This is a genomic window from Streptomyces sp. NPDC002851, assembly GCF_053591935.1.
In genome coordinates, this window is sequence record NZ_JBSFUT010000004.1 from 55,768 (window position 1) to 167,581 (window position 111,814).

Here is a 111,814-nt window from a genome sequence, read left to right on the forward strand (position 1 = left end):
GGCCTGGGGGCAGCTCTGTACGTGCGATGGGGCGGGTACTCAGGGGGCCGGGTTCAGACCGTCGCGGCCCGTGGCTCCGGTGCCGGTGTCGGTGCCGCGAGGCGGCCGGTGCGGTGGAGGCCGTACAAGGCGGTGGCGCAGGCCAGGCCCAGGGCGAGCAGGGTGAGCCACGGCAGGGCGGACATGCCCGCGGCGCGGGCGGCGTCAAGTGCCGCACCGGTCAACAGATTTCCCAGCGTGATGCCGATGCCGCAGATGGTGTTGTACAGGCCGTAGTGGGTGGCGACGAGGCGGTTGCCGGAGAGGCGGACGATGGTGTCCATCTCGAAGGGGTACGCGATCATCGTGCCGAGTGCGAGCAGCAGTGCCGCCAGCGCCGGGGGTACGGCTGCAAGGAGCCAGAGGCCCATGCCCTTGTCCGGTACGGGGATTGCCGTCGCCGCCAGCAGCGGCAGGAACGCCAGGCCCATCGTGGTCAGGCCCCAGGTGAGCGCGCGCCCGGGTGCCATGCGGGCCTTGCACCAGGCGGTCACCCGTGTCTGGCCGATGATGGTGCTGAGGCCGGAGACGGCGAACAGCACGGCCACCGCGGCGGTCCCGAACTCCCCGTCGCCGCCCAGGCGTCGCACCTCGAGCGGCAGGGCCAGGTAGACCTGGAAGGACAGGACGTACGAGCCGATCATGGCCGCCGAGAAGAGCAGGAACGGGCGGTTGGTGATGACCGAGCGCCACTGGGTCAGGACGCCTTCGGCATTCTCGTGCGGCGTCTTGTCGCTTGCGTGGCGCGGCGGTAGGGCGCGGATCTGCACGATGCTCAGGAGCGCGAAGATCGCGGCCGATACCAGGCAGGTCACGCGGAAGTCGATGCCGGTCAGCAGCATGCCCACCAGCGGGCCGAGCAGGATGCCCGCCTGGTAGAAGACGTTGAACAGGGCGAAGGCCTCGACTCGGCGTTCCCCGGCGTCGGCGGCGAGATAGGCGCGTACCGCCGGGTTGAACAACGCGCCCGCGAGCCCGGTGGCCGCGGAGGCGGCGAGGAGTGCGGGCAGCGAGTCCACCAGACCGAGCGTGGCGAAGCCGAGAGTTCGCAGTACGCATCCGGCGACTATCAGGGGCTTGTAGCCGAGGCGGTCGGCGAGGGTGCCGCCGACCAGGAACATGCCCTGCTGGCTGAAGTTCCGTACGCCGAGGACGAGTCCGACCAACAAGGCCGAGAGGCCGAGGGTGCCGGAGAGGTGGGCGGCCAGATACGGCATCAGCATGTAGAAGCCCAGATTGATGGTGAACTGGTTCACCATCAGGAGCTGGACGCTGCGCTCGTAGGAGCGCACCTGCGCGAGGGTGCTCTTCACCGGTTCTCCTCCTCGGCCAAGGTGAGAGGGTCGACCACGGTGGCGCAGCGCGTCCAGCGCGCGACTTCCTTCTCGTTGAGGCGTCCCACCACCTCGGGTTCGGCGGTGGGTGGAGCGTCGAGCAGGCCGTGCGCCGCGCAGTAGTCGTCGTCGTAGACGGTGCCGAGGTAGCGCTGCGGGCCGTCCGGGAAGATGGCCGCGATCCGGGTGTCGGCCGGGCGGGTCCGGGCGAGCCAGCCCGCGACCAGCGCGACCGCGCCGACGCTCCAGCCGCCGGTCGCGTAGTGGGACGTGGCGAGTTGGCGGCAGGTCCACACCGCCTCGGCCGGGGCCACCCAGTGCACCGCGCTGAAGGCGTCGTACGCGACGTTGCGCGGGTAGATGCTCGACCCGAGGCCGCGCATCAGGCGGGGCCGGGACGGCTGACCGAAGATGGTGGACCCGATGGTGTCGACTCCGACCACCTCGAGTCCCGGGTAGAGCTGGCTCAGGACCCGGGACACGCCCGCCGAGTGGCCGCCGGTGCCGACGCTGCACACCAGGACGTCGATATGGCCCAGCTGCGCGGCGAGTTCGAGGGCGAGCGGGGTGTACGCGGTGGTGTTGTCGGGGTTGTTGTACTGGTCCGGGCACCAGGACCCGGGGTGCTGCTCCAGGAGGTGGGCCACCCGGTCGCGGCGGGCCTGCTGCCAGCCGCCGGTGGGGTGCGGCTCGGAGACGACGTTGACCTGGGCGCCGTACGCGGTGAGCAGCCGGGTCATCGACAGCTCGAGCCCCGGGTCCGTGACCAGGGTGACGGGGTGGCCGTGCGCCATACCCGCGAGCGCCAGACCGAGGCCGAGTGTGCCGCTGGTCGACTCGATGACCCTGGCGCCGGGTTGCAGATCACCGCGGGCGCGGGCCCGCTCGACCATGTGCAGGCCGGGACGGTCCTTTATGCCGCCGGGGTTGAAGCCCTCCAGCTTGGCCCAGAAGCCGCGCCCGGCGGGGGCCAGCGGCTCGGAGATGTGCAGGACCGGGGTGTTGCCGACGAGCCCGGACACACCAGGGGTGGTCGGGGTCGACGCGGCGAACACCGGCCCGGTACGGGGGGATTCGGGGTCGGAGACGACGATGGGGGGTTGAGATCGCATGGTGTCGCTTTCACTCGAAGTACGGGTGTACGGGTGTACGGGTGTACGGGTGTACGGGTGTACGGGGTGCTCTGCGCGCGGGACGGCACGCGGGGCGGGTGGCCTAGATGAGCCACCGGCAGACCCGGGCGAGGGTTCTTCGAGTGGTGCGGGGTGGTGCGGGCTCGTGCCGGGGTGGACGGGCCCGTACAAGCCGGGGCCAGGGAGCGGCGACGGCGGTCGCCGTGGCCAGGAGGGGCAGGGGGCCCACGGGTGTCGACCGGCCTTGCGCCACGTCCGCTCGGCCGCGGACGAGGAAGCGGCAGTCCGTGTCGTGGTGGGGAGTTGGCGGTGCGGAGAGGGTGGCGGACCTCTCGGCGGGGGCGCTGAGGGGCTGGGTCGAGAACTGCGGGTGTGCGTCGTTGTGTACTGGCAGCAGGCAGTTGAGGAGCAGGGCCAACAGGCCACCGAGAAGAATTCTGCGCAGCGGACATCCCGGCTGCTGCAGAGGAATCCGACCAAGAGACAGATACGTCACGGCACTCCGTACGGCAGCCCTCATGACCGGAAATCCGGTCGGGCGGCAGGAAGGGTCAGCGGGGCGACGAGGGGTGCCCAACTCGGTGCCGCATGCCCTTTATCGCGGAATTACCTGCGGAGGAGATACGGCCGATCGGGCACCGGAAATTGGCGCATTCGCCCCATGGTGGAAATGCCCGGAATCAGGGTGAGGTGAAATACGGCGACCAGTTCGAGGGTGGTCGGCCTAGACCCGCAGAATCGCTGGATCTCTCCCGGTCGCCGCGGCGGCCGGATCCGCCGCGGCCTGCCGGGAGTGGCGGGCGGCGGGCAGCGGCGCCCGCGTGCTGACGTCAAGCCGACATACACCGGGAACGGGCAGGTCAGCGCCGTGCTGGGGCTGACTGGCCAGGCAGTCAGCGGCGGCGTGCTCCGGGGTGTCACCGTCGTGTTGGTGAGGCGGGTCCTCGTGCGCGGTGCGGGGTGCGGATGCCGTTGTGGCCGCGGTGGAGATGCCGACGGAAATGTGGCTTGCGGCGCTTTCGCCACTCACTCCGTGCGTATACAACAACCCCAGAAGCAGGGTGGCCATCCAGAACAGCCGCCACGGGCCCGCCGATTGTGAGCGGGCCCGGAGCGTCCGTGAAGTCCGGGAGGCCGTAACCATGCCGTGATCGTAGCGTCAATTGGTCCGTGGTGCGCAACCAAGTCGATGGAATAGGGCGTGAATTGGCCGCTGGCGTAGAAGGTGTGGTCCACGTAGAAGGTGTGGTCCGGGTGCCGTTCCGGGCCCCACGCTCAGGTGGTGCGGGGCCCGGAACGGCTTACGGAGTGCTGCGGATCAGAGCCGGTCGAGGATCTTCTCGAACTGCGCGACCTCGGCGGACTGGCCCTTGATGATGGCGTTCGCCATCTTCTTGGCGTCGGCGCTCTTGCCGTTCTTCAGCTCGTCCTTGGCCATGGTGATCGCACCCTTGTGGTGCTCGATCATCATCTCGGCGAAGGCACGGTCGAAGTCCGCGCCCTTGGCGGCCTTGAGGTCCTTCATGTCCTGCTCGGACATCATGCCGTCCATGCCGCCCGAGCCGCCGTGCTCGGAGTGGTCCATGCCGGGCATGGACTCCGACTCGGCGGGCTTGCCCCAGGACTTCAGCCAGCCCTTGAGGGTCTTGATCTCCGGGTCCTGGGCCTTCTCGATCTGCCGGGCCAGCTTCTTGATCTCCGCGTCGGAGGCCCGGTCCTCGGCCGGCTTGGCCATGTCGAGGGCCTGCTGGTGGTGCGGGATCATGCCCTGGGCGAAGGTGACGTCCGCGTCGTTGAAGTCCGCGGCGGACGCGTTGCCGCCCGGCTCCTTGGCGGTGGCGGAGGACTTGGCGCCCTGGTCCGTGCCGCTCATGTCGTCGTCGTTGCCGCACGCGGCGAGCAGCAGAGATGCGGAGGCGACGACGCCCACGGCCGCGAGACGGCGGCGCAGGGGACGGCGGATGGTGCGGTTGCTCGAGCTCATGTCGATATACCTCTGGTGTTCAGTACTGCGGGTGTGTGTCCTGGCGTACGTGGCTCACGCGGGCAGCACGAAGAGCGCCCGCGCGGACGGTTCGGCCTAGATCCGCAGGACTGACGACTGAGCGAGGACCGGTATACGCGGCGGAGGATTCGGCCGCAGCAGCACCACGGACCGCGCGAGGAGCTTCGCCAGCCAGCCGGACCGACGGATGAACGCGGCGTACCGCAGGGCTGCCAGCGCCCAGGCGCCGACCAGGACGGCCACGCACAGCGAGGCCATGTCCATCCCCATGCCGGTGCCGTGCTGGTCCACCGTGGCGGTGGCGTGCTCGTGCTTCTGCCCGTGCTCGTGCTCGGCGGATGCCGCGCCGAGGGCGGGGGAAGAGGCAGCGGCCGTCATGGCGGCGTGGTCCGGCCCCGGCGCCGTATGCGTGCCCGCGACGGGGCCATGTGCTCCGGCGGCCATCCCGGCCCCGGAGGAGGCAGCGGAGTCGTCGGGATGACCGACCGTATGCATGACGAACACGCCGAGTGCGAGCACGACGACCAGCAGCAGGTGCGCCATGGCACCGGCCGCTCGCGTGTGCTTGCTCGTGTTCACCGCTCGACCTCCGCAGACGACAGTACCCAAGTGTCGTCGGAGCTGCGTGGGGCGGCTCCCTGTGGACGGGCGGATGCGGGACGGCGGAACCGCTGTCGTAGGCTCGTCCGCGGAGCGCCCGAGGCGCCGAGGAGCTCCACGGACGCGCCGCTCGCCGGCCGTCCTCCTGCCAAGAACCTTCATCGCTCCGGGACGGACCCCATGCGCAAGACCACTCTTCTCGCCGTGGCACTGACCGCGGCCGCCGCGCTGACGCTCACCGCCTGCGGCAGTGGTGACGGCGGCGGAGGCAAGGATGGCGAGCACGGCGCCCATCAGCCGTTCGAGGTCTCCGGCGGCAAGCAGGACAAGGCCTCGTCCACCGTCCTCGACACGCCCTTCGCCAAGCCGGATGTGGTCCTCACCGACACCCACGGCAAGAAGTTCGACCTGCGCGAGGAGACCAAGGGCAAGCCGACGCTGATCTACTTCGGCTACACCCACTGCCCCGACGTGTGCCCGCTGGTCGTGAGCAACATCGGCGTCGCGTACAAGGAGCTCAGCAAGGCCGAGCAGGAGCAGGTGCGGGTCGTCTTCATCACCTCCGACCCCGAGCGCGACACCCCCAAGGAGCTGGGCAAGTGGCTCCCGGCCGCCGGGAACCCCGACTTCATCGGCCTGACGGGCGACTTCAAGACCATCCAGGCGGCCGCGCGCAGCGTCGGCGTCGGCATCGAGGCACCCGAGAAGGACAAGGACGGCAACGTCCTCTCCACGCATGGAAAGACCGTCCTCGCCTTCTCACCCAAGGACGAGAAGGCGCACGTCATCTTCCATGAGGAGACGACCTCCGACGCCTACGCCAAGGCGCTGCCGAAGCTGATCAAGGGCCAGAACCCGTAGAGCGAGAGGCCCCTTCCTGCTGCTTGCGCCACCCGTACCGGGTCAGACCACGGGGCTTGAACACCGCGAGCCCCGTGGCCGCAAGCAGAACGGCGAGCGCCGCCGCGGCATCGGCCACGAGTTGGATCCGCAGGCCGCCGAGGTCGCCATCGGCGAGTGTGGTCGTGGCGGCCAGGTCGGCGACCGCGCCGACGGGCTGCGTATGCAGGAGCAGCAGGGCGGTGGCGGCCACGGTCAGGAGCAGTTTCGCGAGGACCCAGTAGTGCCGGACCAGGCCCCAGGACGTGCCGAGGGACTGCACGATCCCGGTCAGTAGCGAGGCGAAGGCCAGCGGCACGATGACGTACCAGGTCGCGACCTCCATCGCGAGATACGCGCCCCGCACCTGCCGCGCGTCCTGGCCGGTCAGGCCCACGACGGCGAGCGCCAGGAAGACCGTGACCGCGCCGGCCCACCCCACGGACGTGAGGACGTGGGTGGTCAGCGCCAGCTTGCGAAGCCGGGGCGGCATGACCATCAGTGACCGCCGGAGTGCATGCCGCCGCCGAATCCGCTTCCGGTGAGGTGCAGCACGACGAACGTCAGGAACACGGCGAGGGCGACGGCTGCGGACACCTTCACCCAGCGTGGGGCGCGGGGCGGCGTGTGGGTCATGGATACCTCCGAGGTTTTATCGATACACAGTGTCTCTCTCTATCCAGAGTGTATCGACTCTGTCGCCTCGTATGCTGGGTGGGTGCCAAAGCTGTGGAACGACACGATCGACGCGCACCGCCGCGCCGTCCGCGAGGCGACCCTGGACGCGACGGCGAAGCTGGTGGCCGAGTACGGCCTGCGCGGGGTGACGATGTCGAAGATCGCCGAAGAGGCGGGCATCGGCCGGGCCACGCTCTACAAGTACTTCCCGGACGTCGAATCGATCCTGGCCGCCTGGCACGAGCGCCGGATCGCCGAGCACCTCGAGCAGCTCGCCGAGCTCCGCGACGGCCCGGGCGGTCCCGGTGAGCGGCTCGAGGCCGTACTCGAGACCTATGCGTTCATCCAGCAGCGCCGCCACGGCCACGGCGCGGAGCTCGCCGCGGCCCTGCACGAGGGCGAGCACGTCGCGCGCGCCCAGGAGCATCTGACCGGGTTCATCCGCGGCCTCCTCGAGGAGGGTGTGGCGGCGGGCATCATCCGGAACGACGTGGCCCCCGACGAGCTCGCGAACTACTGCCTGCACGCCCTCGCCGCAGCAGGCACCTCGCGGTCCAAGGCCGCGGTGCGCCGCCTCGTCGCGGTCACCCTGTCCGGTCTGCGCCCCTCGAACTGACCCTCGAACTGAGCTGACGCCGGGGCTACTTCGCCGAGGCCGCCGTCGGCCGTTACGCGGAGGTGACCTCGGTGACCTGGTCGTAGCCGGTGCGGAGCAGGAACGTGTTGAGGCGGCCGTACGACTTGGCGCCCAGGACGAAGAAGTGCGGTTCGGGGGTGCGGAGGGTGTCGAGGCCGGGGCAGGTCTGGGCGAGGCAGTCTCCACCGGCCGAGCCCAGGAGGGCGGCGGAGAGGTTCATCGGGGCGCCGGTGGCGTAGCACTCGTGGACCTGGAGCTGGCGGTGGAGCGAGGGGTCGCCGGTGTAGCCGGTCAGGGAGACGACGTGGTCGGCGAGCACCTCGTGCGGGCCGTCCGCGGTGGCCAGGGAGACCCGGATGCGGCCGGTGGCGGCATCGGTGTGCAGAGACTGGACGCGGGCGCCGGTGTGCGCGGTGACGCGGTCGTGTCCAGCGGCCGTCGTGTCCGTCAACCGGCATGCGACGTCGACGAGTTCCTGTCGGCCGGGCAGGGTGTCGTTCTCGATGGCGCCCCAGTCCGGGGCGGGGGAGCGGATGGCCCATACGAGCCGCGTGTCGGGCAGGGCGGCCAGATCGCGAGCGGCCGTCTGGGCGGACTTGCCCGCGCCGACGAGCAGCACCGTGCCGGACCAGCGGCCGGGGTCGGTGGTCGTGTCGGGCAGGCTGCGGGTGATGCGGTCGGCGAGGGCGCGTTCGCCGGGGGCCGGGATGCCGCCGTCGCCGAGGGTGTTGGGGTGGCCGTAGGTGCCGGTGCAGTCCAGGACGAGGGTGGCTTCGGCGGTGTCCTCGCCGTCCGGGGTGTCGAGGAGGAGCGTGAAGGGAGCTTCGGTACGGGTGGGGGTGCCGATGTGTTCGTGCTTGAGCAGGCCGGTGCGGGCCAGGGCGGCGACGCGGGTGCCGTAGCGGATCCGGCCGTCGAGGGCGGGGAGTTCGGCCACCGGACGCAACAGCTCCTCGGCCAACTCGGTGCCGGTGGGGCAGGCCGCCCCGGCCGGGGCCGCGGGCAGGTGGGCGCGCATACGCGGGGAGACGTTGAGGTCCCAGGGGGTGAACAGGCGGACGTGGCCCCAGGCGCGGACATGCGTGCCGGGCCCGGCCCCCGCCTCGTACACGGTGACGGGCCATCCGGCGTCCGCGCAGGCGAGGGCGGCGTCCAGGCCGATGGGCCCGGCTCCGAGGACGGCGACGTTCGCGGCGGGCGCAGTGGACGGCATGGCCAACTTCCTTGCGTAGAGGGGAATTCAGGGAATTCAGGGGGTTCAGGGAGATTCGGGGTGATTCAGATGGCGCAGTGGACGGGGCGGGGCAGCGTTCCGTCCGCGAGTCGGGCCGCGAAGAAGCGCTCGGTCACGAGCCGTTTCCCCTCCTCCAGGGGTGTTCCCGCGGGGGCGAGGTGGAAGTCGGGGCTGGTGGCGGCGTCGGCCCCGGCGGGGTGCCAGTGCAGGCCGTTCGCGCTGACGGTGAGTTCCGGTACGGAGGTGTCCTCGCCGATCTCGATGCCGGTGTCCGCGAAGCCCCGGCGCAGCAGCGGCCGTACGGCGAAGTGGTCCTCGGGGAGCCCCAGTTCGGCCAGGAGCGCGGCGACGGCCGGGATCTCGGGGCCGTTCTCCGGGGTTTCGGTGAGGGCGACCCGCGGCGGCAGGCCGATGTCGACGAGGTGGCGGATGCCGTCCAGGGTACGGGCGAACGAGCCCGCTCCGCGGTGCAGGTCGTGGGTGGCGGCGGTGGCGCCGTCGAGGGAGGTCTGCACGGTGAGCTTGCGGCCGGACAGGTCGACCAGGCCGTGGGCGCGGCGGCCGCGCAGCAGCATGGCGTTCGTCATCACGACGGTGGGGAGCCGCGCGCACGCGTGGTCGAGCAGACCGACCAGGTCCGGGTGGAGGAAGGGCTCGCCGCCGGTGACGTACAACTCGGTGAAGCCCGCCTCGACCGCCTCGTCGACCAGGTCGCGGCAGACGTCGGTGGTCAGGGTGCGCGGAGCGGCCCGGGGGGACGAGGCGACGGCGCAGTAGTCGCAGGCCAGGTTGCAGTGGAAGTTGGTGTACAGCCACAGCCGGGAGGGGAAGTACGCGCTGCCGAACAGCGGTACCACGGGCCGGTCGCCGCTTTCCGCGCCCGGCGCGTCGGCGGAACCCCAGCCCTGTCCGAGCTCTTCGAGCAGGGGATGCCCCACATCGGCCGGGGTGAAGCCGGTCGGCAGGGTGGAGCGGTAGAGGTGGTAGCGGCCGCGTGAGCGCTCGCGCGGAGGCAGGATCTCCAGACAGGTGGTCCACCAGCCGGTCTCGATCGTCTCGACGAACACCTCCGGAAGCCCGGCCGCGCGCATCGAGGCCGCCTGGGCCCGCCAGTCGTACGCGAGCGGGATCAGCTCGGCGGCCGCCTGTCCGTCGTCGAGGTCCAGGAGCGCGTACCAGACCTCGCGGCGCCCGTCGTTGGCGGGCTTGCCGAGCACCCCTACGTTCACGACGAGGCTGCCGTCGACCCGCCGCTTCCAGGGCAGGCCGCTGTGCGTGCACAGGATCACGTCCGCGCCGGAGGCCCGTACCCGCTCGCGGTGCTGGTCGTCCGGCAGGGAATCCCACCAGAAGTCGTTGAGGGCCAGGGTCGAGCCGTGCACCATGTGCACGTCGCAGCGACCGATGGACTCCCGTCGCTCGATGGGTAGTTGGCCCATCCAGGCGGCGAACTCGCGGCTCGTGGTGGCCAGTGTGTGGTCGTAGATGAGCTGCGCGAACTCGTTGTCCTTGGGGTCGCGGTAGCCGCAGCCGCAGTCGGTGTCGCCGCGGGCGATCGCCACGTCATAGTTGCCCGCCACGCACGTGATGTCGTACGCCGTCAGAATCGGCCACAAGGCGTCGACCTCGGCGCCGAAACCGCCCAGGTCACCCAGGCAGTACAGGCGCTCGGCGCCGCGCGCGCGAGCGTCGTCGGCAAAGGCCTGGAGGGCGTACGGGTTGCCGTAGGGGCCGCCGCAAACCGCGATGCGCATGGGCTCGGTCTCCAAAGGGTTCGGGTGCGGGACGAAGGAATCAGGAGGAACGGGTGGGTCGCCGACGGAGGGGGAAGACGGAGCGGGAAGAGGCCGGTCGGCGGCGTGAGCGCGAGCGTCCGGCGAGGAACCGGGGCGGCCCGGTGGCGTAGCGGCGCCGGATCCGGTCCGGGTCCACACCGGCGAAGTGGAGCAGCTTCAGGTACTGCATGAAGACGATCATTCGCCAGACACCGTGGGCGACAAGCCGCCGCGCGGAGGCCGTGGACGTCGCGGGCAGAACCGCGAGGCGCCCGCGCCGGGCCAGGCGCCGCGACATCTCCAGGTCCTCCATGATGGGCAGCTCCGGGAACCCGCCGAGCGCGTCGAAGGCGCTGCGCCGTACGAACATCGCCTGGTCGCCGAAGACATGGTGCAGTCGGCGGGCGCGCGCGTTCGACGTGTACGCCAGGTAGTTCAGGCCCGGCGAGCGGCGGTCGAAGCGCAGCGTCAGGCCGCCGCCGACCACCTCCGGGGAGGCGAGGGCGGCCCGGATCTGGCCGAGCGCGGCGGGGTCGATACGGGTATCGGCGTGTACGAACCACAGGACGTCGCCGGTGCAGTGCCGGGCCCCCTCGTTCATCTGGCGCGCGCGGCCGCGCGGCGACTCGACCAACTGGCCGAAGGGCGCGGCCAGTTCACGGGTGGCGTCGGTCGAGCCGCCGTCGACGACCACGAGCTCGCAGTCGGGGAAGTCGCGGCACAGCCGGGCCAGGGCCGCCTGGACGGTGGCTTCCTCGTTGAGGACGGGCACGACGATCGAGACATCCAGCATCCGGTCTCCGTACGCCTTGGTCATGAGCCGAACCGGTACACGAAGCCCGCCGGTGCGAGGGCATCCAGGGTGGGCACGGTCCGCGCGATCAGGTCGGCGAAGATCCGTTTGCTGGCCGCCATCCGGGTCAGGAGCGCGTCGACCGGCTCCGGTTCGGGCGTCACGCCGTTGGCGTGGTCGGTGACGAACCCGACCAGGGCGAGGGGGAGTTCGGCCTCTCCGGCGAGGACCACCTCGGGCCCGGCCGTCTGGCTCACCGCCGTGACGCCGGCCGCGGCCAGGGCGGCGATCTCGGAGCGGGAGTTGAAGCGCGGCCCGTCCACGTGCCCGTACACGCCCCGCTCCACCACCGGCACATCCCCCGCACGCGCCGCCTCGATCAGGCCCCGGCGCAGCGGCTCGCTGAACGGCCGGTCGAAAATCCAGTGGCCGCGGCCCGGCTGCCCGGGTGCGTCGAACCAGGTGCAAGGAGAGCCGTCGGGCAGCCGGTTGGAGGGGAAATGCAGGTCGTCGAAGACGATCAGTGAGCCCGGAGGGGCGGCCGGGTCGAGCGAGCCGCAGACCGTGAGCGCCACCACGCCGTCGACGTCCGCGCCGCGCAGCGCCGCCAGGTTCGCCTTGTGGTCGACCTGGTGGGACAGGCGCTGGTGGCCGGTGCCGTGCCGGGACAGCTGCACGATCTCCGTGTCCTTGAGGCGGCCCTCGGTGACCGGCACCTCTCCGTACCGCGTGGCGATGGTCCGCTGGGCCGCGCCGTCCAGATGGGGCCACTCGTAGCTGCCCGATCCGGTGATCACTCCGATGCGCATGTCTGCTCACTCCCCAGGGTGTTGCGGACGTCGACGATCGGCAGCAGCTTGCGCAGCTCCGCGTTCTCGCCCGGGTCGAGGACGGCGTGCTGCACACACGCCGGTACGAGCGTGCCGCTCGACGGGTGGGCCATGGAGTACTGGCAGGCCGCGAGCCGTTCCTGGGTGGCGCGCACCGCGGGGTCCTCGCTGGTCTCGCCGCGCTGCGTCAACTCCCAGGCCGGGGCGACCTGTTCGGCGTCCATGAACAGGTGCATGATGAAGCTGACCGGGCGTACGCGGAAGCCGTGCCGCAGCAGCCTGCCGAGGCCCGCGCGGCGTACCGCCCGCGTCAGCCACCCGACCGTGACCAAGAGGGTGCGCGGATGCCGCAGGGCGATGCGGGCCAGCTTGGCGGCGAGCAGCGCGGGCGGCGTACCCGTGAAGTTCACCTTGCCGAGATAGCGGAAGAAGGCGTCGCGTACGGCGAGGTCGCGCGGGTCGGAGCCGTCGAGGAACGGGAACCAGCGGTCGCCCAGGTAGAAGCCGTAGGCGGTGCGGTTGCAGCGGACGTCGCCGTTGTGGAAGACGTCGTAGTCGAGGCGGGTGCCCGCGCCACGCTCGATCTCGGCCCACACCGCGTCCGGGGTGGCCTCGCGGTACCGCTCCTTCCAGCGGCGTTCGTCGCCGAGGAAGGCGGCGGGCTGGAAGGAGAACATGCCGTACCCGGCGGCGTGGTTGGCGCGGATCACTCCGGCGACCTCGTCGAGGTTGCCGGGCGTGACGGTCATGTTGTGGGCGAGGAAGTACCGCACTCCGTGCGCGTGCTCGAGACGGGCGAACATCGCGGCGAACCGCCGCCGGTACGGGTCCAACGCCCGCTCGCTGGGCGGGCGTTCGATGCCGCGCCGCCCGTACATGAACTTGTCGAAGTGCGCGGCGAAGGACAGCCGGTCGAAGCGTCTCTTTCCGTCCGGGCCGAGGGCGAGCCGCTTCAGGTACGTGTAGTCGAAGTCGCCGTGCGTGAAGCTCATGGGCTCGCGGCCGTGCTCACGCATGACGGCGAGGGCGGCGGCGTGGTCGTCGGGCGGCAGCAGGCTGACCTCGCCGCCGATCAGCTGGGTGTGCGCCCGCGGCCCGCGCAGCCGCCGGAACAGTCCCATTTGGGCGGTGACTTGCTCGCGGGTGTGGGTGCCGTCGACGCGTACCTGGTTGGCGTCGCGGGAGTGGTAGCAGGGCGTGCACTTGAGGTTGCACCGGGGGAACACGCCGTGCGTGCCCTCGCAGCCCACCCCGTGCCGGCCGATGACCTGTCCCGGCGTCCGCGCGGCCTGCGGCAGTTCGGCCCAGCGGCGCTCCATCGCCTCGGTGAATTCCGCGTCGTAGGGGCGGCTGGCGCGTTCCAAGGCACGCAGTCGTGCCACGAGTCCCATCAGTGTGCGTCCTGCTTTCTGCCTGTGGTCGGGTCCGTCATGGCCGCACTCTCCTGCGCAGCCCGAGCAGCGCTCCCGTGGCCGTGCGGCCCCGGAAGAGGCGGGCGTGGACGTCGCTGAGCGCGGCGTGCCAGGGCCCGTCCGCGTACGTCGGGTACGGGTGCACGGTCCTGGCGTACTGGGACGGCGTCCAGCCGAGCCGTACGGCCGTGGCCAGGTGGGCGATGGTCTCCCCGGCACGCGGGGCGGCCACGGTGGCGCCCACGATCCTTCCGCGCGGGTCGAGGACGAGGCTGGTGAAGCCCTCGGTACGGCCGTCGGTGACCGCACGGTCCACCCGGTCGTGGTCAAGGGAGCGCACCCGCACCGTGTCGCCGTACCGCGTGCGCGCCTCGGCGGCCGTGAGACCGACCCGGGCGATCTCGGGATCGGTGAAGGTCACCCAGGGCACCGCGCCGTAGGCGATCGGGCGGCGCACCCCGAGCAGCGCTTCGACGGCCGCGGCCGCGCCCTGGGTGCCGCCCAGGTGCGTGAAGGCGGACTTTCCGGTCACGTCCCCGGCCGCGTAGATGCGGGAGTTGGTGGTACGCAGCCGGGCGTCGGTCTCGATCTGCCCGCGCTCGCCCAGACGTACCCCGGCGGCCTCCAGGCCGAGCCCGGCGGTGTTGGCGCGCCGTCCGGTGACGGCGAGCAGCCGGTCGTACGGGACGGGGCCGCCCGGACCGTGCAGCGCGCCGTCGGCGATCCTCTCGGCGCGGTGGCCGGTCAGGACCGTGACGCCTTCGGCCTCCAGGCGCTCCTCGAGCAGTTGCGAGGCGCGCGGCTCCTCGCCCGGAAGCAGCCGCTCCAACGCCTCCACGAGCGTGACCCGCGAGCCGAGCCGCGCGAACGCCTGCCCCAGCTCGCAGCCGACCGGGCCGCCGCCGAGCACCACCAACCGGTCCGGCAGCTCGGCGAGTTGCCAGACGGTGTCGCTGGTCAGCGGGTCGGCCTCGGCAAGACCCGGCACCGGCGCCAGGGACGGCGAAGAACCGGTGGCCACCAGGGCGTACCGGAAGCCGACCTCCCGTTCCCCGGCGCGCAGACCGCGGGGCCCGGTGAACACCGCCGGACCGTAGGCCACTTCGACGCCCAGCGGGGCCAGAGAATCGGCCGAGTCGTGCGGTTCGATCGCCGCGATCGCGCCCTTGACGTGCGCCATCACCGCCGACAAGTCGACCGGGCCGTCGGCCGTCGGCAGACCGTACGCGCCGACGCGGCGCGCGGCGTGCACCTCGGACGCCACGTGGAGGAGGGCCTTGCTCGGCACGCACCCCGTCCACAGACAGTCACCGCCGAGCCGGTCCCGCTCGACGAGCAGCGTGCGGGCGCCGAGCCGCCCGGCCGTGCGGGCCGCGGTCAGACCGGCGCTGCCGCCGCCGATGACCACGAGGTCGTATCCGCTGTCTGTGCTCATGGGTGACGGTCCTTCTCCGGCTCTCTCGGTCTGAAGGGAACCCGCCGCGAGGGCAGCGCCCTTCCCTTCGCGCCCAGTTTTTCCCCGGCGGCTCCGTGAACCGGCTCTCGCGGCCCCGGGTCGGCGTGTCCTGTACGGAATGCCACGGGGAGCGAACAGGGTTTCCGGCAGGGTGCGCAGAGCATGACGCCAGACTCGGCGGAACCAGGCGTACGGAGTTACAGGGAGGCGCGATGGACGAATGGGACTGGCAGCGCTACGTCACCGCCTACCACGACTCCCGGCCCGGCATCACGGAACGGCTCTTCCGCCTCGCCGATGCCTCTCCGTACGCATGGTTGACCGACGCGCTTCCCGCCGAACCGGGCTTCGTGCTCGATCTGGCCTGCGGTTCGGCGCCCACGCGCGAGCTGCTGCCGCGCGCTCGCTGGCTCGGCGTGGACTCCTCGGCGGGTGAGCTGGCCGCGGCGGCCCTGGCCGGTCGTACTCCGCTGGTGCGGGCGCGTGCCGATGCGCTGCCCGTGCCTTCGGCGACCGTCGACACCGTATGCGCCGCCATGTGCCTGCCCGTTCTCACCCCGCTGCCCGGTGTGCTCGGCGAACTGCGGCGCGTGCTGCGGCCGGGCGGCACGCTCGCGGCCCTGGTGCCCGCTCAGTCGGGGCTCTCCGCCGCCGGGATCCTCGGCTGGGCCCGAGTGATGGGCGCCCTGCGCACCGTGCGCCAGCCCTGGCCCAACCCCCGCGCCCGCGACCACCTCGCCGGGCTGCTGCGGGAGGCGGGCTTCCGGGTGCACTCCGACGAGCGCCGGGTCTTCACCCTCGCCCTCGAATCGGCGGAGGCGGCCGCCCTGCTGGCCGACGCGCTCTATCTGCCCGGACTCACGGCCCGCCGCGCGACGGCCGCCCGCCGCTCGCTGGCCCGCTGGGCCCGCCCCGGACGGCGCCTGGAGCTGCCGCTGCGCCGCGTCGTGGCCGAACTTCCCCCCTCGTACGGTCGGCAGGAGGCGACATGAATACGCATACGGTCCCGGTCGAGCAAGCGGTCAAGGACTACTACGGCAGGGTGCTCGCCTCGACCGAGGACCTGAAGACCAGTGCGTGCTGCACGGCCACCGCTCCGCCGCCACCCCGGTCACGCTCGATGACCCGGAGATCGAGCGGAAGATCGGCTTCGCGCACTTCACGTCCCGTACCGTCCGCGCCTTCAAGCTCCCCTTGGAGGACCGCTGCGAGGACTACGGCCAGGTCGCCGTCTACCGCGGCGGCATCCCCGAGCAGCCGCACGCCTTCGATCTGGACGACCACCACCGCTTCCGCACCGGCAAGCCGATGCTGGTCTGCGGCAACACCGCCGACATGCTCCAACACACCCGCTACGCACCCCACTTCACGGTCACGGGCGACAAGTCCACGCACTTCGGCCTGTTTCCGTGCACCCCTGCCGACCCGGCCGCCGGAGGCGAGAGCGGTACGGCATCCGCCTGCTGCTGGATGAATCGGCAGGCGAGCGCCCGGACGCCTAAGGGATGCGGGAGCAGCAGGTGAGGGCGGTGGCGTTGGTCGCGGCCAGGGAGCGGGCCAGGACGATCAGGTCGGCCACGCGCGGGTCGCCGACGGAGTAGCGCAGTTTGCGGCCGTCGCGGCGGGCGACCACGTAGCCGCAGTCGGCGAGGCAGGACAGATGCACCGACACGCGTGGCTGCGAGATACCGGCGTGCGCCACGCACTCGGCCGCGGTGCGCTCTGCGGCCAGGATGAACTCGAGGAGCTTCAAGCGCGTCGGGTCGGACAGGGCACGGAAGAACCGGGCCGTGGCGTCCAGGTGCGTGCACGGGGCCGCCGCGACTTCGGGTGCTGCGGGGGTGGTGGGTGCGTGGGGCACGAGATGCCTCCTTTCCTTGGCGCTATTCGCCTATCCGAATAGTATGGACGTGTTGAGTTATTCGGCAAGGCGTATAGAAGTCGTATAGGAATCGGTCCCGCTCCGGGGCCCAGGAGACCGGAGGCGCACGCGTGACCAGGACGGAATCCGGCTTCGACCTCGCCGTCATCGGCTCGGGCTCGGCGGCCTTCGCCGCCGCCATCGCCGCGGCCAAGGAGGACAAGCGGGTCGTGATGGTGGAGCGCGACACCGTCGGCGGCACCTGCGTGAACGTCGGCTGTGTGCCCTCCAAGGCGCTCCTCGCCGCCGCCGACGCCCGGCACACCGCGGCCACGGCCGGACGCTTCCCGGGCCTGACGGCGCCCGACGTACCGGTGGGCTTTGCGGACCTGATCGGTGGCAAGGACGCCCTCGTCGAGCGGCTGCGCGGCGAGAAGTACCTTGAGCTCGCGGCCGGTTACGGCTTCGAGCTCGGGTACGGCACCGCCGCCTTCACCGGCGACACCGAGACCCCGGCCCTGCACGTCGCGCTGCACGACGGCGGTACGCGGCGGATCGAGGCCGCCCACTACCTGATCGCCACCGGATCCGTACCGTGGGCGCCCCCGGTCGACGGCCTGGACGAGGCCGGTTACCTGACCTCGACCACGGCCATGGAGCTCGCCGCGCTACCGGAGTCGATGATCGTGATCGGCGGCAACGCCGTCGGCCTGGAACAGGCCCAGCTCTTCGCCCGCCTCGGCACCACCGTCACCGTGATCGAGGCGCTGGAGCGGCTCGCTCCGTTCGAGGAACCGGAAGTCTCCGCCGCCATCGAGGAGGTCTTCCGGGACGAGGGCATCGCCGTGCACACCGGCGCCACCGTCCTCCGCGTCAGCGGCGGACCGGACGGGACAGCCGTCACCGTGCGCACCGCGGAGAGCGATGCCGGGACCGAGCTGCGTGCCGAGCGGCTGCTGCTCGCGACCGGCCGCCGCCCCGCCACCGCCGGTCTGGGTCTGGAGCGGGTCGGCGTGCGGACCGGCCCCCGGGGCGAGGTGGTCGTGGACGAATATCTGCGCACCAGCAACCCCCGGATCTGGGCCGCGGGCGACGTCACCGGAGGCCCGCAGTTCGTGTACGTGGCCGCCGCCCACGGCACCCTGGCCGCCGACAACGCCCTCGCGGACGCGGGCCGCACCCTGGACTACACCGCCCTGCCCCGGGTCACCTTCACCAGCCCGGCCATCGCCGCCGTCGGCATGACCGACGCCCAGGCGATCGAGTCCGGGCTGCGCTGCGACTGCCGCACCCTGGATCTGGCGTACGTGCCGCGGGCGCTCGCCAACCGGGACACCCGTGGCCTGATCAAGCTCGTGGCCGAGGCGGGCACCGGCCGCCTGCTCGGCGTGCACGCGGTCGCCGAGGGCGCCGGTGACCTGATCACCGCCGCCACGTACGCGATCACCGCGGGCCTGACCGTCGAGCAGCTCGCCCGCACGTGGGCCCCGTACCTGACCATGACCGAGGCCCTGAAGCTCGCCGCCCAGACCTATACGGCGGACGTGGCGAAGCTGTCCTGCTGCGCCAGCTGAGAGAGGGGAGTGACGTTCATGCCCAGGGAACGGACCCGTACGACCATGACCGTCGGACAACTGTCCCGCCGTCCCGCCGTACCGGCGTACCGATCAAGAACCTGCGCCAGTCAAGGCTTGACCCTCACCCCGGGAGCAGACCCTACGGTCGCACGCATCGGACCATCGGACCCACCGACCCGGAAGGAGTCCGCCGTGAACACCGAAACCCGGCAGTTCGCCACCCGCTTGCTCGAAGCGGTCAGGCGCGCTCCCGGCGTCAACTTCCCGCTGCTTCGCCCCGTGCAGAACCTCCTCGTGACCGGCGAGCCGGTCACCATCGCCCGGCTCGCCGCGGAGGCCGGACGGACCGAAGCAGAGATCCGCGCCGCGCTGGCGGCGATGCCGGACGCCGAGTACGACGCCGAGGGCCGCATCATCGGCCTCGGCCTGACCTTCAACCCCACCCCGCACCGCTACGAGACCAACGGCCGCACCTTCTACACCTGGTGCGCCCTCGACACCCTGGTCTTCCCCGCCATCCTCGGCCGGGACGCGAAGGTGACCTCTCCCTGCCGCGCGACCGGGGAGCCGGTACGCCTGACCGCGACCCCGGACGGCCCCACCGGCTTGGCGCCCGCCACGGCCGTGGTCTCCCTGGTCGCCCCTGACGCGTCGGCCTCGGTGCGTACCTCGTTCTGCGACCAGAGCCATTTCTTCATCAGCGCGGAGGCCGCGAAGGACTGGCTCACCGAGCATCCGGACGCGCGCGTCCTGCCGGTGGCCGAGGCGTACCAGGCCGCGCGGCCCCTGCTCGACCTGGTCCTCGCGGACAGCACCCCTGAGGGCCGAGCCCAGCGGTAGTCCGGATCAGGGCGCGATGGAAATCCGCCCCGGATCCACCGGGTTCCCTCAAGGGGCGACCCGAGGAGTGCCTCATGGGTGAGCAGCGGACGTACAACAGGCGACAGATGCTCAAGGGTGCCGGGGTGGTGGCCGCGCTCGTGGGGCTCGGGACCGGCGGCGGGTACGTCGCCTGGGACGCCCTCAGCGGTCCGGAGCGGCCGCCCGCGGTGGAGGCGCCACAGACTCCCGGTCCGGCGTCCCTCGAGCGGCTCGCCGCGAGCGTCGTCTCCGGCGGACCGGGCAAGGACGGGATTCCGTCGATCGACGAGCCGAAGTTCGTCAAGGCGGGCCAGGCGGACTTCCTCGACGACGACGAACCCGTCTTCGGCCTCGCGCACAAGGGCGGGTTCCGCGCCTATCCGCAGCAGGTGCTCGTCTGGCACGAGATCGTCAACGACCGGGTGGACGGCCGGCGCTGGCTGTCACCTACTGCCCGCTCACCGGCACCGCCATCGCCTTCACCGGACCGCCGGACGGCGCGCAGCTCACCTTCGGCACCACCGGCAGCCTCGTCAACTCCAACCTCGTGATGTACGACCGGGAGACGGATTCGACCTGGCCACAGCTCACCGGCGTCGCGATCACCGGCGAGCGGAAGGGCCAGAAGCTCGGCACGCGGCCACTGCAGTGGACGACGTGGGGCGAGTGGCGCACGGCCCACCCCGGCACCGAGGTGCTCTCGACCGACACCGGCCATCTGCGCGACTACGGCACCGACCCCTACGGCTCCTATACGGGTGACTCGGGCTACTACCAGGAGGGCGGCCCCGTCTTCCCGGTGCTCGCCCGCGACGCGAAGGCCCGGTTCGCCGACAAGGACGTGGTGGTCGGCGTCCGCGTGGGGGACCAGCGGACCGCCGTGGACAAGGAACGGATCGAGCGCGAGGGGCGGGTGCGCTTCGAGGCGGGCGGTGCCACGGTCGTCGCCGAGTGGGACGAACGGCTCGGCACCGCACGCGTCACCGCCGACGGCAAGCCCGCCGAGGCCTTCGACGCCATGTGGTTCGCCTGGTACGCCTTCCACCCGGACACCGAGGTCCTGCGATGAACCGCGCGGTGGCCGCACTGGCCCGGGCCGGAGACGTGTGGGACGCGGTGACGGCCACGCCCGCGCGCGTTCGCCTTGCACTGCGTGACTCCCGTCGCCGTCTCGTGGCACTCGCGGTGGTGGCCGTACTGCTCGGGCTCTACCTGACCGCCATTGGGGATGTGGTCTTCGGGGCGCACGGCCGCTGGGCGGGTCAGTTCGCCGGGTGGGAGCGGGCCTTCGAGACGCGCGCGCCCTATCTGTTCGAGCCCGTCGCGGCGGTCCGCACACCGGTCGCCGTGCTGTTCGTCAGCCCGGTCAACGTGCTGCTCGGCGCCGTCGTCGCCGGTCTCGCCGCCTGCACCGTGGCCGTCGCCCTGGCCACGCGCGACGAGGCCGTGTGCCCGGTGCCGGTACGCCGTCGGGGGCGCGGCTTCGGCGGGCTGCTCGGCGCGCTGCCCGCGCTGCTGCTCGGGTTCGCCTGCTGCGTCCCGGCGTTCCTGCTCGCCCTGGGAACCGGCACGGCCGCCGCCGTCCTGCCCTTCGTCACCCCGCTGCGGCCCGTCTTCTATCCACTGAGCTTGCTGCTCCTGAGCACCGCCCTGGTGTGGGGCGCACGGCGGCTACGGAGCTGACGCAGGACGGGTGGGGCCCGCGCGCGTCCCGCGCACGCCGGGACCCGCACCCACGCCTCTCGCGGCGCGGCGTGACGCCGAGGGCAGGGCATTAGCCTGACCCCAAAGGCGTCATAGATCCCAGGAGGCCCCGGTATGTCCGACTGGCGTGGGCGCGCGGCACGCGCAAGCAAGCACCGTACGAGCAAGCAGTCGATCCGCCGCACGCCCAGCGCACCCGAGCCCGGCGGTGCACCGGCGGCCGCGCCCGAGCACGCGATGGACCCGCGTCGCGCCGAGGAGGAAGCCCCTGAACCCGCCGGGGTGTCCCTGGAACGCAGCGTGGTGGATGCCGCCCTGTACCGGAACGGGCATCGGCTCGCGTCGCCCACCTCGTTGTCCGACATCTACCGGCGGCTGCCCGGCGAGCACGGCACCATGGCCTGGATCGGCCTGTACCGCCCCGCCGAGGCCCAACTCCACGCCGCCGCCGAACGGTTCGACCTGCACGAGCTGGCCGTCGAGGACGCCATCGTCGCCCACCAGCGACCCAAACTCGAACGCTACGGCGACACCCTGTTCGTCGTCCTCAAAGCGGCCCGCTACCTGGACGAGACCGAAGAGGTCGACTTCGGGGAGATCCACCTGTTCATCGGCCCCGACTTCGTGCTGACCGTGCGCCACTCCCAGGCCCCCGACCTGCGCGCGGTACGCCACCGCCTGGAGCAGGACCCCGAGCTGCTCGCCCTCGGTCCCGAAGCGGTGTTGTACGCGATCCTCGACGCGGTCGTCGACAGCTATGCCCCGGTCATCGCCGGGCTCCAGAACGACATCGACGAGATCGAGACCGAGGTCTTCAGCATGGACCCCGCCGTCTCCCGCCGCATCTACGAACTGTCCCGCGAGGTCATCGAGTTCCAGCGCGCGGCCCGCCCGCTGCTGACGATCATGCGGGACCTGGAGGCCGGATTCGACAAGTACGGCACCGACGAGGAACTCCGCCGCTACCTGCGCGACGTGGCCGACCACGCCACCACCGTCGCCGAACGCGTCGACGGCTTCCGCCAGATGCTGGACAGCATCCTCACCGTCAACTCCACCCTCGTCTCCCAGGCCCAGAACGAGAAGACGCGACAGCTCGCCGAGGCCGCCAACGCCCAGAACGACGAGATCAAGAAGATCTCCGCCTGGGCCGCCATCCTCTTCGCCCCCACCCTGATCGGCACGATCTACGGCATGAACTTCGTCCACATGCCCGAGCTCGCCTGGATCCTCGGCTACCCGTTCTCCATCGCCCTGATGGCCCTCGTCTGCGTCAGCCTCTACCTCGCCTTCAAACGCCGCAACTGGCTCTGACCCGCCAACAACCGCGCGTCGAGCGAGTAGGCCCCGGCGCCGACCAGGAACAGAAAGAGGCTCCCGCACAGCTGAGCCAGATCGGTGCGGGACTCGTGGATGAAGTCCCACCACCCGGACTCGCCCTCGAACAGCGGGGCTTCGCCCCACAGGATCGGCAGTTTCGTGATGAGCAGCGCGCCGAGCATGTTCACGATCATGGGGACGGCGGCGAGCCGGGTGAACAGTCCGGCCAGGAGCAGCAGACCACAGACGATCTCGAACACCCCGTCCAGGGGCGCGAAGAAGCCAGGAGCCGGAATACCGGCCTTGTCGAACCGGCCGGTGCCGAGCTCGTCGGGGTAGAGGAACTTCTGGATGCCCTCGAAGAGGAAGACCGCCCCGACGTAGAGGCGGATCAGAACGACCGCGGAGGGTGCGCTGGTCGCGGCCGGTCGGGACGGCCAGGCGCTGAGCAGGGTCATACGGCGATGCCTCGCTGTCTTCGGAGACGTATCGGGTGGCGATAGCGTCTCGTGTGTTTCCGGGTTTCCCAGCGCAGGCGCCTCCGGTTCGAGCACATTGAGTGCATGACCGGTTACGAGGACAGGGTGCCCGGCTATCTCACCTTCCGGGTCGCCCCGCAGGAGGGACCCATCGCGGCCTTCGCCGAGCAGGAGGCGTGGCAGGCGCGGGAGCGTTATCCGAATCTGATGGGGGTCGGGCTTGCGGAGTACTTCCACGCGAGGGAACTCGACGCCGGGGGCTGGGAGTTGTCCGAGTACGGCAACGACACACCGCAGGCCGCCCGGGACACCTTGGGGTCGTATTTCCGCAAGCGCGCCAAGGGGGCCGAGGACGCCGGTGACGCCAAGGCCCGGAAGAAGTGGATGGCGGCGGCGTTGCGGATGGACCGGGAGGTCGTCGACGAACTCCGGGTGTGCGGCGAGCGGCTCCGGATCGTGCGCGCCGCGCGCTTCATTCGCATGGGCCGCAGTGGTCCGGAGCCGCCGCGTCCCTCCGACCCGGACCCTGGGGAGGTCGGCGAGGCGTACCAAGTGCCCTCCCGGACCAAGGGTTTCGTCGTCGACCCGTACGTCAGCACCGGGCTGTCCGACGGCCTGCTGAAGCTGGACCTCGTACGGTTCATCGGAACCTCTCCCGACATGGGCGCGGAGATGCGGGAGGACGCGCTGCGTGCCGTCGAGAGGTACCCGGGTGGTGTGCTGCTGCCCGCCGAATTCATGGTGTCCGAGCGGGTGGACGGCCGCTGGAAGGCACACGACCCGGGGGCCACGTCCGCCACGCCGCAGGGGGCCCGGGACAGTCTGGCCGGGTGGTTGCGGGTCATGGGCCCGTTCACGTTGCAGCTCTCGAAGGCGGAGCGGGCGGAGTACGCGCGAGCGGCCGACGATCTGGACGCGAAGCGCGGCAACAGTCTGAGTGTGGGCGGGCGCCGGTTCCGGATCACCCGGGTCGAGCGGCTGATCCGGGTCGGCCCCGACGGCCCGGAGGGCCCACGTCCCAGTGACTTCGATCCGGAACCTCCCGTCGAGGTCCAGACGCGGCAGCTCAAAGAGCAGGGTCTGTGGAAGAAAGAGGACGAGCCGCTCGAACTCGACGAGCGAACCCTTGAGTTGAAGGAGTTGTGGGAGCAGGAGGAGGCACGTCGGGCGGCGGCCAAGGAGCGCAGGGCGAACGAGAAGCGGCGGCGGAGCTGAACTCGCCCCGCGCCTCGCCTCGCCCCGTCCCGTCCCGCCATCGGCCCCGCCCCGGGCCTCACCCCGCCCCGGGTCTTCCGGATTCTTGGAACACGTTCTACTGTGTGCGCCGCCGCAGGACCGTGGACCGTCCGAAGCCGCCTGGAGGGGTCGTGCACCTCGAATACACGCCCGAGCAGCAGCAGTTGCGCGCCGAGCTGCGTGCGTACTTCGCCGAACTGGTGCCGGACCATGCCCACGCCCGCTACGACGACCCCGGCGAGCAGAAGCGGTTCTACCGCGAGACGATCCGGCGGCTCGGCGCCGACGGCTGGCTGGGGGTGGGGTGGCCGGAGGAGTACGGGGGCCGGGGCCTGACGCCCATGGAGCAGTTCATCTTCTTCGACGAGGCCGCCCAGGCCGGGGTGCCGCTGCCACTGATGGCCCTCAACACCGTCGGCCCGACGCTGATGCAGTTCGGCACCGACGAGCAGAAGGCGTACTTCCTGCCGCGGATCCTCTCCGGCGAGATCGACTTCGCCATCGGCTACAGCGAGCCGGACGCCGGTACCGACCTCGCCGCCCTGAAGACCAGGGCCGTACGCGACGGGGACGAGGCCACCGGCCACTACACGGTCAACGGGCAGAAGATCTGGACCACCAACGGCGACACCGCCGACTGGGTCTGGCTCGCCGTCCGCACCGATCCGGAGGCCCCGCCGCACAAGGGCATCACCATGCTCCTCGTGCCGACCTCCGAGCCCGGCTACTCCTGCACCGTGATCAACACCCTCGCCTCGCACGACACCACGGCCAGCTACTACGAGAACATCCGGGTGCCGGTCAGCCGCCGCGTCGGCGAGGAGAACAAGGGCTGGCGCCTGATCACCAACCAGCTCAACCACGAGCGGGTCACCCTCGCCGCCCACGGCACCATGGCGATCCGCGCCCTGCACGACGTCCAGCGCTGGGCCGCGCAGACCAAGCTCGCCGACGGCCGTCGCGTCCTCGACCTCGGCTGGGTCAAACAGCGCCTCGCCCGCACCCACGCCAGGCTCGACGCGATGAAACTGCTCAACTGGCAGATGGTGCACGCCGTCCAGGACGGCACCCTCACCCCGCAGGACGCCTCCGCCGTCAAGGTGTACGGCTCCGAGGCGCGCCGCGACGCGTACGCCTGGCTGATGGAGGTGGCCGGGGCCGCCGGGCCGCTCAAGGAGGGCTCCGCCGGAGCGGTGCTCCACGGCGAACTCGAGCGCGGCTACCGCTCCGCCGTGATCTTCACCTTCGGTGGCGGCAACAACGAGATCCAGCGCGAAATCATCTCCTGGATCGGCCTGGGTATGCCGCGCGTACGGCGTTAACGTGCAGGTATGACGCCGTCCGCAGCAGCACCCCGGCCGGACCCCGGATTCTTCGGGCCGCGGTCCGTCACCTGGCACCTGCACAGCGACCCGATCATGTGGATCGCCGGGGTACGCGCCCTGTATCTCCAGGCCCTGCACCCGCGCGTGGTCCGCGGCGTCCTGGAGAACTCCGACTACCGCAAGGACCCCTGGGGGCGGCTCCTTCGCACCGCGAGCTTCGTCGGCACGCTCAGTTACGGCACCACCGAGGACGCCGAGCATGCCGGTGCCCGGATCCGCGCCCTGCACCACCGCCTCAAGGCCACCGACCCCGCCACCGGCGAGCGCTACGCCGTGGACGAGCCGGAGCTGCTGCTCTGGGTGCACTGCGCCGAGATCGACAGCTATACGGAGGTGGGACGCCGCTCCGGGTTCCCGCTCACGCCCGCGCTCGAGGACCGCTACATCGACGAACAGCGCATCAGCGCCCGCCTGGTGGGCCTCGACCCCGACGCCGTACCGGCGAACCGGGCCGAGCTCGACGCGTACTTCACCCGCATGCGGCCCGCACTCACCGCCGGGGACGACGCCCGCACCGTCGACGCCTTCATACGGCGCCCGCCCACACCCCCGCTGCTCGCCCCGGCCCGCGAACTCCTGTGGCGGCACATGGCCGCCGACCTCGCCTACGCGGCCCTGCCGCCGTACGCCCACGAGCTGTACGGCAGGCCCGCGCCCGCACCGGGGGTCACCGATCACCGGCTGCGCGCCGCCGGTAACAGCCTGCGCTGCATCCCCGCGCGCATCCGCTGGCGGATCCCACCGCAGCACATCCTGCACGCAATGGACCGCCTCGGCCCCGGCAGCAGGCCCGCACCGTACAAACTCCGCCGGGACGCCGCCATACTGGACTAGGTCCTGTCTGCAAACTCGCGTCGTCGCCCGAAGGGCGGCCGCGCGGTGTCGACGGGAGTCCGGCGACAGGACCGAACCGGGGAGGGCGCAGCGAAGTGACGGGGGCGACAGCGCGAGATGGCGGACACCAGGCTGATCCAGGGCCGGTACCGGCTGCTCGACGTGATCGGGCGCGGCGGCATGGGCGAGGTGTGGCGGGCCCGCGACGAGTCCCTCGGCCGTCAGGTCGCCGTCAAGTGCCTCAAGCCGCTCGGCCCGCAGCGTGACGACGCCTCCTTCACGCGGGTGCTTCGCGAACGCTTCCGGCGCGAGGCCCGGGTAGCGGCCTCTCTCCAGCACCGGGGCATCACCGTCGTACACGACTTCGGCGAGGACGAGGGCGTCCTCTACCTCGTCATGGAGTACCTGGAGGGCCGCAACCTCAGCCAGCTGCTCGACGACAAACAGGAGCAGCCCCTGGACGTGCCCGACCTGGCCGAGATCGCCGAACAGGTCGCGTACGCCCTCGCGTACACCCATGACCAGGGCATCGTGCACCGCGACCTGAAGCCCGCGAACATCGTCCGGCTCACCGACGGCACCGTGAAGATCTGCGATTTCGGCATTGCCCGGCTCGGCGAGGACATCGGGTTCACCGCCAAGCTCACCGGCACCAACGTCGCCATGGGCACCCCGCACTACATGTCGCCCGAGCAGATCGGCGGCGAGCCCGTCGACCACCGCAGCGACCTCTACTCGCTCGGGTGCGTGCTCTACGAGCTGGCCACCGGCGCCCCGCCGTTCGACCAGGGCGACGCCTGGGCGGTGCTGCTCGGCCACCGCGACACCCCGCCCGAGCCGCCTCGCGGCCGCCGCCCCGACCTGCCGCCGTACCTGGAGCGGATCGTCCTCGACCTGCTCGCCAAGGTGCCCGAGGAGCGCCCGTACGACGCCCGCGAACTCGCCCGCCGGGTCACCGAGGGCCGCTACGGCACCGCCACAGCGGCCACCGGGGCGACCCCGGTGGCCCGGGTGCCCGCCCCGCGCGAACCCCGGCTGCCGTCCTGGACCCAGGGCATGACCACCGGCCCCAAGGCCACCGGCGCGACCGACCTGCGCAGTACCCCGCGGGACACCACCGCGGGCCTGACCGGCGCATGGACCCGGCCGCACCTCACCGGAACCGGAACCACCGGCGTGCCGCGCCCCGAGCGGCCGACCCCGTCGCCCGAGGTGCTCTCGGTCCTCGCCAGCCGCCACGACGCGGGCCTGAGCCTCGGGCGGCTCGGCCGCTGGGAGGAGGCGGGTGAGGTACATCGTGCGGTCGCCGCCGAGCGCGCCGAACTCCTGGGACCCGGCCACCCCGACACCCTCGCCAGCCGGTACGAGGTCGCCTTCATGCTCAGCCGCACCGGCCGCGCGGCCGCGGCGCTCGCCGAGTACACCGGGGTCGTCGAGGGCCGCGAGCACGCGCTCGGCCCCGACCACCCCGAAACCCTCGCCGCCCGCCAGGAGATGGCGTACGTCCTCGGAAGGCTCGGCCGCCACCAGGAGGCGCACGAGGTCTACACCGCGGTCCTCGCCGCCCGCGAACGCAACCCGCAGCTCGGCCCCGACCACCCCGACACACTGCGCTGCCGCCACAACCTCGCCTACAACCTCAGCCGCCTCGGCCACCTCGACGAGTCCCACCGGCTCGCCCACGACGTCGCCGAGGCCCGCGCCCGGGTGCTCGGCGCCGACCACCCCGACACCCTCGTCACGCGGTACGAAGTGGCCTACGCGCTCGGCCAGTTGGGCCGCTGGAGCGAGGCCCTCCAGACGTACCGCGAGGTCGCCGAGGCCCGCGCGCGGGTGCTCGGCCCCGCCCACGTGGACACGCTCGCCGCCCGCTACGAGATCGGCATCAGCCTCGGCCGGCTCGGCCGCAGCGCCGAGGCGCTCACGCTCTACCGCGAGCTCGTCGACGACCGCACCCGGGTACACGGCCCGCACCACCCCGAGACGCTCCGCGCCCGCCACGGCCTCGGCGTCAACCTGGGACGGCTCGGCCGCTGGGAGGAGGCGCTGGCGGAGGCCCGCGAGGTGTCCGCGGCCCGCTCGCAGGTCCTGGGGCCCGACCACCCCGACACGCTCGTCAGCCGCCGCGAAGTGGCCGTCGGGCTCGGCTGGCTGGGGCGGTGGGCGGAGGCCCTGACCGAGTACCGCGCGGTGGCGGAGGCGCGCGAACGCGTGCTTGGCGCGCATCATCCTGAGTCTCTGGCCAGCCGGAACGATGAGGCGCATTGCCTTGAGCGGTTGGGGCGGTCCGCCGAGGCGGTGGAGCTGTACCGGCGGGTGGCGGCGCGACGGGCCTCCGGCTAGGTGCTGTCGGGTGGGCGAGGCGCCTGCGGCGGGCTTTCTTCCCCAGCCCCGCCCCTTCCCGAAACTGGGGGTCTGCGACCCCCAGGCCCCCGCTTCTATCGCGCTGGACCAGGGGGAGGGTGGTGGTGGGAGACGGGTGGGCGCGCTCGTCCTCAAACGCCGGACGGGCTGATGTGTGCTACCCAAGAGCCATGACTCCCGCTCGTACCGCCTACGACGCCGTCATCATCGGTGGCGGCCACAACGGCCTTGTCGCCGCCGCTTACCTCGCCCGGGACGGTCGCCGCGTTCTGCTCCTGGAGCGCCTGGACCATACCGGTGGCGCCGCCGTGTCGACGTATGCCTTCGACGGGGTCGATGCCCGGCTCTCCCGCTACTCGTATCTCGTCAGCCTGCTGCCCAAGAAGATCGTGCGGGATCTCGACCTGACGTTCGCCGTGCGGAAACGGGACGTGTCCTCGTACACGCCGACCGTGCGCGACGGCCGGGCCACCGGGCTGCTCGTCGGTGGCGGCACGGCCCGCACCCGGGCCTCGTTCCGGCAGCTCACCGGCGGGGACCGGGAGTTCGAGAGCTGGCAGCGGTTCTACGACACCACCGCGCACGTCGCCCGCGAGGTGTTCCCGACCCTCACCGAGCCGCTGCCCACGCGCGCGGAGCTGCGGGCGCGGATCGGGGACGAGGCGGCCTGGCGGATGCTGTTCGAGGAGCCGATCGGGGTCGCGGTGGAGGAGCACTTCGCGGACGACCTGGTGCGCGGAGTCGTCCTCACGGATGCCCTGATCGGGACCTTCGCCGACGCGCACGATCCGTCGCTGCGGCAGAACCGGTGCTTCCTGTACCACGTGATCGGCGGCGGTACCGGTGACTGGGACGTACCGGTGGGCGGCATGGGGGCGCTCACCGACGCGCTCGCCGGGGTGGCCCGCGCGGCCGGGGCGGAGCTCCGGACGGGTCACGAGGCGCTCCGGATCGACACCGACGGCACCCGTGCCGAGGTCCACTTCCGTGGCCCGGACGGCGAGGAGGGCACCGCCGCCGCGCGGCACGTTCTGGTCAACGCCTCGCCCGAGGCGCTGGCCCGGCTGCTCGGCGATGAGCCGCCCGCGCCGCCCGCCGAGGGCGCCCAGCTCAAGGTCAATATGCTGCTGACCCGGTTGCCGCGCCTGAAGGACCGGGATGTCGATCCGCATGAGGCGTTCGCCGGGACCTTCCATGTCGCGGAAGGGTACGAGGAGTTGGCGACCGCACACGCCCAGGCCGCGTCGGGAAAGCCGCCCGCCGCTCCGCCGTCGGAGATCTACTGCCACTCCCTGACGGACCCCTCGATCCTCGGCCCCGACCTGGCCGCGGCCGGATACCAGACGCTCACCCTCTTCGGCCTGCACACCCCGGCCCGGCTCTTCGCCCGCGACCACGACGCCGTACGCGAAGAACTCCTCGCCGCGACCCTGGCCCAACTGGACGCCCACCTCGCCGAGCCGCTCGCCGACTGCCTGGCCACCGACGCGCACGGCCGCCCGTGCATCGAGGCCAGGACCCCGCTCGAGCTCGAGCGCGAACTGCGGCTGCCCGGCGGCAACATCTTCCACGGCGACCTGCGCTTCCCGTACGCCCAGGAGGGGACGGGGCGTTGGGGGGTCGAGACCGCGCACGCGAATGTGCTGCTGTGCGGCGCGGGCGCGGTGCGGGGCGGGGGCGTCAGCGGGATCCCCGGGCATAACGCGGCGATGGTGGTGCTCGGGCAGTAAGCGGACGTGCAGGGCGATCCGCGACAGGGGCAGGGGTGCGGAATCGAGGGCTCCGGACGGTGTGAAAGGGTGTCCCGGCGGCGGCACGCCCGGCACCGAAGGCGACGCGTACGGAGCTGAAGAGGCCGCCGCCGAGCGAACGGTCAAGCGGAACGGTTGAGGGGGACGGTCATGAGCCGCCAAGTGCGCGAGATGATGACAGTGATGGCACAGGGCGCACCGGTCGAGGTCAGCCTTTGGGCGGCGACGATGGGCAAGTTGGCCCGCCTGGCGCACCTTGCCGAGCAGTTCGGCTACCAGTACGTGGACGTGCAGTACGCGAGCGGCAACACCCTGAAGCTGCTGCTCGCGCCCGACCCGAGCCCGCAGGCGCAGCAGCTCGCGCAGCAGTCCTGGGCGCAGTACCCGCAGGCCGGTGCGGGCGGCCAACTGCCGCCGCTGCCCGGGCAGGCGCCGGAGCTCATGAAGACCCGGATCACCTACGACCTCTACGGTCGGCACAACGAGAAGCGCCGCCTGATGGCGGTGCCACTGCTCACGGTTCTGGTCCTGTTCTGGATCCTGCGGGACGGGGAGGACTCCTGGATGTTCTGGGTGCCGGTCTGGGTGCTGATGATGGCTATTGCCGGGGGCGGGATCCTCTGGACGCGCAAGAAGCACGCCGCGTGCGAGGCGCAGTTGCGGGCTGCCGGGTTCGTGCCCATGCAGGACCCGACGGGGCGCGTCCACTATGCCCCTCCGGGTGGGCAGTTCATGGGGCAGGCGCCGCAGCAGCAGGGGTACGGTGTGCCGCCTCAGCAGCAGGGTTATGGCGTGCCGCCGCAGCAGCAGGGGTACGGGGGCGTTCCCCCGCAGGGCCAGCAGCCCCAGCAGGCTCCGCAGGTCCAGCAGCCTCACCAGCCCCAGCAGGCCCAGCCTCAGCAGCCCCAGCAGCCCTATGGCGTGCCGCCTCAGCAGCAGCCGCAGCAGCCTGGGCCGGGGTACGGCCAGGGGCAGCAGCCGTATGGGCAGCCGCCGCAGCAGTACTGAGGTGGTGGGGGCGGGGTGCTTGTTCCCCACCCCGCCCCTTCCCGACTGTGTCGATATGCGGCTAACGCCGCGTGGCCTGCGGTCGGCTTCGGGGGCTGCCCCCCCGGACCCCCGCTTCCATCGCGCTGAACGCGCTCGTCCTCAAACGCCGGACGGGCTATTGGTGCTCCACTGCCGTCCGATCGAGCGGATCAGTGCGGGATACACCCCCACGTACCGGAACGGCTTGATGGCCAGCATGTACAGGTTGCCGAAGCGGCCGTTGGGCTTGACCAGGACGGCCATCTGGCCGCGGTAGCCGCCCTTGCCGTCCGGGACCCAGCCGATGTGCATCACCCCGTGCACGGTCTTGTTGGCGCACTCGGCGGCCCACTCGTCGTGCGTCTGGTACACGGAGGTGAACGGCGCCGCCGTGAGGTCGGGTCCCCGTGGGCCTGCGCGCAGGTCGTCCGGCAGCCGGTCGCGCAGCGACCGTACCCGGCCGCCCACGCCCGCCTCCGGCTTGTCCCAGCCAAGGAGCGCGCCGAGCTTCCAGCGGACCGCGAAGAGGAACCGGCCGACGGGATTCCCGCCGTCGGGGCCCTCGTTGCCACCGGCGATCTGACGGACCAGGCGGTCCAGGTCGTCCGGGCCGCCCGGTGTGGGCAGCTCCCACACGTCCTCGACGTGGAACTCGGGCGCGATCTCGTGGATCCGCCAGGGGCGTTCGGTGTGGTCGGTGCGGGGAAGTCGCATGGTGCTCATGGCAGGCGCTCCTGTCTCCACTCGCCACCGTCCATCTATACGGTGGCGTATATCTAGATCGTAGACCCGTCTATACGGCGCCGTATACTCGAATCGAACCATGTGAGGGGAGCCACAGCGTGGGCGCGATCCGAACGCCGCGGGACAAGTGGATCGAGGAGGGGCTGCGGGCCCTTGCCTCCGGTGGCCCGGAGGCCGTCCGGGTCGAGGTGCTCGCGCAGGCGCTCGGCGTCAGCAAGGGCGGCTTCTATGGGTACTTCCGCAATCGGAACGCCTTGCTCGACGAGATGCTCGACGTCTGGGAGCGCGGCGTCAGCGAGGACGTGATCGAGCGGGTGGAGGGGGGCGGGGGAGACGCCCGGGCGCGGCTCGGGCGGCTCTTTGATGCCGTCACCGGGGCCGAGCGGGGTGAGGATCCCGTACTTGACCCGGCCACTGAGTTGTCCGTGCGCGACTGGGCGCGGCGGGACGAAGGGGTCGCGCGGCGGCTGCGGCGGCTCGACAACCGGCGCATGGAGTACCTGCGCGAGCTGTACGGGGCCATCTGTGACGATCCGGTCGATGCCGAGGCCCGGTGTCGTATCACCTTCTCGCTGCGTATCGGGGATCACGTCATCGCCGCGGATCGCGGGCCGTACGGGTCCGACGAGGTCGTGGCGGCGGTGAAGCGGCTGCTTCTTGAGTAGTCGCCGATGGAACTCTGAACACTCCGGTGAGCACTCCAGTGAACGCTCCGGCTGGCCCGCCCCGTAAAGAATCTGACACCGCATCAGAAAATCTCTTCCGTCCGTCCGACCGCTGCGGCATCCTGCCCGCATGCAGACGGAGCTGAGCAAGAAACTCGGTGTCGAGCACGCCATCTTCGGCTTCACGCCGTTCCCGGCCGTGGCCGCCGCCCTTACGCGGGCCGGTGGCTTCGGGGTGCTCGGAGCGGTCCGCTATACCGCGCCCGACGAGCTCAAGCGCGACCTCGACTGGGTGCAGGAGCACACGGACGGCCTGCCGTACGGGCTTGATGTCGTCATGCCCGCCAAGAAGGTCGAGGGCGTCAGTGAGGCCGACGTCGAGACGATGATTCCCGCCGGGCACCGGGAGTTCGTACGCGAGACGCTCGCCAAGTACGACGTGCCCGAGCTGCCCGAGGGCGAGGCCGGAGGGTGGCGGATCACCGGCTGGATGGAGAACGTCGCCCGCGGCCAGCTCGATGTCGCCTTCGACTATCCGATCAAGTTGCTTGCCAACGCGCTCGGTTCGCCGCCCGCCGATGTCGTCGAGCGAGCGCACCAGCACGACATCCTCGTCGCCGCGCTCGCGGGCAGCGCGCGGCATGCCCGAAAGCACGCCGAGGCCGGGATCGACATCGTCGTGGCGCAGGGGTACGAGGCCGGTGGGCATACCGGCGAGATCGCCTCCATGGTGCTTACGCCCGAGGCCGTCGAGGCCGTCGCGCCGCTGCCCGTGCTCGCCGCGGGCGGCATCGGCAGTGGTGAACAGGTCGCCGCTGCCCTTGCGTTGGGTGCGCAGGGTGTGTGGACCGGGTCCATCTGGCTCACCACGCGGGAGGCCGAGCTGCACTCGCGCGCACTCACCGAGAAGCTGCTCGCCGCTGGTTCCGGCGACACCGTCCGGTCCCGCGCCCTGACGGGCAAGCCCGCACGGCAGCTCCGTACCGCCTGGACCGATGCCTGGGACGACGCCGGCGGGCCCGGCACCCTGCCGATGCCGCTGCAGGGGCTGCTCGTCGCCGAGGCCAACTCGCGGATCCAGAAGTACGAGGTGGAGCCGCTGCTCGGCACGCCGGTCGGGCAGATCGTCGGCCGGATGAACAGCGAGCGCACCGTGCAGGAGGTCTTCGACGACCTCACCCGCGGCTTCGAGCGTGCCATCGACCGGATCAACCGCATCGCGGGACGGGACTGACAGGACAGGAGGCGAGAAGCAACATGACGGCACACCCCACGGCTGCCGCGCACCCCAACTCCACGCCACCCAACGGGTTCTGGGCCCAGGCCACCGCCGACCCCGACCGCACCGTGCTCATCGCCCCGGACGGCGAGGAGTGGACCGCGGGCCGGCTGCACGCCGCCGCCAACCGGCTCGTGCACGGGCTGCGTGCGGCCGGGCTCGAGCGCGGTGACGCCTTCGCGGCCGTGCTGCCCAACGGCGTCGAGTTCTTCACCGCCTATCTGGCCGCTTCCCAGGCCGGGTTCTATCTCGTCCCCGTCAACCACCACCTGGTCGGGCCCGAGATCGCCTGGATCGTCGCCGACTCGGGTGCCAAGGTCCTGATCGCGCATGAGCGGTTCGCCGAGGCCGCCCGCGCCGCCGCCGACGAAGCCGGACTGCCCGACACCCACCGCTTCTCCGTCGGCGCCGTGGCGGGCTTCCGGCCCTACAGCCAACTCCTCGACGGGCAGCCCGAGTCCGCGCCCGCCGACCGCACCCTCGGCTGGGTCATGAACTACACCTCGGGCACCACGGGCCGCCCACGCGGCATCCGCCGCCCGCTGTCCGGGAAGCTTCCCGAGGAGTCGTACCTCGGTGGGTTCCTCGGCATCTTCGGGATCAAGCCGTTCGACGGCCATGTGCATCTCGTCTGCTCGCCGCTCTACCACACCGCCGTGCTCCAATTCGCGGGCGCGTCCCTGCACATCGGGCACCAGCTCGTCCTGATGGACAAGTGGACGCCCGAGGAGATGCTGCGCCTCATCGACACGTACAAGTGCAGCCATACGCACATGGTGCCGACCCAGTTCCACCGGCTGCTCGCACTGCCGGAGCAGGTGCGGGACTCGTACGACGTGTCGTCGATGCGGCACGCCATCCACGGGGCCGCGCCCTGCCCCGATCACGTCAAGCGGGCGATGATCGCGTGGTGGGGCCACTGCGTCGAGGAGTACTACGCGGCCAGCGAGGGCGGCGGGGCCTTCGCCACCGCGGAGGACTGGCTGAAGAAGCCCGGTACGGTCGGAAGGGCCTGGCCCATCAGCGAGTTGGCCGTCTTCGACGACGACGGCAACCGGCTGCCGCCCGGCGAGCTCGGCACCGTCTACATGAAGATGACCACGGGCGGATTCACGTACCACAAGGACCGGGCCAAGACCGAGAAGAACCGGATCGGGGACTTCTTCACCGTGGGGGACCTCGGAGTCCTCGACGAGGACGGCTACTTGTTCCTGCGGGACCGCAAGATCGACATGATCATCTCGGGTGGCGTGAACATCTACCCCGCCGAGATCGAGTCCGAGCTGCTCACCCACCCCGCCGTCGCCGACGCCGCCGCGTTCGGTATCCCGCACGACGACTGGGGCGAGGAGGTCAAGGCCGTGGTCGAGCCCGCCGAGGGGTACGCCGCCTCGCCCTCGCTCGCCGCCGAGATCCGGGACCACTGCGCGGCCCGGCTCGCCGGTTACAAGCGGCCCAAGAGCGTCGACTTCGTCGAGGCCATGCCCCGCGACCCCAACGGCAAGCTCTACAAGCGGCGGCTGCGCGACCCGTACTGGGAAGGGCGCGAGCGGGCCGTCTGACGCCGGGGACACCGGGCCCGGTCTCGATTGCGTAAAGCCTCTCCGTAGGGACTCGCGGGAACTCGTGTGATGCGCGTAGACATGCGTTGACCTGCCGTCGGCCCCGTGAACCCGGAGACCCTTCGATGCGTAAGCCAGTGCGCCTCACCCTGATCGCCACCGCCTGTGCCCTCGCGGGCGGCGCCCTCTACGGCACCGGCGCCGCCCTCGCCGAGGACGCCCCGGAGCGCGCACGTGCGGCGGACACCCGCACGTCCGAGCCGCACAACATAGGCGTCCTGGTCCAGGAGATCGACGACTACTACGGCACGGAGCAGGACGAGAACGGGTACTACCACGCCTCGCTCGACAGCCCGTACGCCAAGGACATGGCACGCATCGTGGCCGACGCCAAGCGCCACCTCGCCAAGGCGGCCGAGAAGGCCCGGAAGTCCGGCGCCGAGAGCGAACGGCCCGCGATCGTCTTCGACATCGACGACACCCTGCTGCTCAGCCTCGACTACGAGAAGAAGACCAACTTCACGTACGACAGCGAGGCTTGGGACAAGTACGTCGCCCAGGCCGACCGGCCCGCCGTGTTCGGCACCACCGAACTGATCGCGTACGCGGAGAAGAAGGGCATCGAGGTCTTCTACAACACGGGCCTCGCCGAGAAGCAACGCTCCGCCGCCGTCGAGAACCTCAAGAAGAACGGGGTCGACATCAACCTCGACGCCGACCACATGTTCCTCAAGGACAAGCAGAACCCGCCCGCCTACCTGAGCCACTGCGCCGCCCCCGGCGACTGGAAGTGCACGACCGTGCAGTACAAGTCCGGCACCCGCAAGCACATCGAGTCGCAGGGGTACGACATCGTCGGCAACTTCGGTGACCAGCGGTCGGACCTCGACGGCGGCTACGCGGACCGCACGTTCAAGTTCCCCAACCCGACGTACTTCGTCGAGTAGTCGAGTAGCCGAGCAGTCGAGTAGCCGGAGCGTGGAGTAACCGAAGCGCGGATCAGCCTTCCCGCTCCTTGACCTTGAGCGGGCGCGGGCACAGGATCACGCCATGACGGGCGTACGCAGCAATACGGTCGATGGCATGCTCCGACGCAGCGCACGGCGCACCCCGGACCGGGCCGCGCTCCGGTACGGGGAGCGGAACTGGACGTACGCGGAGCTCGACGAGGCGGTCTCGCGGGCCGCCCGGGTGCTGCGCGAGGCGGGTCTGGAACCCGGCGACCGGGTGGGCGCCTACGGGCACAACTCGGACGCGTACCTCATCGGCTTCCTCGGCAGCTGCCGGGCGGGCCTGGTCCATGTGCCCGTGAATCAGAACCTGACCGGAGAGGACCTGGCGTACATCGTCCGGCAGTCGGGCAGTTCGCTGATCCTGACCGACCCCGAGCTCGCGGACCGGCTCCCCGGCGACGTACGCACGATGACGCTGCGCGGCGAAGCGGCCGGTGACGACGGAGACTCGCTGCTCGCGCGGCTCGCCACCACGTCCCCGTACGACGGACCGGGCCCGGACGCCGAGGACCTGGCGCAGCTGCTCTACACCTCGGGCACCACCGCGCTGCCCAAGGGCGCGATGATGACGCACCGTGCGCTCGTGCACGAGTACGTCAGCGCGATCCACGCCCTCGACCTGTCCGGGGACGACCGCCCGGTGCACTCGCTGCCGCTCTACCACTCGGCGCAGATGCATGTGTTCCTGCTGCCGTACCTCGCCGTCGGCGCGGAGAACACCCTCCTCGAAGCCCCGGACGCGGGGCGGATCTTCGATCTGGTGGCGGCCGGGCGGGCGGACAGCCTGTTCGCGCCGCCCACGGTGTGGATCGGCCTGGCCAACCACCCCGACTTCGACCGGCGCGACCTCGGTGCGCTGCGCAAGGCGTACTACGGGGCGTCGATCATGCCGGTGCCGGTCCTGGAGCGGCTGCGCGCGCGGCTGCCCGGGCTCGGCTTCTACAACTGCTTCGGACAGAGCGAGATCGGCCCGCTCGCCACCGTGCTCGGGCCCGCGGAGCACGAGGGGCGGATGGACTCCTGCGGGCGTCCGGTGCTGTTCGTGGAGGCCCGGGTCGTCGACGAGGAGGGCGCCGACGTGCCGGACGGCACTCCCGGCGAAGTCGTCTACCGCTCACCGCAGTTGTGCGAGGGGTACTGGGAGAAGCCGGAGGAGACCGCGGCAGCCTTCCGGGACGGCTGGTTCCGCTCCGGGGATCTGGCGGTGCGGGACGCCGAGGGGTACCTCACGGTCGTGGACCGGGTGAAGGACGTCATCAACTCCGGTGGCGTACTTGTCGCTTCGCGCCAGGTCGAGGACGTCCTCTACACGCACCCGGGGGTGGCCGAGGCCGCGGTGATCGGCCTGCCGCACGAGAAGTGGATCGAGGCGGTGACGGCGGTGGTGGTGCCCCGCGGGTCCTCCGGAGGTGTCGATGTCACGGAGCCGGAACTCCTCGCGTACGCCCGCGAGCGCCTTGCCCCGTTCAAGGCGCCCAAGCGGGTGGTGTTCGTGACCGAACTGCCCCGGAACGCCAGTGGCAAGATCCTGAAGCGGGAGCTGCGGGACCGGTTCGCCGACGCTGTCGCCGGGCCCTAGCTGAGATGTGGCCGCGCCGCCTCCGGCCGCCCGGTGAGCAGCAGGAGCAGTGCGGAGATGGGGCCACGGATCTCCGTGCCCGCTCCCCGGGCCCACTCGATGTCGGTGGCGACGAGACGTGCGCGCGGGAGCGGCCAGGGCCGGGGCGGGAACCGCATGGTCCAGACCCGTTCGGCGGCGTCCCGGGCGGCGGCGAGCGGCATCTCCCGCTCACGCCCGACGGCAAGGGCGATGTCCTGGCCGTGCACCAGGATGTCGAGCAGGGGCTCACGCCGGGTGGTCAGGGGCGCGAGCCGCCGGGACCCGACGATCGACCGCACCAGGCCGACGATGTCCTCGACCGGCCGCTGCGCCTCCCGGACGGCGCTGTCATGGATCATCCGGTTCCAGTTGCCGCGCGCACGGACCATGTCGCGCAAGACGTCGCCGTAGGTGAAGCGCGCCGCGATGGTCAGATGTGCGGCCACGTCCCGCACCCGCCAGTCCCCGCACTGGGTGGGGGCCTCCCACTCCTCGGGGCCGAGCCCCTCGAGCAGGTCGGCAAGGCTCGCCCGTTCCGCGTCGATGACCTGCCAGGACGTGCGCTCGTCGAGTACGACAGCCACGGGAATCACCCACTCAAGTGGTAAGCTTCTCTGACCAATGTAGTCAGAGAGTCTGACCAATTCAAGTCGGCGGAGCGTGTCAGTCATGGCGGACGAGAGCGAGCTCAGCACGGGCGTTCTGCTGTTCCTGCCGTACCGGGCCTTGGAGGACCGCGTCTTCGCCGCGCTCGATGAGGCCGGGTACGACGACATCACTCCGGCCCAGGCCCGCCTCCTCCAGCGCATCGGCCCGGACGGTACCCGCCTCACCGAGCTGGCCGAGCAGGCCCAGGTCACCAAGCAGACCGCCGGGTTCCTGGTCGACCAGCTGGAGAAGGCGGGCTACGTCAGGCGCGAGCCGGATCCGACCGACGGGCGGGCCCGACTCGTCTGCGGGGCGGCGAAGATGCGGGCGGCGAAGGAGGTCGCCGACGCGGTGGTGGCCGAGGTGGAACAGGAGTGGGAAGCCCACCTGGGCAAACGCCGCATGAACCAACTGCGCGAGGCCCTGACCCGCCTGAGAGAGATCACCGACCCCTGGGCCTGAGCGATGAGATGGCCCGCAGAGGGCGTCTTGGGGCCCGCGAAGATCGGGGAGACGGGCTCTAGTCCTTCGGCCGCTCGTCCCTCGGCCGTTCGTCCTTCGGCCGCTCGTCCACGATCCGCCGGATCTTCCCCACCGACCGCTCCAGCGTCTCCGGGTCCACGATCTCCACGGCCACCGACACCCCGACCCCGTCCTTCACGCCCTGCCCGATCGCCCGCGCCGCCGCCTCGCGCTGCTCCGGGGTCGACGCCGCGCGCGCCTCCGCCCGTACCGTCAGGGCGTCCATCCGGCCCTCGCGGGTGAGCCGTAGCTGGAAGTGCGGGGCCACGCCGGGGGTGCGCAGGACGATCTCCTCGATCTGGGTGGGGAAGAGGTTCACGCCACGCAGGATCACCATGTCGTCGCAGCGGCCCGTGACCTTCTCCATGCGGCGGAACGCGGGCCGGGCCGTCCCGGGCAGGAGCCGGGTCAGGTCCCGGGTGCGGTAGCGGATGATCGGCAGGGCCTCCTTCGTCAGGGACGTGAAGACCAGCTCGCCGCGCTCGCCGTCCGGCAGCACCTCACCCGTGATCGGATCCACGATCTCCGGATAGAAGTGGTCCTCCCAGATGTGCAGGCCGTCCTTGGTGTCCACACACTCCTGCGCGACGCCGGGCCCGATGACCTCCGACAGGCCGTATATGTCGACCGCGTCGAGCGCGAACCGCTCCTCGATCTCGGCGCGCATCCGCTCGGTCCACGGTTCCGCGCCGAAGATGCCGACCTTGAGTGAGGTGGAGCGCGGGTCGATGCCCTGCCGCTCGAACTCGTCCAGGAGCGTCAGCATGTACGACGGGGTCACCATGATGATCTCGGGGCGGAAGTCCTGGATGAGCTGGACCTGCCGCGCCGTCATTCCGCCGGAGGCCGGCACGACCGTACAGCCGAGCCGCTCCGCGCCGTAGTGCGCCCCGAGCCCGCCCGTGAACAGGCCGTATCCGTACGCCACATGGACCACCTGGCCGGGCCGCCCGCCCGCCGCCCGGATGGAGCGGGCCACGACGTCCGCCCAGGTGTCCAGGTCGCGCTCGGTGTAGCCGACGACCGTGGGCCGCCCGGTGGTGCCGGACGAGGCGTGCAGGCGGCGCACCCGCTCGCGCTCCACCGCGAACATCCCGAACGGGTAGTTCTCGCGCAGGTCGGACTTGGTCGTGAACGGGAAGCGGGACAGGTCGGTGAGGGACCCGCAGTCCTCCGGGCGGATCCCCGCCTTGTCGAAGGCCGTGCGGTAGTGCGGCACGTTCGCGTAGGCGTGGCGCAACGTGCCTCGCAGTCGCTCCAGTTGGAGCTCTTCGAGCTCGGCCCGGCCGAGCCGCTCCGCCGCGTCGAGTTCACCTGTCATGCCGGGCCGCCTTCCGTTCCCGTCCAACTCTGAATGAATCGGGCGACCGATCATTCGGTTGCCATGCCGGGTTCAGTTAGTCAGGCGGCTCGGGGACGCGTCAAGGCGTCGGACGTGACCGTTCGTCCGCGGTGACCGCCACCGACTTGGCCCACCGGTAGTCCGCCTTCCCGCTGGGAGAGCGCTGGATCCGGTCCGTGAGCACCAGTTGGCGGGGGATCTTGTAGCCCGCGACATGGGTACGGCAGTGGGCTTGGAGGGACTCCAGGGACAGCGGCGCCGCCCCCTCGCGCAGCTGCACCACGGCTGCCACGTGGTTGCCCCACTTGGGGTCGGGCACCCCGGCCACCAGCGCGTCGTACACGTCGGGGTGGGACTTGAGGGCCTGCTCGACCTCCTCCGGGTAGACCTTCTCGCCGCCGGTGTTGATGCACTGCGAGCCGCGGCCGAGGACGGTGACGATGCCTTGTTCGTCCACGGTCGCCATGTCGCCGAGCAGTACCCAGCGCTCGCCGTCCTGCTCGAAGAACGTCTCCGCGGTCTTCGCCGGGTCGTTGTAGTAGCCGAGTGGCACGTGCCCGCGCTGGGCCAGGCGGCCCGGCTCGCCGACCGCCACCGGCGCGTGCGTCACCGGGTCGACGACCCGGGTGCGTTCGTTGACCTCGAGGCGGAAGCCGTTGCGCGGCCCCGAGTCGTCCGTCGCCTTGCCGTTGGAACCGGACTCCGAGGAACCGAAGTTGTTCAAGAGCAGCACGCCCGGTACCAGCTCCTGGAACTGCGCCCGCACCGTGTCGGACATGATCGCCCCGGAGGACGAGACGCTGAACAGGGACGACATATCGGTGCCCTCGCACGGCCCGGTCAAGGCGTCGATCAGTGGCCGCAGCATCGCGTCGCCCACCAGTGAGACGCTGGAGACCTTCTCCTTCTCGATCGTACGAAGCACGTCCTCGGGCGCGAACTTGCGGTGAATGACCACACGCTGGCCGTAGTTGAAGGCGATGAACGAGGTCAGCGTCGAGGTGCCGTGCATCAGCGGGGGAGTGGGGAAGAACGTGAGCCCCGCTCCGCCGGCCGCGACCTTCTCGGCCAGCTCCTCGGGCCGCTTCACCGGCTCGCCCGCCGGATCCCCGCCGAACAGCCCCGCGAAAAACAGATCCTCCTGACGCCACATCACACCCTTGGGCATCCCCGTGGTGCCGCCGGTGTAGATGATGAACAGGTCGTCCGCCGAGCGCGGCCCGAACCCGCGCTCCGCCGACCCGGCGGCCTCGGCATCCTTGAAGGCCACCGCCGCCAACTCGGCCGCGTCCGCAGGCGGTTCGCCCACCCGTACCAGATGGCGCAGTTTCTCCGTACGGGGCAGCGCGGCCGACACGCGCGCGGTGAACTCGCCGTCGAAGACCAGGCCCGCCAGATCGGCGTCCCGGTAGAGATAGACCAACTCCTCTTCCACATACCGGTAGTTGACATTGACCGGCACGATCCGTGCCTTGAGGCAGGCGAGCACGGTCTGTAGATACTCGACGCCGTTGTACAGGTGAAGCCCCACGTGCTCGCCCGGCCGGATGCCGCTGTCGATCAGATGGTGGGCGATGCGGTTGGCGGCGGCGTCCAGCTCGGCGTAGCTGAGACGGCGCTCGGCTCCGGTCCCGGGGACGTCCACGTACACGAGCGCCTCACGCCCGGGAACCACGTCCACGACCGACTCGAACAGGTCGGCAAGGTTGTACTCCACCGCTCCTCCAGACCCGGCTGCGCGCACGACTCGGCGGTCACTTGGCGGTCATTAGAGCGCCGGTCGCGGCAAGTGGGAAGGGGTCGCGCCAAGAAATCTGACTAGCTGTCAGATAACTATTGAACTGGGCCTGCGGCTACTGCAACCTGTTCTAGGTCTGCATACGGGAGGCGGTGCTCATGGGGAGCAGCGAAGGCACGGAACACCTGACCATACGGCGCGAAGGCGCCACACTCGTGCTCACACTCAACCGGCCCGAGGCCAAGAACGCGCTCTCGTTGCCCCTGCTCGTGGGCCTGTACGACGGGTGGGTGGCGGCCGACGAGGACGACGCGATCCGCTCCATCGTGCTCACGGGCGCGGGCGGCGTGTTCTGCGCGGGAATGGACCTCAAGGCCCTCGCGGGCAAGGGCATGGCGGGCGAGCGGTACCGGGACCGGCTCAAGGCCGACCCCGATCTGCACTGGAAGGCGATGCTCCGGCATCACCGGCCGCGCAAACCCGTGATCGCCGCCGTCGAGGGCCACTGCGTCGCGGGCGGCACCGAGATCCTGCAGGGCACCGACATCCGCGTGGCCGGGGAGTCCGCGACCTTCGGGCTCTTCGAGGTGAAGCGCGGCCTGTTCCCCATCGGCGGGTCAACGGTCCGGCTCCAGCGGCAGATTCCCCGGACGCACGCGCTGGAGATGCTGCTCACCGGCCGCCCGTATACCGCCGCCGAGGCCGCCGCCATCGGTCTCATCGGCCAGGTCGTGCCCGACGGCACCGCCCTCGACAAGGCCCTCGCCATCGCCGAGCAGATCAACGCGTGCGGGCCGTTGGCGGTCGAGGCCGTGAAGGCCGCGGTGTACGAGACCGCCGAGATGACCGAGACGGACGGCCTCAAGGCCGAACTCGAACGCGGCTGGCCGATCTTCGCCACCGAAGACGCGAAGGAAGGAGCGAAGGCCTTCGCGGAGAAGCGCGAACCGGTTTACCGGCGAAGTTGAGCCCCGTCGGCTCGTTCACCCAGTCGCCCTGGACGGGCTCGTCCTCAATCGCCGGACGGGCTTTTTGTGCAGGCCGGACACCCAGGAGCCCATGTATGCCCGAAGTCCTCAAAGCCCCCCTCGTCGTCGAGTTCCCCTTCACCCGCTCCCTCGGCCCCGTGCAGAGCGCCTTCCTCACCGGCTTGCGCGAGCGCGTCGTACTCGGCGTCCGGACCGGCGACGGCAAGGTGCTCGTGCCGCCGGTTGAGTACGACCCCGAGACCGCCGAGGAGATACGGGAGCTCGTGGAGGTTGGCGCCACCGGCACCGTCACCACCTGGGCCTGGAACCACGAACCCCGCCGCGGCCAGCCCCTCGACACTCCCTTCGCCTGGGTACTGGTGCAGCTGGACGGCGCCGACACCGCCCTGCTCCACGCCCTGGACGCCCCGGGGCCCGAGGCCGTGCACACCGGCATGCGGGTGCGGATCCGCTGGGCCGCCGAGCGCTCCGGCGCCATCACGGACATCGCCTGCTTCGAACCGTACGATGGGCCGGAGGGCCAGCAAGTCCGTCCGCATGACGGCGAGTTCGAGGACCCGGTCCTCGGCATCGTCGCGCCCGCCCGGCTCGACTACACCTACTCGCCGGGCCGCGCCCAGTCCGGCTACATCAACGCCCTCGCCGAGCGCCGCACCGTCGGCGAGCGCTGCCCGTCCTGCCGCAAGGTGTACGTCCCGCCCCGCGGCGCCTGCCCCACCTGCGGGGTCGCCACGGACGAACAGGTCGAGGTCGGCCCGCGCGGCACCGTCACGACGTACTGCATCGTGAACATCAAGTCTGCTCATTCGGCGCACCTGAACCTCGAAGTCCCGTACGTCTACGCCCATATCGCCCTGGACGGCGCCGACCTCGCGCTGCACGGGCGCATCGGCGGCATCCCGTACGACCAGGTCCGGATGGGGCTGAGGGTCGAGCCCGTGTGGAGCGAGGGCGGCCGGTACCCGGATCACTACCGGCCCACGGGCGAGCCGGACGCCGATTACGACACGTACAAGGAGCTGCTGTAGATGCGAGACGTACCAGAGGCCGGGGGCGCCCGCGAAGTGGCCGTCGTCGCCTTCGCGCAGAGCGACCACCGGCGCTCCACGGACGAGATGTCCGAGGTCGAGATGCTGATGCCGGTCCTTCACGAGGTACGGCGGCAGACCGGCCTCACGACCGCGGACATCGGCTTCACCTGCTCCGGCTCCAGCGACTACCTGGCCGGACGCGCCTTCTCCTTCACCATGGCGCTCGACGGCGTCGGTGCCTGGCCGCCCATCTCCGAGTCGCATGTCGAGATGGACGGCGCCTGGGCGCTCTACGAGGCCTGGGTGAAGCTGCTCACCGGCGAGGTCGACACCGCGCTCGTCTACGCCTACGGAAAGTCCTCGCCCGGCTCGGTGCGTGACGTTCTGACCCGGCAGCTCGACCCGTACTACGTCGCCCCGCTCTGGCCGGACTCCGTCGCGCTCGCGGCCCTTCAGGCGCAGGCCCTGATCGACGCGGGGGATACGGATGAGGCCGCGCTCGCCGGGGTGGCGGCGCGCAGCCGCGAGGCCGCCGCGTCCAACCCGCACGCCCAGCTGTCCGGCCATAGCGCCCAAGGCGACTATCTCGTCCGGCCGTTGCGCACCGGGGACGCGCCGCCGGTCGGCGACGGGGCCGCCGCCGTGATCCTCGCCGCGGGCGACCGGGCCCGGGAGCTGTGCGAACGGCCCGCGTGGATCCGCGGCATGGACCACCGGGTCGAGGCGCACTCCCTGGGCGTGCGCGACCTCACCGACGCGCCGTCGGCCCGGCTCGCCGCCGAGCGCGCCGGGGCCTTCGAACGGCCGGTGGACACTGCCGAGTTGCACGCCCCGTTCACCTCCCAGGAGGTCGTCCTGCGGAAGGCGCTGCGGCTCGGGGGCCCCGATTCCGGCGTGGTCGTCAATCCGTCCGGCGGCGCCCTCGCCGCCAACCCCGTGATGGCCGCGGGCCTGATCCGCATCGGCGAGGCCGCCGCCCGCATCCGGCGCGGCGAGTCCGAGCGCGCCCTGGCCCACGCCACCTCCGGGCCCTGTCTGCAGCAGAACCTGGTCGCCGTACTCGAAGGAGAGGGGGCCTGATGTCCCAGGTGTCCAAAGAGCCGGTGGCCGTCGTCGGCATCGGCCAGACCGCACACGTCGCGGCCCGCAAGGACGTGTCCATCGCGGGCCTGGTCCGCGAGGCCGCGCGGCGCGCCCTGAACGACGCCGAGTTGACCTGGGCGGACATCGACGCCGTGGTCATCGGCAAGGCGCCCGACTTCTTCGAGGGCGTCATGATGCCCGAGCTGTACCTCGCGGACGCGCTCGGCGCGGTCGGGAAGCCGCTGCTGAGGGTGCACACGGCGGGTTCCGTCGGCGGGTCCACCGCGCTCGTCGCCGCGAACCTGGTCGCCGCCCGCGTGCACGGCACCGTCCTCACGCTCGCCTTCGAGAAGCAGTCCGAGTCCAACGCCATGTGGGGCCTGTCCCTGCCGATCCCGTTCCAGCAGCCGCTCCTCGCGGGCGCGGGCGGCTTCTTCGCGCCGCACGTGCGCGCGTACATGCGCCGCACCGGCGCACCGGACACGGTCGGCTCCCTCGTCGCGTACAAGGACCGGCGCAACGCCCTCAAGAACCCGTACGCGCACCTGCACGAACACGACATCACCCTGGAGAAGGTGCAGGCGTCCCCGATGCTCTGGGACCCGATCCGCTACTCCGAGACCTGCCCGTCCTCCGACGGCGCCTGCGCGATGGTCCTCACCGACCGTGCGGGCGCGGCCCGTTCACCGCGCCCGCCCGCCTGGATGCACGGCGGCGCGATGCGCAGCGAGCCCACGATGTTCGCGGGCAAGGACTTCGTCTCGCCGCAGGCGGGCAAGGACTGCGCGGCCGACGTCTACCGGCAGGCCGGGATCGCGGACCCGCGCCGCGAGATCGACGCCGTCGAGATGTACGTCCCCTTCTCCTGGTACGAGCCCATGTGGCTGGAGAACCTCGGCTTCGCGGAAGAAGGCGAGGGCTGGAAGCTCACCGAGTCCGGCGTGACGGAGCTGGACGGCGATCTGCCCGTGAACCCGTCGGGCGGTGTCCTGTCCACCAACCCCATCGGCGCCTCCGGCATGATCCGGTTCGCGGAGGCGGCCCTTCAGGTGCGCGGGCAGGCGGGTGAGCACCAGGTCGACGGGGCCCGGCGGGCGCTCGGGCACGCGTACGGCGGCGGGGCGCAGTTCTTCTCCATGTGGCTGGTGGGCGCCGAGCCGCCGACCGGCTGAGCAGCCCGCCGCGGGCCTCGCAGGGCGTCCTCGTGCGAGGGCTGTCCGGTACTTGTTCCGCGGCCTTACCGGTACCGGCGGCGATCGCTAGGCTGGCCGCGTACGCCGGATCGGGCAGTACCGGGTAGGACCGGGGAGGAGCACGGACGTGGCCGAGAGCACCACCGCCCAGGAGCCGCTGATGGGTTGGGACAAGCCCGACCTCGACCTGAGCAACGCCGACTGGCAGTCGGGCAGCCAGGGGCGGGGCGATGTCCAGATCGCATTCGTGGAGGGCTTCATCGCGCTGCGCAATGGCGGCCGCCCGGAGAGCCCGTCGCTGATCTTCACTCCGGCGGAGTGGCGGGCCTTCGTACTGGGGGCCCGGGAGGGCGAGTTCGACCTGACCTGACGACAGGACCTAGGCCGCGGCGGCACGGGCGGCCTCACATCAGCACCGCACACCCGCGCCGCCGCAGCTCCCGCAGTACGGCCTCGGACCCCGGCCGCACCGGGTTCCACCGGAGATCCAGTTTCTCCAGGGCGGGCAACTCGCCCAACCAGGAAGGGAGTTCACGGATCGCGTTGGCCCGCAGATCGAGCCGACGAAGGAGCGGAAGCCCGCGCAGCACCGAGGGCACCTCCGCAAGACGGTTCTCGCGCAGCTCCAGCTCCCGCAGCGCGGAAAGCCGCCGCACCGACCGGGGCAGCCCGGAGAGCAGATTGCCGCGCAGCCACAGCTCGCGCAGGGCCGTGAGCGAGCCGAGGGAGTCCGGGAGTTCGGTGAGGCGGTTGTGCTGCGCCCGGAGTTCGACCAGGCCCGCCATCGCGCCGAGCGCCTCGGGCAGTCGGGTCAGCCGGTTCTCGCCGACATTGAGGAGACCGAGCCGGGTGAGGCGGCCGAGCGAGCCGGGCAGCGCGGTCAGCCGGTTGTCGTGCAGATAGAGACACCCGGAGAGCCCGGTCAGCTCACCGATCTCCGTCGGTACCTCCGTGAGGAGGTTGTGCCCGAGGTCGAGCGTGTGCAGCCGCCGCAGCGCGCCGATCCGCGGTGACACCGACGTGAGCGCGTTGTCCGCGAGGATCAGCACCTCGGCGTCGGTCCGCGCCCACACCTCCTGTGGAACCTCGGTGAGCCCCGCCTTCCAGTAGTCGATCTTCCCGTGCTTTCCGTGGTCGATTCGGGTCACGGCGCCCACGTACCCTGACGCCATGCGAGCCGAACGTGACCTGGCCAGACTCCTCACCGGTATGCGCCCCGCGCTCAACCCCGGCCGCTATGTGTACGTCACCGTGCCAGGACCGGCCCCCGACGGCCTGGACCCCATCGCGACGGTGCGCGAGGACGAGGGCCGCACCCTGGTCGTACGACAGGAGGAGGCGGACGCCGCAGGGCTCGCGTCCGACTACGTGGCGGCCTGGATCACGCTGCGCGTGCACTCGGCGCTCGACTCGGTCGGACTGACCGCCGCCGTCGCGGGCGAGCTCGCTGCCGCGGGCCTGTCATGCAACGTGGTCGCGGGCTTCCACCACGATCACCTGTTCGTACCCCACGACCGCGCGACCGAGGCCCTCGGCGTACTGCACCGCCTCGCGGAGCGCGGCGCGGCGGCAGGCCGCTAGGCCCTGGCCTCTGCCCCCCCCGGCTCCGGTCCGCCCCGCCGTCGACGTGCGGAGAAACCCACGTACCATGGCGGCATGTCCTTCCTCCGCCGCCGCAGCGCCCCAACCCCCGCGGGTCCGGACTTCGACGTACTGGCCATGGATCCCGGTGACTGGCCGGGCAATCTCGGCGCGGGCCTGCTGCCCGCCCCCGACGGCAGCTGTCAGGGCGTCTTTCTCCGCTACGACCTGTTCGGCGGCCGCGGCCCGGCCATGATCATCGGCAATCTGCCGGAGGGCTCCCCGGCCCGCGAGGTCGGCGACAAAGAGGTCCCGTTCGAGGTGGCCCAGCTGCTGCTCGCGCTCGACAACGATGAAGAGGTCGAGGTCGTCGAGAGCGAGGACGTCCCGATCATGCAGGGCGACAACCTCCTGATCGTGCGCCGCCTCAAGCTCTCCGAGAGCCGGATCTCCTGCGTCCAGTTCGACCGCAGCGACAACGTCCTGGTGACCATCGCCGCCTGGGACCGCCCCATCTCGGACGACCTGTACGCCCTCCTGAAGCCGCTGCCCGCGGAACTGTTCCAGCAGGGCTGACCCCCTTCATACGTACGTCGGGTCCGGTCCTGCCCCCACGCAGGTCCGGACCCGACGAGTCTCTGTAAGGACGCGTCCCCTACGTGCGGGACGGCTTCACCGTCACATCGGCGGCCCGCACGAACGCCACCCGGTGCCCGAACTGGATCTCGTAGTACGTGTCGTCGCCACGCACCACCGTGTGGGTCGAGGTGTCGTACTTGACCGCGTAGTAGTACTCGCCGCGCACCTTCCCGCCGATCGCGTACTTCTGGCCCTTGAGCAGCTTGTACGGCAGCGGCGACACCGGCTGCGGTGTGATGCCGTCCGGATACGCCTCCTTCTCCGGGTAGGCCCGCCCGTACACCGGGATCTCGTCCTTGCCGTCCTTCGGCGTCACGACATAGCCCGACGCGGGTACGGCCGTGGGCTGCGACGCGGGGTTCTTGAACCAGGCCCGCTGACCCAGATACCAGATCGACGTCCAGTCGCCCTCGCGGCCGGCCACCGCGTACTGCTGGCCGGTCGACACCCGCGAACCCACGTCGTTCACATGGGTCGTCGAGTCACCGCCGCCCGGACGCAGACCGATGTCCTTGACCAGCGGGGCGTCGTCACGCGGCGCCGTATGCAGCCGCACCGCGCTCGACCCGTGCGCCGCACACGGCTTGCCCGCCTCCTCGCAGCCCGTGAACTCCGGCTTGTGCGCGTCGTATTCGGGCAGGACGGTGACGAGCCCGCCCTTGGCACCGGCGGTGCGCTCGAACGGCTCGCCCATCAGCGTGAAGTAGTGCTGCCAGTCCCAGTACGGGCCCGGGTCGGTGTGCATGCCCGGGATGGTGCCGCTCGTCGGGCCCGGCACGTTGTCGTGCCCGAGGATGTGCTGCCGGTCGAGCGGGATGTCGTACCGCTTGGCCAGGTACTTCACCAGGCGGGCCGAGGTGCGGTACATCGCCTCCGTGTACCAGGCGTCCGGGTTCGCCAGGAAGCCCTCGTGCTCCAGGCCGATCGACTTGGCGTTGATCGACCAGTTCCCGGCCTGCCAGCCCACGTCCTTCAGCTTCAGATGCTGCGCGATATGCCCGTCCGTGGAGCGCAGCGAGTACTGCCACGACACATAGGTGGGGTCCTGCACCAGCTTCAGGGTGGTGTCCCAGGTGGCCTCGGTGTCGTGCACCACGATGTAGTCGATCGACTGGTCCTCGGGCCGGTTCGCCTTGTCGTGATTGCCGTAGTCGTCGTCGCCGAACTCCTCGTACGGAGCCGGAATCCACTCGCACGACACGGACCTGGGGCAGTCCGTTTCCCCCTCGGCGGCCCGACGCAGCCCGAGCCGCGCCAACTGTTCGCTGTCCGGGGCGAGTTCGGGTTGCGGTGCGAGGGCGACGCGCTGACCGGAGTCCGTGGTGCGCCGCTGCCCGTCCCGGATCACCGCGAACACCTCATTGGCGTACGCGGCAGCGGTGGCCCGGTCGTCCGCCCCGGAGAACGCGGCGATCGCCCCGTACCAGTCCCGGGGATCGGCACTCGCGGCGGGACCGCCCGCCTTCTTCTGCGCGGCGGCGAGCAGGGCGGCGCCGCCGCGTACGTTGGCGGCCGGGTCGGTGCGGAGCTGCTCGGCGGGCAGCCCGGTGAGCTTGGCCGCCTTGGCTAAGGTGCGGAGGCGGTCGGGGAGTTGGGAGGGTTCGGGCAGGCGGTCGGCGTCGGCGTCTGCGAGCCGGGCGGGCCGTGCCTCGTCGCCGCGCGGGTCCTCGGTGCCGTGGCTGTGGTGCGGTGTGTGCCCGGCCTCGGCGAGGGCGGTGCGCGCGTCGGTCAGGTGCATCGGCCCGTATCCGCCGCTGACACTGGGCGCCCCCGCGTGCCCGTCCCAGCGGGACTGCAGATACGCGACGCCGAGCAGCACGCTCTGCGGTACCCGGTACTCGGCGGCGGCCGCGGCGAACGCGCCCTGTAGCCGTGCGGTCGGGGCCGCGTCGGGTGCGGGGGCCGGTGCCGCCGCGACGAGCGGTGCGAGCAGCGCGACCGACGCGACGGTTCCGGCCGTCCTCGACAGCCGTCTGCGCGCGGTCAGGTTTCGGGCTGTGGCTCGTTCTGGCAAGGCGGCCTCCCGGGGCGGGCGATGGGGCGCGGGTGAGACGTGCGGTGCCGAGCGTGGGTCAGTGGTACCGGCTGGCCGACGATCCGTCAATCATGCCCAAGGCTCTCGATTTCCCACGTCAGGAAGGCTTCTGACGCACTTTCGCGCCGCGGCGGTGCCCGCCTGCGGCGCGTCAGTGGCATGGACCAATGAACCCGTGAGAGGTCCTTGAGTCCGGCTCCTAGGACGGGATGCAGATCTGGCGGGTGAGCATTGCGGCTTGGACCGAGCCGGGCATTGCCAGAATGCATATGCCACTAGCAATTGCAGTCAAGGCGGCGCAGGTGAGCAGTGATGTCTTGGTCTTGGACATGGGTCTCTCTACGAATTGTTGCAATAGCGTGCGGTGGTTACCGGGGCATGATCCCCGGGGGCGGTAACTAAGCACACGCAAAGCCAAGAGAGCAAGTTGAGCAGACGCTTCCGAAATACTCTTCAGTAGGGTTTCTTTGCGCCTTCGAGTTCTGCCAGACTCGCTCGCACCGCCGTTGCCTGAGCGGCCGCTCCGATCCGGTCCGCGATACGGAGTGCCCCGGTGAGGTGGCGGGCCGCCGCGGCGTGCTCCCCGGCGCGGCGCTCGGCCTCCCCGAGACCGTGCAGGGCCTGGGACTCCTCGGTGGCGGCGCCGATGCCGCGGGCCAGTTCGAGGGCGCGTCGGTGGTGCTCGGCCGCGGGCCCGTACCGGCCTGCGGCGCACAGTGCCCCGCCCATTCCGTGGAGCGTTATCGCGGCATTCCGTAAATCACCGATCCGGCGAAAGGTCGCCAGTGAATCCCGGTACAGATCGAGCATCGTGTCCAGCTCGTCCGGTGACGTCATCGTGTCCGCGAGATTTACTTGAGTAATTGCTCGCTCGCTGGCATTTCCGGTGTCCCGGAGAATTTCGAGCGCGCGGTTCAGGAAGTCTCGGGAGGTTTTTCGATCGCCCTGCTGCTGGTGGAGATCGGAAAGGTTGTTGAGGACGCGTGCCTCTTCGTGACTGTCGCCCAGGGCGCGGAATCCGGAGAGTGCGGCGTTGAAGCGGCGGTCCGATTCCTCGTGGTTGCCCAGGAAGAGATGGAAGATTCCGAGGTTGTTCTGCGCCCGTGCGATCTGCAGCCGGTCTCCCGCGCGGACCCGCAGTGCGTATGCCCGGTTCTGATGGGCGAGGGCGTCGGTGAGCCGCCCGGTATGCCAGTTGAGGACGCCGAGCAGATGGAGCGCCTCCGCCTCCGCGCGCGGGTCCGCGAGCTCGCGGGCCGCGTCGAGCGCCCGTCCGGCCGTCGAAAGTGCCTGCTCATACCGGCTGCGCCGGGACAGTGCGGTGGCCAGGTCGAGGCGTGCGTGGATCTCTGCCTGGCGGTCACCCGTACTGCTCCAGTGGTGCACCGCGAACTCGCTCAGGTGCTGGGCCTCGGCCGAATAGCCCTCCTCGTTGAGGAATCCGGCGACTGCGTCCGCCAACAGTGCGGCTTCGCGCGGGAGATCCTCCGCGTGACAGCGGCGTGCCGCCGCAATGAGTCCGGTGCGTTCCGCCGAGAGCCACTGTTTTGCCGCCTCGGGACCGGTCCATGAGGGGATACGGGCGGTCGATCGAGGCCGGGTCAGGGCGGGCCTCGGACGGCGCGGGTAGGCCGTGCGGTCCGCCGCCGCGGAGGCCTCGACGTAGAAGTCGATCAACCGACGTACCGCCAGATCACGGGCCTCCGGCGGATCTTCGGCGATCACGAGGGAGCGGGAGTATTCGCCGAGTAGATCGTGAAACGCATATCGCTCGGGCGAGGGCTCCCGTATGAGGTGAGCGTCGAGAAGGACCTCGATAATCCGTTCCGTACGGTCCAGCGGAAGATCGGCCAGAGCGGCCGCCGCGCACAGGTCGACATCGGGGCCAAGGCGCAGGCCGAGCAGCCGGAAGACGCTCCGCTCCGCCGGGCTGAGCGCTTGGTACGAGACCTCGAACGCTCGGGCCATTTCGCGGCTTCCGTCCCGTATCTCCGCGAGCCGCCCGTCCCCTTGGGACAGGCGGCGCAGCAGGTGGGCGGTTGTCCAGGAGGGGCGGGACACCAGACGCTCGGCCGCCAACTCGATGGCGAGCGGCAACTGCCCGGAGAGCCGGACGATTTCCGTGACCTCGCCGACGCTGCGCGTGCGCTCCTGCCCGGCAAGGCTCCGGAACAGCGCGACCGCGTCCTGCCGCGGCAGCGTGTCCAGGAAGAGCGGCCGTACGCCCGGCAGACCGGTGAGCCGCCGACGGCTCGTCACGATCATCACGGACGGCGAGGAACCGGGAAGCAGCGGCCGCAACTGCTCCGCGTCGGCCACGTCGTCGAGCACGATGACGACCCGCCGGGTGCTCAGCAGCGTCCGCCACAGCGTGATCAGCTCGTCCCGGTGCTGCGGCAGGGCGGCCGCCGTCACCCCGAGCATCCGCAGCAGCGCGGCGAGCGCGGCCTTGGGGGGCAGCGGCTCCTGACCGGGGGAGTGGGCGCGCAGGTCGAGGTGGATCTGACCATCCGGGTAGTGCTCGGCAAGACGGCGGGCCGCGTGCAGGGCGAGCAGGGATTTACCCACTCCGGCCATGCCTGAGATGGCCTGGAGTGCGATCACGGTGCCGGTCGGGGCGGCCGTCGCCACGGCCGAGCGGGGTGCCGCGGCCCGAAGGAGCGCGTCCAACTCGGCCTCCCTGCCCACCAGTTCGGCGTGGCTCGGCAGGGTCCTCGGGGCCTTCGGGGTCGGGGACGTGGGGGTGAGCAACTCCCGTACGGGGGCGCCCTTCAGGATCAGCCGATGCAGCCGGGACAGGGCCTGGCCCGGCTCCGTGCCGAGGTCCGCGCGCAGCCGACGGCGGACGGTCTCGTACAGACGCAGCGCCTCCGCCTGCCGACCGCGCCCGTAGTCGGCGACGATAAGCAGCCCCGCCAGGGTCTCGTCGTACGGATGTTGCTCCAGGAGCGCGGCGATATCGGGCGCGGCCTCGGCGAAGTGCCCCCGGCGGAGCTCGATCGAGAGCCGGGTGATCCGGGCCGCCAGATGCTTCTCCGCCAGGGTGCTACGGGTACGGTCCGCCCACAGCCCCGTCAGCCCGGCGAGCGGTTCGCCGCGCCACAACTGCTCGGCGGCGGTGAGCAGTTCATGGGCCCCGCTGTCGTCGTCGGCGTCCACCCGGGCGCGGGCCCGGTCGCCGAGCTCCTGGAAACGGTGCCAGTCCACGTGCCCGGGCGGCAGGTCCAGGGTGTATGTGTGGGCCTGCTGGATCAGATGCCGGTCGAGTCCCGCGGCCCGCAGCCTCTTGCGCAGGCGGGCGGCGTACACATGCAGACTCGAACGCGGCTTGGCGGGCGGTTCGTCGTCCCACAGGCGCTGGATCAGGGCATCGAGCGGAACCGGTCGCCCGGCGTCAAGAGCGAGCGCCGCGAGCGTCAGCCGTTCCTTGGCCGAGCCAAGACGGTCGCCCCGCCCGTCGATCCGCAGCTCGACCGGCCCCAGGATCCGGATGCCCCACTCCACGAGTGCCCCCGTCCGACGCAGTGACCCGTGCTCTGGCCGACCTCAAAGCCTCCCATGAGGTCAAAATTGTTCAAATAGCTGAGCAACCTACGTACGAGTATTGGCTTGTTCTTGCGTGAAATCGCCCCAGGGGGACCGGCTGCCCGTCTGGCCGGTGGCGTACGGGGGTAGGAGGGGCTGGGGCGCGCTACGGCGAGGCGGAGGCCGGGAGCGCGATGGGGGCGAACCAGGGGGCATGCGTGGGCGGGGCGGACGGGGAACTCTCTGCGAGACAGGCTCTGGCGGCCGCGCTCCTGCGGGCCGCAGTCGAACCGGCCGCACGCGGTGAACTCCTGCGGATCGCCGAGGAGTTGGCGGAAGACGACGTCCCGACGCTGCGGCGATTACGGCTCTGGGTGGGGGACGGGACGCGGACTGCGGATGCGTACGAGGGCGAGGGCGAAGGCGAGAGCGAAGGCGCGGGCCCGGGCGCGGGAGAAGGCGAAGGCGCGGGCGGCGTAGACGCGCACGACGCGGGCGAGTTGGCCGTCGCCCTCGCCGAAGCGGCGGCACCGTATCCGCACCTTGCCGAGCGTCTGGCGGACTGGACACGGCGTACGGCGTCGGATGCGGCACCGACCACCGCCCCCGGCACCGCGCCCCGTACCGACAACCGCCTCGGCGGCGAAGCCCGGGTCGACGGCCCCGTGGTGCAGGCCGGAGCGGTCCACGGCGGCATCCACTTCCACGCGGCGACGGAAACGGGCCCCGGCGCAGCGGCACGAACGCCCGCCGTCCCGCGCCAGATCGGCGCCGGACCCGCCCACTTCACCAGCCGCGAGCCCGAACTCGCCCAGCTCGACCGCACCTGGCGCACCGCAACCGACGGCCCGGGCCTCGTCGTCATCAGCGGCCCGCCCGGCGTCGGCAAGACCGCGCTCGCCCGGCACTGGCTGCTGCGCAGGTCCGACGCCTTCCCCGACGGTCTGCTCCACGGTGACCTGCGGGGCCACTCCGCCGACGGGCCCACCCGCCCCACCGAGATCCTGGGGGCCTTCCTGCGCGCCCTCGGCCACGACAGCGTTCCGGCCGCGCTCGCCGAACAGGCGGCCCTGTGGCGGTCGGTGACCGCGGACTTACGGATCGCCGTGCTCCTCGACAACGCGCTGAGCGCCGCCCAGGTCCGCCCGCTGCTCCCGGCGGGACCCGCGTCCCTGACGGTGGTCACCAGCCGCGGGCGGCTGACCGGCCTCGGCCTGGACGGGGCGAGTTTCTACGTTCTCGACGTGCTGGAACAGGCCGACGCCGTGGAGCTGTTGCGCCGCCGCGTCGGCGAGGAGCGGATCGGCCGTGAGCCGGAGGCGGCGCTCGATGTGGTCGAGGCCTGCGGCGGGCTGCCGCTGGCCCTGTGTGTGGCGGCGGCCCATGTCGCCGCCAGGCCGCGCCGCCCGCTCGCCGCGATGGCGCGGGCCCTCGGCGGCGACGAGGGCCAGGGCGCCCTGACCGGGTTACGTCTGGACGGGCGGCCCGCGGTCGGCGGTGCCCTCGACGAGTCGTACCGCCTGCTCAGTCCCGAAGTCGCCGGTGGCTACCGCCGATTGAGCCTCGCGCCGGTTCCGGTGCTCGGCGTGGCCGTGACGGCCGCGGTCTGCGCCGTGCCCGAAGCCACCGCGGAGCGGCTGCTCGACGAACTGGCCGAGGTCAACCTCCTGGAGGAGCGCGGCACCGACCCACTGACCGGCGCGGAACAGTACGGCTTCCACGACCTGGTGCGCGCCCACGCCAAGGGCCTCGCCACGCAACACGACACCGACGAGGAGCGGGCCGCGGCGCTACGCCGGGTGGTCGACCTCTACCTGGCCACCGCCACGGCCGCCGAGGCACTCCTCACCCCCAGCCACCGCACCCTGGCCCGCGACTACGCCTCCGGCCCAGCGTGCCGGGGGTCGCGGGCCCGCGAAGACCCGCGGGCGCGGGCGGATCCACGAAGATCGGAGAGACGGGCCCCGGCCCAAGAGCCGCCGTTCACCGACCGGGACGGCGCCCTGCGGTGGCTGGACGCGGAGCGGTTCCGGCTGATGGGCGTGGTACGGGCGGCGGCGGAACAGGGGTGGCACACCGCAGTGTGGCAGCTGGTCGATGCCCTGTACCCGCTGTTCCATCGGCTCCGGCCCTATGACCTGTGGCTGGAGGCGCACGAGCTCGGGCTCGACGCGGCACGCCGGGCCGGTGACCCGGTGGCCGAGAGCCGCATGCTGACCGACGGCGGCCGGGCGCTGCGCAGCGTCGGCCGTTACCCGGAGGCCCTCGACCGGTACGGCCGCGCCCTGGAGCTGGCCCGCGCGGAGGTCGCGGCGACCGCACCGGACCGTCCGCAGGCGCTCCGCGAGGCCCGCCGCAAGGAGGCCCAGGCCCTGCACGGCCTCGCCCAGACCCACCGCCTCGCCGGTCAACTCACCGACGCCCGGGCCCACTTCGCCACCGCACTCGCACTCCGCGAACGGATCGGCCAACGGCGCGGCGCCGCCCTGACCCGGGTGTGCCTCGGCGACATCGCCCTGGAGGCCCGCCGCCCCGACGAGGCCCGCACCCACCTCGAACGCGCCCGCGCCGACCTGCTCGCCGAGGGCGACGCCCACGACGCGGCACGGGCCCTGGCGTACCTGGGCCGGGCCTCCGCCTCCGGCCCCGATGGCCCCGAACGCGCCGAGGACCTGCTGCTCCAGGCGTACGCGGAGTTCGAGGCGACGGGCTCCGTGCCGTGGCAGGGCCGCGTCCTGGAGATGCTCGGCGAGACGGCCGAGGAACGCGGCGACACGGAACGGGCCAGGGACTGGTACCGCCGGTCCCTGGCCCGCTACGAGACGATCGGCGCGCCCGATGTGCGGCGCCTGCGAGGCCGGTTGGAGGCGCGCCGAGAGACGTGAGGTCGGGCCGGGTCAGCCCACGGAGCGGCGCGCCGAAGCCAGCAGCTGGACGTACAACGCACAGGCCAGCCCCAGCAATTCGGCGTCCCCCGGCCGGTGCGAAGGCGTCGGCGACACCGCCGTCCAGGCAACGCCCGCCCGGGTCCGAGCCAGGCAACTCCCCTCCGGCCCCCGCAGCACCACGAGCACACAGCCCGGATAGCGCCGCAGTGTCCGCCGGGCCAGGCGTTCTGCCGCTACTCGCGACGGGGCGCAGCCCCCGTAGAGGATGTCGGCACACTCGCGCGCCGCCTCGTCCGCCGGGCTCTCCAGGCGGACCGCCAGCGGCTCCGGTGGCGCCCCGGTCATGCCGACACCTCGCCCGGGCCGTACTCCGACCAGGGCCGGGGCGCGGGCAGCGGGGGCAGCGTCGGGGCGTGGGCGGGCTCGCCGAGGCCGAGCAGCTGGTACATCAGGCGCCTGGCGTTGCGGGCGAAGCGGCCCGGCTCCGAGGAGATACGGCGCGCGATCCGGTCGTACGCGGCCGCCGGGTACTCGGCGTGCGCGTAGGCGAGTTGCTCGGCGAGCGGATGCGCGGCGGAGAGTGCCGGGGCGACGCGGGCGAGCTCCGCGCCCGGCGATGCGGCGTTCACATCCTGTTCGGGGAAGCGGGCGTGCAGGATGGCGGCGCGGGTCAGGGTGGCGTACAGCGTGACCGAGCCGTGGTCGCCGATCACCCAGTCCGCGGCGATCAGGAGCGGGCGCCAGTCGGCGTCGGGCGGCAGTACGGTGATGCCGTGCCGCTTGGCGGCGGCCAGCCAGGAGTGCACCTGCCAGGAGCCGTGCCCGGACCAGACGTTGGGGTGGACGAGGACCGCCACCTTGTATCCGGACTCCGGGATTTCCGCGACGAGGCGAGGCAGCAGCGCGTCGAGCCGGTTGAAGGCGGAACCCGTGCCCCAGGTCGAGCAGACGAGCAGCAGCTTCTGACCCCGCCGCAGGCCCAACGCGGACCGGAAGCGGGGGCGCCCGCCGAGACCGGCGGCGATCCGGTCGTGCGTGGCGTCACCGATCACCCGCGCGACAGGCAGGGCCTCGGGACAGTCCCGCTCGAGGGTGGCGAGCTCTTCCCGGTGCGCCAGGGCCACCGCCTTCGGGACGACCCGGCCCTGCCACGTCAGATACTGGCGCCCCATGCCGCCGACGGCGCGCGGCATGCCGGGGGTCCGGTCGTCGGAGAGACGGGACAGCTTCATGTGGCCGATGCCGTGCGGCAGTCGAAGGAGCGGTCCACGCAGCCGCTCCACGCCCTGCGACCCGGCGGCGAGCACCAGGTCGAACTCGATACGCAGCGCCTCCCGCCAGGGCAGCGCGGAGGCGCCGAGTGCGCTCAGCGTGCGTGCGGCCCCGGCGTTGAACGCGTGCGGCGCGATGGTGAAGTACACCTGGATCCGCAGGTCGGCGGCGAGCAGCGGCAGCAGATCGCGCAGCCGCTGGCCGTAGACCTCGGTGTGTACGACCACCAGGACGCGCCGGCACCCGTGCAGCGTCAGCCACTGCGGCGCCAACGCCGCCCGCGCGCGGACGGGTGGGGTGGGGCCGGAACCGGTGTCGCGTGTCATGTGAATCCCCCTGGGTGGTGTCTGAGACGTCCGACGGACGTTCCTGCGGAGGGGGTTGCCCGGTACCGGCGCAGAAAGTCTTGCCTCATCCTTGCCGGAAGCTTGCAGCGCTACCACCAGCCCGTCCGGCGGTTGAGGACGAGCGCGATCAGAGCGGGGTTTGGGGCAGAACCCCAAACCCCGCCCGTCGGGGGTTTGTGGGGGCGAGCAGCCCCCAGAGGCATCAGCGCGTGCCGACCGCCGCGCGTACGGCCCGGCGGGCCATCGCGCAGTCGTCGTGCAGCCGCCTCAACAACAGTCGCTGTTCCTCGCCGGACGGCGCAGCACCGGGTTGGGCCGAGCCCGGTGCCGCCGGGGCCGCATCGCGCATGGCGCGCTGTAAAGCCGTGTCGTACGTACGGATCTCCCTGGTCAGGACGAGCATCAGGTTCACCAGGAACGCGTCGCGCGAGGCCGGGCCCCCCGACTGGGCGAGCTTGCTGATCTCCCGCCGGGCCCCCGGGTCGTCGCCGAGTACCGCCCACAGCGTCGCCAGGTCGTACCCCGGCAGATACCAGCCCGCGTGCTCCCAGTCGACCAGGGCCGGGCCCGACGGGGACAGGAGCATGTTCTGCAACAGGGCGTCGCCGTGGCAGAACTGGCCCAGGCCGCCCGGGCCCGCGGAGTGCGCGATGCCGTGCAGGAGCTTCTGCAGGTCGCCCATGTCACGGTCGGTGAGCAGGCCGAGGTCGTGGTACCGGGAGATCCGGGTGCTGTAGTCGAGCGGCGCGTTGAACAGGCCCGCCGGTGGCCGCCAGGCGTTCAGGCGGACGATCGCGCCGAGCGCCGCGCGGATGTCGGTGCGCTGCGGGGCCTCGGCCGGGTGGCGCTGCAGCGCCGCCACCCGCCCCGGCAGACGCTCGATCACCAGCGTGCCGCCCACCGGGTCGGCGGCGATCAGGCGCGGCACCCGCACCGGCGGACGGTGGCGGACGAACGCGCGGTAAGCCGCTATTTCGCCCTTGCTGCGCTCCGACCACACAGGGGAGTGGTCCAACAGGCACTTGGCCACCGCCGTGGTCCGGCCCGTCGTCCCGACGAGCAGCACCGAGCGGCCGCTGCGGCGAAGGAGCTGCACCGGGTTGAACTCCGGGCAGATCCGCAGCACCGAGGCGATCGCGGTGCGAAGCTGCGCGCCCTGGGGGCCGGACAAGTCGAGTCTCCCGCTGAGCGGTTGGGTGCCGAGCCCCGGACCGCGCCGCGTCCGGTCGGCGCCCCGGGCCGGAGCGCCGTGCGTCCCCGGCCGGGAGGGCGCCAGATAAGGGCCGGTGTCCTGACGGGGGGCGAGCGGCCGGGGCGGAGCGGACACGGAGGACGATGCTGCGTACATGGGCGATACAGATCCCTTCGTGTGCCGACGAGTTGCGAGCGCATGCCCGACCCGGCTGCCGTTCCGCACCCTGGGGAATGCGGTCGGGCCGCCGGGTCGGGGTGGCGCATATCTACCTGACACCTACCGGGGGTTGGCACACCATCTGGCGGACCCTGGCGAACCCTGGCGAATAGTCGCTACGCATCTGACAGGGGGTTACTGTCAACTCAGCCGAGAACCTGGGGGCTTGACGTGAGCAGCGAACCCAACACCCGTCTACAGGATCTGTTCGGCCTGACCGGCTGGTCGAAGGGCGAACTCGCGAGACTGGTCAACCGGCAGGCGGCGGCCATGGGCCACCCCCAACTGGCGACCGACACCTCGCGGGTGCGGCGTTGGATCGATATGGGAGAGATCCCGCGTGATCCGGTGCCCCGGGTACTCGCCGCGCTGTTCACCGAGCGACTCGGCCGTGTCGTGACCATCGAGGACCTCGGTCTGGTCCGGCACGGGCGCGCGGGAAAACGGCAGCGCAAGGGGAGCGGGAACGGCGCCGACGCCGTCGCGAACCCCGAGGGACTGCCCTGGGCGCCCGAGCGGACGGCTGCGGTCCTCACCGAATTCACGGGAATGGACCTCATGCTCAACCGACGCGGCTTGGTGGGCGCGGGCGCCGCGCTCGCCGCAGGATCTGCACTCAGCAGCGCCATGCACGACTGGCTCCACACCGACCCGGCCCTCTCCGCCGACGCACCCCGGATCACCGACCCCCTGCACGCCGATCCTGTTGGGTTCGACCGTTACGAAGCCGCCCCCATCGGGTCGCAGGAGATCGAAGAGCTGGAGCGCTCGGTGGAAGTGTTCCGCGCCTGGGACGCCGCCCGCGGCGGCGGCCTGCAACGCAAGGCCGTGGTGGGCCAGCTGAACGAGGTGGGCGGCATGCTCGCCTACCACCACCCCGAGCATCTGCAGCGCCGCCTGTGGGGCGTCGCCGCCAACCTCGCCGTCCTCGCGGGCTGGATGTCCCACGACGTCGGCCTCGAACCCACCGCCCAGAAGTACTTCGTGATCGCCGCGCACGCGGCCCGCGAAGGCGGCGACCGGCCGCGGGCCGGCGAGGCCCTGTCCCGGGCCGCCCGTCAGATGGTGCACCTCGGCCGCCCGGACGACGCGCTCGACCTGATGAAGCTCGCCAAGTCCGGCTCCGGGGACGAAGTCCTGCCCCGTACCCAGGCGATGCTCTACACCATCGAGGCCTGGGCGCAGGCGTCCATGGGCCGCGGCCAGGCGATGCGGCGCACGCTGGGCGAGGCGGAGGAGCTGTTCGTCTCGGACAAGAGCGATGTGCCGCCGCCGAGTTGGATGCAGATGTTCGACGAGGCGGACATGCACGGCATGCAGGCCCTGGCGTACCGCACGCTCGCCGAGCACGACCCCTCCGCGTCGGCGGTCGCGCAGGGCCACGCCAAGCAGGCGCTCGCGCTCCGCAGTGGCGGCCACCAGCGTTCGCAGATCTTCGACTACATCTCGATGGCCTCGGCGTGCTTCATCGCCGACGACCCGGAGCAGGCCGACCGGTACGCCCGGCTCGCCCTGGTGTCCATGGGCGAGACCTCCTCGCACCGCACCTGGGACCGGCTGCGCGAGATGTACCGGCTCACGGCGCAGTACTCCGGCTTCCAGAAGATCGAGGACCTCCGCGAGGAGATCAAGCTCGCGCTGCCCAAGCCCGCGCCGAAGCCGAAGGGTATGCAGGCGTGAGTACGGTTTGACCGACGGCACGTGAGTACGGCCTGACTGACGGCAGTTGGGCCGGTGGTCGGCGCTGCCGTCAGTCGGTCTGCGGTTCTGTCAGCCGCCGAGCCGGGCGACGAGTACGCAGGCGTCGTCCTCACGGTCGGTCCGGTCGAACTCCTCCACGACCGAGCGGACGCAGTCCTGCGCGCTGCGTGCCTCCGTGAACCGCGGGGCCAGGGCGCGCAGGCGCGCGGTCACGGCCTCGCCGTCACGGCCCGGCACCAGGCCGTCGGTGTGCAGCAGCAGCAGATCGCCCGGCTCCAACCGCTCCTCGGCCTCTTCGTACGACGCACCCGAGGTGGCGCCGAGCAGCACACCGTCCGGTGGTGTGAGCACCCGCCCCGTCCCGTTGCGGAAAAGCAGCGGGGCGGGGTGGCCCGCCTGCGCCCACGTCAGGGTGCGGGTGTGCGGGTTGTAGCGGCAGCAGACCGCGGAGCCGAGCGCGGGCTGCACGGACGTGTCGAGCAGCTGGTTCAGCCAGCCGAGCAGCGGCCCGGGGCGCGCCCCCGCGACGGCCATGCCGCGCAGCGCGCCGAGCAGCATCGCCATGCCGGAGGTCACGGACACGCCGTGCCCGGTGAGGTCGCCGACGCTCAACAGGGACTCGCCGTCGGGCAGTTCGAGCGCGTCGTACCAGTCGCCGCCGATCAGCGCGCTGGACGAGGACGGCAGATAGTGCGCGGCCAGGTCGAGGGCGGCCGGGCCGCCCTGCGGGAACCGCAGGGAGCCGCGCCACGGCGGCAGCACGGCTTCCTGCAGCTCGACCGCAAGCCGGTGCTCGGTCTGCGCGATCTGCTCCTGGCGCTGTAGCGAGTCACGGGTCTCGCGCACCGCCAGCTGGCTTCGGCGCAGTTCGCTGACATCCCGCAGGACCGCCCACATCGAGGCGGTGCAGCCGTCGGCGTCGAGCACGGGCTCGCCCATCATGTGCACCGTGCGCTCGCTCCCGTCGGGGCGCATGATGCGGAACTCGCCGTCGATGGGCCGCCCGTCGACCAGGCAGTCGGTCACCATCGCGGTGAGTAAAGGACGGTCGTCCTCGTGGACGAGGGCGGGCAGTTCGTCCAGGGTGAGCGGGGGCAGCCCCGGGGCCCTGGCGAATATCTGGTAGAGCTCGCCGGACCAGGTGACCTCGTCGGTCAGGAGGTTCCACTCGGCGCTGCCGACCCGGCTGAGCAGCGAGCCCCGCGAAGCGGCGGCGCCGTCACCGCGCGGGCGCTGAGGGCCGGGGACCGGGCGGAGACCGGGGCCGTCGCCGTGTCCGAACTCCAGGGCACGGGAGGAGGTTTGGTCGTACGCCGTGTCGTCCTCGGGGTCGTCCGCGTCGTCCTGCGGCAGGCCGTCGCGGAGTTGGCCGAGGTGCGCGTTCAGATCGTCCAGCTGGTGCAGTGCCAGCTGGTACAGGGCGCGCTGCCAGCGGTCCCGTGGGTCGGCGTCGTCGTCCGCGACGGTGTCACGGCGCACCGCGTCGAGGCCGCCGCGCAGGCGGCGCGTCTGCGTGATGAGCGCGTCGACCGGACCGCGCTCGGGCGGTCGGTCGGCGGGGCGGTCCGCGAAACGAGGGGACGGCATGACGTACTCCGATACAGGCGCGGCACGACCAAGACTGACGGAAGGACCGGTTATGACTGTCGCACAGGCGACGACGCTCTGTAAGGGGTTTGGCGACACCCGATCCGGTGGTGCTCATGGCATATGCTGCCGGACTCGGCTGAATTTGGCCTGAATTCACCTCTGGGTAAGGTGAGTTGGGCCGCGAAAGCGATACTTCCCCTGCTTTCCCCCGGCCCTTCGACGGCTCCGACGGCCCCGGCGGCCCCAGGTCCCGGGAGTGCGTGCTAGAGCGGCAGCGCGCAGACCGCGGCGGGCGCGGCGAACGGCGCACCCGCGGGCCGGAGTCGGCCGTCGCGCGCGTCCACGCGGAACACGGTCACCGTGCCCGACTTCTGGTTGGCGGCGAACAGTAGCGCCCCGTCGGGAGAAAGGGCCAGGTGACGCGGGAAATCGCCGCCCACGGGGACGGTGTCGAGGAGCCGGAGCCGGGCGCCGCCGGACTCGACGGCGAACCGCGAGACGCTGTTGTGGCCGCGGTTGGCGAGGTACGCGAACGCGCCGTCGGGCGTCACCGCGAACTGCGCGGGGAAGCTGGTGCCCCGCCCCGTACCGGTGGGCTGGGGTTCACCCGGTGTGATCCGGCCAGTGCCTGGGGCATAGGCACAGACGACGACCGTGTTGTCCAGTTCGTTGGCCAGATACGCGTACCGGCCCGAGGGATGGAACGTGAGATGCCGCGGCCCGGCGCCGGGCCGCACGGTGGCGTGCGAGACCCGGCGCAGCGTTCCGGCCTTCGGGTCGAGCCGGTAGCTGTAGACCGTGTCCGTGCCGAGGTCCACGGCGAGCAGATGCCGTCCGTCGGGCGCCGCGGCGAACTGGTGCGCGTGCGGGCCGTCCTGGCCCGGCCCGGGCGGCGGCGCGGAGTGGGTGACGAGGTCGGTGCGCTCCCCGAGGGCGCCGGACCGCTCGATGGGGTGCACGGCGACACTGCCGGAGGCGTAGTGGGCGCTCAGCAGCCAGCGCCCACCGGGATGCACGGACAGATGGCAGGGCCCCGCGCCCCCGCTGTCCCGGTCGCCGAGCACCCGGTGCCGCCCGTCCGGCCCGAGCCGGATGGCGGTCACCCGGCCCTGCTCCTGCTCGTTCACGGTGTACAGGGTGTGCCCCGAGGGGTGCAGGGCGAGATAGGACGGGTCGGGCACGCCGGTCACGGTCGGCCCACCCGTGATCTTCCCGGTGGCGCTGTCGTACGTGGCGAGAGCGATGCCCTTGCCCGGCCCGCTGTCCCCGTCGCCGTCCCCGCCCCCGCTCGCGGCCGTGGTGTACGTGCCGATCAGCAGCGGCCGCGGCCCGCGCCGCCGCCGCTTCATGCTCCGGGAGGAGCCCTCACCCGTACGGCCCGCCGCGCCGCCGCCCTCGGTCGCGGTGCCGCTCTCGCCGGACGGTTCCTGCGCGCCGCCGCACGCGGACAGCGAGGTCAGGGCCCCGGCTCCGGCGATCGCCGCGAGGAAACGGCGCCGCCCGAGGCGGTGTGGGGGCGGTACGTCGTCGTGCATGCGGCCACCCTGACCGCTGGGCCCTTGACGGGGCAAGCCGGGGATCGGGGGCGGGGTCGAGGGTGTCGGGTACGCGGAGATATGCGGTGTGCGGCGAGCGATAGGCGGGTACGGCTCCCGTGTCCCGCTCCGGTCGCGGCGTCCCGTGGCGTGCCACATGGGGCCTGTTGTGCTGAGCTGGACTGTGCCGTGTTGAGAGGAACGCTATGCGCAAAGTGCTCGCCGTCGCCGTTGCCGCCGTAGTCAGTGCTGTGGTGACCGCGGCGGCGGCCCCTGTCCCGGGCGCGCCTCGGTCGGCCCGGGACGTACCCGCGGTGCCGCTGGAGGTGACCGGCGGGACCACGGAGTTCACTCTGACGGAGTCGGCGCGCACGGAACTTTCCGCGCACGGTATCCGCGTGGACCCCGTCACACCGGCCCAGCCCCTCCGGTCCGGCGACGGCGTCTCCCTCACCGTGACCACCGGCTCGCTCACGCCCATGCCGTTCGACGGGACGCTCACCTACGACAGCGGCGGCCTGCGCTTCATCGACGACGACGGCCGCAAGATCGAGTTCACCGAGAGTCGCGCCGACCTGAAGGACGGCACCGCCTCCGCCGTGCTCAATGGAGCCGCCACGCGCATCCCGCTCGGCACGTACACCATCGACCCGGCGAAGGTATGGATCGACTCGGCGACGAATGCGGCCTTCGTCGGCTCCGACATCAAGCTGAGCGTCGAGGCGGCCACGGCGGTCAACGAGACATTCGGCCAGCGGATCTTCGAGCCCGGCGACGCCGTGTTCGGCCACAAGAGCGCGCTGATCACCGCGAGAATCGCGCGCTGACGACCAGTGGCAAGGGGATGCGCCGGAGTCAGGCGGCCACCGCCGCCGCGGTGTGCGTGTCCCCGGTCGCGTGGACGGGGTCGGTCGCGGGGTCCGGGTGGGTCCGGTGGACCGCGAGGCCCGTGCGGTCCGGCTCGATGGCGGGGTGCAGCACCAGGTCCTTGTCGTAGTCGCCGCCCGTCTCGGTCCGGAAGGGCAGCGGCTCGGCGGTGCCGAGGGTGGCGAGGCGCTCCCGGAGTGCGGCCGCGTTCCGGGCGAGGCCGTCCGGAGTCATCCGGTCCGCCCCGTATACGGCGAAGGGGGCGAGCGGGGCCATCCCCGTGTACCAGAACGTGCCGTGAAGCAGCGGGAACAGCACCTCGTCCAGATGGCCGTGGATGCCCCGCGGCCCGAAGCTCGACTCGCGCGCCCCGACCGATGTGACGATCAGCGCCCGCTTCCCGGCCAGGCCCCCGTCGCCGTACCGAAGGGTCGTACCGTGCTCGTCCTGGAGCCCGAAGGCGAAGCCCTGCACCAGGACCCGGTCGAACCAGCCCTTCAGGATCGCGGGCGGCCCGAACCACCAGAGCGGGAACTGGAACACCAGCACGTCCGCCCAGGCGATCTTCTCCTGCTCGGCCCGGATGTCGGCGCTCAACGTGCCCGCCCCGAAGGCCTGTTCCTGCTCCGCGCCGACGTAAAGCCGCTCGCGCGGTGTCGCCTCGTCGTACGCGAAGTCGGTGCCGTCGACCACGGCCTTCCAGCCCATGGCGTACAGGTCGGACACCTGGTGCTCGTGGCCGAGCTCGTCGAGGGTCCGCAGGCCCTCGGTGAGCAGCGAACCGTTGAGGGAGCGGCGGTCGGGGTGCGCGAAGATCCACAGAATTCTCATGCCTTTGATGCTGCTCGCCGGGCGACCGAGCGACCACTGGCCGGATAGCCAGCTTTCGTAAGCATCTGGCCAAGCATTTGGTCAAGCATCTGACCAACGGCAACCGATCACCAGGCCCGCGACCCTGGCCCCGCCCGGCGGCTACTGTGGCGGCATGTTCACGTCCCGGGGCCCTACGCTGCGCGAACTGGCCGTCCAGGCACTCTCCTCCGTCCAGCGCGGCTACGACCTGCTCGCGCCGAAGTTCGACCGGACGCCGTTCCGTACCCCCGACCGCTTCCTCGACGCGACCGCCCGGGCGCTCGAGGACCTGGGCCCGTTCGACGCCGGGCTCGACCTCTGCTGCGGCACCGGGGCCGGGGTGGAGATGCTGTGGCCGCTGTGCCGGGAGCGGGTCACGGGTGTCGACTTCAGTGCGGGCATGCTGGCTCAGGCACGCGCGGCGGTACCTTCGGCGGTACGGGATGCCGGGCGGCCGGAGGGGAAGGGGCCCCGGGTCGATTGGGTCAGGGCCGATGCCCGCGCGTTGCCGTTCGACTCCGCGTACGACCTGACCGTCAGCTTCGGCGCGTTCGGGCACTTTCTGCCCGCCGAGCGGCCCGCGGTGTTCGCCGGGGTGCACCGCGCGCTGCGCCCCGGAGGCCTGTTCGCCTTTCCGCTGGGGGCGCCCACGCCGCCGAACTCCCTTCTGTTCTGGGCGCTGTTGGGCTTCGACGGGGTCATGCGGGTGCGGAACCTGCTGTGGCGGCCGCCGTTCGTGATGTACTACCGGACCTTCCGGCTCGGCCCGGTCCGGGCCGACCTGGAGCGGGCCGGGTTCACGGTACGGCTGCACCCACTGGAGGAGTTCGGCCGGCTGCCCGACGGCAGCCCGAAGTGCCGCCTGGTGGCGGCCTGGAAACGCTGACCTGCTGACGGACCCGTTATGGGGCCGACCTGTTGTGAGGCCGACCCGTTATGGGATGGGGCCGTTATGGGCCCGTGAGCTGCGTCGCGAACACTTGGCTCCATGCCACGACGCCGCCCCCGTCCCAGCCCGCACCCCAGCCCTCGCCCCGGTACCGCCACCGCAGCGGCCGCCCTGCTCTGCGCGGCCGCGCTGCTCGCCACCGGTTGCAGCGCCACCGGAGGCGCCAAGGGGAACGCGAACGGGGACAGCAGCGGCGGTACCGACGGCGCGCAGCCCACATCGTCGTCGGCACCCGCGGGCGAGCGGGACGGCGGCGCGGTGAACCGGGACGACTTCAACGGCGATGGGCACGCCGACGCGTTCGTCAACGGCTGGTACCGGCAGCCGAAGGTGGGCGGCGACTGGCACAACAACCGCTTCGTCGCCCCGGCCGCACGTGGCGGCCTCGAACCGTCCCGCGCCCTGCGCCTCGCCGAGCGCTACGCCCCGCCGGACCCACGGGTCGACAGCTCCCCGATCTCGTACGACCGGTCGAAGCAGTTCACCGGCGACCTCGACGACGACGGGTACGCCGACGTCCTGGTCCACAACGAACTCAGCGACCCGGACGGCAAGTCCAGGCGGGACCAGCGCATCGTCTGGGGCGGCGCGGACGGCCCCGCGGGCGTCACGAAGCTCCCCGCCGGACTCGACCCGGTCACCGGCATCGGCGACTTCGACGGCGACGGCGCCCTCGACCTGCTCACCCTCGGCGCCCCCGGCAGCGGCTACGAGCGGGAGCCGCAGCTAGGGGGTGTCTCCCCGATCCATGCGGGCCCGCGACGCCTGGCACGGCACCTCGCCGCACGGCCGAATCACCCACGTACGCCCAGTACGAGGGCGATCCGGCCGGACGCCGATGCACCGCACCAACTGCATCCATCAGCCGCTCCGCGGCGGGCGCGGGCTGATCCGCAAAGATCGGAGAGACACCCCCTCGCCACCGTCCGCTTCGGACCGCTGGGCCGGGACCGCGGCACGCCGCGCACCACGGCGGAGCTCGATGTCGGGTACGACGGGTGGGCGTCGATCGCCACGACGCAGGTCGGCGACTTCGACGGGGACGGCCGGGACGACCTGGTGACCCGGGCGTCGTACGACGAGGAGGACGTGCGCTTCGAGGAGGACATGCCGCAGGACGTCCTCGACGCCACCTGCTACCGGGGCACCGCCAAGGGCCTCACGCCCGCCGGGGCGGTGCCCGGCATCACCGGTGCGTCGCCCGGTGGCGCGGACGGCGCCGACCCGCTTGCCGTCGGGGACTTCGACGGCGACGGCCGGGCCGATCTCCTGGCCCGCCGCGTGGACGGCGAGGGCGTCGCGGTGTACGGCAGCGCGCGCGGCCCCGGCCACGGACGCGCCGCCACCGGCGTCGACGGGATCGGGACCTCACCCGACGTCGCCGTGGGGGACGCCAACGGCGACGGCCGCGACGACGCCGCCGTCCTGTCCCGGGGCAAGGACCGCCGGGTCGGCCGGGTCGCGGTGCTGCTCGCGGGCGAGGGCGGCCTCGGCGCCGGGCGTACGGTGACGATCGACCGGTACGCCATCGGACTCGGCGGCAAGCCGCAACACGGCGGGGACCGGGACTTCTTCGGCTGGGACCTGTACTTCGCGGACCTGGACACGGACGGCCGCGACGAGCTGCTTATCGGCACGTTCGGCTTCAACAAGCCCCGCAAGGACGCCGGTTACTGGATCCTGCGCGGCACGAAGAGCGGCCCGTCCACCACGGACCGCCACTTCGTGCCGACGAAGGACTTCGGCGGCAGCTGAGCAGCCACACACGTCAAACGCCTCAGACCCGCTCCCGTTCCCCCTCGGCGGCCGCCTCCCGCCGGAACCGAGCCACGATCGCGGAGCTGTGCAGGGCCTGCGAAATCCGCTGGAGATCCGCGGTCTTGGCCGTGCGGGAGTAGGTCAAGGCGCCGGAGAAGGCATCGGGACGCGCATCGGGACCGGCATCGGGACAGGCACCGGGGAAGGCATCGGGACCGCGGTGCGCCGCCATCGCCGTCCCGTCCCGCAGCCCCCGGCGCTCGGTCTGCACCGCCGCGGCGATCATCGCGGCCGAGCCCACGATGGCGGCGGCCTGCTCGGACTGGCCCGCGCAGCGCGCCGCCGCGCTCGCCTCGGTCCGGATCCGGTCGTCCAGATACGGGCCGAGGCGCAGCAGCCCGTCGTGGATGGCGGTCTTGCGCCGCATCACGCGCAGCGTCATGGAGGCCCAGGGGGCGAGCGACACCTGGTGCGGCCGTACCTGGGGCGGGGAGTTCAACTCCCGCAGCATGGGCCCGAGTCGGCGGTAGGCGCGCCCGTCCGTCCAGGCGCGGGCGCACCGCGGGCCGACCATCGGCAGCAGGAAGCCCGCGGTGCACAGCGGTGCGCCCACGGCGGCGAGCAGTGGCCCGACCGAGGTGCTGAGCACGTCCCAGTCGGTACCGGTCCAGCGGGCGCCGACCGCGACGAGCTTGCAGACGGCGTTGCCGAGCACGATGGTGAAGGCGCAGATCAGCAGGGCCATCCCGCCCTTCACCCAGGACCGCACCCGCCGCGACCAGCGCCAGCACAGCACGCTCACGCCCACGCAGGACGCCCCGTACGCCACCAGGTACAGCAGGATCATTTCCCGTACGAAGGGCGTGGTGGCGTAGTACGTGTCGAAGTCCCGCAGCCGCTCCACCGGCGCCTCGCCGAGGAAGAAGAGCACGAAGAGGGCGACCGAGACGGCCGCGAAGCCGAGCGCGCACCACCGGGTCACCCGGCGCACGGTGTGCGGGTCGCCGCTGTGCCAGCAGATCAGGAGCACCCAGCAGGAGGCGCTGAGCGCGGTGACGATCGAATACGTCAGCGGGGCGGCCAGATTGGGCACGCCCGACGCGGCGTTGACGGCCTGGATGGTGGGTGGCGCGGCGAAGGTGAACACCATGGCGTCGAGGAAGATCAGCAGGCACAGGGACCAGAGGAGCGGATCGCGCGGGCGCCGGACCAGCGCGGGCAACTTGAGGGCGAGGGCCACTCCCAGGACGATCGCCGGTATGTAGTAGTCGGTGGATCGCACGCCGTCGTTCTCCCGGTCCGCTGAGTACGCTCCGACGATCTCTCAATCCGTACGGCTTGGCCAGGGCGGCCGCGGAGCACCGGACGCTCAGGGTCCCGCACCGGACCCGACCCACCCGGCCCTGGCCGAAATCAGCCGTTCCACCGCGCACGGGCGGCCCCGGACGACGGCTGATTCCGCCCCCCGAACCTGCCGAACTCGCCACGGCACACGGCGGATTGCCGACGGGTCAGGACAGGGCCCGAGGCGCCATGGCCCGCATATTCGGCGCGAACCCGCCCCACTCCGGCCCGAAAAAGAGAACCCGAACACTCAACGCGACGATTACAGAGAGTAGTTGAATCGCGCTCCTTGTCAAGGGGTCGAGGGGTGGTACACATTGGCTGACGGATGAGGTGGAAAACCGCTCTGAGCGGGAACAATGGAGGTAATGCCAGCGGTGAGGGCCGGGTTCCGCGCATCCGGCACTGGCTCTGCACGGAAGAAGTTGATTACGTTCCGTAGCGAACGAGGGGCGGTCGGGGTGGTCATGGGGACGTACGAAAGCACTTTCCAACTGCATCACCGCACGCTGGACGGTGCCTTCGTGCTCGTCCTGAGCGGCGAGCTGGATGCCTGGGCGGACCAGGAACTCGCCCCGCGGGCGGCCGTATTACTCGCCCGCGCCGGGCCGGATGTCGTCGTGGACCTGAGGGACGTCACCTTCCTGGATGCGGGCGGTCTGCGGCTGCTTCTGCGAATACGGGAGCGGGTGCTGTTCCACGGCGGCCGGGTCCGCCTCGTCCGGGGCGAGCCGCGGGTCTGGCGGGTGCTGCGGCTCACCGGCGTGGACTCGGTCTTCGACGTCGTGGACGGACTGCCCGCGCCCCATTGAGAACGGACTGCCCGCGCCCCAAGTCGGCGTCAGCCGAACTGCACCGAGCGCTTCGCGAGGCCCATCCAGAAGCCGTCGATGACCGACCGCTGGGTGCCGAGTTCCCCCGCCGCGTCCGCCGCGCCCATCGCGACGAACAGCGGCGCGAAGTGCTCCGTGCGTGGGTGTGCGAGCTGTCCGGCGGGGGACTTGTGTGCGAAGTCGAGCAGCGCGTCCACGTCCTGCGCGTCGAGCGCCTCACGGCCCCAGGCGTCGAACTCGGCCGACCAGGCGGGGATTCCGGGCTGCCGCAGCGCGGCCAGATTGTGCGTGAAGAAGCCGCTGCCGACGATCAGCACACCCGCGTCCCGCAGCGGTGCGAGCTTGCGCCCGATCTCCATCAGGCGGCGCGGGTCGAGGGTCGGCAGCGAGATCTGAAGGACCGGGACGTCGGCGTCCGGGTACATCTCCACGAGGGGGACATACGCCCCGTGGTCGAGCCCCCGGTCCGCGATGTCCTGCACCGGGGTACCGGCGGTGCGCAGCAATTTCCGTACCGCATCGGCCAGTTCGGGCGCGCCGGGCGCACCGTACATCACCTGGTAGTAGTGCTCGGGGAAGCCCCAGAAGTCGTACACCAGGGGCACCGTCTCGGTCGCGCCGAGCGCGAGCGGCGCCTCCTCCCAGTGCGCGGACACCATCAGGACCGCCCGCGGCCGCGGCAGCGCGGCTGACCAGGCGGCGAGCTGCCCGGGCCACAGCGCGTCGTCGGCGAGCGGCGGGGCGCCGTGGCTCAGGTAGAGGACGGGCATGCGGGCGGTCGTGGTGGTGCTCATACGGTCGAGCGTACGCCGAGATGTTTTAAGTTTCAAGAAGTTTCCAGCGGCGCCCTAGGTTCCGAGGCCCTGCCCCCGCCGAGTCCGGGGAGGCAGGGGAGGGCAGGGCCTCGGGGTCTCGGTCACCGGCGGGCGCGGCGCCCCCCGGTGCGGGTGCGCGCGCGGGCCTCGCCGGGCGGTCGGATGAACTGGAGCTCCAGGGCGGCCCGGGGGGCTGCCATCCCCGGGCCGCCGGCCTCTGCCCAGGCCAGGATGTCGTCCGTGGCGGAGTCACCCATGGCCCAGCCGATCCAGACGGCGCGCCCGCCGCGCCGCCGCCCCTCGCCCGAGGGCTGCACGACCAGGACGTTCGCCTGGTCGCAGGGGCCGAGGCAGTCCGTGGTGCGGACCGCGAACCGGCCCCCGGATGCCGCGGCGGCGGCGTGGAGCCGGTCCAGCTGCCAGGCGTGGTCGTCCTTCGGGTACTTACGCGGATTGCCGCAGCAGCAGCCCCGGCACACCACAAGCGTGCAGGGCCTCTCGCGCGCGGCACCGATGGTGATCCGCGGTCCGGACGCGCTCACCGGCCGCTCCGTCCGGACGTCAGGGGAGCGGATATCCCAGGGACCCGTGTGTCCCGTGCCTCGGCCATCCTCGTTCAGTCTCCTTCGGGGGTACGGACGCGCAGCGACTGCAGGTCGTCCTCGGTGATCTCGGCAACGGGCCGGTGCAGGGTCCAGCGGCGCGGTGCACCGCTCATCGGCAGGACGGCGACGACGGTCTCCAGCGTGGGACGGTCGGGCTCGGTGCGGGCCAACTGCCGTACGACGACGGCCGTGTCCGCGTCGAGCCGCAGCACACCGCGGATCCGCTCCCGGAGTGCGGTGGTGCGGGGGTCCCGTCCGGGCGTCGGGTCACCGTGGAGCATCTGGGCCTCTCCTTCTACGGCTGTGGGGCACGGGGGTGTCTCCCTGATCTTTGCAGGCCCGCGACGCCTGGTACGGCATCCATCAGCCGCTCCGCGGCGGGCGCAGGCTGATCCACAAAGGCCGGAAAGACGCCCCCGCGGCCCCGGGGCTCTGAGCTGCGCTGCGGGCGCGATTCAGCTCCCCGCAGTGTGGCAGTGCCGACACACTCCGGTGAGCTCGACGGTGTGCTCCACCGCGGCGAACCCGCTCTGTTCGCTGACGCGTTCGGCCCACTGCTCCACCACCTCCGCGTCCACCGTGTGGCTCTTGCTGCATACGCGGCAGATCAGATAGTGGCTGTGCCCGCGCGTGGCCCGCTTCCGGTAGAGCCGCTCGCCGGTCTCGTCGCGGACGACGTCCACGTGCCCGGAGCGCTCGAGGGCGCGCAGGGTCCGGTAGATGGTGGAGAGCCCGACAGGCGCGTCGGTCGCCGCCATCTTCAGATGCAACGCCTGCGCCGACACAAAGCCACCGCAGGAGTCCAAGGCCCGCACCACGGCGGCCCGTTGGCGGGTGTTCCGGCCGGACACCCGGCTGTTCATCAGGTCAGGCATGGGTCCCCTCACCCTGTCCGGCGCGGCTGTGCAGTGCAGATTGGCGCGACTTGTCGCAGATGCAGATGCAGATGCAGATGCAGATGGCGTGACGTGCCGTCGCCACCGTCCACGCTAATTGAAAATGACTCCCATGTCCATATGAGTGTTCGCTCATGTCTGGCTGGTGGGGCACGAGTGTCACGTCGAGCAGTCGAGCGCCTAGTCGCGCTGGACTTCCCGCACCCATGCCGTCAGGCCCGCCAGGAAACCGTCGCGTTCGGTCGGGGTCAGTTCGTCCAGGGCGCGCAGCAGGGGCTCGCCGCGGCGGGCGACGAACGTCTCGAGCGCCGGGCGGAATGGCTCGGCGAGGGTGACGAGGATGCGGCGGCGGTTGGCCGGGTCCTCGGTGCGGTCGACGATGCCCGCGCGGTTGAGTCCGCCGACGAGTTCGCTCGCGGTGGGCAGGGAGACGTGAAGGCGGCGGGCGATCTCGCTGACGGTCAGCGGTCGGCCCGCGAGGAGGTGCGGCAGTACGGCGCCGTGGCGGGGCGTGAGGTTGTGCTCCGCCATCGCGTCCCGGAGCTTCGCGGGCATCAGCTCGTGCACCAGCGGGCCGCGGAAGTGCGGTTCCAGGAGCGGTACGAGACCGATGACGTCGAGCTCCGCCGGGGTCGGTGCGCGGAGCTGGTTCTCGCGGGGCTGCCCCGCGTTCCGGGGCTTCTGCTGGTGCGGCATACTGCGAGTCTAGACAGTTTGGGAATCCAAACTGTTGGGGGATCTGAAAGGTGATGCCGTATGTCTTCGACGAGTTATCACGATGCCGTCAACGACGCCCTGGAGCGCCTGGCGGACCTCGGCTACGAGCGCGGCGCCGGGGTCGACCTGGCCAACCACGGCCCCATGGGCGCCGAGGCGCTCGCGCTGCTCGGCCACGGGGACGAGGTCGCCCGCTGGGTGGGCCGCTACCGGCGCGCGATGGAGCACCACGAGCCGCCCGAGGCCCGGTTCGCCCTGGACCCCGCCGATGCGTCGTCCTGGCGTCCGGCGCTCGGGGCGTTCCACCGGGCGGGCGACTGGGAGCAGTTGTTCCGCCGCGAGCTGGCCGAGGCGCACTGGCGTGAGGTCCTGGTGCGCTGGTGGCCCCGGCTGATCCCCGGCCTCTTCGCCGGGCTCACCCACGGCCTGATCCGTACCGCGCACGCCGTACGCGCCTTGTACGCCGCCGGTGCCGAGCCGACCCGGCTGCAACTCGACGAGCTGGCCCGCGGCCTGGCGTACTGGGCCGCCCGCTACACCGAACTGCCCGGACACCCGCGCCTGTCCGGAAACCGCGACCTGCCCGGCGCCGTCGCCGCGCTGCCGAGGGTGCCGCTCACCGGCGAGCCCGGCCCCGGCGTCGCCCAGGAGCGCTTCGGCTCGCTCACCGAACTTCCCGGCTACGACGAGGCGTTGGAGACCCTCGCCCCGCAGCGCGCGGAACGTCTCCTGGGCGACATGACACTGGAGTTCGCCGACATCTACCTCGGCCACCCCGAGGTGTTCCCGGTCCCGCTGGTCCACGGGGTCACGGCGCCCGCCGCGGTCCGCCTGGTACTGCCGCAGCTGCCGGTCGAGCTGTACGAGCCGACGCTCGCCCAACTCTGGCAGGTGCAGGCCGGGTTCCTGCTCGCGTTCACCAGTGACCGGCGCGGAGAGGGTACGGACGGGTGGCGGTCCGAGGTCCCTCAGCCGCCCTCCCCGGCCGAGCTGGGCGCGCGGGCCGCGGAACACGGCGACGAGCACGTCATCAAGTTCACGGAGGCGTGTCTGCGGGAGTATGCCCTCCGCCCTGACCCGCGCTTCCCGGCCGCTGCCGCGGCCGCGCAGCAGCGGATCACGCGTCTGGACGACGGGGGTGCGGTTGGCCGTGTGGGTCGTGGCTAGGGCCCGCGAAGATCGGGGAGATGGGCTCTGGCCCCGTGGTGATTACCCTCGACCCATGATCTCCACCTGGGACCCCGAAGCGAACGGTGTGCTGTGTCTGCCGTCCGGGCGGCTCGTGCGCGGGCGAGGGCTGCGCGGGCCGCTCCCGGAGGGGCCCGCGCCCGACTTCGGGCTGTATCTGCTCGGGCATGAACCGCCGCCCGTCGCCTGGGAGTCACGCTGGCTGCGGTGGCCGGACTTTCGGCTGCCCGCCGATCGGGCCGAGGCCCGTGAGGCGTTGCGCGTGGTCTGGGAGCGGGCCGTGGGCGAGCGCGTGGAGGTCGCGTGTGGCGGTGGGGTCGGGCGTACGGGCACGGCCTTGGCGTGTCTCGCGGTGCTCGACGGGGTGCCCGCCGGGGAGGCGGTCGCGTACGTCCGGGCGCACTATGCGCGACGCGCGGTGGAGACGCCCTGGCAGCGGCGGTACGTGGCGCGGTTCGCCTGAGACGCGAGGGATCGGTGTCACCGGTGAACGGGAAGCGCTTGCGGAGCAGCGGTTTCCGGACGTTACGGGCCGCCCCCGTTTGTCACACTTGAGCCGTGAACTTCCATCACCGCAGGTCAGCGCGTGGTTATGGGTTGAACTACCGTTGAACTTCTGCTCCTCGCACGGATGTTGAACGTGTGGGGCGGGTCAGGAGCCCGCTCTCCGTCCCGCCTGGCCAGGGCAGTTGGCCTCTTGTTCACCGTTCATCGAACACGTACGTCCGGTAATCGACCATCCGTATGGCAATCACTCTCCGCACGGACAAGACTCCAGTCCGCGACGAGCGCTCGTGGACGACGAGCCTCATCGACCAGCAACGGCCCGCCGCAATCTGCAATGACCTGCAGCGACTTGGGTCGACCACCCGCATCGACCGTCTGATGGAGAGGACACCGCCATGCGCACCCCCCTGCATGCCACCACGCGTCACGTACTCAGGGCGACGGCGGCCGCGACCGCCACCGTGGCCGTCTGCCTGCTGACCGGCACCGCCGCCGCGGCAGCCCCGGCCGCCACACCTGCCGCACCCGCCGGGGCCGAGCGGCTCTACGCCCCGAGCGACCTCGTACTGACCGTCGGCCGGGGCGAGGACGCCGCGACCGCCACCGTCGACCGCGCCGTGACCCTGAGCTGCGCGCCCCGGCCCGTCGGCACCCACCCGCACGCGCGCGCCGCCTGTGCCGAACTCGCCGCCGTGGAAGGCCGGTTCGAAGAGCTGACGAGCCGCGCCACGAACGTCATGTGTACCAAGGAATGGGACCCGAGAGTCGTGACCGCCTCGGGGGTCTGGGAGGGCAGACGGGTGTCCTGGACGGCCACGTTCGCCAACGGCTGCCAGATGCACGCGAACCTGGCGGGGAGCGCGGCACTCGCGTTCTGACACCGCCCCGCACCGCAGACGCCGCCGTAGCCGTTCGTGGGGGACGGCACGCGGCGGCGACAGCGGAACGGGTCCCTCTGCCCGGCGTCGCCCGGGCGGAGGGACCCGCTTGTCGTAAGAGCTCGATTGGAAGAGTCCGTTGGACGAGCTCGTTGGAAGAGCCGTTGGAAGAACTCGTTGTAAGGCCCTACGAGGCGGTCCTCACACGATGCCCTCGGCCACCTCCGCCTGCTCGCGCTCCGTGCCGTACGCCGACGGCGTGCTGTACGAGCGGCGGGCCACGAACCACCAGGCCGTGGCCAGGACGAGGACGACGATGAGCGCGATGGACGCGTAGTTCATGGAGTCCACCGTGACCGGCGAGGCCTGCGGCAGGCAGAACAGGACCGTCACGAAGCCGACCCAGATCACCGCGACCCAGCCGACCGGCTTGCTCCAGCGGCCCAGGTTCCACGGCCCGGGCTGGAAGCGGTCACCGGCCTTCAGGCGGAGCAGCACCGGGATGGCGTACGCGGGCGTGATCCCGATGACGTTGATCGCCGTCACCGCGCCGTACGCCGTCGCCGAGTACAGGGACGGCAGCGCGAGCACCGCGGGCAGCGCCACCGACAGCCACACCGCGGGCACCGGGGTCTGGGTCTTGGAGCTCACCCGGCGCCACAGCGAGGAGCCGGGCAGCGCGTTGTCGCGGCTGAACGCGAACACCATCCGGCTGGCCGCGGCCACCTCGGCGTTGCCGCAGAACAGTTGCGCCACGATCACCACGAGCAGCAGCGTCGACGCACCCGCCGTACCGAGGTTGTCGAGCAGGATCTGCGCGGGCGGCACCCCGGTGGCCGTGTTCTGTGTGGCCTTGTAGTCCTGGATGGCGAAGGTCAGACCGGCGAGCAGGACGAATCCGGCTATCCACGAGACCCAGATGGCCCGCACGATGCCGCGCGCCGCCGACACCGAGGCGTTGGAGGTCTCCTCCGAGAGGTGTGCGGACGCGTCGTACCCGGAGAAGGTGTACTGCGCGAGCAGCAGCCCGATCGCGGCCACGTACAACGGGTTGTCCCAGCCGGTGTCGTTGACGAACTCGCCGAAGACGAAGGACGGCGACTGGTGGCTGTCCGGGACGATCACGAGCACGCCGACGATCAGGGCGACGCCCGCCAGATGCCACCACACGCTGATCGAGTTGAGCAGGCTGACCAGACGCACGTTGAAGAGGTTCAGGCAGGCGTGCACCAGAAGGATGGCCAGGAAGATCAGGAACGTATGGCCGGGTGTCGGCTCGAAGCCGAACTGGAGGTTCAGGAACGCCCCCGTGAACAGGGCGGCGCCATAGTCGATGCCCGCGATCGCACCGAGCAGACCGAGCAGATTCAGCCAGCCCGTGTACCAGCCCCAGCGGCGGCCGCCGAGTTGGTGCGCCATGTAATAGAGCGCGCCCGAGGTGGGGTACGCACTGGTGACCTCGGCCAGGGCCATGCCGACGAACAGGACGAACAGGCCGACGCCCGCCCAGCCCCACATCATCACCGCGGGACCGCCGGTGCCCAGGCCGAAGCCGTACAGGGTCATGCAGCCGGACAGGATGGAGATGACCGAGAAGCTGATCGCGAAGTTGCCGAAGCCGCCCATGCGGCGGGCCAGGACGGGCTGGTAGCCGAGTTCTCTGAGGCGTTGGGCCTCGTCCCGTACCGGTGCTGCCTGGCGTGGGCTCGACATGGTGGTGCGGGACACGCGCGTACCTCCGGGGGTGGGGACGGGGACGGGAGTGGGGAGCGAGTGGGGGCGCTTGGGGAGTTGGGGGAAGGGGCCGTGCTGGGGGTGCGGTGGGTCAGGGGCGGCCCCGGCCGCGCCGTCCACGGCCGCGGCCGCGGCCGCCGCGCACCGCTCCGTGGCAGCGGGCCCGGGCCTGCATGAACGCCTCGACGGCGGCCTCCGGGTCGCCGGGCGCGTCGGTGCGGTACGTCCACGGAACGACCGTGAAGAACGGCTCGATGGCGCCGAACACCCGCAGCGCGTCCTGGAATTGATGCGCGCCCCACAGGGCGTGCGCCAGGTGGTTGAGGTCGAGCAGCGACATCCCGGCGGGCAGCGCGTGGTCGAACCACAGGTGCAGCGCGCGCAGCGTGTGCCGCGTCGCGTCCTCCGTTATCCAGTGCAGGTCGAGCGCGTGCTGCTGGCCGCCCTCGCGCCGGTACCGCTCCACGTGCGCGTACAGCGGCAGCAGGTGCAGGGCGGACCCGGCGGGGGCCGAAGCCGCCGCCCACTGCACGAAGTTGAGCGCCTCGGTGAGCGGGGAGTCCGGACCCCTGCGGTAGTAGGCGAACTGAAGCATCCGGTGGTACGCCTCGCGGTTGCCCGGGTCCCGCTTGTCGGCCTGGTCGAGCAGGGTCCAGGGGCCGGGGAACAGCATCGGCTCCGGCGCCGCCTCACGGTGCTCGTCCCACCGCTGGCCCTCGTCGAGCCGGGCGAGCGCGAGCCGGCAGATCCACGGCACCGGGTCCTCCGGCGAGGCACGGGAGGCCAGTTGGCTGGCCTCGGATGCCTCCCGCCACAGGTCGTTGGTGTGCCGGTGCCCGGCCCGGTGGGCGCGAAGGGCGCGCTCGACGGCGACCCGGGCGTGCAGGACGGTCGCGGCGACGCTGTTCGGCTCCTCCGACCGCCACAGCCGCACCACGTCGGAGCCCGCGGCCGCGGCCGCCAGAATCTGCGTACGTTGCGTCCACAGGCCCCAGTCGGGGGTCTCGGTCAGCAAATTCCGCGTCGACACCCACCGCCCCGCCTTGAGGTCCTGAAGGACCGCACGCAGCGGTTCGTCGTGTCCTGCCGGGTGGTACACCGGGCGGGCGGTGGGCAACGGCATGGATCCCCTGGCACTCGTGGAGCGCACAGAGTCACCGAACGCTCCCAGGATGTGATGGAGTTGGACGGCGATCAGTGTAGAGCGGACGGTTCCGATTCAGCAGTGGTCCTTGAAATTCTCTTGATCTACCTGTGACAACTTGCTGCATCTATCTGTGACAACTCGCCGTCCTCTGGTGCACGTTGCTCTTCCGCCCCGAGGGCCTTGGCTCTATGGCTCTATCGCTCCAGGGCGCCTTGACGGGCTCGCGAGGGGTGTTGCACGCTGCCGCGGTGATCACGTCGACCGCCCGACCCGTACTCGCCGTCGATCAGGGCACCTCCGGCACCAAGGCCCTGGTCCTCTGCCCGGAGCGCGGCGTCATCGGCTCCGGCCAGGCGCCGGTACGCCCCCGCTATCTGCCCGGCGGCCGGGTCGAGGTGGACCCCGCCGAGCTGTACGACTCCGTCGTCGACGCCGGCCGGCAGGCCCTCGCGCAGGCCGGTGAACCCGTCGCCGCGGTGGGCCTCGCCAACCAGGGCGAGACCGTACTCGCCTGGGACCCGGACAGCGGCGAACCGCTCACCGACGCGCTCGTCTGGCAGGACAAGCGAGCCGAATCGGTCTGCACCGAACTCGCCCCGCACGCAGACGAGTTGCGGCACCTCACCGGCCTGCCGCTCGACCCCTACTTCGCCGCGCCCAAGATGCGCTGGATCCGCCGCCACCTCACCCGCGACGGCGTCGTCACCACCAGCGACGCCTGGCTGGTGCACCGGCTCACCGGCGCCTTCGCCACCGACGCCGCCACCGCGGGCCGCACCCAGCTCCTCGACCTCGACACCGCCACCTGGTCCGAGCGCGCCCTCGACCTCTACGGGCTCGCCGACGAACGCCTGCCGAACGTGGTCGACGCCGCCGGACACGTCGGCAGCACCCGCGCCTTCGACCCCTCGGGCCCCGAACTCCCGCTCACCGGGCTGCTCGTGGACCAGCAGGCCGCGCTGCTCGCCCAGGACGTCACCGAGCCCGGCGCCGCCAAGTGCACCTACGGCACCGGCGCGTTCCTGCTCGCGCAGACCGGCGACCGGCCGCGCCGCGGCGACTCCGGCCTGGTCAGCTGTGTCGCCTGGCGGCTCGGCGGACGTACCGACTACTGCCTCGACGGCCAGGTCTACACCGCCGCCTCCGCGGTCCGCTGGTTCACCGACCTCGGCGTCATCGGCGGCGCCGAGGACCTCGACCGGGTCGGCTCGGCCGTCCCCGACACCGGCGGCGTCACCTTCGTGCCCGCACTCGCCGGGCTGGCCGCCCCCTGGTGGCGCGGCGACGTCCGCGGCTCCCTGACCGGGCTCGGCCTCGACACCACCGGCGGCCACCTGGTGCGCGCCCTGTGCGAGGGCATCGCCGCGCAGGTCGCCGAGCTCGCCGATGCCGTCGCCACCGACCTCGGACACCCCCTGAACGGCCTGCGCGTCGACGGCGGCCTGACCCGCTCCGCACTGCTCCTCCAGACCCAGGCGGACCTCCTCCAACTGCCCGTGGAGGTCTCCGAGTTGCCCGACGCCACGGCCCTGGGCGCCGCCGCCGTGGCCCGGCTCGGGCTCGACCCGGCCCTCGGCCTGCCCGACGTGCTGCCCGAGCGCCGCACCGGCGCCGTGTACGAGCCGCGCATCCCGGCCGACCGGGCGGCCGAACGCCGGGCGGCCTTCGCCGCCGAGGTGACCGCGCTCCTTGACCGTACGGACCGTACGCCGTCATGACCGCACCCGAGCCGGGCCGCGCCACGGGGGCCGGACGGACCGGACGCCTCACGAGGACCGGACCCGTCACAAGGGCCGGCACGCAGCCCGCCGCGCCGTACGACGTCACCGTGATCGGCGCCGGAGTCGTCGGCACGGCCATCGCCCGCGAACTGGCCCGCTACCGGCTGCGCACCGCCGTCGTGGAGGCCCGCGAGGACGTCGGTGAGGGCACGTCCAAGGCCAACACCGCGATCCTGCACACCGGTTTCGACGCCGTGCCCGGCTCCCTGGAGGCCCGCCTCGTCCGCGACGGGCAGCGCCGCCTCGCCGCGTACGCCGCCGAGTGCGGCATCCCCGTCGAGCCGGTCGGCGCACTGCTCGTCGCCTGGAACGAGGAACAGCGCGCGGCCCTGCCCGCCCTGCGCGAGAAGGCCCTCCGCAACGAGGCCATCCGCGATGAGAACACTGTTGCCCGCCTGATCGACGCGGCCGAACTCTACGCCCGCGAGCCCCACTTGGGCCCCGGCGCCCTCGCCGCCCTCGACGTGCCGGGCGAGAGCATCATCTGCCCCTGGACCACCACCCTGGCGTACGCGACCCAGGCGGTACGCTCCGGCGTCGACCTGCACCTCACCTGTCCGGTCCGGGAGATCACCCGGTCCGCGGAGGGCGACGAGGGCGTACAAGGAGGCGGCGGCGAGGGCGTACCAGAGGACGTACACCTCGTGCACACCGCCCGCGGCACGCTGCGCACCCGCTGGCTGGTCAACGCCGCCGGACTGCACGCCGACACCGTCGACCGGATGCTCGGCCACGACGACTTCACCGTCACACCGCGCCGCGGCCAGCTGATCGTCTTCGACAAGTTCGCCCGCGACCTGGTCCGGCACATCCTGCTTCCGGTGCCGACCGCGCTCGGCAAGGGCGTTCTCGTCGCGCCCACGGTGTACGGCAATGTGCTGCTCGGCCCCACGGCCGAGGACCTGGACAGCGACGAGGACAGCAAGCGCGCCACCCGGACCACCGCCGATGGCCTCGCGGGCCTGCGCGAGCAGGGCCGCCGCATCCTGCCCGATCTGCTCGACGAGGAGGTCACCACGGTCTACGCCGGGCTGCGCGCCGCCACCGAGCAGGACGACTACCGCATCGGCGTACGCCCCGAGCAGCGCACCGTCACCGTCGGCGGCATCCGCTCCACCGGCCTCACCGCCTCGATGGGCATCGCCGCGTACGTCGTGGAACTGCTCGGCGAGGCAGGTCTGAAGCTGGACGCGGCAGGGGAGTTGGCGCCGGTGCGGATGCCGAACCTCGGCGAGGCCTTCCCGCGCCCGTACCAGCGGGCCGACCTCATCGCCGCCGACCCCGCGTACGGCCGGATCGTCTGCCACTGCGAGCGCGTCACCCAGGGCGAGATCCGCGACGCCCTCACCGCGCCGGTCCCGCCCGCCACCCTCGACGGCCTACGCCGCCGCACCCGCGCGCGTGCGGGCCGCTGCCAGGGCTTCGCCTGCGGGGCGGCGGTGCGGGAGCTGTTCGAGACGGCGGTACGGGATACGGGCGTACGGGACAGGGAGTGGGACTCGGAGCAGGGCATGGGGCCGGACGGGGTGACCGGGCAGTGAGGCGGCAGCGGGATGTGGACGTCCTGATCGTCGGCGCGGGACCCGCCGGGCTCACCGCCGCCCTCGTCCTGGCGTCCGCCGGGGCGGGCTCGGTCGAGGTGCTTGAGCGGGAGCAGCGGCCGGGCGGTGTCCCGCGCCACTGCGATCACGGTGGCTTCGGCAGCCCCTGGACGAGCGGGCCGCGCTTCGCCGCCCAACTCACGTCCGGGGCGCGCGTCGCGGGCGCGCGGGTGCGGACCTCCGTCACCGCCACCGCCTGGGCGGGCCCGCGCACCCTGGACGTCACCGGCCCCGGCGGCCTGGAGCGGATCGCGGCGCGGGCCGTCGTCCTCGCCACCGGCGCCCGCGAACGCCCGTGCCCGGCCCGGCTCGTACCCGGCACCCGCCCCTCCGGCATCTGGACGACCGGCGAACTCCAGCAGGTCACTCACGGGCCTACGGGGCTACGTGGCCCACGGCTCGGCACCCGCGCGGTCGTGGTGGGCGCCGAACCGGTGGCGTACGCGGCCCTTGCCACGCTGCGCCGCGCGGGCGTCCCCGTGGTCGCCCAGATCACCGAGGAGGCCGGGCGCGGCTGGTTGACGGGGATGCCGCGGCGCGCGGCCCGGACCCGCCTTGGCGCCATCGTGCCGCTGCTCACCGACACCACGGTGAGCGAAGTCCTCGGCCACGGCCGCCTGACCGGCGTACGACTACGGCACGAGAGCGGCCGTACGACCCAAGTCCCTTGCGACACCCTGGTATTCACCGGCGAGTTCGTGCCCGACCACGAACTCGCCCGGCACGCCGGGCTCCGCCTCGACCCCGGCACCCGTGGACCGGCCGTGGACGGCACGTTCCGCACCGCCGAACCGGGCGTCTTCGCCGTCGGCAACGTGCTGCACGCCGTGGAACCCGCCACCGTCGCGGCCGCCGAGGGTGCCGCGGCCGCGGGAGCGGTACTGCGCCAGCTCGCCGACCCTGCCACGGACTGGCCCACCACCGGCCCCGAGCTACGGGTCGCCTCGCCGCTGCGCTGGGTCACGCCGAACCGGATGCCCGTGGCGGGGCCGTTGACGGTACGGGCCGACGGTGCGCTCGGTGCGCTGCGCGGCGCCGTTGTGGTGGTCGAGCAGGACGGGCGGGTGCTGCACCGGGAGCGCGTCGGTGGGTTCGGCGCGGCGGCGTGGCAGCGGGGGCGGCGGACGTTCCGGGTCAAGGGGGAGTGGTCGGACCGGGTGGACCCGGCAGGTGGGGCGGTCGTGGTAGGGCTCGCCTGACCGGGCGCACGGCCGTAACAGCGGCCCCGTAACAAGGGTTTGGCCAACAAGGGTTTGGCCTCCCTGCGCTCGCACCGCGCAGAGAGGCCAAACGGCTGTCGCCGGGGATTCCGGCAGCCCGGGTGTCAGGAGGCGAACACGACGGGCGGTGCACCGGCGACGGGAGGAGGGTCCTTCATTTCCGCTGAGATGACGTTCGCGTCTGTCCCAAATCCTCAACTGGCGTCGATCCGTGCGGTAACGGTCACCGAGTGCGGTCCCGGCGCTGACTGCCCGATCGAGGGAATCGGATGCTTTTCGGCGTGCGTCAGTGCGACGGGAGGTTGCCGGGCTTGCGCAGCATGCACCAGGTGCGCGGGCCGTCGTCCGGCAGTGCGAGGTCGGCCGTGACCCTCGACTCCCACGGTGGCGAGGAACCACGCGGGTTCGCGCGGATGGTGCGGCTCCAGAGCGCGCTCCTGAAAGCGCCTGAGCTGGTCCTCATGGTCGTCCGCCGCGTTCCCCGCCTCGCCCACGAGTGGCCCCCACGCGCCGCCCAGCTCAGGCGTCGCGCTCCCCCTCCGGAGCTTTCCCGCAAGGCCCCATATTCCCACCCGTCACTCAAGTCCCTTACGCTGCACGGTGGTTGACGCCCGACGACCACGGGCGTACGGACGACAGGGCGTGGGAGGGGACGCGGGTATGGGCGTGGGGGACATAGGCCGACGGCGTGGGCGGGCCATGCGGGGAGTTGCGGCGGTGGTCGTCGGCCTCGGGCTCTGCCTGGGCGGGGTGGCGGCGGTCGCGCAACCGTCCGGTGACGCCGCCGCGGACGACCCCGGTGCGCTGCCCTACTCGGGCAGTACGGGGGTCGGTGTCCACAACGCGTACGAGAAGGACAAGTACCCGTACTTCGCCGACGCCCTCGATTCGGGTGCCGCGATGCTCGAACTCGACGTCTGGACCAATGCGTTCGGGAGCTCCTGGCGGGTCTCGCACAGCAATCCGCTGGGCAACGACAACAACTGCGAGAACGCCGCGCATGCCGGAGAGCTGCGCAGCAAGAAGCGCGACCAGGACCTCGGCGGCTGCCTCGCCGACATCCGGGCCTGGCACGACGCTCACCCGGGCCACCGCCCCGTACTCCTCAAGGTGGAGATGAAGGACGGCTTCAAGGCCGACGGCGGCCGTGGCCCCGCCCAACTCGACGCCCTGCTCACCGAGAAGCTCGGTGACGCGCTCTTCCGCCCCGCCGACCTGACGGGCGTCGGCCACGCCACCCTCGACGAGGCCGTGCGGGCGGATGGCTGGCCGGGGCGCGGCGCCATGGCGGGCAAGTTCGTGGTCGAGCTGATCCCCGGCACCGTCGAGGAGGACAACCCGGCCGATGACCTGTGGACCGACCGCGAGTACGCGACCCATCTGCGCGACCTCGCCGGTGCCGGGCGGTTGCGCGAGGCCGCCGCCTTCCCCGCGGTGCACGGGGCGGAGGCGGGCGACCCGCGCGAGCGGTACCAGGACGCCACGATCCGGCCCTGGTTCGTGCTCTTCGACGGCGACGCCACCGCGTACGCGGGCGACGGCGCCGCTATCGACACCGGCTGGTACGACCGGCGCCACTACCTCCTCGTGATGACCGACGCGCATGCCGTGCCGCCCGCCATCGACGCCGTCCGCCCGGCCGAGCAGGATGCCCGGGACCGGGTCGCCCTGCTCGCCGGGCGGCACGCGAGCATCGCCTCGGCGGACTGGTACCCGTTGCCGGATGTCCTCGCCACGGTCCTGCCGCGCGGCTGAACCGCCTGCTGAATAGCCCTTAGTAGGGCCGGTCGCCCGCGATGGCCACGCGCTCCGCGACCCGGCGGTGCGGGTGGTAGTCGTCCACCGCGTAGTGCTGTGTGGCGCGGTTGTCCCAGAATGCCACGTCGCCCGGCTGCCAGTGGAACCGCACCTGGTACTCGGGCACGTGCGCCTGCCGTACGAGATAGCTGAGCAGCCGGTCGCTCTCGTCCCGGTCCAGGCCCACGATGTGCGTGGTGAACGAGGTGTTCACGAAGAGCATCTTGCGGCCGGTCTCCGGGTGCGTGCGCACCACCGGGTGGGTCACGGGCGGAAACTGCTCCTGGAGCGGGATCAGCTTCTGCGGCCCGTAGAAGCGGATGAAGCCGGGGATGAAGTCGTGCACCGCCGTCGCCCCGTCGATCCGCTCCTTGATCTCCTCGGGCAGGTTGTCGTACGCGGCCGCCATGTCCGCCCACATGGTGTCCCCGCCCACTGGCGGCACCTCGTGCAGCTGGAGTACGGCGCCCATCGCGGGTCGCTCGCGGAACGTCACATCGGCGTGCCAGACGTTCTCGAACGTGGGCGTCTGTCCGCTGGCCTTGTCGAACCGTACGACCTCGTCGGCGTCACCGCGGGCGAGCAGCGGGTTGGTCTCGAGGTCGCCCCAGTTGCGGGCGAAGTCCCGCTGCTGCGCGGAGGTGAGGTGGGCGCCGCGGAAGAACAGCACCTTCCACTCCAGAAGAGCCCGGTTCAGCTCCTCGCGCAGCGCGGGAGTGAGCGGCCGGGAGAGGTCGGCGCCACGGATCTCGGCACCGATGACGCGGCCCTGCGGAACGACCTCGATCAGCTCGTACGGGCGCTCCGCGACACCTTCGGGCAGGCGGCGCAGGGTGCGGCGGCCCTCGTACATGCCGTCGGCGGGAACGCGGGCTTCGCGCAGGGTGGGGGACGAAACGGTGGAAATAGACACAATGATCCTCTGGGTGCGAGTAGGGAAAGCGCGAACGGGGACCGCTGTGTAGAGCTATCGACCCGATCGCTCGCACCCGCAGCGCCATGGGACGTTGAAGGTCCCCAGGGCGGCGGTCAGGTGCAGGATCATGCGGGCCATTGTGGGACCGGCCCCGCCCATCGGTCAACCGGATCTTGACGGGCCGCGGGTACCCCGTGACGATCGTGTCCATGACGCACCCCTCGGTGAGCAAGGCTTCGGCGCGCCACCCTTCGGTGATCGTGGTCCTGACCGACCAGCAGCGCTGGGACACCACCGGTGTGCACGGCAACCCGGCCGATGTCACCCCGGAGTTCGACCGGATCGCCCGCGAGGGCAGCCACGTACGGACGGCCATCACGCCCAACCCGGTGTGCGCGCCCGCCCGTTCGGCGCTACAGACCGGCCGCTTCCCGACCGCGACCGGGGTGTTCCGTAACGGCCTGCCGCTGCGCCGCGAACTGCCCACGCTCGCGGGCGAGTTCGCCAAGGCCGGATACGTCACCGGCTACATCGGCAAGTGGCATCTGTCCGGCGAGGAACAGCCCGACGGCCCGGTGCCGCCCGAGCGGCGCGGCGGCTTCCAGGAGTGGCTCGTCTCGGACCGCTTGGAGTTCACCTCGGACGCGTACCGCACGGTGCTCTTCGACGGCGACGGCGAGCCGGTGCGGCTGCCCGGCTACCGCTCGGACGCGCTGGTCGACGCGGCGATCCGGTTCGTCGCCGACCACCACGAGCGCCCCTTCCTGCTCTTCCTGTCCCTGCTCGAACCGCACCACCAGAACGCCACCGACGACTATCCGGCCCCCGACGGCTACCGCGAGCGCTACGAAGGCAGCTGGCTCCCCCCGGACCTCGCGGCCCTCGGCCCGCACGCACCCCGCGGCGGCCCGCACCGCCACATCGGCGGCTACCTCGGCCAGATCAAACGCGTCGACGAGGGCGTGGCCCGGCTCCGCGACGCGCTGCGCAGCCTCGGCATCGCGGACGACACGGTGCTCGCCTGGACCGCCGACCACGGCTCCCACTTCCGCACCCGCAACGGCGAGTACAAGCGCTCCGCCCACGAGGCCTCCGTGCGCGTCCCGCTCGCCCTGACCGGACCCGGCTTCACGGGCGGCGGCGCGATCCGGCACCCGGTGAGCACGGTCGACCTGATGCCCACACTCCTGGACGCCGCGGGCCTCCCGCTGCCCGACGGTCTGCACGGCCGCTCCCTGCTGCCCCTCACCGGCGGCGGCACCGACCCCGGCCGCCCGGAGGACGTCTACGTCCAGATCAGCGAGGACCACGTGGGCCGGGCCCTGCGTACCGACCGATGGAAGTACGCGGTCACGGCGCCGGACGCCGACGCCTGGAACGAGCCCGGCGCGCCCCGCTATACGGAGACCGAGCTGTACGACCTGCACGCCGACCCGTACGAACTCGACAACCTCGCCGGACTCGACTCCCACCGCGCCATCGCCGACGGGCTACGGGACCGGCTGCTCGCCTGGCTCGGACGTACGGAGGAACCGGCCGCGGTCATCGACCCGGCCCCGCCCCGCGCGGCGGGCGGTCGCCGAGCGGATCCCGAGGTCGGGGGCCTCGCGTGGGACGGGGTTCGCTTCGGGCACCAGGTGCGGGGCAAGTAGGTCCGGTCCGGTCAGTGGGAGGCTGGTCGGCGCGCGGAGTCGGTGGCCCTGGTGGCCCTGGTGGCCGCGGTAGTCGGGCTGGTCGGGCTGGTCGGGGTGGCCGCGGTGCTCGCAGTGCTCGCGCTGGTCGCGGTGGTCTCGAGGTGGTGCTTGAGGCGCTGCAAAGTGGTGCCGATGTGCGCGTTGTTGGTGCCGATGCGGTTGATCACCCCGGTGACGGTGATGGCCATGGGGATGAACCACAGCGGGACGCGCAGCCAGTTGGTCTCGGTGATCAGGCAGCCGCCTGAGCGGTGCGGCGCGATGTCGTACTGCCAGCGGGAGATCGGGATCCCGAACGGAAGGGTCTTCACCTCGTACGCGAACCGCAGGTTCGGTTCGGCGTCGGTGACCCGGCAGGCGGTGACCCAGCGGCGCAGCCCGTTGCGGTTGTGGCCGCGGAACGTATGGCCCACCGCGGGCCCCGTGGCACCGTCCACCCAGCGGGCGCGGTACGCCTCCTCCGCGAACCCGGCCATCGTGACGGGGTCGCTGATCACGCGGTACGCCTCGGCCGGGGACACCTGAACGGTCACGCTGCCGGTGGCGGCGGGCTCCGGGAACCGTGGGATGCGTGGGATGTGCCGCGCCATGAAATGCCTCCTCCACTGATGTAATCAGCGATTACATCAGTGCGCTTCGAGGTGGTCAAGGTCAAGGCCCTTGGAAGGCAGGGAAATTGGGGCTCATTCCCCGCGCAGATACGCCTCGCTCACCAGGCCGATGCCGAGGGCGTCCAGGGACTGCTCCGCGAGCCGCTCCGCCTCGTCGGGCGGCAGATAGCCGTCGACGATCATCTGGGCGAGGCCGTACGCCATCGCCTTCCCGGCGAGCCCGAGCGCCACCGGGTCCCCTTCGCGCAGCTCGCCCGCCTCCTGCCCCGCGATGACGACATCCGTGAGGGCCTGGTCGATCCCCGCGACGTACGGCGCCAGTTCGGCCGGTGGGTGGTCGTGGAAGACCCGGGTCCTGACCAGCGCGAACCGGTGCGGATAGCGGAGCGCGTACCGTACGAAGCCGAGCCCGAAGGCGTGCAGCGCGGGCCTGTCGGGGTTCGCATGGGCGACCGCGGCCCGCTGCCACCCCTCGAAGTCGGCAAGCACCCGCCCGGCAACCGCGGTCATGAGCGCCTCCCGGTCCGCGAAGTGCCGGAACGGCGCCCCCGGGGAGACCCCCGCCCGCCGCGCCACTTCCCGCACGGAGACCTGCTCGGGGCCGCGCTCGTCGAGCACTTCCAGGGCGGCCTCGGTGAGGGCGGCGGGCAGGGAGCCGTGGTGATAGTGGGAGCGTCCGGCGGGTTTCGGCGTCATGGCTGAAATTGCTACCACATGGTGAAGGGGGCGGTGGGGTGCGGGAGTTGGTGCCTGAGACCTGTGATTCCCATCAAATCACTAGGAAAATGTTGACGTGGTGCGTCGGCGGGCGCAGGATGGTCCGCATGTCACCTCTGGAGCAGCGGCTCGTGCGTCGTCGGCATGTCGACTTCGGCCATGTCGTCAGTGCCGCGTGCCGTGCTGAGCAGGGCGTATAACTCGCCCCCTTCGCCTCTGTCTTGCTGCTTCCGAAGGATGACTGCCATGACCACGGCACCGCCCCGCCCTGCCCGCCGGGCCACCGCGCCCGCCCGTACCGCTCATTCCGCCAACTCCGCCCATACCGCCCCGCTGTCCGAACTGCGTCGGCTCCGCGTGATGCCCGCGCCGGGCCGCGACCGTAGTGCGGTGGACGAGAGTGGTGCGCCGCTCGTCGGCTATCTGGTCCTCGTTCCCGAAGGCACGGATCCGGCCACGCTCTTCGCCCCGGGAGTCGCCCCGGGCCTCGCGCAGACGGGTATCGCTCCGAACCCCGCTACGGGCCCGGCGCGTCCCGCGGCCGACCCCCGCACCGACCCCGTACGCATCGACGCCGTACGCATCGACGCCGAGCAGCGGGTCGTTCAGGTCGACGGGCGTGAACTCGACCTGACCTACCTGGAGTTCGAGCTCCTCGCCCGGCTCGTCGGCACGCCGCACCGGGTGCACTCCCGTGAGTCGCTGGTCTCCGGGGTCTGGGGGTACGGGCATGTCGGTGACGGCCGCACCGTGGACGTCCATGTCGCCCGGCTGCGCCGCAAGTTGGGCGCGGCACACCGGCACCGGATCGTGACGGTCCGCAGGGTCGGCTACAAGTACGTGCCCGACGAGGCCGGTTACGTCTGAGCGTCGCCTCTGTCGAGCACCGACAGGAGCGTCTCCGCGAACTCCGCGGAGCGCTCCGTCGCGCCGAGGTGTCCGCCCGGGAACTCCACCACGTCACCGCCGAGTTGCCCGGCGATCCGCACCGCCGGACCGTCCAACGCCTCCTGACCGCGCGAGTCCCGGCCGACGGCGAGCACCCGGCGGTCCGCGGCGGCGCGGAGTGCTTCCAGGTCCGGCGCCGTGGTAGCAGGTCGAGCGCGACGGGTCGAGGGAGTGGGCCCAGGTGTCCGCCACATCTCGGGGGTGGCCGAAGCCCTCGCCGAGCTCCAGGTGGATGAACCCGTGGAAGGTGCTGCGCGACAGCCGCCCCGCGTCGGTCAGATCGAGCTCGCTCAGGCCGTAGCCGCGCAGCATGCCGTACGTCAGCTCGACGCTGCGGCGCAGCCCGACCGCTAGGAAAGCTGGAGACCCCTCGGGCGTGTCCGGCGGATCTTGGTGCCTGCGGCGGCCTTGTCCCCTACCCGCCCCTTCCCGCAACTGGGGCGCCGCCCCAGACCCTGGGGGTCCAGGGGACGAAGCGCCCAGCGGGGTTAGGGGGAGAAGCCCCGGGCGGGGTTAGGAGGCGAAGCCCCAGCTGGAGTTGGGAGGGCGAAGCCCCGGGCGAGGTTAGGGGGCGAAGCCCCCAAAGGGGGTCTGGGGGGAGAAGTCCCCGGGTGGGGGTCTGGGGGGCCGCAGGCCCCCAGTTTCGGGAAGGGGCGGGTTAGGGGAAAGATCCGCTGGACAGGTCCTAGGGAGCAGCTGTGCCCCGCCGACGGTCGCGCTCCTCGTCCGCCCAGGGCAGGCCCAGCTCCGCGAGCAGGCCCAACTGCTCGTCGGTGAGGCCGGATCTGCGTTGGCGTGCGGTGTGCAGGCGCTGACGGAGGTGGATGTCGACGTCGTCGACGACGGTGGTCCATGCCGGGGCGACGATGTGGCGGCCGTGCGCGTCGACCAGCGGGCCGACCTCGTCGAGGTGGCGGCGGGCCGCGGTGACGAGCAGCTCGAAGCGTTCGGCCCGGCTGCGGCGACGGGCGGCCGTACGGGACGGCTTCCGCGTACCGACGGTCGGGGCCGGTCCGGCTCCGGCCCGGGCCCCGATGCCGCGGCGGAGGAGTTCGGACTGCTGCTCAGGGGCGAGGAAGGTCCAGCGGGCGAGTTGGCCCGAGACCCAGCGGCCCAGGTCCTCGCCCCCGAACAGGCGGGAACCGGCGAGCAGTTCGGCCAGGTCGCCGCCGTCGTCGAGGAACCGGTCGAGGAGGGTGAGGCGGCGCTGCCACCCGGCGTGCCATGGGCCGGACACCCGCCACGGAATGCCGAGCGCGTCCAAGTCCCGTACCCGCTCCGGCCATCGGCGCGCGAACGCGGGCCGACGGCAGTCCGTCATGATCCGGCCGATCGCGTGCTCCCGGCCGTCCACCTCGACGATCTCGTCACGGCGCGGCAGCAGATGCCCTTCGCGCTCGCCGTACGCGCGGACGGCCCGCCACATCGCCTGCCAGCCGTCCGCGCGGGGCGACCAGACGATGCCGAGCCGGTCCAGCCGGGCGGCGATACCCCGGTCCAGCTCACCGGCGCGGTGTGCCTTGCGCCAGCTCTCCAGCTGTACGCCGAGCAGCACGTCGCCCTCGCGGTGTGCGCGGGGCACCCGCAGATGGCCGGTGCGTTCCCGGTAGCGCTCGGCGGCGGCCAGGGCGCGGGCGGAATCGTCGGCGAGGCTCTCGCGCACCCGGAGCCGTACCCACCGGGCGATCTCCCCGGGGTCCCGCTCGCCGAGCAGGAATCGCAGTACCCCGCCGGGCTCCTCCGCCGCCGGGCCCGGGGCCTCCGCTTCCGAGGCCTCCGCTTCCGGGGCCTCCCGCGCCTCGCGGTCCTCTCCGTGTTCGGCCATGGGCGGCCGATGCGGTGTACGCGGCGTGGACAGCCGGTCGACGAGGGTTTCGCTGTGGGCGCGCAGGGCGCGCAGCAGGGCGAGCAGCGGGTCCCACGCGGGTCCGTACAGGTCGTCCCGGCTGCCCGGCTCCAGGTGGACCACCGGCACCACGATCGTGGCGACCTTCTCCGCGGGACCGGCGCCGAACTCCCCGGCCCGGTCCGGCCGCTGCTCGACGGGGACCCGCAGCGCACGGCCGACGCACTGGACGAGGTCGATGGCCCCGGCGCGCGGGTCGACGAACGCGACCGCGTCCACGGCCGGTACGTCGACGCCCTCGCGCAGCACCCGTACCGAGGCCACCACGCTCAGGTCGAGCGGCCTGCCGCGCAGGTCCCGGCCCTCGGCGAGCTCCCGGCCGAGCACGGCGTGCCGTTCCTCGGCGGTGTGCTGCGCGGAGAGCGCCGCGCTCCAGACCCGGCGCGGCACGCGCACGCCCGCGCGGCGCAGCCGCCCGGCCTGCGCGGCGAGCGTGTCCGCGAACGCCTCGGCGTCCTCGACCCGGTTCGCGTACGCGAGGACCCGCCGCAGCCCGTACGTCCGCGCCGCCTTCAGCAACGCGGCCTGCTGCGCGGCCAGATACAGCCCGCGCACGCGGACCCCGGAGCGCCCCTCCTCGGCCACGGCCTGCTGCAACACGGGGTCGTCGATCTCCGCGACCACGATCTGGAACCGCGCCACGAGCCCCTGCGCCTGGGCCTCCTGGAGGGACAGCTCGTACGCCACGGGTCCGAAGGACACCGGGTTGTCCATGGAGGCGAGCGGCTGCTCCACACCCGCCACGGGGACGCGTACACCGAGGGCGGGGGAGGGAGGACGAGGTGAGGGCGGCGGCGCGACGTCGGCGGGCGCCGGGAACGCCACGAGACCGGGCGTCGCACCTGCGTCGAGGTCCCTGAGCCGGGGAAAGGTGCTCCAGACCCGTGGGGTGGCGGTGAGTGCGAGACGGCGCCGGGCGGGCACGGCGGACTGGTCGTTGACCTGGGCCCAGGTGGTGGTGCCCGCGCTGCGGTGCGCCTCGTCCGTGATGATCAGGTCCCAGGCGGGCAGGGGCGGGATGCCGGGCACCCGCAGGGCGTGCGCCGCGACGACGGTGGGGATCGAGGCGTACGTCGTGAACACCGTCCAGGTGCGGTGCCCCTGCCGCTCCAACCGGCTCCACCACCAGGCCAGTTGGGCGGGGCTGGTGGTCGAGGGCGCCTCGTGTGCGACGAGTACGCTGTCGCTCGGGCTCATGGAGCAGACCACGGCCATGGCGCCGCGGCGGCCGCCGTCCCGGCGGAAGGCGAGCAGGTTCTGCCGCACGAGCTGTAGCGTCGGCTCGACCACGAGGACGCGTCCGCCCCCGGCCACGCGGTTGGCCACCTCGGCGGCGAGCCGCGTCTTGCCGGTGCCGCAGGCCATCCGGACCTGGGCCCGCACGGCGTGCTCCGTCGCGTCCGGCGGTACCTCCAGGGCGCGTACGACCGCCTCGCAGCCCGTCACCTGATGTGGCATCAGCGTCTGCACCGGGGCCTGCCTCCTGCTCTCACCACATCCTGTCTGCATTCTAGGCGCGGGGGCGCGGGGGCGCGGGGGCGCGGGGGCGCGGGGCGCCGCAGCAGGGAGCAAAAACCGTGGCCAGGGCGGACGGCACTGTGGCAGCGTCCACGCCGTGACGGACAACGACAACGACAACGGCAACGACGACAACAACGACAGACACGCGGACAGCGACAACAACGACAGACACGGCGACGGAACCGCCGACGACGTCCAGGGCATAGACGGCCTGGAGATCGGTTCGCTCGCGGCACGGCCCTGGCTGACCGGCCGCCTGTACGACATCGCCGAGGACTGGCCCGCCTTCGTGCCGCACGACCTGGTCGCGTCGACGCTGCTCGGCCGGGTGGCGGAGGACTTCCCGGAGTACTGCGTCGTGGCGACGGATCCGGACGGTGACCGTGTGGTGGCGCGCGGTCTGAGCGTGCCGTTCCACGCGGAGCTCGACGGCCGCGAGGAGACCCCGGACCAGGGCTGGGACCGCGTCCTGACGTGGGCGTACCAGGACCGGCGGCACGGGCGTGCCCCGACCATCGCCAGCGCCCTCGAGATCACCGTCGACACCGCGTATCTGGGCCGCGGCCTCTCGTACCGCATGCTCGCCGCCCTCCGGCAGGCGGCGGCGAGCCGGGGCCACGCGACGCTCCTGGCTCCGGTCCGCCCTACCGCCAAACTGCCGTACGACCCGTCGAGGCGTGGCTGCGGGTCCATTTGAACCCTCCCCCCAGCTAGAGCAGGGGGATTCCTGGCTCAGGAAGCCTCCCGAGGTAGCACCTCGAGGGTCTTACTCCCTCAACACCAGCCGGGACGGAACCTGCCCGGTTTGGTAGAGCAAAGCTCTGACTGTGCTGTCTTGGTTCTCGATCAGCACGCGTACGGAGCTTGGTTCTCGCTCCGCACAGCGGGCAGCTTACCCGATCGTGTGGGCGGATTCGCCCTGAGCGGATGTGAGCTCAGCGTTCCGGGTCCGGCGGTACGGGGCGCAGGTCCGGGCGCTTCGCCGTACGGTCCGTGCCGGACGAGCGGCCGCGCAGGCGGCGGGAGAGCCAGGGGCCCAAGAAGGTGGTGGCCCAGCGGAGTTCGGCCGTCAGGCCGGTGGGTGTCGGGGGCGCCGACGGGGGCAGGGGGTAGGTCCAGGTGTCGTCGCTGCCGGGGAGCGCGAGGGCGTGCGCGACGGCGTCCGCGATCCGTTGATGGCCGAGCGGGCCGGCGTGCAGCCGGTCCGCGCTCCACAGGCGTAGGTCGGTACACACGGCGTGCCCGCTGATCTCGGCGACGGCCACGCCGTGGCGCCGGGCGGCGTGCCGGATCCGCTCGTTGAGGGCGGTCACGCGCGGGCCGAGGGGCCGGGCGAGCGGGATCAGGCGCGTGACGTCAGGGAAGGTGACGGTGGCCACGCGGGCGCCCTGCGCGGTGAGCGCGGCGAACATCGCCTCGAGATGACCGGCGACCTCGTCGGCGTCGAACCGCGGCCGCAGCAGATCGTTGACCCCGGCCACCACGGTCGCCAGGCCGGGCCGGAGCGCGAGCGCGGGGCCGAGCTGCTCGGCGTGCACCTGGCCCGCCAGGCGTCCCCGTACCGCCAGATTGGCGTACTGCAACTCCGGCTCATGCAGGGCGAGTTGCTCGGCGAGCCGGTCCGCCCAGCCGTGCAGCCCCACCGTGTCGTCACCGTCACCAAGGCCCTCGGTCTGGCTGTCACCCAGGGCGACATAGCGCAGGCCATGGACGTTATCGCGCTCGTGTTCGTACTGGTCAGTGAGCGGCACGGGCGGCCTGCCTCGCGCGCAGGACGGCGATGGTACGGGTGCACCAGTCCCGGTTGCCGCGCTCGAAGTCCAGGCCGCGCAGGCAGGTCAGATACGGGCCGATGCGCTCGCCGTCGCGCAGGAACTCGTCCTCGGTGCGCTCGCCCCGCATCGAGCGCAGCAGCTTGCCGAAGAGTTCGACCTTGGCCTCGGCGAACCCGGCGCGCTCGGTGAGCTGCCCGATCAGCGCTTCGGTGTCGACATGGTCGGCGGCCTGCACCTTGACCGTCAGATCGTCCCGGATGAATGACGGCTTGGCCGCGGCGGCCGCGAACCGGTCCAACTCGGTGATCCCGGCGTCCGTGACCCGGAACATGCGCTTGTTGGGCCGGTTGTCCTGCACGACCTCCCGGCCCTCGACCAGCCCGTCCTGCTCGAGCCGGGTCAGCTCGGCGTACAGCTGCTGAGGCTGCGCGTACCAGAAGTTCGCCACGCCGACGTCGAACGCCTTCGCCAGCTGGTACCCACTGAGCTCCTCGTCGAGCAGCGCTGCCAGTACGGCGTGCCGCAAGGCCATCGGATCGCCTCCCGTCGGACGGCCGCGTCTGTTCAGCGGCGCGTACCCATGGTACTCATGAATCTGACTACTCACGAATGTGACTAGCCAAGAGCCACTAGCCAGGGTGCCGTTTCCCAGGAGGGCCCATGACCACCACCGCTGCCGCTTCCGCCACCGCCGACCGCTTCCGCGCCGCCGTCCACAGTCGCGATCTCGCCGCCATGGAGGACCTGTTCACGGACGACATCCGCTTCTACAGCCCGGTCAAATTCACGCCCTTCGAGGGCAAGCCCATGGTTCTTGGGCTCTTCGGGGTGCTCCTTCGCACCTTCGAGGACTTCCGGTACGTCGGTGCGTACGAGGGCACCGCCGAAACGAGCTCCGACGGTGCCGAGGCGCCTTCGGCGGTGCTGCTCTTCCGTACCGTCGTCAACGGCAAGCAGATCCACGGCATCGACCTGCTGCACTTCGACGAGGACGGCCGTATCAAGGAGTTCACGGTCATGGTCCGGCCGCAGTCCGCTGTGCAGGCGTTGGGCGAGGCGGTGCTCGCCGGGCTCGTCGCGGACGGCCTGGTCCCGGGTGCTCCGGCGCCCGGCGGGCAGTGACAGGCGGCACTCCCATCCGCTCCGCGCCGAGAAGCTGTGCCGTGAGGTGGCGGGGGACCGGAGCGTCTGACCGGCCGCTGGCCGTACGGCACCTGTTCCTGTGCGCCGCAACGGATTTGTTCCGGCCCTTACTTACGGGAACTTCAGGCCACCGCGCGGTCGCCCCGTATCCCGTCTCCCGCGCCCTCGCCCCGTGATCGTCGCGCCGAACGCGCCGGACCCGGCCTTGGGAAGGGTGCAGACCGGCCAGCTACCCGCGTTGCCGAACTGGCCTGAGTTGCCGTTGGCCTAATAGGTGCCCCCGGCATCCAATGGCTACAGATGGCAGTCACTGCCACAAACCACTGCCACTGGTCACAGCCAAAAGCCACTGCCACTAGCCACAGCCACTGCCGCAGCCACGGCCACGGCCACAGAGCAGTCGTATCACCAGGAGCCCGTCGGCGAGCGAGGTCACGTCATGCCGGAAGCAGTTGCCTTTCCCCAGAACCGCACATGCCCCTACCACCCGCCCACGGAGTACGAGCCGCTGCGCGCCGAGCGTCCGCTGTCCCGGGTCGCGCTGTTCGACGGCCGCTCCGTGTGGGCCGTCACCGGACACGCCGCCGCCCGTGAACTGCTCGCCGACCCGCGCCTGTCCAGCGACCGACGGCGCCCGGGGTTCCCGATCCCCACCGAGCGTTTCGCCTCCGTACGGGACCGCCGGGTCGCGCTCGTCGGCGAGGACGACCCGGTGCACAACACCCAGCGGCGCACCCTCATCCCCAGCTTCTCGGTGAAAGCGGATAGCCGCGCTCCGCCCGCGCATTCAGGAGACCGTCGATGGCCTCCTCGACGCGATGGAGCGGAAAGGCCCGCCCGCCGAGCTGGTGGAGGCCTTTGCGCTGCCGGTGCCGTCGATGGTGATCTGCGCCCTGCTCGGCGTGCCCTACGACGACCACGACTTCTTCGAGGAGATGTCGCGCCGTCTGCTGCGCGGCCCGAAGGCCGAGGACGTGGAGCGGGCCGCCGACCAACTCGATGCTTATTTCTACGAGTTGATCGAACGCAAGCTCACGGCTCCGGGGGACGGCCTGCTCGACGAGCTGATCCAGCGGCAGGCCGCCGAGGGCGAGCTCGACCGGCCCGAACTCGTCGGCCTGGCCACGGTGTTGCTCGTCGCCGGGCACGAGACCACCGCCAACATGATCTCGCTCGGCACCTTCACGCTCCTCCAGCACCCGGACCGGCTCGCCGAACTCCGCGCCGAGGGTGACCTCATCCCGTCGGCCGTGGAGGAGCTGCTCCGCTTCCTGTCCATCGCGGACGGGATCATGCGGGTGGCGACGGAGGACATCGAGTTCAGCGCCGACGCCGGGGTCACGATCCGCGAGGGCGACGGCGTCGTCTTCCCGACCTCCGTCATCAACCGCGACACCGAGGTGTACACATCACCCGAGGAACTCGACTGGCACCGCTCGAACCGCCACCACCTTGCGTTCGGCTTCGGCATACACCAGTGTCTGGGCCAGAACCTCGCCCGCGCCGAGCTGGAGATCGCCCTGCGCACCCTGTTCCAGCGCCTGCCGGACCTGCGGCTCGCGGTCCCCGCCGAGGAGATCCCGTTCAAGCCGGGCGACACCATCCAGGGGATGCTGGAACTCCCCGTCACCTGGTAGGAGGCCCGTGATGAGTACGACGAACGGCGAGGCACCGGACCCGGGCGGCCGCATCCTGATCGACCACGACCGATGCGTCGGCGCCGGCATGTGCGCCCTCACCGCACCGGAGGTCTTCACTCAGGACGACGACGGCTTCAGCGAGGTACTGCCCGGCCAGGAACACAGCGGCCATCCGGCGGTACGGGAGGCGCTACGGGCCTGCCCGGTGCAGGCGCTCAGCGTCGGAACGGACTGACGGACTGACGGACTGACGGTGTCCGGTACCGGTGCGGCATGCATACGACGGGCGCACGGGCGGAGGCACGGCTCAACGCCTGGCGGACGACGACCCTGGATCCGGACGCGGACCGGGACCGGGCCCCGGACACGGACCCGGATCAGGGTCCTCGTCCGGCGTCCGGCCGATGCGTCGTACGTCGCGTACGCAGAGGTTGGCGACGGTCGCCGCCACGATCACCGCGGCGCAGGCGAGCAGCACGGTACGCGGCGGCCACGCGTGCGAGGCGAGCGCGGTGAGCAGATAGCCGACGGGGATGGCCAGGCGCTCCCCGACGTTGTTGAACGAGCTCATCCGGCCCAACTCGTGGACGGGAACGTGCGCCTGGAACACCGTCGTCCAGGCGACGATCGCGATATCAAGGCCGACCCCGGCGAGGACCGCACCGACGAGCACACCCGGCAGCGCGAGCCCGAGCCCCAGCGCAAGCAGCGGCAGCACCAGCGCGGCGGAGCCGACGACGGCCACGGCCAGCGGGCGGCGCGGCCGCCACCGTAGACAGACCACCGTCCCGCCCAACAGGCCGAGCGCGAAAGGCCCCTTGAACGAAACCCCAGGACCGCGCCCCCGTGTAATGCTCCGCGGCGACAAACGTCAACGCGTCGAGCGCGAGCGCCCACGCGGGCCCGCCGAAGCCGACGAGCAGACCCCCGGCGACCGGCCCGAGCACCTTGACCACATTGCTCGGCAGCCGCAGCAGCGCGTTGGCCTGCTGCAACTGCTCGTCCGGCACGATCTGTCGCACCACGCCCTGTGCCGCCGGGGCATCAATTCAGCCCGTCCGGCGTTTGAGGACGAGCCCCGTTCAGGGGCGAAGGGGGGGCGCTGGGGGCGCAGCCCCCAGATCCGGCAGCCGGGCCGACGGCACGGATCGTGATCCGTAAGACAAAGAAAGCGCCGGAACGCCGGAATCCGCAGCGGGGCGTGACGCCCGGCCGCCCCCCTTGGACAAGGTCACGCGCTCAAATGTGCCACCGTCGTACGGGACTTGGGGAAGAGAGCGCCGCCGAGCGCGCGGTCGAAACCCGGCAGGTTCAGGGCACGGAAGCCCCAGCGGCGGATCCGGAGCCGGGTCGTGGAGGTGGGCAGGAACCACTCGCCGACCCGGTTGCGGGCCTGCGCCTGCACGGCAGCCGCCACCGGCCGCCACCGCTCCTCGTACTCGGCGAGCGCGGTGCCGACCGAGCCCGCCGCCGCGAGCCGCTCCGCGAGAACGTACGCACCGGCCACGCCAAGGGATGCGCCCTGCCCCGCGATCAGGGAGACGGCGTGGGCGGCGTCCCCGATCAGCACGGTGTGGCCGGTGCCATCGGCCCCGGATGGGGTGGCGGTCGACCAGGAGCCCACCTCTACCTGGGCGACCTGGTCGTAGTACATCTCCTCGCCCGGCGGGCAGTGCGCCAACGTCCGCTCCACGAACGGCCCCATGCCCCCGAACACCTCGCGCAGCGCCTCCCGCGAATCCCGTGGTAGCTCCTCGGCGCCGGGGCCGACGCCGGTGCGGTGCACGGTGAAGGCCGCCACGCGGTTGTCGTCCAGGCCGTAGAGCCCCAGTTGGCGGTACGTCGTGTCGGTGAGCGCGAAGCGTCCTCGTACCTGCTGGAACAGTTCGGGATCACGGAACACGTACGCGGCCGTGTGCATGCCGAGCAGCCGCAGATGGTCCCGCTCGGGCCCGAAGAGGAGGGAGCGGATCCGTGCGTGGATGCCGTCGGCGCCCACGAGCAGGTCCGCGTCGAGCCGTTCGCCGTCGGACAGCGTCACGCTACGGCCCTCCGCCCGCTCGACGGTCGTGCCGTACCGCAGTTCCACCCGGCCCGCGCCGCCGGGCCGGGCGTCCGCCCGCACCGCCTCGCGCAGCAGCCGTTCCAGATCGGGCCGCATGATGCTGACGAGCCCACCCCCGGCGGCGCGCGTGAACTTGTCGTAGCCGACCGTGGCGAGCCGGTGCCCGCGCTCGTCCACATAGCAGAACTCCGAGGTCCGGTGGCCGAGTTCACGCAGCCGCGGCAGCAGCCCCATCGCGTCGAGTGCCTCGTACCCCGGACCGAAGAAGTCGATCATGTAACCCTGGCGCCGGGGCCCGGAGGCCCGGTCCACCACCAGCACGTCCCAGCCGTGGTGCCGCAGTCGCGCGGCCAGAGCGAGTCCGGCTATGCCCGCGCCACAGATGATCGCTTTCAATGTGCTCTCCGTTCACTTGGATGGGGGCGCCACCAGGTCGCGTACGAGGGGCGCGAGGCCCTCGGCCGACAGCTCGGGATCCAGGCCCTTGTGCAGGACGAAACCGTCGAGCACCGTCATGACGAGGGTCGCCGCCGCGTCGGGCGCGGGATGGCCCGCGCGGTTCAGGGCCGCGGTCAGCTCACCGCGGAATTCGGTCACCAACTCGGCCAGCCGGGCGCGGAGTTCCTCGTCCCGTGTGGCCACCAGGTACGCCTCGGCGAACAGCAGCGACTCCGGGTCGCGCCCGGTGTACCCGTCGAGGTGCGCGAGCAGCGCCGCGATCCCGTCGGCCGGTACCTCGCTCGCCGAGAGGACCGCGCGGGCCTCCGCCAGGGCGGGGCGGATCGCGTCGAGCGCCGCCTGCCGCAACAGGGCGGGCAGGGAAGCGAAGTGGTAGTGCACGAGCCCGGACCGCACCCCGGCGCGCTCGGCCAGGTTCCGGGTGGTGACCGCGTTCCAGCCGAGCTCGGCGATGAGCTCGGCGGCCGCGGCGAGCAGCTGCTGGCGCACTTGGTGACCGCGGTCGGCGGAGGTGGGCATCGGGTCTTGTCCCTTCTTGGGCGTACGCCCGGGTGGTGCGCGTGCGTTGGTTGTGCGTCTTGGTCGTACGTCTTGGTCGTACGTCTTGGGCATCTGTCCAAACCGTAGCAGCTTCGGCCCGCCGACAGGAGCCGACAGGGTTCGGAGTTTCCGAACCAGAATCCGGGTGGCTGCCCCATACCCCTCCCGACCTGCGGATTCGTACCGTCGAGGGCATGCGGAACGACAGGGAACACAGGGAGACCGGGACCGGCGAGTGGGCGCTCGCCATGGACGGCGTTACTCGCCGCTATGAGAGAGGAGCCCGTACGGTGCACGCGCTGCGCGGTGTCGACGTGCGGCTGCCGCACGGCAGCTTCACCGCGGTGATGGGCCCGTCCGGCTCGGGCAAGAGCACGCTCCTGCAGTGCGGTGCGGGCCTGGACCGGGCCACCTCGGGACGGGTCGTGCTCGCCGGGCAGGACCTCGGGCGGATGGGGGAGCGGCGGCTGACCCGGCTGCGGCGGTCCCGGATCGGGTTCGTCTTCCAGGCGTTCAACCTGCTGCCCGCGCTGACGGCCGAGCAGAACGTACTGCTCCCGCTGCGGCTCGCCGGGCAGCGCCCGGACCGCGCCGCCGCGGCCCGGGTGCTCGCGGAGGTCGGGCTCGACGGCCGCGGCGGCAGCAGGCCCGGCGAACTGTCGGGCGGCCAGCAGCAGCGCGTGGCGGTCGCCCGCGCCCTGGTCACGCGGCCCGCCCTGATCTGCGCGGACGAGCCGACCGGCGCGCTATGACAGCCCCACCCGAAGCCCATCACTCCACCCGGCCCCCAACACCACCCCGAGGCCATCGCCCGCCGCATGGTGATCAGCCGGCGCGCCGTCGAGAAGCACGTGGCCGCCATCTTCACCAAACTCGGCCTGGAACGCGGCGAGGACGAACACCGCCGCGTCCTCGCGGTCCTGCGCTACCTCGGTCGTACGGGGGACAGCCACGGGTCGCGGCACCACTGACCGTTGGGCCCGGAAAGGAGCGGACCCCGTGACGCCGTCCGACATGCCCGCCAAGCAACCCAAGCCCACCAAACAACCCAAGCCCACCAAACAACCCAGGCGCACCAAGCAGCCCAAGCCCACCGAGCCCACCAAGCTCACTAAGCTCACTAAGCTCACCAAGCAACCCTGGGATCACCCGGCCGCAGCCCCATGGCTCTCCGCCCTGGAGCAGCAGCCCGTCGACCCCGACGCGCCCACCCCACCCGTACCGGCCCCGGCCCCGGCCGAGGTCGAGCAGCGCATGCGGATCCTGGCGATCCCTGCCGCCGATCACGCGGACGTCCTCGCCACGCGCCCCGACCCGGAGCACACCCCCGCCCCGTGGCGGGCGCTTGTCCGGTGCCACCAGGCGCTGTTCTCCGACCCGCGGCGCACCGGCCATCGGCCGCCCTGGCCGCACGCACCCGCCGAACTCGGCCCCGCCGGACGGTACTTCTACGTCCACGTCCTGCTCGCCGCGCTGCCCCGTGCCCTCCGGACGTACGAACAACTAGGCATCCCCTGGGACATCACCCGCGCCACACTCGGCGACCTCGGACCCAAGATGGAGACCCACCGCCGCATGTACGGCACCGGAGGCTTCGACCGGCAGCTGTGGATGGTCAAGCACTTCCGGGGCAGGCTGTTCCGGCTCGGGCGGCTCCAGTTCGACCGGACCCGGCTCGAGGAGACCCGCTACGGCGCCGGGGCACCCGGCGTCGGCCCGGTCCCCGGCGACCCGGTCCTGGAGGTGCACATCCCCGGTGAAGGGGCGCTCACCCCAGAGTTGTGCGAGGCCTCCCTCCGGGCCGCGGGGCCGTTCTTCCAGCGCCACTTCCCGGACGAGCGCTACCGGCATGCCGTATGCCGGTCCTGGCTCCTGGACGAGCAACTGGCCGACCATCTGCCGGACAGCGCCAACATCCTCCGGTTCCAGCGCAGGCTCACACCCTTCGAGCACCGGGCCCACGGCAACGACGACATCCTGGAGTTCGTCTTCGACCTGCCCCCGGGCCGTACCGCCGACCTCGCGGCCCTGCCTCAGGACAGCACGCTGCGGCGCGCCGTCACGACCCACTTGAGGGCCGGGGGCGAGTGGCGGCTCTGCTGCGGCTGGACCCTTCTTCCCTGAACGGCCCTACCCTGCCGGGCGGTTACGCGTTGTCGCCGGGTGACGTCCCGCCGCGCCCGTACCGCTGCACCTCGGCGTACGACGGAACGCACCCCTCGACCGAACGGCCCTGCCCGATCCGTACCGCCGCGTCGACCGCCGCCCCGAGCGCCGTACGGAACAGCAGCGACCCCAGGCTGACCCGGGCCACGCCGAGTTCTCCGAACTGCGCGACGGTCGGACCCGTGGGGGAGTGGAGGAGATTGAGCGGCACCGTGAGGCGTTGCACCAGGGCCGTGATGGCGGCCGGATCTACGAGCCCGGGCACGAACACGCCGTCCGCACCCGCCCGTTGGTAGGCGTCGAGGCGGCGCGGCGTATCCGGGCGCTCCGTACCCAGCCAGTACGTGTCCGTGCGGGCGTTGACGAACAGTCGTGGCACCGCATCCTTCACCGCTGTGATCTTCGCGGCGTGCAGCTCGGCGGGTACGAGGGTGCCGCCGGGCCTGCCGTCCTCCAGGTTGATGCCGGCCGCTCCGGCGACTGCCACCTCGTGGGCGAGGGCGGCCACTTCGGCCGGATCGTCGCTGAACCCCGCCTCGACATCGACCGACAGCAGGAAACGGCCCGTCCCGAGGCGCCGGGCAAGCCGGAGCGTCTCGTCCCGCGTGGCCCCGGCTCCGTCCGGCAGGCCCGCCGCGGCGGCCACGCCGAGGCTCGTCGTACCGACCGCCGGAAATCCCGCCTCGGCGAGCGCCGCGGCGGAGGCGTGGTCCCAGGCGTTGGGCAGCAGCAACGGACCCTGTGTGCGGTCACGTTGATGCAACGCGAAGAAGGCGGCGAAAGGATCGGAGACGGGCATGCCCGCAGGCTACGGCCGGGACGCTTCGGCCCGCACCGAACCGTGCCGGGCGAGCCGGGTAAGATCGTGCGCACAACTGCGCGACCGTGGAGGGGAGTCGGCGGGATGACCGGAACCGTGGTGGCCGTCAGCAGCAACGGCGCGTACTCGTTCACCAAGCCGAACCGCGAGGCCATCACGCTGCTCGCCGGACTCGGCGTGGAGGGCGACGTCCACGCCGGTGTGACCGTCAAGCACCGCTCCCGCATCGCCCAGGACCCCACCCGGTCCAACCTGCGCCAAGTGCACCTCATCCACGAGGAACTCTTCGCGGAGGTCGGCGAGGCGGGCCACCGGGTGCGGCCCGGCGACCTCGGCGAGAACATCACCACCCGCGGCATCGACCTGCTCGGCCTGCCCGTCGGCACCGTGCTGCGCATCGGCACCGACACGGTCCTCGAAGTGACCGGACTGCGCAACCCCTGCGTGCAGATCGACATGTTCCAGGACGGCCTCCTGAAGCAGGTCGTCGGCCGCGATGCGAACGGCGGCCTCGTACGCAAGGCCGGGATCATGAGCGTCGTGCAGCACGGCGGAGTCATCCGCCCCGGCGACACCATCAAGGCTGAACTCCCGGACGGCCCGCACCGCCCACTCGACCGCGTCTGACCCGCGGGTTCGACTGACCAGTCCCGCCCGCTAGAGGCTCCACCCCCGCCCGTTAGAGGCTCCCACCCCGACTAGAGGCTCCAACCCCGCCCGCTGTGCTTGCCGGGTCGGCCGCCCCGTTCGCCCTGTGCGCGCGTGCGTTCGCGCTCCTCCTCGTCCAACTCGGCCTGTACCGCGTCGCGTTGGCGACGGCCCTCCTCCTCGGCCTCGCGCCGGTCCGCCTCTGACATCGACTCGTACGCCCGTAGGCCCTGCTGCATCCCGCTGCGCATGGCCTCGTTGTACGCGGGGACGGTCGTGGCCTCCCGCAGGGTCAGCCGTCCGGACAGGACCTCACGGGCCATTTCGCGCATGGCTGGATCGTTGCTGCGCTCGGCAAGTGTCTCGAGTGATTTGCGTAGTTGGCGTGCTCGGACCGGATCGCCGGTCATGTCCGTAAAGGGCGCGTCGGGCTTGGAGTTCTGGTTCATGGCTGGACACGTTCGTTCGTCGGGGTCTACAAGAGGTGGGCTATGGTATCCAGCGCACATCAGGGTAGACAGGGGGCATAGCAGTGCCATTCGACGTGGAGCCGAGTGACCTGCGCGGATTCGGCAAGCAGGTCGGGCGCGCGGCCGAGGACGCCCGGGAAGCGAAGAAATACGCCAAGACGCATGGCGACGCGGTCGGCGACAAGTCCTCCGAAGGGCTGATCCTGCATCTCACGGAGCTGCATCCGACAGCGGTGGAACGCGTCGACGCGGTGCTCGATCGCGTCGGCAAGCTCCTCGACTCCGGCTCCTCGGAGCTGGCCCGGTCGGCCGGTCACTACGAGAAGACGGACCGCGCCGAGGCGGAGCGGCAGGATGCCACCTACCCCGAGTCCAAGCGCTGATCAGGGAGCGTTCCGCCCATGTCCTTCACCGACACCGTCGAGCCCACGTCGTACCTGAAGGCGCCGCAGACCACGGAGCCCGAGAAGGGGCCGGTCAGCGATGTCATCGGCGCTGTGAGCGATCTCCTCAGCCCGTCCGCCTGGGCGGCGGAGGCGCTGAAGGCGGCCTTCGACTTCGACCCCTTCGAGGAGGTGTCGAAGTGGTTCGCCGGTGACTGGGAGGGCTACGCGAAGTGCGCCGCCGCCTGGGTCAACATCGGCAAGCTCACCGAGGGCATCGCCAAGAACCTCGACGGCGGCAACGGCACCCTCGACAAGACCTGGAACGGCCGCGCCGCCGACGGCGCCTTCGTCTACTTCGAGCAGCTCGCCGACAAGATCGACGGCCTGAAGGGCGACTTCGAGCAGCTCCAGCAGCACTACGAAGAGCTGTACGCGGCGGTCTGGGCCGGTGCCGACCTGATCGCGGGCCTGTGCAAGCAGCTCCTTGACGAGGCGATCATCGCCGGAGTGGCGTTCGCCGCGGGAACGCTGCTCGCCGAGACGGGCGTGGGCCTGATCGCGGGGTACGCCGTCGGGGCCCTGGAGATCATCCAGATGATCAAGACGTGGGGCCGGATCACCGAGGCGTACAGCGCCTGCGAGCAGGCCGTGATGATCTCGATCACCGCCTCGGGCGCCATCGTGGGCGGCCTCGGCACGGCGCTGCAGAACTTCCCCGAGGTGGGCGGCGGGTACGACCACCCCGAGCCCGGGGTGTGAGGCGGCTCAAGGGGCCAGGTCCTGGCCCCTTGATCGTTGCGTGCGTGCCTCAGGAGCTCATCGTCGCGTACGTGAAGTACGACACGAGCATTCCCGCGAGCCCGGCCAGGAGCAGGATGTTCCGCACCCGTCCGGCCGTCGATCCCTTGATCCCGAACGTCACCATGGCGAGGACCCGCATCCGGTTCTCGCCGCGTCCGAACCAGCGCGGCTGAATGCCCGTGGCGAGGAACGGCACCGCGAGCGCCGAGAAGGCCACGCCGCCGAAGACCGCCATCACGCCCTGGGCGACGCCCTTGCCGCCGGACAGCTTGTACGTCGCTCCGCTCTCGTGCACCTGGAGCTTCGTACCGGCCGCCACGTTGGCGGCCCCGCCGCCGCGGTACTCGGCGTTCTCCACCGGCTCGCCGCCGCCGTCCGGACGGAACGTGCCCGAGCAGCGCGGCTCGTCGAAGGCCCTGCCGCTGCGGTCCTGCTCCCAGCAGCGCTCCACCGTCAGCGTCCCCTGCACGCCCTTCGCCCCGGCGGCCGTCAGCATCATGTTGACGCCGACCCCGCAGATGCCCAGGGCCACCAGAAGCAGTACGACCCCGAAGAGCCGCCCGCCCGTGCTGCGTGGCGGCAGTTGGCTGGGATCACCCAGGACGGTCTCCCGGAGCTCCGTCACGGCCTCCGCCTCCCTTTGCCTTGCTCGCTGGTCCTGCTTCCGCGTCGCATGCTCCACGCGCTCTTCGCGCTTCCTGCTCCACGCGCTCCGACTCTCGTTGCTCCGCGCCCCGGCTCTGGCCCGGCGCGAAGCGTCCCCATCGTGCCACGCCGCGAAGCCCGGGCCGTCAGGCGTGTGGCGGGCGGTGGGTGAGCTGGTGGTCGGCCAGGTTCAGGGCCTCGTCCACTACCCGCCGCAGGTGGCCGTCGGCCAGCGCGTAGATCACCCGTCGGCCTTCCTTGCGGGTGGTGACGAGGCCGCTCAGGCGCAGCCGCGCCAAGTGCTGGCTGACGGCGGGGCGTTGGGCGCCGCACAGCTCGGTCAGCGTCGTCACATCGGCCTCCGCCCGCGCCAAGGCGTGCAGGAGCGCGAGGCGGGTGCGGTCGCCGAGGACGGCGAGCAGCACGGCGGCGCGCGCGAACTGCTCCTCGCCCGGCTGTCGCGGGTGCGCATCGTGCGCAGGTGATAGGTGCATGCGTGCGCTCATACGCACATAATGGTGCTGTGCGGCCGCGGGTGCAAGCACCCGGCCCCGCCGTTGCCCGTCGTACGCGTACGCCCCAGGAGGAGGAGTCCCGTGAGTCACGATCACGGTCAGCACGGCCACGGCCACGCCGACGCCCACGGCAAGGACCAGCACTCCGGGCACTCCGGGCATCCCGTGCACCCCGGGCACTCGCACGGGCCTCACTCGGATCGTCGCGTCCGCCGGGTGGCCCACCGGCTCGGGCATGTGCTGAGACCGCACTCGCACGACTCCGCGGACAAGGTCGACGGCGCCCTCGAGTCCTCCGCCCGGGGCATCCGGGCGCTGTGGGTCTCGCTGGCCGTGCTCGGCGCGACCGCCGTGATCCAGGCGGTGATCGTGGTCCTCTCCGGCTCGGTCGCGCTGCTCGGCGACACGGTGCACAACACCGCCGACGCGCTGACCGCCGTCCCCCTGGGCATCGCCTTCGTCCTGGGCCGCCGCGCCGCCACCCGGCGCTTCACCTACGGATACGGCCGGGTCGAGGATCTGGCCGGGATCGCGATCGTCGCCACCATCGCGGCCTCGGCGGTGTTCGCCGGGTGGGCGGCCGTCGACCGGCTTCTCGACCCGCGCCCGATGAGCCATCTGTGGGCGGTCGCCGGGGCGGCCGTGGCCGGATTCGTCGGCAACGAGTGGGTGGCCCGCTACCGGATACGGGTGGGCCGGGAGATCGGCTCGGCCGCCCTTGTCGCCGACGGGCTGCACGCCCGCACCGACGGGTTCACCTCGCTCGCCGTGCTCCTGAGCGCGGGCGGCGCGGCGCTCGGCCTGCCGCTCGTGGACCCGATCGTGGGGCTCCTCATCACCGCGGCGATCCTGATGGTGCTGCGGGACGCGGCCCGCGAGGTCTTCCGGCGCGTCCTCGACGCCGTCGACCCCGCCCTCGTCGACGCCGCGGAAACGGCGCTGCGGAGCGTGCCCGGCGTACGGGAGATCGGCGAGCTGCGGCTGCGCTGGATCGGTCACCGGCTGCGCGCCGAGGTGGCGATCGTGGTCGACGGGCACCTGAGCGTCCGCGTCGGACACGAGATCGCGGTCCGGGCCGAACACGCCCTGCTGCACGCCGTCCCGCGGCTCACCGCCGCCCTCGTCCACACGGACTCCGCCCCGGCCGCGGGGGACCGGGACCCGCACCAGGCGCTCGCGCACCATGGCGTGGAGCGGCAGCACGCCACTGCGTGAGCCGTGCCGAGAGGGGTACGCGGGTCAGCTCGGGCGCGCAGGTTGTCCCGGGCGCGCAGGTCGTCTCGGGCGCGCAGGTCGTCTCGGGCACATGGGTCGGCTCGTACAGCTCCTGCCGCCCTGGACGTGCCCGCCGCGCGCGACGCCGCTCAGATCCGTACGCCCCGCTTGGCCAGATAGCGGACCGGGTTGACGTCCGATCCGTAGTGGCGCCGTCTCCGGATCTCCAGGTGGAGGTGCGGTCCGGTGGCGCGGCCCGTGCTCCCGGCGCGCCCGAGGTACTCCCCGGTGTGCACGCGGGCGCCGTACCGGACCCCGATCCGGGACAGGTGCGCGTACACCGCGTAGTAGCCGTCTTTCATTCGGATCGTCACCGCCTTGCCGTAAGCCCCCGACCGGGCGGCCAGGACGACGACGCCCGAGCCCACCACGCGTACCGGCGTCCCGCGGGGCACGGCCAGGTCGATGCCGGTGTGGTGTCCGGCCGCCCAGTCGCCGCGCACGCCGTACGGGTTCGAGACGCGGTAACTCCTCGCGAGGGGGCGCGCCCAGCGCATCCGCGGCGCGGCACCGGCGAGACCGGCCGCGCCGCCCCGCACGCAGCCGTAGTCCTCCAACGCGCAGGCGCCCACGTCGCGTTCGAGTTCCCTCGCGAGGGTGGACCGGGTGAGCAGGGTCTCGTACTCCGCGTCGAAGGCACCGGCACAGTCGCCGGTCCACGCGTCCTCGGGCGCCTCTTCGTCCTTCGGCTGCCCGGGGGTGGGCCCGCGGAAGCCGAGCGCGCCCGCGCCGAGGACGGCCGTCGCGATGCCGAGCATCGCGCGCCGCGTGCTGCCGGGACCGTCGTCGTATTGCCTGTCGTCGTTCCGCTCTTCAGCCTTGAGCCTGTCGTGAGTCATAGGCATGAGGAGACGGCGTGTCGGGGTGGTCGCGCACCTTGGCGCGGGCCGAACGGTGGAAGCCGTCACGCCCTTCGGACCATATTCCCTTTGCCGTTACGACCCTGGACCGTTACCCGCCTACGGCTTCCGCCACCGCCAAGGCCCGCTCGGCGTACCCGCGCCCGAACAGGACCGCGTGCACGAGCAGCGGGAACAGCTGGTGTACGCCGACGCGGTCGGCCCAGCCGTCGGCGAGCGGCGCCATCTCCTGGTAGCCGTCCAGGACTTGGTCGAGGTACGGGCAGCCGAAGAGCTTGAGCATCGCCAGGTCGGTCTCGCGGTGTCCGCCGTGCGCGGCCGGGTCGATCAGCCAGGCGTGGCCGTCCTCGGCCCACAGCACATTGCCGTTCCAGAGGTCGCCGTGGAGCCGGGCGGGCGGCTCGGCGGGCCCCGCGAGGCCGGGAAGCCGTTCGCAGACGCGCTCCACCACGCCCGCCTCAGCGGGGCGCAGCGTGCCGTCGTCGACGGCACGGCGCAGGTAGGGCAGCACCCGGTGCTCCGCGTACCAGCGCGGCCAGTCGGTGCCGGTGGCGTTGCGCATGGGGGCGAGCCCGATGAACGCGTCCCGGGGGCCGCCGGGCGGCGGGGCGCCGAACGCGGGTGCCCCGGCGGCGTGCAGGGCGGCCAGTTCGCGGCCGAACCGC

103 protein-coding genes and 5 pseudogenes (1 of these 108 cut by a window edge) are annotated in these 111,814 nt (G+C 71.8%); 54 read left to right on the forward strand and 54 right to left on the reverse strand.

The window, feature by feature from the left end; genetic code table 11:
* Positions 1–53: 53 nt before the first annotated feature.
* The 4 genes from ACWD10_RS05600 to ACWD10_RS05615 form a co-directional block, all read right to left on the reverse strand.
* Positions 54–1,352, reverse strand: a complete 1,299-nt coding sequence (locus tag ACWD10_RS05600) for an MFS transporter (RefSeq protein WP_451087333.1) — start codon at positions 1,350–1,352, stop codon at positions 54–56.
* Positions 1,349–2,485 carry a PLP-dependent cysteine synthase family protein gene (locus ACWD10_RS05605; RefSeq protein ID WP_451087335.1) on the reverse strand — a complete coding sequence of 379 codons (1,137 nt, stop codon included), beginning with the start codon at positions 2,483–2,485 and terminating at the stop codon, positions 1,349–1,351. The genes ACWD10_RS05600 and ACWD10_RS05605 overlap by 4 nt, the downstream gene beginning before the upstream one ends.
* Before the next feature lie 1,339 nt (positions 2,486–3,824).
* Positions 3,825–4,490, reverse strand: a complete 666-nt coding sequence (locus tag ACWD10_RS05610; protein WP_451087337.1) for a DUF305 domain-containing protein — start codon at positions 4,488–4,490, stop codon at positions 3,825–3,827.
* Between the two features lie 96 nt (positions 4,491–4,586).
* Positions 4,587–5,090, reverse strand: coding sequence for a DUF6153 family protein (locus ACWD10_RS05615; RefSeq protein ID WP_451087339.1), 504 nt, complete (start codon positions 5,088–5,090; stop codon positions 4,587–4,589).
* Between the two features lie 201 nt (positions 5,091–5,291).
* On the opposite strand from ACWD10_RS05615, the gene ACWD10_RS05620 reads away from it, so the two are divergent.
* Complete coding sequence (locus tag ACWD10_RS05620; protein WP_451087340.1) at positions 5,292–5,972, forward strand: SCO family protein; 681 nt, start codon at positions 5,292–5,294, stop codon at positions 5,970–5,972.
* Here the strand turns inward: ACWD10_RS05620 and ACWD10_RS05625 are convergent.
* Together ACWD10_RS05625 and ACWD10_RS05630 are read right to left on the reverse strand one after the other, a co-directional pair.
* Positions 5,953–6,483, reverse strand: a complete 531-nt coding sequence (locus ACWD10_RS05625; protein WP_451087342.1) for a hypothetical protein — start codon at positions 6,481–6,483, stop codon at positions 5,953–5,955. The genes ACWD10_RS05620 and ACWD10_RS05625 overlap by 20 nt on opposite strands.
* Positions 6,484–6,488: 5 nt before the next feature.
* The gene (locus ACWD10_RS05630; protein ID WP_451087344.1) at positions 6,489–6,626 is read right to left on the reverse strand and encodes a hypothetical protein; all 138 of its coding nucleotides are present in this window, start codon (positions 6,624–6,626) and stop codon (positions 6,489–6,491) included.
* Between the two features lie 82 nt (positions 6,627–6,708).
* On the opposite strand from ACWD10_RS05630, the gene ACWD10_RS05635 reads away from it, so the two are divergent.
* The gene (locus ACWD10_RS05635) at positions 6,709–7,284 is read left to right on the forward strand and encodes a TetR/AcrR family transcriptional regulator (RefSeq protein ID WP_451087346.1); all 576 of its coding nucleotides are present in this window, start codon (positions 6,709–6,711) and stop codon (positions 7,282–7,284) included.
* Positions 7,285–7,336: 52 nt separating this feature from the next.
* Here ACWD10_RS05635 and ACWD10_RS05640 read toward each other — a convergent pair whose 3' ends face one another.
* The 6 genes from ACWD10_RS05640 to ACWD10_RS05665 all read right to left on the reverse strand — a co-directional run bounded on the left by ACWD10_RS05640 (position 7,337) and on the right by ACWD10_RS05665 (position 14,784).
* Entirely contained in the window at positions 7,337–8,518 is a 1,182-nt protein-coding gene (locus tag ACWD10_RS05640; protein ID WP_451087348.1) for a hypothetical protein, read from the reverse strand.
* A 65-nt stretch (positions 8,519–8,583) separates the two neighbouring features.
* Complete coding sequence (locus ACWD10_RS05645; RefSeq protein ID WP_451087350.1) at positions 8,584–10,293, reverse strand: radical SAM protein; 1,710 nt, start codon at positions 10,291–10,293, stop codon at positions 8,584–8,586.
* Positions 10,294–10,333: 40 nt separating this feature from the next.
* Complete coding sequence (locus tag ACWD10_RS05650) at positions 10,334–11,131, reverse strand: TIGR04283 family arsenosugar biosynthesis glycosyltransferase (RefSeq protein WP_451087352.1); 798 nt, start codon at positions 11,129–11,131, stop codon at positions 10,334–10,336.
* Entirely contained in the window at positions 11,128–11,916 is a 789-nt protein-coding gene (locus ACWD10_RS05655; protein WP_451087354.1) for an MTAP family purine nucleoside phosphorylase, read from the reverse strand. The genes ACWD10_RS05650 and ACWD10_RS05655 overlap by 4 nt, the downstream gene beginning before the upstream one ends.
* Complete coding sequence (locus ACWD10_RS05660; RefSeq protein WP_451087356.1) at positions 11,901–13,328, reverse strand: radical SAM domain-containing protein; 1,428 nt, start codon at positions 13,326–13,328, stop codon at positions 11,901–11,903. Before ACWD10_RS05660 ends, ACWD10_RS05655 begins: the two co-directional genes overlap by 16 nt.
* A gap of 37 nt (positions 13,329–13,365) precedes the next feature.
* On the reverse strand, positions 13,366–14,784 hold the full coding sequence (locus tag ACWD10_RS05665) for a dihydrolipoyl dehydrogenase family protein (protein WP_451087358.1): 1,419 nt from the start codon (positions 14,782–14,784) through the stop codon (positions 13,366–13,368).
* 233 nt (positions 14,785–15,017) lie between these two features.
* On the opposite strand from ACWD10_RS05665, the gene ACWD10_RS05670 reads away from it, so the two are divergent.
* Both ACWD10_RS05670 and ACWD10_RS05675 read left to right on the forward strand, forming a co-directional pair.
* Complete coding sequence (locus ACWD10_RS05670) at positions 15,018–15,797, forward strand: class I SAM-dependent methyltransferase (RefSeq protein ID WP_451087360.1); 780 nt, start codon at positions 15,018–15,020, stop codon at positions 15,795–15,797.
* A gap of 85 nt (positions 15,798–15,882) precedes the next feature.
* Positions 15,883–16,329: a hypothetical protein gene (locus ACWD10_RS05675; RefSeq protein WP_451087362.1), complete on the forward strand. Its 447-nt coding sequence runs from the start codon at positions 15,883–15,885 to the stop codon at positions 16,327–16,329.
* Here ACWD10_RS05675 and ACWD10_RS05680 read toward each other — a convergent pair.
* Positions 16,304–16,666, reverse strand: a complete 363-nt coding sequence (locus ACWD10_RS05680; protein ID WP_451087364.1) for an ArsR/SmtB family transcription factor — start codon at positions 16,664–16,666, stop codon at positions 16,304–16,306. The genes ACWD10_RS05675 and ACWD10_RS05680 overlap by 26 nt on opposite strands.
* Before the next feature lie 131 nt (positions 16,667–16,797).
* Between ACWD10_RS05680 and merA the strand changes: the two genes are divergently transcribed.
* The 5 genes and pseudogenes from merA to ACWD10_RS05705 all read left to right on the forward strand — a co-directional run bounded on the left by merA (position 16,798) and on the right by ACWD10_RS05705 (position 22,122).
* Complete coding sequence (gene merA / locus ACWD10_RS05685) at positions 16,798–18,240, forward strand: mercury(II) reductase (RefSeq protein WP_451087366.1); 1,443 nt, start codon at positions 16,798–16,800, stop codon at positions 18,238–18,240.
* Positions 18,241–18,435: 195 nt separating this feature from the next.
* Complete coding sequence (gene merB, locus ACWD10_RS05690; RefSeq protein WP_451087368.1) at positions 18,436–19,083, forward strand: organomercurial lyase MerB; 648 nt, start codon at positions 18,436–18,438, stop codon at positions 19,081–19,083.
* A 107-nt stretch (positions 19,084–19,190) separates the two neighbouring features.
* Positions 19,191–20,173, forward strand: a pseudogene (locus ACWD10_RS05695) (DUF3179 domain-containing protein).
* Positions 20,170–20,787 (forward strand): hypothetical protein, encoded by a 618-nt coding sequence (locus ACWD10_RS05700; RefSeq protein ID WP_451087370.1) that lies wholly within the window; start codon positions 20,170–20,172, stop codon positions 20,785–20,787. Before ACWD10_RS05695 ends, ACWD10_RS05700 begins: the two are co-directional and overlap by 4 nt.
* Before the next feature lie 135 nt (positions 20,788–20,922).
* Complete coding sequence (locus tag ACWD10_RS05705; RefSeq protein ID WP_451087372.1) at positions 20,923–22,122, forward strand: magnesium and cobalt transport protein CorA; 1,200 nt, start codon at positions 20,923–20,925, stop codon at positions 22,120–22,122.
* Here ACWD10_RS05705 and ACWD10_RS05710 read toward each other — a convergent pair.
* Complete coding sequence (locus tag ACWD10_RS05710) at positions 22,089–22,586, reverse strand: DoxX family protein (RefSeq protein ID WP_451087374.1); 498 nt, start codon at positions 22,584–22,586, stop codon at positions 22,089–22,091. The genes ACWD10_RS05705 and ACWD10_RS05710 overlap by 34 nt on opposite strands.
* 105 nt (positions 22,587–22,691) lie before the next feature.
* Here ACWD10_RS05710 and ACWD10_RS05715 point away from each other — a divergent pair, with 105 nt between their 5' ends.
* The 6 genes from ACWD10_RS05715 (at position 22,692) to ACWD10_RS05740 (ending at position 31,185) form a co-directional block, all read left to right on the forward strand.
* Complete coding sequence (locus ACWD10_RS05715) at positions 22,692–23,822, forward strand: DUF5954 family protein (protein ID WP_451087376.1); 1,131 nt, start codon at positions 22,692–22,694, stop codon at positions 23,820–23,822.
* A 152-nt stretch (positions 23,823–23,974) separates the two neighbouring features.
* On the forward strand, positions 23,975–25,165 hold the full coding sequence (locus tag ACWD10_RS05720; protein ID WP_451087378.1) for an acyl-CoA dehydrogenase family protein: 1,191 nt from the start codon (positions 23,975–23,977) through the stop codon (positions 25,163–25,165).
* A gap of 9 nt (positions 25,166–25,174) precedes the next feature.
* A complete protein-coding gene (locus tag ACWD10_RS05725; RefSeq protein ID WP_451087380.1) occupies positions 25,175–26,062 on the forward strand; it encodes an oxygenase MpaB family protein in 888 nt (295 codons plus the stop codon).
* A 117-nt stretch (positions 26,063–26,179) separates the two neighbouring features.
* On the forward strand, positions 26,180–28,405 hold the full coding sequence (locus tag ACWD10_RS05730; protein WP_451087382.1) for a tetratricopeptide repeat protein: 2,226 nt from the start codon (positions 26,180–26,182) through the stop codon (positions 28,403–28,405).
* Between the two features lie 191 nt (positions 28,406–28,596).
* A complete protein-coding gene (locus tag ACWD10_RS05735; RefSeq protein WP_451087384.1) occupies positions 28,597–30,156 on the forward strand; it encodes a phytoene desaturase family protein in 1,560 nt (519 codons plus the stop codon).
* 171 nt (positions 30,157–30,327) lie between these two features.
* Positions 30,328–31,185: a hypothetical protein gene (locus ACWD10_RS05740; protein ID WP_451087386.1), complete on the forward strand. Its 858-nt coding sequence runs from the start codon at positions 30,328–30,330 to the stop codon at positions 31,183–31,185.
* A 141-nt stretch (positions 31,186–31,326) separates the two neighbouring features.
* Here the strand turns inward: ACWD10_RS05740 and ACWD10_RS05745 are convergent, their stop codons facing one another.
* Positions 31,327–31,920 (reverse strand): DUF2867 domain-containing protein, encoded by a 594-nt coding sequence (locus ACWD10_RS05745; RefSeq protein WP_451087799.1) that lies wholly within the window; start codon positions 31,918–31,920, stop codon positions 31,327–31,329.
* Between the two features lie 128 nt (positions 31,921–32,048).
* On the opposite strand from ACWD10_RS05745, the gene ACWD10_RS05750 reads away from it, so the two are divergent.
* From ACWD10_RS05750 to ACWD10_RS05770, 5 genes are all read left to right on the forward strand, one after another.
* The gene (locus ACWD10_RS05750) at positions 32,049–32,615 is read left to right on the forward strand and encodes a TetR/AcrR family transcriptional regulator (RefSeq protein WP_451087388.1); all 567 of its coding nucleotides are present in this window, start codon (positions 32,049–32,051) and stop codon (positions 32,613–32,615) included.
* 130 nt (positions 32,616–32,745) lie between these two features.
* A complete protein-coding gene (locus ACWD10_RS05755) occupies positions 32,746–33,849 on the forward strand; it encodes a nitronate monooxygenase (RefSeq protein ID WP_451087390.1) in 1,104 nt (367 codons plus the stop codon).
* A 23-nt stretch (positions 33,850–33,872) separates the two neighbouring features.
* On the forward strand, positions 33,873–35,456 hold the full coding sequence (locus ACWD10_RS05760; protein WP_451087392.1) for an acyl-CoA synthetase: 1,584 nt from the start codon (positions 33,873–33,875) through the stop codon (positions 35,454–35,456).
* Between the two features lie 125 nt (positions 35,457–35,581).
* On the forward strand, positions 35,582–36,403 hold the full coding sequence (locus ACWD10_RS05765; protein WP_451087394.1) for an HAD family acid phosphatase: 822 nt from the start codon (positions 35,582–35,584) through the stop codon (positions 36,401–36,403).
* Positions 36,404–36,506: 103 nt separating this feature from the next.
* On the forward strand, positions 36,507–38,048 hold the full coding sequence (locus ACWD10_RS05770; protein ID WP_451087396.1) for an acyl-CoA synthetase: 1,542 nt from the start codon (positions 36,507–36,509) through the stop codon (positions 38,046–38,048).
* Here ACWD10_RS05770 and ACWD10_RS05775 read toward each other — a convergent pair.
* Positions 38,045–38,662 (reverse strand): maleylpyruvate isomerase family mycothiol-dependent enzyme, encoded by a 618-nt coding sequence (locus ACWD10_RS05775; protein WP_451087398.1) that lies wholly within the window; start codon positions 38,660–38,662, stop codon positions 38,045–38,047. The two genes, ACWD10_RS05770 and ACWD10_RS05775, sit on opposite strands and share 4 nt — an antisense overlap.
* A gap of 76 nt (positions 38,663–38,738) precedes the next feature.
* On the opposite strand from ACWD10_RS05775, the gene ACWD10_RS05780 reads away from it, so the two are divergent.
* The gene (locus ACWD10_RS05780; RefSeq protein ID WP_451087400.1) at positions 38,739–39,179 is read left to right on the forward strand and encodes a MarR family winged helix-turn-helix transcriptional regulator; all 441 of its coding nucleotides are present in this window, start codon (positions 38,739–38,741) and stop codon (positions 39,177–39,179) included.
* A 58-nt stretch (positions 39,180–39,237) separates the two neighbouring features.
* Here the strand turns inward: ACWD10_RS05780 and paaK are convergent, their stop codons facing one another.
* Both paaK and ACWD10_RS05790 read right to left on the reverse strand, forming a co-directional pair.
* Positions 39,238–40,560: a phenylacetate--CoA ligase PaaK gene (paaK, locus tag ACWD10_RS05785; protein ID WP_451087402.1), complete on the reverse strand. Its 1,323-nt coding sequence runs from the start codon at positions 40,558–40,560 to the stop codon at positions 39,238–39,240.
* A 100-nt stretch (positions 40,561–40,660) separates the two neighbouring features.
* Positions 40,661–42,298, reverse strand: a complete 1,638-nt coding sequence (locus tag ACWD10_RS05790) for an acyl-CoA synthetase (protein WP_451087404.1) — start codon at positions 42,296–42,298, stop codon at positions 40,661–40,663.
* A gap of 179 nt (positions 42,299–42,477) precedes the next feature.
* On the opposite strand from ACWD10_RS05790, the gene ACWD10_RS05795 reads away from it, so the two are divergent.
* The 5 genes from ACWD10_RS05795 to ACWD10_RS05815 all read left to right on the forward strand — a co-directional run bounded on the left by ACWD10_RS05795 (position 42,478) and on the right by ACWD10_RS05815 (position 46,985).
* Positions 42,478–43,287, forward strand: coding sequence for a crotonase/enoyl-CoA hydratase family protein (locus tag ACWD10_RS05795; RefSeq protein WP_451087406.1), 810 nt, complete (start codon positions 42,478–42,480; stop codon positions 43,285–43,287).
* A 95-nt stretch (positions 43,288–43,382) separates the two neighbouring features.
* Complete coding sequence (locus ACWD10_RS05800) at positions 43,383–44,336, forward strand: Zn-ribbon domain-containing OB-fold protein (RefSeq protein WP_451087408.1); 954 nt, start codon at positions 43,383–43,385, stop codon at positions 44,334–44,336.
* Positions 44,337–45,419, forward strand: coding sequence for a thiolase domain-containing protein (locus tag ACWD10_RS05805; protein ID WP_451087410.1), 1,083 nt, complete (start codon positions 44,337–44,339; stop codon positions 45,417–45,419).
* Positions 45,419–46,594, forward strand: coding sequence for a thiolase domain-containing protein (locus ACWD10_RS05810; RefSeq protein WP_451087412.1), 1,176 nt, complete (start codon positions 45,419–45,421; stop codon positions 46,592–46,594). Before ACWD10_RS05805 ends, ACWD10_RS05810 begins: the two co-directional genes overlap by 1 nt.
* A 148-nt stretch (positions 46,595–46,742) precedes the next feature.
* Complete coding sequence (locus tag ACWD10_RS05815; RefSeq protein WP_451087414.1) at positions 46,743–46,985, forward strand: DUF397 domain-containing protein; 243 nt, start codon at positions 46,743–46,745, stop codon at positions 46,983–46,985.
* A gap of 34 nt (positions 46,986–47,019) precedes the next feature.
* Here the strand turns inward: ACWD10_RS05815 and ACWD10_RS05820 are convergent, their stop codons facing one another.
* Positions 47,020–47,763, reverse strand: coding sequence for a leucine-rich repeat domain-containing protein (locus ACWD10_RS05820; RefSeq protein WP_451087416.1), 744 nt, complete (start codon positions 47,761–47,763; stop codon positions 47,020–47,022).
* Between the two features lie 22 nt (positions 47,764–47,785).
* Here ACWD10_RS05820 and ACWD10_RS05825 point away from each other — a divergent pair, with 22 nt between their 5' ends.
* Positions 47,786–48,196, forward strand: coding sequence for an ACT domain-containing protein (locus ACWD10_RS05825; protein WP_451087418.1), 411 nt, complete (start codon positions 47,786–47,788; stop codon positions 48,194–48,196).
* A 75-nt stretch (positions 48,197–48,271) separates the two neighbouring features.
* Positions 48,272–48,772, forward strand: coding sequence for a hypothetical protein (locus ACWD10_RS05830; protein ID WP_451087420.1), 501 nt, complete (start codon positions 48,272–48,274; stop codon positions 48,770–48,772).
* Between the two features lie 79 nt (positions 48,773–48,851).
* On the opposite strand, the gene ACWD10_RS05835 is transcribed toward ACWD10_RS05830, so the two are convergent.
* Together ACWD10_RS05835 and ACWD10_RS05840 are read right to left on the reverse strand one after the other, a co-directional pair.
* Positions 48,852–50,849 carry an N-acetylmuramoyl-L-alanine amidase gene (locus ACWD10_RS05835; protein WP_451087422.1) on the reverse strand — a complete coding sequence of 666 codons (1,998 nt, stop codon included), beginning with the start codon at positions 50,847–50,849 and terminating at the stop codon, positions 48,852–48,854.
* A gap of 474 nt (positions 50,850–51,323) precedes the next feature.
* On the reverse strand, positions 51,324–54,374 hold the full coding sequence (locus ACWD10_RS05840) for a tetratricopeptide repeat protein (protein ID WP_451087424.1): 3,051 nt from the start codon (positions 54,372–54,374) through the stop codon (positions 51,324–51,326).
* 239 nt (positions 54,375–54,613) lie between these two features.
* On the opposite strand from ACWD10_RS05840, the gene ACWD10_RS05845 reads away from it, so the two are divergent.
* Positions 54,614–57,280 (forward strand): ATP-binding protein, encoded by a 2,667-nt coding sequence (locus ACWD10_RS05845; RefSeq protein ID WP_451087426.1) that lies wholly within the window; start codon positions 54,614–54,616, stop codon positions 57,278–57,280.
* Positions 57,281–57,292: 12 nt separating this feature from the next.
* Here ACWD10_RS05845 and ACWD10_RS05850 read toward each other — a convergent pair whose 3' ends face one another.
* From ACWD10_RS05850 to ACWD10_RS05860, 3 genes are all read right to left on the reverse strand, one after another.
* The gene (locus tag ACWD10_RS05850) at positions 57,293–57,628 is read right to left on the reverse strand and encodes a hypothetical protein (RefSeq protein ID WP_451087428.1); all 336 of its coding nucleotides are present in this window, start codon (positions 57,626–57,628) and stop codon (positions 57,293–57,295) included.
* Positions 57,625–58,881, reverse strand: a complete 1,257-nt coding sequence (locus tag ACWD10_RS05855; RefSeq protein WP_451087430.1) for a hypothetical protein — start codon at positions 58,879–58,881, stop codon at positions 57,625–57,627. The genes ACWD10_RS05850 and ACWD10_RS05855 overlap by 4 nt, the downstream gene beginning before the upstream one ends.
* Positions 58,882–59,104: 223 nt before the next feature.
* On the reverse strand, positions 59,105–60,250 hold the full coding sequence (locus ACWD10_RS05860; protein WP_451087432.1) for an aminoglycoside phosphotransferase family protein: 1,146 nt from the start codon (positions 60,248–60,250) through the stop codon (positions 59,105–59,107).
* Between the two features lie 234 nt (positions 60,251–60,484).
* Here ACWD10_RS05860 and ACWD10_RS05865 point away from each other — a divergent pair, with 234 nt between their 5' ends.
* Positions 60,485–61,993, forward strand: a complete 1,509-nt coding sequence (locus ACWD10_RS05865; RefSeq protein ID WP_451087434.1) for a DNA-binding protein NsdB — start codon at positions 60,485–60,487, stop codon at positions 61,991–61,993.
* Positions 61,994–62,083: 90 nt separating this feature from the next.
* On the opposite strand, the gene ACWD10_RS05870 is transcribed toward ACWD10_RS05865, so the two are convergent.
* Positions 62,084–63,601 (reverse strand): PP2C family protein-serine/threonine phosphatase, encoded by a 1,518-nt coding sequence (locus ACWD10_RS05870; RefSeq protein WP_451087436.1) that lies wholly within the window; start codon positions 63,599–63,601, stop codon positions 62,084–62,086.
* 266 nt (positions 63,602–63,867) lie between these two features.
* Positions 63,868–65,139: a lactonase family protein gene (locus ACWD10_RS05875; RefSeq protein ID WP_451087438.1), complete on the reverse strand. Its 1,272-nt coding sequence runs from the start codon at positions 65,137–65,139 to the stop codon at positions 63,868–63,870.
* A 206-nt stretch (positions 65,140–65,345) separates the two neighbouring features.
* On the opposite strand from ACWD10_RS05875, the gene ACWD10_RS05880 reads away from it, so the two are divergent.
* On the forward strand, positions 65,346–65,966 hold the full coding sequence (locus ACWD10_RS05880; protein WP_451087440.1) for a hypothetical protein: 621 nt from the start codon (positions 65,346–65,348) through the stop codon (positions 65,964–65,966).
* A 28-nt stretch (positions 65,967–65,994) separates the two neighbouring features.
* Here the strand turns inward: ACWD10_RS05880 and ACWD10_RS05885 are convergent, their stop codons facing one another.
* Positions 65,995–66,837 (reverse strand): NAD(P)H-dependent oxidoreductase, encoded by an 843-nt coding sequence (locus ACWD10_RS05885; protein WP_451087442.1) that lies wholly within the window; start codon positions 66,835–66,837, stop codon positions 65,995–65,997.
* Positions 66,838–66,991: 154 nt separating this feature from the next.
* On the opposite strand from ACWD10_RS05885, the gene ACWD10_RS05890 reads away from it, so the two are divergent.
* Both ACWD10_RS05890 and ACWD10_RS05895 read left to right on the forward strand, forming a co-directional pair.
* Entirely contained in the window at positions 66,992–67,744 is a 753-nt protein-coding gene (locus tag ACWD10_RS05890; protein WP_451087444.1) for a class I SAM-dependent methyltransferase, read from the forward strand.
* A 102-nt stretch (positions 67,745–67,846) separates the two neighbouring features.
* Positions 67,847–69,562 (forward strand): FG-GAP repeat domain-containing protein, encoded by a 1,716-nt coding sequence (locus tag ACWD10_RS05895; RefSeq protein ID WP_451087446.1) that lies wholly within the window; start codon positions 67,847–67,849, stop codon positions 69,560–69,562.
* Positions 69,563–69,584: 22 nt separating this feature from the next.
* On the opposite strand, the gene ACWD10_RS05900 is transcribed toward ACWD10_RS05895, so the two are convergent.
* The gene (locus tag ACWD10_RS05900) at positions 69,585–70,847 is read right to left on the reverse strand and encodes an MAB_1171c family putative transporter (RefSeq protein ID WP_451087448.1); all 1,263 of its coding nucleotides are present in this window, start codon (positions 70,845–70,847) and stop codon (positions 69,585–69,587) included.
* A gap of 529 nt (positions 70,848–71,376) precedes the next feature.
* On the opposite strand from ACWD10_RS05900, the gene ACWD10_RS05905 reads away from it, so the two are divergent.
* The gene (locus ACWD10_RS05905) at positions 71,377–71,721 is read left to right on the forward strand and encodes an STAS domain-containing protein (protein WP_451087450.1); all 345 of its coding nucleotides are present in this window, start codon (positions 71,377–71,379) and stop codon (positions 71,719–71,721) included.
* 29 nt (positions 71,722–71,750) lie between these two features.
* Here ACWD10_RS05905 and ACWD10_RS05910 read toward each other — a convergent pair whose 3' ends face one another.
* The 5 genes from ACWD10_RS05910 to ACWD10_RS05930 all read right to left on the reverse strand — a co-directional run bounded on the left by ACWD10_RS05910 (position 71,751) and on the right by ACWD10_RS05930 (position 74,754).
* On the reverse strand, positions 71,751–72,536 hold the full coding sequence (locus tag ACWD10_RS05910) for a dioxygenase family protein (protein ID WP_451087452.1): 786 nt from the start codon (positions 72,534–72,536) through the stop codon (positions 71,751–71,753).
* Between the two features lie 122 nt (positions 72,537–72,658).
* Complete coding sequence (locus tag ACWD10_RS05915) at positions 72,659–73,099, reverse strand: (2Fe-2S) ferredoxin domain-containing protein (RefSeq protein WP_451087454.1); 441 nt, start codon at positions 73,097–73,099, stop codon at positions 72,659–72,661.
* Between the two features lie 74 nt (positions 73,100–73,173).
* On the reverse strand, positions 73,174–73,443 hold the full coding sequence (locus ACWD10_RS05920) for a hypothetical protein (protein ID WP_451087456.1): 270 nt from the start codon (positions 73,441–73,443) through the stop codon (positions 73,174–73,176).
* Positions 73,444–73,617: 174 nt separating this feature from the next.
* Entirely contained in the window at positions 73,618–74,037 is a 420-nt protein-coding gene (locus ACWD10_RS05925; protein WP_451087458.1) for a Fur family transcriptional regulator, read from the reverse strand.
* A gap of 201 nt (positions 74,038–74,238) precedes the next feature.
* Positions 74,239–74,754, reverse strand: coding sequence for a MarR family winged helix-turn-helix transcriptional regulator (locus tag ACWD10_RS05930; RefSeq protein WP_451087460.1), 516 nt, complete (start codon positions 74,752–74,754; stop codon positions 74,239–74,241).
* A gap of 60 nt (positions 74,755–74,814) precedes the next feature.
* Here ACWD10_RS05930 and ACWD10_RS05935 point away from each other — a divergent pair, with 60 nt between their 5' ends.
* The 3 genes from ACWD10_RS05935 (at position 74,815) to ACWD10_RS05945 (ending at position 77,348) form a co-directional block, all read left to right on the forward strand.
* Entirely contained in the window at positions 74,815–75,942 is a 1,128-nt protein-coding gene (locus ACWD10_RS05935) for a questin oxidase family protein (protein WP_451087462.1), read from the forward strand.
* A gap of 55 nt (positions 75,943–75,997) precedes the next feature.
* Positions 75,998–76,426, forward strand: coding sequence for a protein-tyrosine phosphatase family protein (locus tag ACWD10_RS05940; protein ID WP_451087464.1), 429 nt, complete (start codon positions 75,998–76,000; stop codon positions 76,424–76,426).
* Between the two features lie 439 nt (positions 76,427–76,865).
* Entirely contained in the window at positions 76,866–77,348 is a 483-nt protein-coding gene (locus tag ACWD10_RS05945) for a subtilase-type protease inhibitor (RefSeq protein ID WP_451087466.1), read from the forward strand.
* Positions 77,349–77,549: 201 nt separating this feature from the next.
* On the opposite strand, the gene ACWD10_RS05950 is transcribed toward ACWD10_RS05945, so the two are convergent.
* Together ACWD10_RS05950 and ACWD10_RS05955 are read right to left on the reverse strand one after the other, a co-directional pair.
* Positions 77,550–79,061: an amino acid permease gene (locus tag ACWD10_RS05950; protein WP_451087801.1), complete on the reverse strand. Its 1,512-nt coding sequence runs from the start codon at positions 79,059–79,061 to the stop codon at positions 77,550–77,552.
* Between the two features lie 112 nt (positions 79,062–79,173).
* Positions 79,174–80,205, reverse strand: a complete 1,032-nt coding sequence (locus ACWD10_RS05955; protein WP_451087468.1) for a hypothetical protein — start codon at positions 80,203–80,205, stop codon at positions 79,174–79,176.
* 272 nt (positions 80,206–80,477) lie between these two features.
* Here ACWD10_RS05955 and ACWD10_RS05960 point away from each other — a divergent pair, with 272 nt between their 5' ends.
* Genes ACWD10_RS05960 through ACWD10_RS05970 form a run of 3 tightly spaced genes read left to right on the forward strand, consistent with a single transcriptional unit; the run spans position 80,478 to position 84,810 of the window.
* Entirely contained in the window at positions 80,478–81,947 is a 1,470-nt protein-coding gene (locus ACWD10_RS05960; protein WP_451087470.1) for an FGGY family carbohydrate kinase, read from the forward strand.
* Entirely contained in the window at positions 81,944–83,551 is a 1,608-nt protein-coding gene (locus ACWD10_RS05965) for an FAD-dependent oxidoreductase (protein ID WP_451087472.1), read from the forward strand. The genes ACWD10_RS05960 and ACWD10_RS05965 overlap by 4 nt, the downstream gene beginning before the upstream one ends.
* Entirely contained in the window at positions 83,548–84,810 is a 1,263-nt protein-coding gene (locus ACWD10_RS05970; protein WP_451087474.1) for an NAD(P)/FAD-dependent oxidoreductase, read from the forward strand. The genes ACWD10_RS05965 and ACWD10_RS05970 overlap by 4 nt, the downstream gene beginning before the upstream one ends.
* Positions 84,811–85,117: 307 nt before the next feature.
* Here the strand turns inward: ACWD10_RS05970 and ACWD10_RS05975 are convergent, their stop codons facing one another.
* Positions 85,118–85,294 carry a hypothetical protein gene (locus tag ACWD10_RS05975; protein ID WP_451087476.1) on the reverse strand — a complete coding sequence of 59 codons (177 nt, stop codon included), beginning with the start codon at positions 85,292–85,294 and terminating at the stop codon, positions 85,118–85,120.
* Between the two features lie 236 nt (positions 85,295–85,530).
* Here ACWD10_RS05975 and ACWD10_RS05980 point away from each other — a divergent pair, with 236 nt between their 5' ends.
* Entirely contained in the window at positions 85,531–86,586 is a 1,056-nt protein-coding gene (locus ACWD10_RS05980) for a phosphatidylinositol-specific phospholipase C domain-containing protein (RefSeq protein ID WP_451087478.1), read from the forward strand.
* 19 nt (positions 86,587–86,605) lie between these two features.
* Here ACWD10_RS05980 and ACWD10_RS05985 read toward each other — a convergent pair whose 3' ends face one another.
* Complete coding sequence (locus ACWD10_RS05985; protein ID WP_451087803.1) at positions 86,606–87,481, reverse strand: TauD/TfdA dioxygenase family protein; 876 nt, start codon at positions 87,479–87,481, stop codon at positions 86,606–86,608.
* Between the two features lie 272 nt (positions 87,482–87,753).
* Between ACWD10_RS05985 and ACWD10_RS05990 the strand changes: the two genes are divergently transcribed.
* Positions 87,754–89,196, forward strand: coding sequence for a sulfatase-like hydrolase/transferase (locus ACWD10_RS05990; protein ID WP_451087480.1), 1,443 nt, complete (start codon positions 87,754–87,756; stop codon positions 89,194–89,196).
* 11 nt (positions 89,197–89,207) lie between these two features.
* Here ACWD10_RS05990 and ACWD10_RS05995 read toward each other — a convergent pair whose 3' ends face one another.
* A complete protein-coding gene (locus ACWD10_RS05995; RefSeq protein WP_451087482.1) occupies positions 89,208–89,828 on the reverse strand; it encodes an SRPBCC family protein in 621 nt (206 codons plus the stop codon).
* 93 nt (positions 89,829–89,921) lie between these two features.
* The gene (locus tag ACWD10_RS06000; protein WP_451087484.1) at positions 89,922–90,545 is read right to left on the reverse strand and encodes a TetR/AcrR family transcriptional regulator; all 624 of its coding nucleotides are present in this window, start codon (positions 90,543–90,545) and stop codon (positions 89,922–89,924) included.
* 267 nt (positions 90,546–90,812) lie between these two features.
* Here ACWD10_RS06000 and ACWD10_RS06005 point away from each other — a divergent pair, with 267 nt between their 5' ends.
* Positions 90,813–91,433 carry a winged helix-turn-helix domain-containing protein gene (locus ACWD10_RS06005; protein ID WP_451087486.1) on the forward strand — a complete coding sequence of 207 codons (621 nt, stop codon included), beginning with the start codon at positions 90,813–90,815 and terminating at the stop codon, positions 91,431–91,433.
* Here the strand turns inward: ACWD10_RS06005 and ACWD10_RS06010 are convergent.
* The 3 genes and pseudogenes from ACWD10_RS06010 to ACWD10_RS06020 form a co-directional block, all read right to left on the reverse strand.
* Positions 91,424–91,708: a hypothetical protein gene (locus tag ACWD10_RS06010; RefSeq protein ID WP_451087828.1), complete on the reverse strand. Its 285-nt coding sequence runs from the start codon at positions 91,706–91,708 to the stop codon at positions 91,424–91,426. The two genes, ACWD10_RS06005 and ACWD10_RS06010, sit on opposite strands and share 10 nt — an antisense overlap.
* Before the next feature lie 28 nt (positions 91,709–91,736).
* Positions 91,737–91,826 (reverse strand): annotated as a pseudogene (locus ACWD10_RS06015) (TetR-like C-terminal domain-containing protein); the annotation flags it as partial.
* Positions 91,827–92,199: 373 nt separating this feature from the next.
* Positions 92,200–94,890 carry a Helicase associated domain protein gene (locus tag ACWD10_RS06020; RefSeq protein ID WP_451087488.1) on the reverse strand — a complete coding sequence of 897 codons (2,691 nt, stop codon included), beginning with the start codon at positions 94,888–94,890 and terminating at the stop codon, positions 92,200–92,202.
* Between the two features lie 145 nt (positions 94,891–95,035).
* On the opposite strand from ACWD10_RS06020, the gene ACWD10_RS06025 reads away from it, so the two are divergent.
* Positions 95,036–95,638, forward strand: a complete 603-nt coding sequence (locus ACWD10_RS06025) for a hypothetical protein (protein ID WP_451087490.1) — start codon at positions 95,036–95,038, stop codon at positions 95,636–95,638.
* Between the two features lie 238 nt (positions 95,639–95,876).
* Here the strand turns inward: ACWD10_RS06025 and ACWD10_RS06030 are convergent, their stop codons facing one another.
* Both ACWD10_RS06030 and ACWD10_RS06035 read right to left on the reverse strand, forming a co-directional pair.
* Complete coding sequence (locus ACWD10_RS06030; RefSeq protein WP_451087492.1) at positions 95,877–96,692, reverse strand: SGNH/GDSL hydrolase family protein; 816 nt, start codon at positions 96,690–96,692, stop codon at positions 95,877–95,879.
* The gene (locus ACWD10_RS06035) at positions 96,679–97,248 is read right to left on the reverse strand and encodes a PadR family transcriptional regulator (protein ID WP_451087494.1); all 570 of its coding nucleotides are present in this window, start codon (positions 97,246–97,248) and stop codon (positions 96,679–96,681) included. The genes ACWD10_RS06030 and ACWD10_RS06035 overlap by 14 nt, the downstream gene beginning before the upstream one ends.
* Positions 97,249–97,376: 128 nt before the next feature.
* On the opposite strand from ACWD10_RS06035, the gene ACWD10_RS06040 reads away from it, so the two are divergent.
* The 3 genes and pseudogenes from ACWD10_RS06040 (at position 97,377) to ACWD10_RS06050 (ending at position 99,734) form a co-directional block, all read left to right on the forward strand.
* Positions 97,377–97,838, forward strand: coding sequence for a nuclear transport factor 2 family protein (locus ACWD10_RS06040; RefSeq protein ID WP_451087496.1), 462 nt, complete (start codon positions 97,377–97,379; stop codon positions 97,836–97,838).
* A 460-nt stretch (positions 97,839–98,298) separates the two neighbouring features.
* Positions 98,299–99,496 (forward strand): annotated as a pseudogene (locus ACWD10_RS06045) (cytochrome P450).
* Between the two features lie 10 nt (positions 99,497–99,506).
* On the forward strand, positions 99,507–99,734 hold the full coding sequence (locus tag ACWD10_RS06050) for a ferredoxin (RefSeq protein ID WP_451087498.1): 228 nt from the start codon (positions 99,507–99,509) through the stop codon (positions 99,732–99,734).
* A 72-nt stretch (positions 99,735–99,806) separates the two neighbouring features.
* On the opposite strand, the gene ACWD10_RS06055 is transcribed toward ACWD10_RS06050, so the two are convergent.
* From ACWD10_RS06055 to ACWD10_RS06070, 4 genes and pseudogenes are all read right to left on the reverse strand, one after another.
* Positions 99,807–100,295, reverse strand: a complete 489-nt coding sequence (locus tag ACWD10_RS06055) for an MFS transporter (protein ID WP_451087500.1) — start codon at positions 100,293–100,295, stop codon at positions 99,807–99,809.
* 124 nt (positions 100,296–100,419) lie between these two features.
* Positions 100,420–100,524, reverse strand: a pseudogene (locus ACWD10_RS06060) (hypothetical protein); the annotation flags it as partial.
* Positions 100,525–100,730: 206 nt separating this feature from the next.
* Positions 100,731–101,960 carry an FAD-dependent monooxygenase gene (locus ACWD10_RS06065; RefSeq protein ID WP_451087502.1) on the reverse strand — a complete coding sequence of 410 codons (1,230 nt, stop codon included), beginning with the start codon at positions 101,958–101,960 and terminating at the stop codon, positions 100,731–100,733.
* A gap of 12 nt (positions 101,961–101,972) precedes the next feature.
* Positions 101,973–102,542: a TetR/AcrR family transcriptional regulator gene (locus ACWD10_RS06070; protein ID WP_451087504.1), complete on the reverse strand. Its 570-nt coding sequence runs from the start codon at positions 102,540–102,542 to the stop codon at positions 101,973–101,975.
* A gap of 215 nt (positions 102,543–102,757) precedes the next feature.
* On the opposite strand from ACWD10_RS06070, the pseudogene ACWD10_RS06075 reads away from it, so the two are divergent.
* The 3 genes and pseudogenes from ACWD10_RS06075 to ACWD10_RS06085 form a co-directional block, all read left to right on the forward strand.
* Positions 102,758–103,312: pseudogene (locus tag ACWD10_RS06075) on the forward strand (ABC transporter ATP-binding protein); the annotation flags it as partial.
* A gap of 69 nt (positions 103,313–103,381) precedes the next feature.
* Entirely contained in the window at positions 103,382–103,534 is a 153-nt protein-coding gene (locus ACWD10_RS06080) for a hypothetical protein (protein ID WP_451087506.1), read from the forward strand.
* Positions 103,535–103,562: 28 nt separating this feature from the next.
* The gene (locus ACWD10_RS06085) at positions 103,563–104,687 is read left to right on the forward strand and encodes an acyltransferase domain-containing protein (RefSeq protein ID WP_451087508.1); all 1,125 of its coding nucleotides are present in this window, start codon (positions 103,563–103,565) and stop codon (positions 104,685–104,687) included.
* 22 nt (positions 104,688–104,709) lie between these two features.
* Here ACWD10_RS06085 and ACWD10_RS06090 read toward each other — a convergent pair whose 3' ends face one another.
* Positions 104,710–105,528: an isocitrate lyase/PEP mutase family protein gene (locus tag ACWD10_RS06090; RefSeq protein WP_451087510.1), complete on the reverse strand. Its 819-nt coding sequence runs from the start codon at positions 105,526–105,528 to the stop codon at positions 104,710–104,712.
* A gap of 105 nt (positions 105,529–105,633) precedes the next feature.
* Here ACWD10_RS06090 and ACWD10_RS06095 point away from each other — a divergent pair, with 105 nt between their 5' ends.
* A complete protein-coding gene (locus ACWD10_RS06095) occupies positions 105,634–106,176 on the forward strand; it encodes an MOSC domain-containing protein (RefSeq protein WP_451087511.1) in 543 nt (180 codons plus the stop codon).
* 71 nt (positions 106,177–106,247) lie between these two features.
* Here the strand turns inward: ACWD10_RS06095 and ACWD10_RS06100 are convergent, their stop codons facing one another.
* Complete coding sequence (locus ACWD10_RS06100) at positions 106,248–106,646, reverse strand: hypothetical protein (protein ID WP_451087513.1); 399 nt, start codon at positions 106,644–106,646, stop codon at positions 106,248–106,250.
* An 83-nt stretch (positions 106,647–106,729) separates the two neighbouring features.
* Here ACWD10_RS06100 and ACWD10_RS06105 point away from each other — a divergent pair, with 83 nt between their 5' ends.
* Together ACWD10_RS06105 and ACWD10_RS06110 are read left to right on the forward strand one after the other, a co-directional pair.
* Complete coding sequence (locus ACWD10_RS06105) at positions 106,730–107,050, forward strand: hypothetical protein (protein WP_451087515.1); 321 nt, start codon at positions 106,730–106,732, stop codon at positions 107,048–107,050.
* Between the two features lie 18 nt (positions 107,051–107,068).
* A complete protein-coding gene (locus ACWD10_RS06110) occupies positions 107,069–107,812 on the forward strand; it encodes a hypothetical protein (RefSeq protein WP_451087517.1) in 744 nt (247 codons plus the stop codon).
* 49 nt (positions 107,813–107,861) lie between these two features.
* Here ACWD10_RS06110 and ACWD10_RS06115 read toward each other — a convergent pair whose 3' ends face one another.
* Positions 107,862–108,479, reverse strand: coding sequence for a hypothetical protein (locus tag ACWD10_RS06115; protein ID WP_451087519.1), 618 nt, complete (start codon positions 108,477–108,479; stop codon positions 107,862–107,864).
* Positions 108,480–108,645: 166 nt separating this feature from the next.
* On the reverse strand, positions 108,646–109,005 hold the full coding sequence (locus tag ACWD10_RS06120; protein ID WP_451087521.1) for an ArsR/SmtB family transcription factor: 360 nt from the start codon (positions 109,003–109,005) through the stop codon (positions 108,646–108,648).
* A gap of 90 nt (positions 109,006–109,095) precedes the next feature.
* Here ACWD10_RS06120 and ACWD10_RS06125 point away from each other — a divergent pair, with 90 nt between their 5' ends.
* The gene (locus ACWD10_RS06125) at positions 109,096–110,229 is read left to right on the forward strand and encodes a cation diffusion facilitator family transporter (protein ID WP_451087523.1); all 1,134 of its coding nucleotides are present in this window, start codon (positions 109,096–109,098) and stop codon (positions 110,227–110,229) included.
* 149 nt (positions 110,230–110,378) lie between these two features.
* On the opposite strand, the gene ACWD10_RS06130 is transcribed toward ACWD10_RS06125, so the two are convergent.
* Positions 110,379–111,128 carry a M23 family metallopeptidase gene (locus tag ACWD10_RS06130; RefSeq protein ID WP_451087525.1) on the reverse strand — a complete coding sequence of 250 codons (750 nt, stop codon included), beginning with the start codon at positions 111,126–111,128 and terminating at the stop codon, positions 110,379–110,381.
* A 112-nt stretch (positions 111,129–111,240) separates the two neighbouring features.
* Positions 111,241–111,814, reverse strand: partial view of a fructosamine kinase family protein gene (locus tag ACWD10_RS06135; RefSeq protein WP_451087527.1) — the 3' portion only. It continues 356 nt past the right edge of the window; only the last 574 of its 930 coding nucleotides appear in the window; its start codon lies beyond the right edge, outside the window — the gene reads right to left on this strand; the stop codon is at positions 111,241–111,243.

Coding starts and splice junctions, on each gene's coding strand:
- ACWD10_RS05920 (WP_451087456.1), bottom strand. CDS start 73,443: ATGCTCCACGGTGACCCGACGCCCGGACGGGACCCCCGCACCACCGCA.
- ACWD10_RS05980 (WP_451087478.1), top strand. CDS start 85,531: ATGCGGGGAGTTGCGGCGGTGGTCGTCGGCCTCGGGCTCTGCCTGGGC.
- ACWD10_RS05895 (WP_451087446.1), top strand. CDS start 67,847: ATGCCACGACGCCGCCCCCGTCCCAGCCCGCACCCCAGCCCTCGCCCC.
- ACWD10_RS05805 (WP_451087410.1), top strand. CDS start 44,337: ATGCGAGACGTACCAGAGGCCGGGGGCGCCCGCGAAGTGGCCGTCGTC.
- ACWD10_RS05605 (WP_451087335.1), bottom strand. CDS start 2,485: ATGCGATCTCAACCCCCCATCGTCGTCTCCGACCCCGAATCCCCCCGT.
- ACWD10_RS05905 (WP_451087450.1), top strand. CDS start 71,377: ATGGGGACGTACGAAAGCACTTTCCAACTGCATCACCGCACGCTGGAC.
- ACWD10_RS05975 (WP_451087476.1), bottom strand. CDS start 85,294: ATGAGGACCAGCTCAGGCGCTTTCAGGAGCGCGCTCTGGAGCCGCACC.
- ACWD10_RS05665 (WP_451087358.1), bottom strand. CDS start 14,784: ATGAGCACAGACAGCGGATACGACCTCGTGGTCATCGGCGGCGGCAGC.
- ACWD10_RS05885 (WP_451087442.1), bottom strand. CDS start 66,837: ATGAGAATTCTGTGGATCTTCGCGCACCCCGACCGCCGCTCCCTCAAC.
- ACWD10_RS05875 (WP_451087438.1), bottom strand. CDS start 65,139: ATGCACGACGACGTACCGCCCCCACACCGCCTCGGGCGGCGCCGTTTC.
- ACWD10_RS05945 (WP_451087466.1), top strand. CDS start 76,866: ATGCGCACCCCCCTGCATGCCACCACGCGTCACGTACTCAGGGCGACG.
- ACWD10_RS05730 (WP_451087382.1), top strand. CDS start 26,180: ATGGCGGACACCAGGCTGATCCAGGGCCGGTACCGGCTGCTCGACGTG.
- ACWD10_RS06130 (WP_451087525.1), bottom strand. CDS start 111,128: ATGACTCACGACAGGCTCAAGGCTGAAGAGCGGAACGACGACAGGCAA.
- ACWD10_RS06050 (WP_451087498.1), top strand. CDS start 99,507: ATGAGTACGACGAACGGCGAGGCACCGGACCCGGGCGGCCGCATCCTG.
- ACWD10_RS05645 (WP_451087350.1), bottom strand. CDS start 10,293: ATGCGCATCGCGGTTTGCGGCGGCCCCTACGGCAACCCGTACGCCCTC.
- ACWD10_RS06040 (WP_451087496.1), top strand. CDS start 97,377: ATGACCACCACCGCTGCCGCTTCCGCCACCGCCGACCGCTTCCGCGCC.
- ACWD10_RS05955 (WP_451087468.1), bottom strand. CDS start 80,205: ATGCCGTTGCCCACCGCCCGCCCGGTGTACCACCCGGCAGGACACGAC.
- ACWD10_RS05910 (WP_451087452.1), bottom strand. CDS start 72,536: ATGAGCACCACCACGACCGCCCGCATGCCCGTCCTCTACCTGAGCCAC.
- ACWD10_RS05855 (WP_451087430.1), bottom strand. CDS start 58,881: ATGACACGCGACACCGGTTCCGGCCCCACCCCACCCGTCCGCGCGCGG.
- ACWD10_RS05630 (WP_451087344.1), bottom strand. CDS start 6,626: ATGACCCACACGCCGCCCCGCGCCCCACGCTGGGTGAAGGTGTCCGCA.
- ACWD10_RS05700 (WP_451087370.1), top strand. CDS start 20,170: ATGAACCGCGCGGTGGCCGCACTGGCCCGGGCCGGAGACGTGTGGGAC.
- ACWD10_RS05705 (WP_451087372.1), top strand. CDS start 20,923: ATGTCCGACTGGCGTGGGCGCGCGGCACGCGCAAGCAAGCACCGTACG.
- ACWD10_RS05765 (WP_451087394.1), top strand. CDS start 35,582: ATGCGTAAGCCAGTGCGCCTCACCCTGATCGCCACCGCCTGTGCCCTC.
- ACWD10_RS05655 (WP_451087354.1), bottom strand. CDS start 11,916: ATGCGCATCGGAGTGATCACCGGATCGGGCAGCTACGAGTGGCCCCAT.
- ACWD10_RS05990 (WP_451087480.1), top strand. CDS start 87,754: ATGACGCACCCCTCGGTGAGCAAGGCTTCGGCGCGCCACCCTTCGGTG.
- ACWD10_RS05715 (WP_451087376.1), top strand. CDS start 22,692: ATGACCGGTTACGAGGACAGGGTGCCCGGCTATCTCACCTTCCGGGTC.
- ACWD10_RS05670 (WP_451087360.1), top strand. CDS start 15,018: ATGGACGAATGGGACTGGCAGCGCTACGTCACCGCCTACCACGACTCC.
- ACWD10_RS06035 (WP_451087494.1), bottom strand. CDS start 97,248: ATGGCCTTGCGGCACGCCGTACTGGCAGCGCTGCTCGACGAGGAGCTC.
- paaK (WP_451087402.1), bottom strand. CDS start 40,560: ATGACAGGTGAACTCGACGCGGCGGAGCGGCTCGGCCGGGCCGAGCTC.
- ACWD10_RS05800 (WP_451087408.1), top strand. CDS start 43,383: ATGCCCGAAGTCCTCAAAGCCCCCCTCGTCGTCGAGTTCCCCTTCACC.
- ACWD10_RS05925 (WP_451087458.1), bottom strand. CDS start 74,037: ATGCCTGACCTGATGAACAGCCGGGTGTCCGGCCGGAACACCCGCCAA.
- ACWD10_RS05870 (WP_451087436.1), bottom strand. CDS start 63,601: ATGCCGTCCCCTCGTTTCGCGGACCGCCCCGCCGACCGACCGCCCGAG.
- ACWD10_RS05890 (WP_451087444.1), top strand. CDS start 66,992: ATGTTCACGTCCCGGGGCCCTACGCTGCGCGAACTGGCCGTCCAGGCA.
- ACWD10_RS05830 (WP_451087420.1), top strand. CDS start 48,272: ATGTCCTTCCTCCGCCGCCGCAGCGCCCCAACCCCCGCGGGTCCGGAC.
- ACWD10_RS05795 (WP_451087406.1), top strand. CDS start 42,478: ATGGGGAGCAGCGAAGGCACGGAACACCTGACCATACGGCGCGAAGGC.
- ACWD10_RS05610 (WP_451087337.1), bottom strand. CDS start 4,490: ATGAGCTCGAGCAACCGCACCATCCGCCGTCCCCTGCGCCGCCGTCTC.
- ACWD10_RS05985 (WP_451087803.1), bottom strand. CDS start 87,481: ATGTACGAGGGCCGCCGCACCCTGCGCCGCCTGCCCGAAGGTGTCGCG.
- ACWD10_RS05965 (WP_451087472.1), top strand. CDS start 81,944: ATGACCGCACCCGAGCCGGGCCGCGCCACGGGGGCCGGACGGACCGGA.
- ACWD10_RS05930 (WP_451087460.1), bottom strand. CDS start 74,754: ATGCCGCACCAGCAGAAGCCCCGGAACGCGGGGCAGCCCCGCGAGAAC.
- ACWD10_RS05735 (WP_451087384.1), top strand. CDS start 28,597: ATGACTCCCGCTCGTACCGCCTACGACGCCGTCATCATCGGTGGCGGC.
- ACWD10_RS06120 (WP_451087521.1), bottom strand. CDS start 109,005: ATGAGCGCACGCATGCACCTATCACCTGCGCACGATGCGCACCCGCGA.
- ACWD10_RS05640 (WP_451087348.1), bottom strand. CDS start 8,518: ATGCCGTCCACTGCGCCCGCCGCGAACGTCGCCGTCCTCGGAGCCGGG.
- ACWD10_RS06005 (WP_451087486.1), top strand. CDS start 90,813: ATGACCACGGCACCGCCCCGCCCTGCCCGCCGGGCCACCGCGCCCGCC.
- ACWD10_RS05755 (WP_451087390.1), top strand. CDS start 32,746: ATGCAGACGGAGCTGAGCAAGAAACTCGGTGTCGAGCACGCCATCTTC.
- ACWD10_RS06070 (WP_451087504.1), bottom strand. CDS start 102,542: ATGCCCACCTCCGCCGACCGCGGTCACCAAGTGCGCCAGCAGCTGCTC.
- ACWD10_RS06100 (WP_451087513.1), bottom strand. CDS start 106,646: ATGAACCAGAACTCCAAGCCCGACGCGCCCTTTACGGACATGACCGGC.
- ACWD10_RS05725 (WP_451087380.1), top strand. CDS start 25,175: ATGACGCCGTCCGCAGCAGCACCCCGGCCGGACCCCGGATTCTTCGGG.
- ACWD10_RS05935 (WP_451087462.1), top strand. CDS start 74,815: ATGTCTTCGACGAGTTATCACGATGCCGTCAACGACGCCCTGGAGCGC.
- ACWD10_RS05860 (WP_451087432.1), bottom strand. CDS start 60,250: ATGTACGCAGCATCGTCCTCCGTGTCCGCTCCGCCCCGGCCGCTCGCC.
- ACWD10_RS05740 (WP_451087386.1), top strand. CDS start 30,328: ATGAGCCGCCAAGTGCGCGAGATGATGACAGTGATGGCACAGGGCGCA.
- ACWD10_RS05995 (WP_451087482.1), bottom strand. CDS start 89,828: ATGGCGCGGCACATCCCACGCATCCCACGGTTCCCGGAGCCCGCCGCC.
- ACWD10_RS06095 (WP_451087511.1), top strand. CDS start 105,634: ATGACCGGAACCGTGGTGGCCGTCAGCAGCAACGGCGCGTACTCGTTC.
- ACWD10_RS06090 (WP_451087510.1), bottom strand. CDS start 105,528: ATGCCCGTCTCCGATCCTTTCGCCGCCTTCTTCGCGTTGCATCAACGT.
- ACWD10_RS05770 (WP_451087396.1), top strand. CDS start 36,507: ATGACGGGCGTACGCAGCAATACGGTCGATGGCATGCTCCGACGCAGC.
- ACWD10_RS05660 (WP_451087356.1), bottom strand. CDS start 13,328: ATGGGACTCGTGGCACGACTGCGTGCCTTGGAACGCGCCAGCCGCCCC.
- ACWD10_RS05880 (WP_451087440.1), top strand. CDS start 65,346: ATGCGCAAAGTGCTCGCCGTCGCCGTTGCCGCCGTAGTCAGTGCTGTG.
- ACWD10_RS06010 (WP_451087828.1), bottom strand. CDS start 91,708: ATGTGGCGGACACCTGGGCCCACTCCCTCGACCCGTCGCGCTCGACCT.
- ACWD10_RS05810 (WP_451087412.1), top strand. CDS start 45,419: ATGTCCCAGGTGTCCAAAGAGCCGGTGGCCGTCGTCGGCATCGGCCAG.
- ACWD10_RS05950 (WP_451087801.1), bottom strand. CDS start 79,061: ATGTCGAGCCCACGCCAGGCAGCACCGGTACGGGACGAGGCCCAACGC.
- ACWD10_RS05710 (WP_451087374.1), bottom strand. CDS start 22,586: ATGACCCTGCTCAGCGCCTGGCCGTCCCGACCGGCCGCGACCAGCGCA.
- ACWD10_RS05760 (WP_451087392.1), top strand. CDS start 33,873: ATGACGGCACACCCCACGGCTGCCGCGCACCCCAACTCCACGCCACCC.
- ACWD10_RS05620 (WP_451087340.1), top strand. CDS start 5,292: ATGCGCAAGACCACTCTTCTCGCCGTGGCACTGACCGCGGCCGCCGCG.
- ACWD10_RS06000 (WP_451087484.1), bottom strand. CDS start 90,545: ATGACGCCGAAACCCGCCGGACGCTCCCACTATCACCACGGCTCCCTG.
- ACWD10_RS05625 (WP_451087342.1), bottom strand. CDS start 6,483: ATGCCGCCCCGGCTTCGCAAGCTGGCGCTGACCACCCACGTCCTCACG.
- ACWD10_RS05650 (WP_451087352.1), bottom strand. CDS start 11,131: ATGACCAAGGCGTACGGAGACCGGATGCTGGATGTCTCGATCGTCGTG.
- ACWD10_RS06080 (WP_451087506.1), top strand. CDS start 103,382: ATGGTGATCAGCCGGCGCGCCGTCGAGAAGCACGTGGCCGCCATCTTC.
- ACWD10_RS05850 (WP_451087428.1), bottom strand. CDS start 57,628: ATGACCGGGGCGCCACCGGAGCCGCTGGCGGTCCGCCTGGAGAGCCCG.
- ACWD10_RS06110 (WP_451087517.1), top strand. CDS start 107,069: ATGTCCTTCACCGACACCGTCGAGCCCACGTCGTACCTGAAGGCGCCG.
- ACWD10_RS05745 (WP_451087799.1), bottom strand. CDS start 31,920: ATGCGACTTCCCCGCACCGACCACACCGAACGCCCCTGGCGGATCCAC.
- ACWD10_RS05825 (WP_451087418.1), top strand. CDS start 47,786: ATGCGAGCCGAACGTGACCTGGCCAGACTCCTCACCGGTATGCGCCCC.
- ACWD10_RS05780 (WP_451087400.1), top strand. CDS start 38,739: ATGGCGGACGAGAGCGAGCTCAGCACGGGCGTTCTGCTGTTCCTGCCG.
- ACWD10_RS05940 (WP_451087464.1), top strand. CDS start 75,998: ATGATCTCCACCTGGGACCCCGAAGCGAACGGTGTGCTGTGTCTGCCG.